Consider the following 114,219-nt stretch of genomic DNA (forward strand, 5'->3'; position numbering starts at 1 on the left):
GGGGGGGGGCAGCGGGCCGCGGATGCGGCCGTAAGGCGTTGCTTCGGGTGGCACGGCACGAAGGCGGCCGAAGCGCCTTGCTGCGAGTAGTTCGGAACGGAGACGGCCGAAGCGCCTTGCGGCGGGTGGCACGGCACGAAGGCGGCCGAAGCACCTTGCGGCGGGAGACACGGCACGGAGGTGGCCGCAGGGCGCTGCCTCAACTGGTCAGTGGAGGCGCGGACATACCGGAATCGCACCGGGCGCGAACCGGCGGGCAACCGGCCGTTCCTACGGTGACCGCCGCACACTCCGCGACCGCGAGAGGACGCCTCCGCATGGACACCGAAGCCGCCGTCACGGCCGCCCCTCCCGCCACGGCAGAGCGGAAGCGGCTGCCGGAACCGCTCGGGGCCGGATTCCTGGCCCGGCCGGAGGAGACGCTCGCCGAGATCCGGGAGACCTGTCCCGTGGCCCGGATCAGGACGCCCGCCGGACGGCCGGCGTGGCTGGTGACCCGTGCCGAGGACGTGCGCGCCGGATTCCTGGACCCGCGTCTCTCCCTGAGCGGCGGCCGCGTTCCCGACCCGGACGTGCGGCGGCGCGCCCTGGACGTGACGCTGGTCAACTACGACCCGCCCGACCACACGCGGATCCGCCGCCTGGCCACACCTGCCCTCACCCCGGCGCGCATGGCCGCCCACCGGGAACGCATCGAACAGGCCGCCGGTGAACTCCTCGACGCGGCCGACGCGGCCCGCGGGCGGGGACCGGTGGAGCTGATGGACGCGTTCGCGCGCCCGTTCGCCTTCCGGTCGCTGTGCGAGGTGTTCGAGGTGCGGGAGGAGGAGCGGGCCGCGCTGTACGGACCGGTGGCGCTCCTCGCGGACAAGACGGGCCACACCGCTCGTGCCGTCGAGGAGAGCGTGGCCCGCATCGACGCCTTCGTCCGCGGCGAGATGGCCCGCCGCGAGGCCGCTCCGGGTGAGGACGTCGTCTCCCGCGTCCTCGCCGCCTGGCACGAGCAGGGCGGTGCGAGCGAGGACGAGGTCGCCTCCCTCCTGGCGATGCTGCTGCTGGCCGGCTTCGACAGCACGGTGCAGGCGATCGGCATGAGCGTGGTGGCACTGCTGGGCCACCCGGACGTGCAGGACTCCCTGCGGAACGAGCCGGCGCGGATCCCGCGCGCGGTGGACGAGTTGCTGCGCTGGGACACCCCGGGCCCGTTCAGCACCAAGAGGGTGGCGCTGGAGGACGTGCGGTTCGGGGACACCGTCATTCCGGCGGGCAGCGGTGTCCTGCTGTCCGTGGCGGCGGCCAACCACGACCCGCGCTGCCACGCCGACCCCGGAACGCTGGACCCCGACCGCGGTACCGCCGGCCGTCACCTGAGCTTCGGCCTGGGTCCGCACTACTGTCCCGGATCGGCGCTCGCCCGCCTGGAGCTCACGGTGACCCTCACCGCCGTCCTCGGCCGCTGGCACCGGTTGGAACTCGCGGTGCCGCTGCACGAACTGGCATGGGGCGGCGGCTATCTGCACCGCCGCCTGGCCGCACTGCCCGTCCTGCCCCACGGGCCGGCGTAGGCAGACCGGCGAAGGCGGACCTGCGGAGGCAGGCCAGCGGGGGGTGCCTGCGAAGTCAGACCGGCGGGAGTGTGCCGAGGCAGCCGGACGGCGGCTCGGCGGAGGTGTGCCGAGGCAGGCGGACGGCGGCTCGGCGGAGGTGTGCCGAGGCAGGCGGACGGCGGCGGACGTGGACGGACAACGAGGTCGTCGTCGCTTCATCTGCCCGCCGCGGCCCGCGCCCGTACCGCTACGGCGCCGCGGCCGCGAAGGGCCGCGTCAGAGATCGCCCGGTGCGCCGAGTCCCGTCAACGCGCCGACGGGGTCGAGGTCGGGGGTGCCGCGAGGCCACCAGTCGTCCTGGCCCGGCTCGGACTCGAAGGCGTACCAGAGACCGTTGCGCCCCAGGCGGAGCTGGGCGTGGCCGCCCGGGTGGGTCAGGTGGTTGCGCCAGGGACGGAAGGCGGGGAGGTCGGCAGCCAGGAGCAGCGGCCTCGCCCGGTCGAACCGGCCCGCCGGTGGATCCCAGGGCTCTTCGAGCACGGCGAGCGCGTCGAACCCGCCCTGCCGCCAGGCGGCCACCGCCCGCGCCAGATCGGAGGGGGTCCGCCGGGTCGCCGTCGCGAGCGAGGCGTAGAGGGCCCGGGTGCCGGCGGTCAGACCCGATCCGGGACGGGCGGCGGCGATACGCACCGCGTCCTGCCAGAGCGTCAGGTCCGCCACCGGATCACGACCCGCGGTGAGCAGGGCGTGCGCACGAGCCGCCGCGTCCGTCGCCAACTGGTCGAGCGCGAACGGGTCCGGGCCGCCCGGAGCACCCGGATAGGCCGGTGGCTGCTCGGGATGGGCGGGCGGCTGCAGCGGCACGGGCAGGGGAGGCAGCACGCGTCGGGTGAGCACGTCACGGGCGCGGACCCCGGGCAGCGGCGCCGGTTCCCGCTCCTGGGACGCACGCGCGGCGCGGGTGGCGTTGCGCCGCGACAGCGCGTCCAGCAGTTCGCGCTCGCCCCGGCCGCGCAGCAGGAGCAGCACGAACGGGTCCTGGTCCAGCAGCCGGGCCGTCTGATAGCAGAGCGCGGCCGCGTGCTTGCAGGGATGTCCGAAGTCGGGGCAACTGCAGTGCGGTTCGAGCTCGCCTGGGCCGGGGAGCAGGTCGACTCCGCACTCCGCCAGAGACTTCGGCATCTCCTTGTCGAGGAGGGCGGCGATGTGTCCGGGCCGCTCGGCGGCCGCGTCGAGGAAACGGTCCCAGTCGGCGTCGGCGAGGGTCCGCACCCTGATCTGGACGCGGTACGGCCGTGGCCGGCTGCCGTGCACGTACGCGAGGACCAGACCGGGGGTGACCGTGATGGCGTCGACGTGCCCCTGCCCGGCATACGTCCGGCCGCGCGCCAACCGCCCCGCGTCCAGGGCCCCTTCCTCCAACGCCGTGACCCACGCGTTGCCCCACCACGTCTCCGCGAACGCGCCGCCCACGGCGTCCCGTGCCGGGAACCTGGGGAACGTACGGCGCAACTCCCCGTCCCGGCCCGGGGAGGCCATGGACCGCGGCAGCCGCTCGCCGAGAGCGGGGTTCGCCGGGGCGGGACGACCGGGTGCGGGGCGCCGGTCGGGCTGCGACTCGGCGTGCGGGTCGGGCTGCGATTCGGGGTGCGGCGGGCGCGCGTCCGGCTTCGCCTCGCTCACCTCGGGGGCCTTTTCCGAGGCCGTGGGCTGCGGCCCGGACGGCTCCGGCGAGGGATCGGGCCGAAGCGGCTCCGGCGAGGGGGTGGCCGAGGTAGGGGAATCGGGTGTCCGGGACTCGGTTGCGCGGTAACCGAGCTGCTCCGCAACGGAGTTGACGGCATCGCCGACCGCGCCCCGGGAGCCGGGCCGGGTATGCGTGCGCAGCCCCGGGGTGAGGGGGTCCGAGCCGCCCGCCGGCGCCTGGAAGGTTGCGTCGGCCGTCGTCGCGTCGACCTCTCCCTCCGGATGCGCGAGGGGACGTCCGCCCGAGCCGTCGTCGGCGGGGTGCGCGGGAAGCCCGGGGTCGGACACCTCGGGCGGGAGCTGGAAGGCACCGGCGAGCAGCTCCCTCAGCTCCTGGGCACGCGACGCTCCCTCGGAGTTCGCCGCGCTCGCGCCGCTCCGACGTCCTCGGGTGCCGCCGGCCGACGCCTTGCCGGGCCGAGTCCGCGCCCCTCGCTTCGCGCCAACTCCACGACCCACCACACCTGTTGCGGCCTCCGCTGCATCACCCCCGGCCGTCCGGGCCCGCTTCGCCTCGTCGCGTGCGGCGCGCAACGCCTCGCGGGCGATGTCGCCTGGGCGCGCACCCTCGGTCGCCCCCGCCTCCGAGACACCGGGCGTGACGGACCCCGCCGCCTCGGTACCGCCTGCCTCGGCACCTCCTGCCTCGGTACCGCCCGGCGCACCCCCGCCACCGTCCCGGCCCGAACCGTCGACCTCGTCGACCACCTCACGGACCTCGTGGCCGACGCCCCAGGTCACCGCCTCCGCCGCGTCCTCATCGCCGGGCGCCGAACCCGACATACCGCCACCGCCACGCCAACTCCGCGCGGCAGATGGGGCGTCGGCACCCACACCGCGGCCGCTCCGGCCGGCCTCCACGGCCGCGCGGGTACCCGCGCGGGTCACGCCACGCCCGCCCGAGGACCCCCGCCCACGGGTGTCGGCCTGCTCGTCGTCACTGACACCGTCACCGTCAGACCCGACAGCACCCGTACGAATCCCACCGGCACCGGCGGTCCTCGCCGCCTCGGTCGCCCGTCGCAGGGCCTCGCGCGCCACGTCGCCGGGACGCGCCCCGGCAGCGGACCCCGGCTGAGAAGCCCTGCCCGCACCGGACCCCACGGACGAGCCGGACGTGGGGGACGAGCCGGACGACGGAGGAGACGCCGAGGGCGCAGGCGGCCCGGCCGACGAGAACCCCTCGTCGGGCTCGCCGCGCCCACCGGCCCCCTCACCGGAAACCGAAGACGAAGGCGAGCCCGCAGCCGAACCCGCGCCCGAACCAACTCCCGCACCCGCAGCCGCACCCATCGGCCCGTCGGCCGCACCCGACTCCCGGCCGCCCCGCTCCCGGCTCTCCCCGCTCTCCCTCTCTCCGCTCCGCTCCCGGGCGGCCCGCAGCGCCCGGCGGGCCACGTCCGCGGGGCGGTCCCCCGGCTCCGGTCGAGGCAGGGCCGTGCCGTCGGCCGGTACGCCCGACCCGGTCTCGTCCACGCGGCTCTCCTCGCCCTCGGTCCCGCTCACGTCGGCCTCCGGAGCGAGACGAGGTCGGACAGCTCGCGGTCGGTCAGCTCGGTCAGGGACGCCTCGCCGGAGCCGAGGATCGCGTCGGCGAGGGCGCGCTTCGCCTCGAGCATCTCGGCGATGCGGTCCTCCACCGTGCCCTCGGTGATGAGGCGGTGGACCTGGACGGGCTGGGTCTGGCCGATGCGGTACGCGCGGTCGGTGGCCTGTTCCTCGACCGCGGGATTCCACCAGCGGTCGAAGTGGACGACATGGCCGGCGCGAGTGAGGTTCAGGCCGGTGCCCGCGGCCTTGAGGGACAGCACCAGGATCGGGGTCTCACCGCTCTGGAAGCGGTCCACCATGCGTTCGCGTTCGGCGACCGGGGTGCCGCCGTGCAGCAGCTCCACCGGAACGGCCCGCGCGGTCAGGTGGGCGGTGATGAGGCGGGCCATGCCGACGTACTGCGTGAAGACGAGGGCCGAGCCGTCCTCGGCGAGGAGGGTGTCCAACAGCTCGTCCAGCAGGGCGAGTTTGCCGGATCGGGCGGACGGTCCGTGGGCGGCGGCCTCCGGGTCCTCCTTCAGGAACAGGGCCGGGTGGTTGCAGATCTGCTTGAGGGAGGTCAGGAGCTTGAGGACGAGTCCCCTGCGGGCGATGCCGTCGGTGGTCTCGATCGCGAGCAGCGACTCGCGGACCACGGCCTCGTAGAGGGAGGCCTGTTCACGGGTCAGCGGGACGGGGTGGTCCGTCTCCGTCTTGGGCGGCAGCTCGGGGACGATGCCCGGGTCGGACTTCTTGCGGCGGAGCAGGAACGGGCGGATCAGCCGCGCGAGACGGGCCACCGCCTCCTCGTCCTCGCCGTTCTCCACGGCGCGGGCGTGGCGGGCGCGGAAGGACTTGAGGGGGCCGAGCAGGCCGGGGGTCGTCCAGTCCAGCAGGGCCCACAGCTCGGAGAGGTTGTTCTCCACGGGGGTGCCGGTGAGGGCCACGCGCGCGGGGGCCGGGATGGTGCGCAGGGCCTTCGCCGTCGCCGAGTAGGGGTTCTTGACGTGCTGCGCCTCGTCCGCGACGACCATGCCCCACGGCTGCTCGGCGAGGTGGGCGGCGGCGGAGCGCATCGTCCCGTACGTGGTCAGGACGAAGCCGCCGTCGAGGTCGTCGAGGGAGCGGTCGGAGCCGTGGAAGCGGCGCACGGGGACGCCGGGTGCGAAGCGGGTGATCTCCCGCTGCCAGTTGCCGAGGAGGGAGGCGGGGCAGACCACCAGGGTCGGTTCGCTGCGGGCCCGCCGCAGGTGGAGGGCGATGAGGGTGACCGTCTTGCCGAGTCCCATGTCGTCGGCGAGGCAGCCGCCCAGGCCGAGGGAGGTCATGAGGTCCAGCCAGGCGAGGCCGCGCAGTTGGTAGTCACGCAGGCGGGCCTGGAGGCCGGGGGGCGGCTCGACGGGGGTGAGGCCGGCCGTGAGACGGTCGCGCAGGGTGGCGAGCGCGCCGACCGGCACGGCCTCGACGGTCTCGCCGTCCACCTCGGCGGTGCCGGTGAGGGCGACGGAGAGCGCGTCGACGGGGTCGAGGAGGCCCAGTTCGCGCTTGCGGGCCTTGCGGACGAGCGCCGGGTCCACGAGCACCCACTGGTCACGCAGCCGCACGACGGGCCGGTGGGCCTCGGCCAGGGCGTCCATCTCGGCCTCGCTGAGGGGGTCTCCGCCGAGGGCGAGCTGCCAGCGGAACTGGAGGAGCTCCTCGCTCTCGAAGAAGCCGGTGCCGTCCGTCGCCGAGCCGGGCGCGGGGCGCACCACCGCGGCGGCGCTGAGGTCCTGGGCGAGGTCTCGCGGCCAGTGCACGGCGACGCCGGCCGTGCCGAGGCGGGCCGCGGCGACGCCGAGGAGGTCCGACAGCTCTTCCTCGGAGAGGGCGAGCACGTCCGGCACGTCCTGCTCCGAGAGGCGGTCCAGCGGGGGCCAGACGCGGGCGGCGCGGCGGACGGCGAGGGCGGCGTCGACGCGCGCGCGGGGTCCGAAGACGTCGTCGGCCTCCCCCGCCCAGAGGGCCGCCGCGTCGATGACGAGGGTGGGGTCGGCGAGGCTGTGCACCTGGACGACGGCGGCGCCGGCGCGCCGGGCGCCCTCGCCGTCGTCGAAGAGCTGGTAGGCGGACAGGTCCAGGCGCAGTGAGATCCGTACGCCCGCGTCCATGCCGGCGGCGACCTCGGCCGCCCAGTCGTGGGCCCCGGACAGCCGCTGGGGCGCGCGGGCCGCGAAGGGGAGGCCGGAGACGTAGGGCGCGGCGGGGGTGCGCGGGAGGGTGTCGGCGACCGCGTCCAGGAAGGAGCGCATGAGGGCTTCCGGCTCGGGCAGCCGGAGGGGTCCCTTGCCGGGGAGGGGGACGGCGTGTCCCTCGTACGGCAGGGCTCCGGCGATCGCCCGCAGGTGGGCGACGTCGTCCTGGTCGAGGGGGCCCGCGCGCCAGGAGTCGAAGCCGTCGGGGGTGAGCCCGGGAAGCAGCCATCCGCGGGCGACGAGGCGCAGCGCGTGCAGTGCGGCGGCGCCCCAGCAGGCGGTGGCGGGATGGGCGGCGGGGTTGCGGCGGGCCGCGGCGAGCAGGGGCAGGGCCTCGCCGACGGAGAGGGTGAGGGCGGGCACGGTGGCCCGGCGGACTCCGGAGCCGTGCGGTCGTACGACGGTCAGCTCGGTCCGTTCGCGCGCGGGCGGACTCGCGGAGCGTCCGCTCGGCGAGGCTGCCTCGGGCTCCTTTGTGGCCGCCTTCTCGTGCTGGTCGTCGGAGGGCGTCGGTTCGCCGTCCGGGTCCCAGAACGCGATCCGTCCTTCCCGGGGGAGCGGTGCGGGCAGGAAGACGGCGGCGAGCCGCACGGAGGGCAGCGGGACGGTGGGCGGCTCGGCGGTGGGCACCCGGTCCGGGAGGGCGGGCGCGGCGGGCACCTGGGCCGGGGAGGGCCAGGCGGGCGCCCACTCGGCCACCGCGTCCATCGCGTCACGCATACGTCCGGTCACCTCCCGCCCCTGTGTCGCGTCAGTTGTCTTCGACTCTACGGGCGGGGTCGGACAATCGGCTCCCACGGCCACGCGGGGCGGGGAGGGGCCCGGCCGGGGCGCCGGTCCGGGGATCGGGCGGGGTCGGTGAAGGGGTGCCACAGGTGTGCCGGAGCGGCCGTCGGTGCGCCCGCCGGGTCCTGCGGGAACCGTGCGGATCGGGGCTGCGGGACGCGGGGTCCGCGGGACTCGCTACGGAATGGTGCGCGAGACGACGTACACCATGGGGTGTCCGGGCTCGGAGCGGTTCACGACGATGTCCTGGGTGGGCGCGGGGTCCTTCTGCTTGTGCACGAGACCCGACCAGGGGCCGGGCCCGCCGAACTCCCAGCCGACGACCTTCTGGTCGCGGTCGCCGATGGTGATGTCGTCCTTCTTCAGGTTGTCGGCCTTGGCGCCGACGCCCTTGAGGAACCCGTCGAGGCCCGCCTCGGTCGTCCCGAACTGGACGTAGAGGCGGCTGGTCTTCCAGTTGTTCGTCTCGTAGTACGCGACGTCGGTGGACCGGCCGGGGATCGGGATCTGGTAGAGGCGGCGCTGCACGCGGGAGGGCCAGCCCGCGGTGAGGCCGGTCGCCGAGTACTTCTCCTCCTTGTCCTTGCCGCTGTCGCGGCTCTGGTTGGCGGAGATCACCAGATAGCCGGCCGGTACGCCGATGAGCAGCACGATGATCAGCAGCGTCAGGGCGCGGCGGCGGAACCGGTGCCGGGGGTCCTCCGGGGGCCGGTCGGGCTCGTCCGGGGAGGTCGCCTGGCGGGGAAGCGAGGCCGTCACATCGACTCCTGCTCGGTCGAGCGGCGGGACTCGGCGTAGCGCTCGTACCGTTCGTAGCGCTCCACGCGGCGGCGCTTGGCGCGCCGGAAGCGGCGGGCGACGAGACGCGCGAGGTCGGCGGCACCGACCATGCCGGCCTCGGGGCCGAGCTGGGCGCGCGCGATCCGGGCCTCGGGGCGGTAGCCGCGGCCGGTGAGGTGGCGGCGGAACGCGTCACGGGCGGGCCCGATGAGGAGGTCGTCGGCGGCGCTGACGCCGCCGCCGATGACGAAGCAGGAGGGGTCGAGGGCGGCGGCCAGGTTGGCGATGCCGACGCCGAGCCACTGGCCGATGTCCTGGAGGAGCTCGATGCACATGGCGTCGCCCTCGCGGGCCAGCTCGGTGATCATCGGGCCGGTGATGTCACCGATGCTGCCCTTGACGTGCTCGATGATCCCGTACGCCACCGGGGAGTCGGCGGCGGCGAGCTCGCGGGCCTCGCGGACCAGCGCGTTGCCGGAGCTGTACTGCTCCCAGCAGCCGCGGTTGCCGCACGGGCAGCGGTGGCCGCCGGGCACGACCTGCATGTGCCCGAACTCGCCGGCGACGCCGAACTTGCCGCGTTTGACCTGGCCGTCCTCCAGGATCGCGCCGCCGATGCCGGTGCCGAGCGTGATCATGACGAGGTGGTCCTCGCCGCGGCCTGCGCCGAACCGCCACTCGGCCCAGGCGGCGGCGTTCGCGTCGTTGTCGACGAGGACGGGCACCGCGAGGCGGCCGGCGAGGCGGTCGCGCAGCGGCTCGTTGCGCCAGGACAGGTGGGGGGCGAACAAGATGCGGTTGCGGTCGGCGTCGACCCAGCCGGCCGCGCCGATGCCGACGGCGTGCACGTCGTGCCGGTCGGAGAGGTCCAGGACCAGTTCGAGGATGGTGTCCTCGACCACCTTGGGGCTCTTGGACTTGTCCGGCGTCTCGGCGCGGACCTTCTCCAGGATGTTGCCGTCGGCGTCCACGACGCCCGCCATCACCTTCGTGCCGCCGATGTCGATACCGACGGTGGGGACACGGGGGGCCGTCAGGTGCGAACGGCGCTCGCGTGTTCCCACGGTCCGCAGGACGGTGGCCCGCGCGGAGCCCATGGAGGTGCTCCCTGCCCGAGCGGAGCCGAGAGCTCGGGGGAGCGCGAGGTCGCGGTAGGTGCTCATCGCGCCGATTCTGCCTTACGCCGTACCGGGGCCGCACCGCGGAAGCCCGGGGGCGGGGGTGACCCGCGGCCCGTCCGGGGCCGGTCCAGGCACACCGGCGGAGCCGAACGGGTCACTCCCCCGCACCCCTCACGCCGTGCGGTTCTCCAGTTCGTGCCGCAGGTCGTCGAGCTCGCTGCCGCCCGCCATCTGGCGTGTCAGCTCGTCGAGGGTGATCTCGTCACGGGTGTGGCTGCCCGACATGGCTCCGCGCTTGAGGAGGACGAAGCGGTCGCCCACGAGGTACGCGTGATGCGGGTTGTGGGTGATCAAAACAACACCCAGTCCGGCGTCCCGGGCGGCGGCCACGTATTTGAGGACGACACCGGACTGTTTCACGCCGAGGGCGGCGGTCGGCTCGTCGAGGACGAGGACCTTGGCGCCGAAGTAGACGGCGCGGGCGATCGCCACGCACTGGCGTTCGCCGCCGGAGAGGGTGCCGATCGGCTGGTCGACGTCGCGCAGGTCGATGCCCATGCGCAGGAGCTCCGCGTGGGTGGTGCGGCGCATGAAGTCGACGTCGAGGTGCTTGAAGGGGCCGACGCCCTTGCGCGGCTCGGAGCCGAGGAAGAAGTTCCGCCAGACCGGCATCAGCGGGACGACGGCGAGGTCCTGGTAGACGGTCGCGATGCCGAGGTCCAGGGCCTCGCGCGGGGAGGAGAGACGGGTCTCCTCGCCCTCGATGCGCAGCGTGCCCGCGTCGTGCTGGTGCCGGCCCGCGATGATCTTGATGAGGGTGGACTTGCCCGCGCCGTTGTCGCCGAGCACGCAGGTGATCTCGCCCGCGTGGACCTCGAGCGAGACGCCTTCGAGGGCGCGGATGTTGCCGTAGTACTTGCTGACGTCGTCGAGTTCGACGAGCGGCGCGCGTTCCGCGGCGGCGGGTTCCTTGGTCATGTTCGTGTCCGTGGTCACTTCGTCGCCTCCGCGCGCTTGCGGACCCAGTGGTTGAGCAGGGTCGCGAGGAGCAGCATCACGCCGAGGAAGAACTTGAACCAGTCCGGGTTCCACTCGGCGAAGACGATGCCCTTGCTGACCATGCCGAAGATCAGGGCGCCGACGGCCGCGCCGACCGCGGATCCGTAGCCGCCGGTGATCAGGCAGCCGCCGATGACGGCCGCGATGATGTAGATCAGTTCGTTGCCGACGCCCTCGCCGGACTGGACGACGTCGAACGAGAACAGCAGGTGCTGGCCGGAGATCCAGGCGCCGAACGCGACGCCCATGTAGAGGCCGATCTTGGTCTTGTCGACGGGGACACCGACCGCGCGGGCGGCCTCCTCGCCGCCGCCGACGGCGTAGATCCAGTTGCCGACGCGGGTGCGCAGCAGGATCCAGGTGGCGACCGCGACCAGGGCCAGCCACCACAGGATGGTGATCTTGAAGTCGACGCCGCCGATGGTGAGGGTGGAGGCGAAGACGTCCTTGGCGGAGGAGAAGCCCTCCATGTCGGAGATCGACTTGGTGGAGACGGTGCCGCTGATCAGCTTGGTGAAGCCGAGGTTGATGCCGGTGAGCATGAGGAAGGTGCCGAGCGTGATGATGAAGCTCGGCGGGTCGGTGCGGGTGAGCATGACGCCGTTGAAGACGCCGATGGCGAGGGTGACGAACAGCGACACGAACACGCCGACCCAGACGTTGGCCGTCATCTGGTAGCTGAACATCGAGGAGATCAGCGCGGAGCTGGTCACCATGACGCCCGCGGAGAGGTCGAACTCCCCGCCGATCATGAGCAGGGCGACCGGGACGGCCATGATGCCGATGGTCGAGGCGGCGTACAGGACGGTGCTGAGGCTCGCGGCGCGGACGAAGCTGTCGGCGAAGACCGCGAAGAAGAGGAAGACCGCGATCGCGCCGACCACGGAGCCGAGTTCGGGGCGGCCCATCAGCTTGCGCAGAGGTGAGGTCTTCAGGAGGCGCTCGTCGGTCTCGGGGCCGGGCGCCGGAGCGGGTGCCGTGGCGGTCATCGGGTCCCCCGGTCCGCGTACTGCTCCAGCTTGGAGGCCTGGTCCTTGGTGATGATCTGCGGCCCGGTGAGGACCGGCTTGCCGCCGCCGAGGACGTCCGCGTTGTACTTGTACAGCCAGAGCAGGTCCACGGCCTCGTAGCCCTGGAGGTAGGGCTGCTGGTCGACGGCGAAGCCGAGGGTGCCGTCCTTGAGCTCGGCGGCCACCTTGGCGTTCAGGTCGAAGGTGTCGATCTCGGCCTTGCTGCCCGCGTCCTTCTTGGCCTTGACCGCGGTGTCCGCGAACGGGGCGCCGAGCGTGACGACGGAGTCGATGGACCCGTCGGCCTGGAGCTTGGCGCCGATGGAGGACTGTACGTCCGGCATGCTCGTGCCCTGGACGTAGATGTTCTGCACGGTGCCGTGGAAGGTCTTCTTGATGCCGGCGCAGCGCTGCTCGTGGCCGACGTTGCCCTGCTCGTGCAGGACGCACAGGGCCTTCTTGCGGCCCCGCTTGTTCAGCTCGTCGCCGACGGCCTCGCCGGCGATCGTCTCGTCCTGGCCGATGTGGGTGAGCGCGCCGAAGGCCTTGGACTCGGCGGAGCCGGAGTTCACGGTGATCACCGGGATGCCGGCCTTGTGGGCGCGGGCGACGGCGGCCTTCATGGCGTCGGGCTTGGCCAGCGTGACGATGATGCCGTCGACCTTCTTGTCGATCGCGGCGTCCACGAGCTGGGCCTGCTGCTGGGCCTCGTCGTCGTGCGAGTAGAGGAAGTTGATGTTGTCCTTGACGGCGGCCTGCTTGGCGCCGTTCTGGACGATGTCCCAGAAGGTGTCGCCGTCGCCCGAGTGGGTGATCATGGCGAAGGTCCACTTGGGCGTGTTCACCGCGGCCCTGCCCTGGGCCGCGGCGGCCTTGCGGGCGTCCTCGGCCCGCTTCCCGCCGGTGCTGCTGCATCCCGCGAGGGACACTCCCAGCGCCCCTGCGAGCGCGATGCTTACCCAGGTCCGAGTCCGTGCCACGAGGCCGTGCCCTTCTTGCGTGCTCCTTGGTGTGCCGGGCCCTGCGGTCCTGCCCGGGGGCCGTTCCGCAGGCCCTTTCGGACCGGCTTCGTACCGGCCCAAACGACCAAGTATCAATCACGGGGCTCGTCCGCCCGACCAGCGGGTCCCGCGCGCGGTGCGTCCACGCGGCGCGGTACGACCTTTCCCGTGACGGTGGCGGCGTCCCCGCGGCCCGGCGCGTGCCCGTCGGTCAGGGGCGCCGGCGACCCCGGTCCCGAAGGTCGACAGGTGCGAAGGTCACGGCCTGACGAGGAGCTGGAACTCGAAGGAGTAGCGCGAGGCGCGGTAGATGTGCGTGCCGAACTCGACGGCGCGGCCGGTGTCGTCGAAGGTGGTGCGCTGCATGGTGAGCAGGGGTGAGCCGGCCGGCTCGCCGAGCCGCTCGCCCTCCTCCTCGGTGGCCGCGCGGGCGCCGACGGACTGCCGGGCGCTGTGGAGGGTGATGCCGGCGGTGCGCATGAGCCGGTAGAGACCGGTCGCCTCCATCCGGTCGCCGTCGAGTTCCAGCAGGCCGGGGGGCAGGTAGTTGCAGAGGTACGCCATCGGCTCGCCGTGCGCGAGACGCAGCCGCTCGACGCGGTGGACGTCGCTGGTCTCGGTGACCCCCAGGGCGGCCGCGACCGCGGTGGACGCCGGCTCGACGGTGTTGACGACCACCTGGGTGGCGGGGCGCTGGCCCGCCGACTCCAGGTCGTCGTAGAGGCTGCTGAGTTCCAGGGGGCGTTTGACCTGGCTGTGCACGACCTGGGTGCCGACGCCTCGGCGCCGTACGAGCAGGCCCTTGTCGACCAGGGACTGGATGGCCTGGCGGACCGTGGGGCGGGACAGCCCGAGCCGTCCGGCGAGATCGATCTCGTTGCCGAGGAGACTCCCCGGGGTGAGCGCTCCGTGCTCGATGGCGGCCTCGAGTTGCTGCGACAGCTGGAAGTACAGCGGGACCGGGCTGCTGCGGTCGACGCTGAGCTGGAGCGACACGGTCGGATCCACATCTGGTTTCGGCACGGCCCGAGCGTAGCTCCGTGAGATGTTGACGGGAAGTTGTGAAGTTCGATTGTCCGGACAAACCATTGACAGGGCGGCGGGTCGGCCCTCAGTTTGTTCCCATGCGCATCGGACTCATCGGAGCGGGTCGAATCGGCACATTCCATGCCACGACTCTCAGCCGCCACCGTGAGGTCGGCGGCTCCCTCATCGTCACGGACGCGGACCCGGTACGGGCCCAGCGGCTGGCGGACCGGCTGGGCGCGACGGCGGCGCCGAGCGTGAACGAGATCTTCACCTGGGGCGTGGACGCGGTGGTCATCACCGCCGCCACGTCGGCGCACGCCGAGCTGATCGGCCGGGCGGCGCGCTCCGGGCTCCCGGTCTTCTGCGAGAAGCCCATCGCCCTCGACCTGCCGGGCACACTGAGCGCGCTCGCCGAGGTCGACGCCGCGGGAACGGTTCTTCAGATGGGGTTCCAGCGCCGCTTCGACGTGGGCTACGCGGCTGCCCGCGAGGCGGTGCGGTCGGGCCGGCTCGGCCGACTGCACACCGTCCGCGCGATGACCTCCGACCAGTCGCCGCCGCCGGCCGGCTATCTCCCGCTCTCCGGCGGGCTGTACCGCGACTGTCTGATCCACGACTTCGACGTCCTGCGCTGGGTGACCGGCCGCGAGGTCGTGCAGGTGTACGCGGTCGGGTCCGACGCCGGGCCCTCGATGTTCCGCGAGGCGGGCGACGTCGACACCGCCGCCGTGGTCCTCACCTTCGACGACGGCATGCTCGCCACGGCGACGGCCACCCGGCTGAACGGCGCGGGCTACGACGTCCGCATGGAGCTGGCCGGCGAACGGGACCAGATCGGCGTCGGCCTGGACGACCGCACCCCGATCACCTCGACCGAGCCGGCCGGTCCACCGGCCGCGGACAAACCGTGGACGGGGTTCCTGGAACGCTTCGGGCCCGCGTACGAGGCGGAGCTCGCCGCCTTCGTCGAGGTGGTCCGCGGCGAACGCGCCAACCCCTGCGACGGACGGGAGGCCCTGGAGGCCCTTCGCATCGCCGAGGCCTGCGAACTGTCCCGCCGCGAACGCCGCCCGGTGTCCCCGGCGGAGATCCCGGGCGGCCGGGACTGACCCGGCCTCACGGCAGGCACCGTCCCCAACCCGATCACTCACCTCCTCTCCACAGGCTTTCTTCACGCGCCCATCAGGCGAGAAGCCGCACGGCGGGAGTCTCCCGGTCGACGGCGAGCAGCAGATCACAGTGCTTGCACGTGAGCCGGTGGGGCCGGACCAGGTTGGTCTGGATACTGCAGGTGCCGGCCTCCTTCGCGGTCGGGCAGTAATAGGCGAGATGCAGCCGTACCCACGGGTGGCCGATGGGTGCGGCTGCCTTCCCGCCGTCGCGGAGGTCGGTGAAGGGCGCCCACCAGAAGTCGAGCAGCGCCCGGACCGCGAGTCGCTCCAGGCCGCTCGTGGTGTCGAACCCGGCGATCCTGGCGGGGGCGTGGTGCCGCTTGAACCCGCTGCGGCTGCCGGAACACAGCGCCTGCTCGGCTCCGCGCTCGAACAGCGTCGTCCGCCCGGTCCGCTCACAGATGAAGCAGTCCAGGCTGAACTCCAGCGAGGAGCGCCAGTAGAGCCGGTGGGTGTCCTCCCGCTCGGTCAGCTCCGCTCTGATCTCCGCCGTACGCAGCACGGTCGACGCTCCTCTCGTCCCGCGGCAAACCGGTTCACCACCGCACCGGCACCCGTCGTGCCCCGCGCATCAGCATGCCGGGCAGCCAGCCGCTCGGCGGTCCGTCGAGAGCCAGGTCCGGGCAGCGCTCCAGCAGGGAGCCGAGCGCCACGCGGGCTTCGAGCCGGGCGAGCGGGGCGCCGAGGCAGTAGTGGATGCCGTGTCCGAAGGCGATGTGGCCGCGGGCCTCGCGCCGGATGTCGAAGCGGTCGGGGGCCGGGTACCGCGTGCCGTCGCGGTCGGCAGCGGTGAGGCCGATCATCACCGCGTCGCCGGAGGCTATCGCCGTACCGTCGATGTCGAGCGGCTCCGCCGCGTACCGGAAGGTCGCGTTCTCCACCGGGCCCTCGTAGCGCAGGGTCTCCTCGATCGCGCCGTCCAGCAGCGTCATGTCGGCCCGCAGGGCGGCTAGTTGGCCCGGGTGGGTGAGCAGGGCGTGGACCGCGCCGGCGATGAGGTTGACCGTCGTCTCGTGTCCGGCGACGAGCAGCACGAAGGCCATGCCGCGCAGTTCCTCGGGCGAGAGACGGTCGCCGTCCTCGGCGGTGGTGCGGATCAGCCCGCTGAGCAGGTCGTCCGCGGGTCCGGCGGACCGCTTGTCCTCGATCAGATCGCCCAGGTAGGCGGCGAGCCGGACGAAGGCGTCGTACTCGCTCTCGGCGCTGGTCGGCGCGACCGCCTCGGTGGACAGCGCGCGGAAGGCGGCCCGGTCCGGGGCGGGCACACCGAGCAGCTCGCAGATGACGGTCAGCGGGAGCGGATGGGCGAACGACTCGACCAGGTCGGCGCGCCCGCGCGGCAGCATCGTGTCGAGCAGGTCGTCGGTGATCTCCTGGATCCGCGGGCCCAGTGCCGCCACACGCCGCGGGGTGAACTCACGGGCGATCAGGCCGCGCAGCCTGGTGTGCTGCGGCGGGTCGGCGACCAGCAGATACTTGCCGATCAGCTCCTCGTCGAGGAACGTGATGCCGATCTTCTCCGCGTCCTTGGCCAGCCGGGGATCGGCCAGCGCGGCCCGCGCCTGCTCGTACCCGACCACGAGCCAGGTCTCGTGGTGCGCGTCCGGCGGCGGCAGCCGCACCCGGTGCACCGGGCCGAGCGCGCGCAACTCGGCGTAGACCGGGTGCGGGTTCTCGGTGAACCCCGCCCCGTACTCCCCCAGATCGATCACGCCTTCCCCTCCCCCGTCACCCCGCACAACGCACGAGCCCCCCGCTCAGTGCCCGTCCTCCTCCAGCAACCCGGCGTCGTACGTCAACAAGGCCACCTGGACCCGGTTGTTGAGGTCGAGCTTGGCGAGGATCCGGGAGACGTGCGTCTTGACCGTGGCGACGCTCATGAACAGTTCGGCGGCGATGTCGGCATTGGAACCGCCCCGGCCGACCGCCACGGCGACCTCGCGCTCCCGTTCGTTCAGGACGGCGATCCGTGAACGGGCCTCGGACTTGCGGGCGTCGGCGGAGGATCCCGCGGCGTGCGCGATCAACTGGCGGGTGACGGTGGGCGACAGCACCGGGTCCCCGGCCGCCACCCGGCGCACCGCGTCCAGGATCTCCGCGGGCGGCGTGTCCTTCAGGACGAACCCCGCAGCGCCCGCGCGCAGGGCACGCAGCACCTGGTCGTCGGCGTGAAACGTCGTCAGGACCACCACTTGGGGCGCCTCCTTGCGGGCGCGCAGCCGCTCGGTGGCGGTGAGGCCGTCGACGTTCGGCATCCGGATGTCCATCAGGACGACGTCGGGCCTGGTGCGGTCCACCAGCTCTCCGACCTCGGCGCCGTCGGCGGCCTCGCCGACGATCTCGACGTCCTCGGCGCCGCCCAGCATGAGGGCCAGCCCCGCTCTCACCAGAGGGTCGTCATCGACGAGCACCAGCCGAATCGCAGTCATCCCCCCACCTAACCAGCTCGCCACCACGTTCCTCGCCCCCTCCACCCCTACCCGACCCGAACCCGGGGCTCCGTCCCGGACCCCGCTCCTCACACTCCGGAGGGGCTTAATCCTCCCGCCGGAATCTCAGCCACCGTCGGCCCGCGGCCGGGATCCGGCGTGAGGGGCCGTGCCGGTACGTCACATGCCCGTCGCTCACGTCCGGATCGAGCAGCTCCCACTGCTCGACCCACGTCTGATCCAACGGCGACGGGCGGATGTACCGGCACGGCCCCGACCCACCCACCGGACCGGAACCGGACCACACCCGAAACGCCCGGCGCGCAGCCGACCCTCACGGACCAGCCACCCCCCACGGCAACCAGGCCACAACCCGAAACCCCCCGCCCTCCTCGACCCCGTGCTCAAGCCGCCCACCCGCGAGCGAGGCCCGCTCCCGCAACCCGATCAGCCCCTGCCCGGACCCCGGCACCGACGGCACCTCTCCCGACGGCGCGGGATTGACGACGGACACGGTCAGGCCCTCTCCGGCCGCGCCCCGCACCGACACGGTGACCTCCGTACCGGGCGCGTGCTTGCGCGCGTTCGTCAGTCCCTCCTGCGCGATGCGGTACGCGGTGCGGCCGACGGACGCGGGCACGGCGTCCGGATCGGCGACCTGGTTGTCGAGGACCACCTTCATGCCCGCGGAGCGCGACTCCGCGACCAGTCCGTCGAGCGCCGCGAGCGTGGGCTGCGGCCGCCCCCCGTCGTCGGAGTCCGACGCCCGCAGCACCCCGATGATCTCCCGCAGATCCTGCAGTGCCTCGTGCGCGCTCTCCCGGATGATCCCGGCGGCCCTGGCGACCTCCTCCCGGGGCGCGTCGGGCCGGAACTCCAGGGCCCCGGCGTGCACGCTCAGGAGGGTGAGCCGGTGTGCGAGCACGTCGTGCATCTCGCGCGCGATGGCCTCGCGGGCGAGCTGTTGCGCCTGCTCGGCCCGCAGCGCCGCCTCGGTCTCGGCCCGCCGTGCCCGGTCCCGCAGACTCAGCATGAGCTGGCGCTTGGACCGTACGAACATGCCCCAGCCGACCACCGCCGAGGTGAGCAGCACGGTGACGGCCAGGGCGACGGGGTACGACAGATCGGGGTCGGGCCGGAGCAGGAAGTAGGCCGGGAGCAGGGCGAGCTGCGCGCCGGCGATCCAGGCGACGTACCGGAAGGGCCGGTGGACGGCGAGGGTGAACACGGCGACGAGCCCGGCGCCGCCCGAGGTGGTCGAGATGAGTCCGACGGGGATCAGGGCGACGGCGAGCCCGAGCGGCCAGCGGCGCCGCAGCCAGACCGCCGCGCAGGCGAGCGCGCCGATCCACTGGTCGGCGACCGCGAGGGCGTGCGGGGTGTTGGGGTCGTCGGCCAGCGTGTTCGCCGCCGCGATACCCACTCCGACGGCCAGAAGGAAACAGCCGAAGTCGACGATCCAGTCGCGCACCGTGCGCCGGGGCCGCCCGGAGCGGCCGTTCCGCTCGGCGTCGGGGTCGAGGTCCGCTGCCACCGCGGACGGCAGCAGCCAGCGCCGACCGCGCAGGGTCGGCACCGGTACGTCTCGCGGCACGCGGGCCGATTCGTCACCACTCACGGTCGACAAATCTACGCAGCCGAACCCGCCGCCACCTCCCCGTCAGCGCCTTCACCGACCAAAGTCGGCAGGCTTCAGACTTTCGTCGGAGCGAGGCCGCCGCACGGGTCGACTTTCCGCCGGGTACCCGCGCCCCGCGGCCGATGCGCGCGGGACGCGCTCGGGGCGAGGGTCGTGCCATGAAGCAGCTGCTGGAGGTGCTCGGATTCATCGCCCTGGTGCAGGGCGTTCTCGGTCTGATCCAGGGGATCACCGGCCGACTGCGCGGGTGGGGAGTCGTGCAGCGCCTCGACTTCCTGGACGGCTACGAGATCTACGCGAGTGCCGCACTCCTCGTCCTGGCGTTCGCCCTGTTCGCGGCCGCGGAGAGCAGCCGCACGTGAAGAGGGCGGCAGCAAACCGCACACGGATCGCGGGGTCGACCACCCGCACACACATGGCCGACCCCGCAGATTCGCTCCGTTCCTCAAGCCCTCAAGCCCTCAAGCCCTCAAGCCGCCAGGCCATCACACCGTCACACCGAGCCGTGGGGGACTCGGCATCGGGCGTCAGCAGCCGAAGTCGACCAGGTCGAACGTCACGTAGTGGTCGGCCGTGTAGTAGTCCTCCTGGGTCTCCTGCCCGGTGACGATGCGACGGGCGCCCCGGGTCGACGAGCCCGGGGTGATGACCGTGTACTCGTGGTAGTAGCTGGAGGACTGGGAGGGCAGGACGCCCTCGCGGTTCTGGAAGACGACGCCGTCCTGCGAGTACGGGAAGGGACCTCCCGCGTCGATCAGGTCGAGCGTGTCGTGCGCCTGGGACGGCAGCGCGCTGTAACAGATGCTGCCGACGGAGGCCGCCGCCGCGTTGGCCGGGACGACGGCGGTGCCGCCCACGAGGAGGGCGGACATGAGGGCCACGAGGGCACCGATACGAGTGGTACGTGGGGGGAATCTCATGGATCCAGAATGACGCGCGTAGACCATGGCATGTCAATGTCAAGGCGACTGATTTCTCCCGGCACGCCCGATGGTTTTTCCCCGAGTTAACGGCCTGCACGGCGCCCCCGCAGAGCATCCCCACGACCCCCACAAAGCCCGGAGTCCCGGCGTGCCGCCCGGACTCCGGGCATCCGCCCGCAGCCGGCGGTGACCTCCTCGCCGAGGTCACCGCGGAGCGGCCCCCGCCCGCCTCACCCCTCGTTCGTCGAGAAGAGGCCGCCCGTCGGACCCTGCTTGTCGCCGCCCTGGGCCTTCCGCAGGGCGTTGGCGAGACCCTCGATGGTGAGCGACTGGAGGATGACCTGGCCGTTGCCCTCCAGGGTGGCGAGCGACAGCCCCTCGCCGCCGAAGACCGCGTTCATCAGGCCCTGCCGGTTCAGGCCGCCGATGCGCTGGACGCCGTAGCGGATGCCGTCCTCGAAGGCGACGACGCAGCCCGTGTCCACCTCGATGCGGCCGCCGAAGTCCGCCGGGTTCAGGTCGATGAAGTTGCCCGCGCCCGCGATGATCACCGTGCCGTGCCCGGTGAACTTCTCCAGGACGAACCCCTCGCCGCCGCTGCGCCCGGTCCGGCCGCCCTGGAAGGCGATCCCGAACCGCACGCTCGACTCCGCCGCCACGAAGGCGTCCTTCTCCGCGAACCACGCGCGCGTGCCGTCCAGCTCCAGGGCCCGCATCTCGCCGGGCAGCACGCCCGCGAACCCGACGGTGCCCTCGCCGCCCACCGCAGTGAAGTACTGGAACGCCAGCGACTCGCCGGCGAGCGCGCGCTGACCGGCCTGCATGGCGGTGCCCATGGCCTGACGCAGCATGCCGCCCATGCCTCCACCACCGCTGCCGCCACCCCCGCCGGCCTGCTGCGCACCACCGGCGCCACCCGGCAGACCGGAGAGCCGGGTCTCCATGGTCACGCCGGTCGTCTTGAACAGGAACTTCCCTGCCTCGCAGTACACGGTCTGGCCGGGGCGCAGGCTCACGACCGCCATCTGCATGGCGCTGCCGACGATCTCTTGCTGAAGGGTCACGCCGGAAGAACGAGAGAAGCGGAGCGAAGAGTTCCGGCTCATCGGGTGAGGCGCCGTCCGGGGGTCGGCGCCGGGTGCGGTGAGTACGGCGTCCGTTCGCCGCCAGCGTCGCCGACTCCCGGCCGCTGGGATGGACCCATGACTTCTCAGGACATGGCGAGCGGCACGAACAGTGGAACGGGAACGGGCGACACGGAGGGCGGCAACGGGATGAAGGGCAAGGTGGCTCTCGTGACCGGGGGCAGCCGGGGCATCGGGGCCGCGACCGCGCTGCGCCTCGCCCGCGAGGGTGCGGACGTGGCCGTCACCTATGTGCGCGGCAAGGCGGCGGCGGAGGTCGTGCGGGCCGTCGAGGCGCTCGGCGTCCGGGGGCTCGCGCTGTGCGCGGACTCCTCGGACGCGATCGAGGCCGGTGCGGTGGTGGACCGGGTCGTCGAGGAGTTCGGGCGGCTCGACGTGCTCGTCAACAACGCGGGCGCGGGGGTGTTGGGTCCTCTGGAATCGCTGTCCCTGGCGGACGTCGACCACGTGCTGGCCGTCAACGTCCGGGGGGTCTTCCTGGCCTCGCAGGCGGCCGCACCGCACCTCGGGACGGGCGGGCGGATCATCACGATCGGCAGCTGCATGTCCCAGCGGGTCCCCGGTCCCGGCGGGACCCTCTACGCGACGAGCAAGTCCGCGCTGATCGGCCTGACCAAGGCGCTCGCGCGGGAACTGGGCGGGCGTGGGGTGACCGCCAACATCGTCCACCCCGGTCCGACCGACACCGACATGAATCCGGCGGACGGCCCCTTCGCGTCCGGTCAGGTCGCCCTGACCGCCGTGGGCCGCTTCGCCGCCGCCGACGAGGTGGCCTCGATGGTCGCGTACCTGGCCGGGAGCGAGGCCGCCTTCGTCACCGGGGCGGAGTTCGCCGTGGACGGCGGCCACGCGGCGTGACGCGGGCCCTCGTACGGGGCCCTACGCAGCCCGCGCCTGCGGCGAACCGGCACGCGGAGTGCCCGGCGGGCGCACCGCGAGGCACGGGGACCGCCCTGCGGGCGCACCGCAAGAACGGGGTCCTGTCGGGCGTGCCGGGCAACGTCACGGCCCGGGGGCCGCACCGATTCCGGTGCGGCCCCCGGGTGCGCGATCACCGGCCGGGTGAGGCGGTGACGCGGTACGGCGGTCGGATGGGGCCGGCGGGTCAGCCGCCCAGTTCCTGGTGGCGGGCCGCCAGCCGGGAGGCGCCGTCCTCCGTCAGGGAGCCGAAGAGACGCAGGCGGGAGATGCCGCCGTCCGGGAAGATGTCCACGCGCGCGTGGGTGCCGACGACCGGTGCGTCGAGGGTGAAGCGGTGGTTGGTGTCGGGCTGCAGGCGGGTGCGAGGCAGGACCTCGGTCCACTCCCCCGTGTCGCCGTCGCGGACCGACACCGACGCCCATCCGGCGCTGTTGCCCTTCAGGTACGCCGTGTCGATCTCGATCGCGCGGATCTCGGACTGGGCGACGAGCTGGTAGCGGATCCAGTCGTTGCCGTCGTCTCGGCGGCGGCGGGTCTCCCAGCCGTCGTCCATCTTGCGGGAACGGCCCGGCTGGATGGTGTTCGTGGCCGGGGAGTAGAAGCGGTCGGAGGCGTCCTCGACCTGGCCGCCGTTCTCCAGGGCGACGACGTCGAAGGTGCCGAGGACCGACAGCCAGCGCGGGTCGGGCACGACCTCGCCGTACACGCGCAGCCGGGCGATGCCGCCGTCGGGGTGCTGGTTGACGCGCAGGTGCGTGAAGCGCTGTTCGGCCAGGACGGCGAACCCGTTGGCCGCGTGGCCGCCGACCGCCGTGCGGGGCACGAGGGTCGTCCACTTCACGTCGTCCGCGAGGAGTTCCTCCGGGGACGGCGAACCCGGCAGCGAGGTGCCCTCGACGGACACCGCCTGCGGGTAGTTGCCGCGGAAGTGCGCCGTGTCGACCACGATGCCGCGGATCACGCCGGGGGCGCCGAGGCGGACCAGGGCCCAGTCGTGGTCCTCGGCGGTCGGCCACGGGTGCTCGGCCGAGACACCGCGGCGGCGCCGGGTCTCCCAGCCGTCCATGATCTTGCCCTTGTGCCCGAAGTGCTCGGGGTCGAACTCGGCGGCGCCGGGCACGAGGAGGTTCTCGCGCTGGGCGAAGAACTCGTCGTTCGCGGCCACGACCCCGGCGCCGAGCTGCCGGTCGGCGAGGTCGGCGTACTGGGTGAAGGGGAAGTCGGCGGTGCGGTAGTCCGCGTACGGGTCACCGCCTCCGTAGGGGTTCGCGTCTCCGGTGAAGGTGGCCAAAACGGGCGGGTTCTGCGCCGTCACGATGATCGATCTGCCTTTCGGGGGTCGGCCGTTGCGGATGGGGATGCGGGTGCCGGAGTGCGGTACGGCGGTCGGTGGTGCGGTTCGCGGGGGAAGGCGGGAGCGGGGTTCGACCCGTCCCCCTCAGGGACGGACGGAGGGTCCCGCGGCTCGGAGGGGCTACGGGTTCCGGGTCAGGAGCTGTCCGGTGGGCTCGATGAACTCGCCCGCGGCGACGATGCGTTCGCCGCGCAGCCAGGTCGACCTGACGACGCCGCTGAGGGTCTTGCCGGCGTAGGCCGTGACCCGGTTGCGGTGCTGGAGCGCCGCCGGGTCGACGGTGAAGGTCTCGTCGGGGGCGAGGACCGCGAAGTCGGCGTCCCGGCCCGGCGCGATGGCGCCCTTGCGGTCGCCGAGGCCGACCAGTTCGGCCGTGCGGGAGGACATCCAGCGGACCACGTCCTCCAGCCCGTGGCCCCGCTTGCGGGCCTCGGTCCAGACGGCGGACAGGCTGAGCTGAAGGCCGGAGATGCCACCCCACGCGGTGGCGAAGTCGTCCGTCTTGAGGTCGGCGGTCGACGGCGAGTGGTCGGTGACGACACAGTCGATCGTGCCGTCGGCCAGCGCCTGCCAGAGCAGGTCCTGGTTGGCGGCCTCGCGGATGGGCGGGCAGCACTTGAACTCGCTGGCGCCGTCCGGGACTTCCTCGGCGGTCAGAGTGAGGTAGTGCGGGCAGGTCTCCACGGTGAGCCGCACGCCGTCGGCCTTCGCGGCGGCGATCAGCGGGAGGGCGTCGCTCGACGACAGGTGCAGTACGTGCACCCGCGCGTCCAGCCGCCGGGCCTGCGCGACGAGGCTCTCAATGGCGGTGTCCTCGGCGTCGCGGGGGCGCGAGGCGAGGAAGTCGGCGTACTTCTGGCCGCCCTTCTGCGGGGCGGCGGCCAGGTGGTGCGGGTCCTCGGCGTGGACGATCAGCAGGCCGCCGAAGCCGGCGATCTCGGCGAGGGAGCGGGTCAGCTGCTCCTGGTCCAGCTCGGGGAACTCGTCGACACCGGAGGGCGACAGGAACGCCTTGAAGCCGAAGACGCCCGCCTCGTGCAGCGGCCGCAGGTCCTTGACGTTGTCCGGGAGCGCGCCGCCCCAGAAGCCGACGTCGATGTGCGCCTTGGGGCGCGCGACGTCCCGCTTCGTACGGAGGTTGTCGACCGTCGTCGTCGGCGGGAGGGAGTTGAGCGGCATGTCGACGAGGGTGGTGATGCCGCCGGCGGCCGCGGCGCGGGTCGCGGTCCAGAACCCCTCCCACTCGGTGCGGCCGGGGTCGTTCACATGGACGTGCGTGTCGACCAGTCCGGGCAGCAGGACGTCGTCGCCGAAGTCCTCGAACCGGGCACCGGCCGGCACCTCGGCGTCGTGCGGAAGCACGGCCGTGATCTTCCCCGCGGTGACCGCGACCGAAGCGGCGCGCGTCCCTTCGGGAGTGATGACGCGCGTCGAGCGCAGCACCAGTTCGACGTCGGACACCCGGACCCCTCTCTCTGCCGCCGTTGAAGCCCGTCGACGCGGGTTTACTTCCACGTAACGAAATTCAACGTTCTGTTGAAGGAGTCTTCACTCCGACCTCCGCGCCGTCAAGAGTCCCCTTCACTCTCCACCCGCCCTCCGCACTCTCTGGATATTTCCACAAAGCGGAAGTAGACTTCCGGCAAGCAGAACGTAGTGACGTACAACCAGGGAGTCAACCGACTGCCGGGTAGGCTGCGTCTCTGCCCGTCCGTCACCGGCCACCGCCCTGATCGAGAGCCTTCGGGTCATGCCTCTCGATTCTGCGCCCTGAAAGGACCGCCGCCGTGTCGCCGTCCAGCGCCAGCACCACCGACGCCGCCAAATCACCCGCTCCCAGTGGTGGCGTCCAGTCCCTGGAGCGCGCCTTCGATCTGCTGGAGCGTATGGCGGACGCCGGGGGCGAGGTCGGCCTGAGCGAGCTCTCCGCGAGCAGCGGACTGCCGCTGCCCACCATCCACCGCCTGATGCGCACCCTGGTGGCCTGCGGGTACGTGCGCCAGCAGACCAACCGCCGGTACGCGCTCGGCCCCCGCCTGATCCGGCTCGGCGAGTCCGCCTCCCGACTGCTCGGCACCTGGGCCCGCCCCTATCTGGCGCGCCTCGTCGAGGAGACCGGCGAGACGGCGAACATGGCGCTGCTCGACGGCGACGAGATCGTGTACGTCGCCCAGGTGCCCTCCAAGCACTCGATGCGCATGTTCACCGAGGTGGGCCGCCGGGTGCTGCCGCACTCCACGGGCGTCGGCAAGGCGCTGCTGGCCCACGCCTCGGCCGACGAGGTGCGCGCGCTCCTCGCCCGTACGGGCATGCCCGCGGCGACGGAGAAGACGATCACCACGCCCGACGGCTTCCTCGCGGCACTGGAGGACGTGCGCCGGACCGGGTACGCGGTGGACGACAACGAGCAGGAGATCGGCGTCCGCTGCCTGGCCGTCCCGGTGCCCGACTCCCCCACCGCAGCGGCGATCTCCATCTCCGGTCCCGCGGGCCGGGTCACCGAGGCCGCCACCGACAAGATCGTGCCGGTGCTCCAGCAGGTCGCGGCCGAGCTGTCGCAGGCGCTGGCCAGTTCGGGACCCGGAGCCGTCTGACCGCCCGCCCGGGGTCTTCAGCCCTCGCGGCTGTCGCCCGGCTCAGCCGTTCCCGGCGGTCACGGCGAGTGAGTCCAGCCGCCCGTCCCTCATCTCCCGCACCGCGTCCGCCTCTTCGAGGCGGGCGCGGTCGTGCGTCACGAGGACGGTGGCCGTTCCGCGCTCCCGGGTGAGCCGCAGCAGCAGGCCGAGGACGGCCGCGCCGCGCTCGTGGTCGAGGGCGCTGGTCGGTTCGTCGACCAGGAGCACGGACGGCTCGTTGACCAGGGCGCGGGCGATGTTCACGCGCTGCCGCTGGCCGCCCGAGAGCTGGTGGGGCCGGCGGTGCGCCAAATCACCGAGGCCGACCGACCCGAGCAACTCCCTTGCGCGGGAGGTCACTTGCCGCCCGCCGTCCAGGTGGCCCATGACCCGGAGCTGTTCCAGGGCGGTCAGCGAGGGCAGCAGGTTCGGCTGCTGGAACACGATCCCGATCTCGCGCCGCCGCAGGACGGCCCGTTCCGCGGGGCTCAGCGTCGCCGTGTCCGTACCGCCGACGAGGACGCGCCCTTGGTCGGGGGTGACCAGGGTCGCCGCGACCGCGAGGAGACTGGACTTGCCGGATCCCGAGGGGCCGACGACGGCGGTGGTGGTTCCGGGCGGCACGACGAGGCCGACCTCGTCCAGAGCGGTCAGACGTCCGTCGCCGTCCGGATAGGTGAGGGTGACGGTGTCGAGGGTCAGGCTCATGAGGGCACTTCCTGGTGGTCGGTGCGGTGGTTCACGGCGCCGTCAGCGGGCGCTGCCCAGCGCGGTCAGCGGGTCGACGGCGGTGATACGGCGGACGGAGAGACCCGCGCCGAGCGTGCCGAGGGCGATCAGCACGGCGGCGGGTACCAGCACGGTCGGCCCGTTCAGGACGAAGGGGACGTCACCGCCGCGCACGAGAGCGCCGGCCCCGACGGCGAGTCCCGCGCCGAGCACGGTTCCGCCGGTCAGCATCAGCGCCGCCTGGCCCAGCGCGTCGCGCAGCAGGTACGCCGTGGAGGCTCCCAGCGCCTTCAGGACGGCGATGTCGGGGGACCGCTGGATCGTCCAGACCGTGAAGAACGCCCCGATGACCAGCGCCGAGATGACGAAGAGGAAGCCGCGCATGAGCTGGAGGGAGCCGTTCTCGGCCTGGTAGGAACCGATCGCGGTGAGGGCGTCGTCCCGGGTGAGGGTCTTCGTGCCCGCGGCCCGGTCACCGGCCGGCAGGTCCGCTCCGTCGGTCCGCAGAGCGATCACGGTCGTCGGCCCGGAGGGCTCGGTCCACACCACCGGCGTGTGGCTGTACGCGGCGCGCCCGGCCACGGCGGCGACGGTCCGCTCGGTTCCGCCGAGCCGCACCCGGTCCCCGGGGCCGGCGTCCAGCTCGGCGGCCGCCTTCTCGGAGAGGACGACGCGGCCGGGGCCGACGCCGTCCGGCGCGATCCCGGAACCCGGCCGCACGGCGAACGACGAGACCGCGGCCGTACGGTGCCCGGCGGACGCGTTCAGGGTGCGGACGCCGATCGGCTCGGCCGAGGCGACCCCCGGCCGGTCGGCCCAGGTCCGTACGGCGCGTGAGGAGACCTCGGCACCGGTGAAGGACACCGACTGCCCGGCGGGCGGCGCGGCGAACGCGAGGTGGTCGGCGGGCAGCCCGGTGACGGCCGAGGTGTTCTCCTCGGCGAGCCCGGCGGTCAGGCCGGACAGCAGCCCCACGAGCAGGGTGATCAGGACGACCACGGCTCCCATGAGGGTGAACCGTCCCTTGGCGAACCGGAGGTCTCTCCATGCGACGAACATGCCTCCCACCCTGCGGCCGGGGCCGCGTCCGGGGCATCGCGCCGGAGCATGGTTCCGCCGCGCCGAAAGGCGGAGCGGAACGGTGCTCGACGGCGGACCCGCCGGGGCCGGCGGAGGCGGCGAAGGAGGGCGGCAGCTTTCAACCTTTCGGTTGACCGGGGTCCGTGGGGACCCGTCTACGCTGGAACGACCATGAATGTCCCCCGCCGTTCCCCTGTCGTGGCCACCCTGCGCCTGTGTCTCTACGCCCTGCTCGTGGGGCTGCTGGCGCTGGTCGCCGTCCGTTCCGGGGACAGCGCCCATCCACGGGGCGTCGTCCTGTCGGTGCTCGCGACCGGCGCGGTGTTCGCGGCGGGCGCGTTCAGTACGACGGTGCGGCGCTCGCGCCGTGCGGCCGCTGTCTGGCTGACCGCGCTGAGCGCGAGCTGGCTGGTCCTCGTCGCGCTGTCACCGGACGCGCTGTGGGTGGCGTTCCCCCTCTACTTCCTCCAGCTGCACCTGCTGCCCGCGCGCTGGAGCGTGCCGGCCGTGACGCTGACCGCGGGCGCGGCCATCGCGAGCTTCGTGGCGCACGGCGCGCCCCTCACTCCCGGGGCGTTCATCGGGCCGCTCCTCGGGGCCGGAGTCGCGGTGGTGACGGTGCTCGGCTACGAGGCGCTGTACCAGGAGAGCGAGCGCCGCCGCGCGCTCATCGAGGAACTCGTGGCCACCCGCGCGGAACTGGCCGAGGCCGAGCGCACGGCGGGCACGCTCGCCGAGCGGGAACGGCTCGCCCGCGAGATCCACGACACGCTCGCCCAGGGTCTGTCCAGCATCCAGCTCCTGCTGCGGGCCGCGCAGCGCCTGCTGCCCGCCGACTCCCCGGCGGGCCCGCACCTGGAACAGGCCCGCTCGACCGCACAGGACAACCTCGCCGAGGCCCGCCGATTCGTCCGCGCCCTCACGCCCCCCGGTCTGGACGGGGGCTCGCTCGGCGCGGCGCTGGAGCGGCTGTGCCGTGCGGCCGCTGTGGACGCTCCCTCGGTTCGCTTCGCGGTGAGCGGGCCACCCACCGCGCTCCCGACCCCGTACGAGGTCGCCCTGCTGCGGATCGCTCAGTCGGCGCTCGGCAACACGCTGCGGCACGGGCGGGCGGACCGTGCGGAGATCACCCTCAGCTTCATGGACACCGCGGTCGCCCTGGACGTGGTCGACGACGGCGTCGGCTTCGCCCCCGGGGCCCTCGGACCGCACCCGGGCGGGACGGACGCGCACCGGGCGGACGGAGGCTTCGGTCTGCCCGCGATGCGTTCGCGCGCGGAGTCGCTGGGCGGCACGTTCACCGTCGAGTCGGCGCCCGGACAGGGTACGGCGGTGGCAGTCACCCTGCCGTTGCCCGCCGCGGCGGAGCCCGTGGGGAACGCGGCCGGGGGGCACGGCCGCCGCCCCCGGCCGCACACCGTCGGGACCCCGGTATGAGCGTCCGACTGTTGTTGGCGGACGATCACCCGGTCGTCCGCGCCGGGCTGCGCGCCGTGCTGTCCGCGGAGCCGGACTTCGAGATCGTCGCGGAGGCGCCGACGGCGGAGGCGGCGGTGGAACGCGCCGGGGCGGGCGGGGTGGACGTCGTCCTCATGGATCTGCAGTTCGGTCCCGGCCTGCACGGTGCCGAGGCCACCGCGGCGATCACGGCCCGCCCCGGTGCCCCGCGGGTCCTGGTCCTCACGACGTACGACACCGACGCCGACATCCTCGCCGCCGTCGAGGCGGGCGCCTGCGGCTACCTCCTCAAGGACGCCCCGCCCGAGGAGCTCTCGGCGGCCGTGCGCACGGCCGCCTCGGGTCACGCGGCGCTCGCCCCGACGGTCGCCGACCGCCTCATGGACCGGATGCGCACACCCGCCGCCGCGCTGAGCCGCCGCGAGCTGGAGGTCCTCGAACTGGTCAAGGACGGCCTCTCGAACCAGCAGATCAGCAAGAAGCTGTTCCTGAGCCAGGCCACGGTGAAGTCCCATCTGGTGCACATCTACGCCAAGTTGGGCGTGGACTCCCGTACGTCGGCGGTGGCGGCGGCCACCGAGCGGGGCGTCCTCCGCAGGCGGAGCTGACACACCGGTCGCGGGCCCGGGCGGGACGGTGGGCCCCCGGTCACCGTCAGCGGCGGTTCTCGCGTGGGGGCTCGCCGAAGAGGTCGACCGCGCTGCGGACGTCCGCGAGGCGGGTGGCGAGGGCGCTGACCGAGCCGATCGAACCGGCGATCAGTAAGAGGGAGCGGCGCAGCCGGGGTGTCTCGGGGACGCCGCCGGCGGCCATCGCGGCGAGCGCGGCCAGTTCGTCCTCGGCGATGCCGCGGTCGGGGAACTCGGCCGGATGCGTGGCGAGTTCACGGCGCAGTCGGGACACGGCGGTGCGCAGTTCCGCCACCCTCGGATCCTCGTCGCTGCCCGTCACTGGTCTCTGCCCCAAGCTCCGCAACACAGCTCTCCCCCTCGCACGCCGTTGTGCGTCGGCCCTTCTCGTGTCGGCCCCGCGCCCCCGCGGCGGTGGTCGGGCGCCGAGGGACGCGGGTCAGTAAACGCCACCCGGTGCGCCGGGCGCCACTGCCCGGACCGAAATTCAGCCCAGGGACATCGCGGTGGACGGCCCGGGTTCCGAGGCACGCCGGGGGCCGGTCGGGTATGCAGGGGACATGACGGAGAACAAGGACCAGGTGGCCGGGCTGCTGCTCGCCGCCGGTGGGGGGCGCCGCCTCGGGGGTCGCCCCAAGGCACTCCTGTCCCACCGGGGACGCCCCCTCGTCGAACACGCGGTCGAGGTGTTGCGGGCCGGTGGCTGCGCGAGCGTCCACGTCGTGCTGGGGGCGCGGGCGACGGAGGTACGGGAACGGGCCGCGCTGTCCGGATGCGTGCTCGTGGACAACCCCGACTGGGAGGAGGGCATGGGCTCCTCGCTGCGGGCGGGGCTCGACTCACTGGCGGACTCGGGGGCACACGCCGCACTGGTGTCGCTGGTCGACCAGCCGGGGATCGGCCCGGAGGCGGTGGCCCGGGTGCTCGGGGCGTACAGCTCGCCGCGGACGCTCGCCGCGGCGGCGTACGACGGGGAGCGCGGCCATCCGGTGCTCTTCGGCGCCGGCCACTGGGCGGGGATCGCGGCGACCGCCACCGGCGACCGGGGCGCGCGCGCCTACCTGAAGGCCCACCGGGACGCGATCACACTCGTGGAGTGCGGCGACGTCGCGCGGGCCTTCGACATCGACACGGAGGCCGACCTGGTCCACCTTGAGTGAACGGGATGGCACTGAGCGCCACCTTCTGTCGACTCAGAGAATCTCGACATCAACAAACCATTGAACTTCCACCATGAGGAAACTAGTATCCACTGATCAGAAGCGCCCCGCCGTGTCGAGGGCGCCCGGCGCCGTCCCCCCGCGCCCTGGCACCGGGTGCCACGGCGCGTCGACGCCGCCGTGGTCCACCCGCACAGCCCGTAGCAGCCCGCACGTAGTTCGCTGAAGGAAGTGACAGCTCATGTCCGCACCAGCGCCGTCCCCGCTGGCCATCGTCGACGCCGAGCCCCTGCCCCGGCAGGAAGAGGTCCTCACCGACGCGGCCCTCGCCTTCGTGGCCGAGCTGCACCGGCTGTTCACGCCCCGGCGTGACGAGCTCCTCGCCCGCCGTGCCGAGCGCCGCGCCGAGATCGCCCGCACCTCCACCCTCGACTTCCTCCCGGAGACCGCCGCCATCCGCGCGGACGACTCCTGGAAGGTCGCCCCCGCTCCGGCCGCGCTGAACGACCGCCGTGTCGAGATCACCGGCCCCACCGACCGCAAGATGACCATCAACGCCCTGAACTCCGGTGCCCGCGTGTGGCTCGCGGACTTCGAGGACGCCTCGGCTCCCACCTGGGAGAACGTGGTCCTCGGTCAGGTCAACCTGGTCGACGCCTACACCCGGAACATCGACTTCACCGACCCGAAGTCCGGCAAGTCGTACGCCCTCAAGGCGAACGAGGAGCTCGCGACGGTCGTGATGCGCCCGCGCGGCTGGCACCTGAACGAGCGTCACCTCGTCGCCCCCGACGGCACACCCGTGCCCGGCGCGCTGGTCGACTTCGGCCTGTACTTCTTCCACAACGCGCAGCGGCTCATCGACCTCGGCAAGGGCCCGTACTTCTACCTGCCGAAGACGGAGTCGCACCTCGAAGCACGCCTGTGGAACGACGTGTTCGTCTTCGCGCAGGACTACGTGGGCGTCCCGCAGGGCACGGTCCGCGCGACCGTCCTGATCGAGACGATCACGGCCGCCTACGAGATGGACGAGATCCTCTACGAACTCCGCGACCACGCCGCCGGGTTGAACGCGGGACGCTGGGACTACCTGTTCTCCATCGTCAAGAACTTCCGTGACGGCGGCGCCAAGTTCGTCCTGCCGGACCGCAACGCGGTGACGATGACCGCGCCGTTCATGCGCGCGTACACCGAGCTCCTCGTCCGCACCTGCCACCGGCGCGGCGCGCACGCGATCGGCGGCATGGCCGCGTTCATCCCCTCGCGCCGCGACGAGGAGGTCAACAAGGTGGCCTTCGAGAAGGTCAAGGCCGACAAGGACCGTGAGGCCGGCGACGGTTTCGACGGCTCGTGGGTGGCCCACCCCGACCTCGTCCCGATCGCGATGGCCTCCTTCGACGCGGTGCTCGGCGACCGGCCGAACCAGAAGGAGCGGCTGCGCGAGGACGTGTCGGTCGCGGCCGGCGACCTGATCGCCGTCGATTCGCTCGACGCCAGCCCGACGTACGACGGTCTCGTCAACGCCGTGCAGGTCGGCATCCGTTACATCGAGGCCTGGCTGCGCGGGCTCGGCGCGGTCGCGATCTTCAACCTCATGGAGGACGCCGCCACCGCCGAGATCTCGCGCTCGCAGATCTGGCAGTGGATCAACGCCGGTGTCGTCTTCGAGCACGACGGACGGACCGTGGCGGCGACCCCGGAGCTGGCCCGCGAGATCGCCGCGCGGGAGCTCGCGAACATCCGCGCCGAGATCGGCGAGGAGGCGTTCGCGGCCGGCTCCTGGCAGCAGGCGCACGACCTGCTCCTGAAGGTCGCGCTGGACGAGGACTACGCGGACTTCCTCACGCTGCCCGCCTACGAGCAGCTGGCCGGCTGAGTCCGCTCACGGCGCCGTACGGTCCGAGTGGCCCAGGGACTTCTCCGGGGCCACTCGGTCGCGTACGAGGCGCTTGACCGCCGTGGGTTCGGGGAAGCCCTGCTCACGGCGGTCCCAGACCACCTCGTCGTTGACCCGGACGACGAAGACGCCACCGGTGCCCGGCTTCAGGGACAGCTCGTCCAGCTCCGTCTCGAAGGTGGTGAGCAGCTCCTGGGCCAGCCAGGCCGCGCGAGGCAGCCAGCGGCACTGCGTGCAGTACTCGATCTGCACGCGCTGGGTGTCCGTCATCCGATCCGCCATCCGCTCCGTCGTCCGGTCCGTCATCCGAGGTGCACCGACCAGTCCTGTTCCGCCGCCGGTTTGCCGTGCAGGTCAGGGACGCGCTTGAGCCAGTCCGGGCGGCCCTGCTGGGTCCGCTCCGCGCGGTCCGCGTCCTCGGCCGCGAGCTGTTCACGGCTCGGGAAGTCCGTGGGGAGCCAGGCTGCGGAGGCCCGCACGCGCGCGAGGAGATAGCCGACGTACGCCTCGCGCAGGGCGTCGGGGCTCGCGAAGCCCGGCTCGTCCGTGAGCCAGGCGTCGGGCACCTGCGCCAGCACCGCGCGCAGCAGCTCCTCGGTCACCTTCGGCGCGAGTTCGGCGTCGGCGGCGCGGGTGTCCGGGCCGTGGCTGCCGAGCGCGTGACTCCTGAAGTCGTACGCCTTCTCCGGCGCCGAGGCGTCCCAGCGGTGGTGGAAGACGAGGGCGGCGCCGTGGTCGATCAGCCACAGCCGGGGCGGCGCGACACCGAGGGTGGGCCACACCATCAGGTTCGAGCTGTGGACCGTGCGGTCCACGTTGACGGTGAGGGCGTCCAGCCAGACCACCTTGCCCGCCTCCACCGGGTCGACCGGGAACACCCGCGCGACCTCGGGGGTGAAGTCCTTCGCGCCCGGCAGGTAGTCCATGCCGAGGTTGAGCCCGGCGCTGGCCCGCAGCAGGTCCTGGACCTCCTGGTGGGGTTCGTGCCCGCCGACGGCCGGGTCGAAGTGGACGAGGACCAGCTCGGGGAAGCGCAGCCCGAGGGCGCGGGCCAGTTCGCCGACGACGATCTCGGCGACGAGCGCCTTGCGGCCCTGGGCGGCGCCGGTGAACTTCACGACGTAGGTCCCCAGGTCGTCGGCCTCGACGACTCCGGGCACGGAGCCGCCCGCCGTCAGTGGGGTCACGTATCGAACAGCAGTCACGTCGCGCAGCACACTCGCCACTGTAAAACAGCCGGCCCCTCCACCCTCCGGCCGCCCGGCACGTCCGGAGGATCGATCCAGGCCCCCGTCAAGCGGCGGCCAACGGGTTCGGCAGCGGCACATAGCGGGCGTCCGCGCCGTCCGCGCCCGTCCAGCGGAGCAGCAGGTTGGTCTTGCCGGGCAGGGTGGGTGAGGTGAGCAGCGCGGCGATCTCGGGGAGGTTCCCGGCCGTGTCGTGGCGCAGGAGTTCCGCCCGTACGGCGGGCCAGGGGTCCGTGCCCGGGAACCGCTCGGCGAGCAGCGCGGCCAGTTCGGCGAGGTGGTTGACGACCAGGCAGTACACGAGGCGTTCCCAGCCGGCCTCGCGGTTCACGCCGGGCAGCAGTTTCACGCCTTCCGCGTCCCGGAACAGGGCCTGCACGGGCCGGCCGGCGGCGTCGACGGCCACGACCGTGTTCTGCAGGTGCGCCTCGACGACGACGCCGTGCCGGGCGAACGCCTCCAGGACCGGGGGCACCACCTGACGGAGGTAGGCGGCCCACCAGTCGGTGGGGTCGGTGAGCCGGTCGAGCGGGCTGCCGTCGAAGCCCTCCACGAGGGCTGCGGCGAGCAGCGGGGTGGCTCCGGGGACGAGGTGGCCGGCGAAGCCGTCGCGGACCAGGACGGCGAGTTCCTCGAAGGCGAAGTCGGCGGTGCGATACCCGCGGTCGCTCAGCCAGGCGGCGGGCCCGCGCCCGGCGGCGAAGGCGGCGGCGGTCGCCGCGTCCGTGGCGCGCAGCTTCAGCAGGTCGTGCCGCCACAGCCGGCGGATGTCGTTGGTGATGCGCACGTCGAGGCTGAACTTGACGAACACGTCGTCCTCGGGCGCGTACAGCGTGCGGATGGCGGCGGTCGGCCACAGAGGGCGGCCGGTGCGACCCAGTCGCCGGAGCCGGCCGTCGGCGAAGGCGTCGCGGATCGCCGGGGAGGACCGGGTGAGGGCGAGCTGCCAGGGGTGGGCGGGCAGCAGCCGGTAGCCGGGCGGCGCCTCGCCGAACGCGTCGACGGCGGTCGTGTCGCCGTCCTCGACGACGGCGTCCTCGCGCACCGCGAGGAGGTCCACGGGGAAGGCGGCGTACGCCTCGGGGGCGTACGGCAGCCAGTCGTCGACGGGGCCGCCGCCGCGGATCTTGGGCGCGGGATGGTGCGGATGGCCGAGGACCAGGGACTGCTCGGAGCGGCGGTACGGATCCTCGGGCGGTGTGGCCCGCGCGCGGGCCCGCAGGAGCGCGGCGACGACGTCCCGGCTGCCGGTCATCTCGGCCGGCAGCTCGGAGTTGGCGACGCCGGTCGCCCGGAACAGTTCGTCGGCCGTGAGCCGGACCAGCTCCGCGTGACCGAGCGGGCGCCAGGCCCCGTCGGCGCACACCTCGGGGTCGGCGGGGCGTCGGGTACCCCGTACCCGCAGCAGCGCGCCGCCGGCGGGCAGACGGTGAACGCCCGGTTCCGGTGTGGGTTCCGCGACTTCGCGAAGGAGACAATTGAGCAACGGGGCGGCGGCGTACGCGTCGGCGGCCTCGTCCGTGTCGACCCTGGTGAGCGCAGGGAACACGGTCGGCTTGAAGTCCACGCGATCCATCCGGTCCGTTCGATCCATACGGTGCACTGGTGATCAGTATGTCTGCCCCGGCGGACGACCGCGACGCAGTCCCGTACCCAAGGAGCCCGCCCGTGCCCCGTCCCTCCACGCCCGACACCGAGGCCGCGTTCGCCGAGGAACTGAGCGATGTGCGCCCCGACCTGTCGGCGCCGTACGCGGCCGCGCTGCCCGGCGCCCGGGCGGCCGTGCTGACCCGGCTGTGGCGCGCGCTGGCCTACGAGCCGCTGCCGTGGATCGCCGACCGGTCCGACGACGGTGACCGTCACGGCGGCGGCGGCGGCCTGACGGTGCGTCTGCGGGACGGCCGCCGGTTGCACGGGCCGCGTCCGGACCCGTACGCGACGGACGAGTACGTCACCGAAGTGTGGCTCGACGGGAGGCCGTACGAGCGACCGGAGCGCCTCGTGGACGCGCTCGGTGTCCCGCACGGGGCTTCCTTCTCGGCCGAACTCGGCAACAGCGTCGCCTCCTTGGCGCTGTCGCGGGCCGACCGGGCGCCCGGCGTCCCGGGACCGGACGCGGCGAGCTGGGAGTGGGAGCAGCGGATCGTGGACGGGCATCCGTACCACCCCAACTGCCGCTCCCGGCCCGGGTTCTCGGTGGCCGAGCAGTTCGCCTACGCGCCGGAGCACCGGCCGTCGGTGGAGCTGGGTCTGGTGGCGGCGGACGACGCCCTCGTGACGGGCGAGTGGCCGAAGTGGCTGCGGGACGGGGAGCGGGTGCTGATCCCCGTGCATCCCTGGCAGACCACGCACGTGCTGGGCGCCGAGGTCCAGGAGGGCTTCCCCGCCCGTCCGTTGATGTCCCTGCGCACCCTCGCCGTGCCCGGCGGACCACATGTGAAGACGGCGTTGAGCGCCCGGCTGACCTCGTCGGTGCGGGACATCTCGGTGTACTCGGTCCGGACGGCGGACACGGTCTCGGCGTTCATGGAGGGACTGACGGCCCGGCTGGACGCGCCGCTGCACGTCACCCGCACGGTCGGCGCGGCCTCCGCCGGGGTCGCCGATCTCGCGGCGGTGGTGCGGGAGTCCCCCGACGAGTACGCCGGTGAGGGCGAGAGCTGCGTCCCGGTGGCCGCGCTGCCGTTGACCCGGCTGCCCGAGAAGCCCGCGTGGCTGGCCGAGTTCACCCGGCTCGTCCTCGACGTGGGGCTGCGACTGCTGGAGCTGGGCGTGGCGCTGGAGGCACACGGCCAGAACCTGCTGGTGGTGCTGGACGGCGCGGGCGACCCGGTGCGGCTCGTCTACCGCGACCTGGCCGACATCCGGGTCGGTCCGGCCCGGTTGGCCCGCCACGGTGTCCCGGTCCCCGGCCTGTCGGGCCGTATCGTCACGGACGACGAGACCGCCCTGCGCCGCAAGCTCTTCGGCTCGCTCGTGGGCGGCGCGCTCGGCGCGACGGCGGGATCTACGGCCGCGCTCCGCGACGCGCTGGAAACGGTCGCACCGGACCTTCCGCGCACGACGGACCTGCCCGCGCTGCTGAGTGAGCCACTTCCCACCAAGGCCCTCACTTTGATGCGGCTCTCCCCCGGCACCCCCGGTGACCAGTGGACTCTGCTGCCTCAACCGCTCGGCGGACCCGTCCCGTCGTGAGACGCGACGCCTCTCGTTTTGAAGCGCGGCACCTTTGATCAATAGGATCCGCCGATGATCACAAGACAACGGCTGGCGGCGGGCGTCTGCGCCCTGCTCGCCGCCCTGACCGCGGGGATCGCGTTCCCGGCCGGAGCGGTCGCCGACGAAACCACGGCGGCCGCGCCCAAGGTCGAACTCCTGCTGGACGTCAGCGGTTCGATGCGCGCCCGGGACATCGACGGCGAGTCGCGGATGTCCGCGGCGAAGCAGGCGTTCAACGAGGTGCTCGACGCGACGCCGGAGGAGGTGCAGCTCGGCATCCGCACGCTCGGGGCCAACTACCCCGGGGACGACCGCAAGACGGGCTGCAAGGACACGGCCCAGCTGTACCCGGTGGGGACACTGGACCGCACCGAGGCCAAGACCGCCGTGGCGACCCTCAACCCGACCGGCTGGACCCCGATAGGCCCCGCCCTCCTGAAGGCGGCCGACGACCTTCAGGGCGGTGAGGGCACCCGGCGGATCGTGCTGATCAGCGACGGCGAGGACACCTGCCAGCCTCTCGACCCCTGCGAGGTGGCGCGGGAGATCGCCGCCAAGGGCATCGACCTCACCATCGACACCCTCGGCCTGGTCCCGAACGTCAAGATGCGCAAGCAGCTCAGCTGTATCGCCGAGGCGACCGGCGGCACCTACACCTCGGTCGAGCACAAAGAGCAACTCAGCGACCGGGTCAACCAGTTGGTCGACCGGGCCGCCGATCCGGTGGTGAAGCCGGTGGCCGTCGAGGGTGCCTCCGTGTGCACCGGCGCCCCCGTCGTCAAGTCGGGCCTCTACACCGACCGTGAGGAGTTCACGCAGCAGCGCTGGTACCGCGTGGAGCTCGAACCCGGCAAGGAGCTGCGCGCCTCGGTGAGCATCGCCGCCGACCGGCAGGTCAACCCTGACCACGGGGTGCTGCTGCGGGCGGTCACCCTGCACGGCCGGGAGATCGTGCGCGGCGAGGCGGCCGGACACGGCCGCACCGACGTGGTGTCGACCGGTCTGCGCTACCCGAAGGCCGAGAGCGACGACGAGGACGCGCCCGCCGAGGTCGTGTGTCTCCAGGTCTCCAACTCCTTCTCCGCGGCGGCGGGCGTGAAGACCACGCCCGGACTGCCGCTGGAACTGACCGTCGACGTCGTCGACGGTCCCGACCAGGCCGCGGACGTGGCCTCGTTCGGCCTCGGACGCGGCTGGTGGCTGCTCGGCGCCCTGGTGATCGCCGGCTTCCTCGCCGGTGTCCTGTGGGGCTGGATCTCCCGCTGGCGGTTCGCGGTCTGGAGGACCAACTGATGCGTTTCAGACGTGTGTTGAACACGGCCGTACTTCTGCTGGGGGTCGCCGCGGCGCCCGCCCTGCTCGGTGCCGCCGCCTCCCCCGCCGCCGCGGAGGCCTCCCCGTCGGCGAGCCCGTCCGGTGACGACGCCACGCCCACCGAGGCCGGTACGTCGTTCCGTACGGCGACCGAGATCGAGCAGGGCGCCCAGGCGACCGCCAACGGCTCCACGGGTGACTACCTGTACTGGCAGTTCCCCGCGGACGCCGGACAGCGGCCCACCGTGAAGGCGACGGTGAAACTGCCCGAGGCCTCCAGGCCCTCCGCCTCGCAGACCTGGCAGATCGACGTGTACGACGGTCTGCGGCGACGCCAGGCCTGCCAGTACGGGGCGCAGACCCGGACCGCGGTGGCGGACGCCGCCTCGGTGGAGCTGGCCTGCACCCTGCGCACCGTCCGCGCCTGGTCGGAGCCGTGGGCCGACGACCCGTTGCCGGGCACGTACTACATCCGGCTCACCGCCGTCGGGCTCGGCGCGGGTGACCTCGGGCAGCCGGTGAGCGCCGAGGTGCGGGTGGACTCCAAGGACATCGGCGGTTCGGCCGCGGTGGACGGTTCGCTCGCCAAGCCGCTCGTCCCGGGCGTCGCGACGACGTCCGAGAAGGCGGACTCCGACGAGGAGTCCGGTTCGGCCTCGGCCGCGCTGTCCTCGCTCGAACCGGACGACGGCTGGACGTCCGGCTGGTGGTCCGACCGCTGGGTGTGGACGGGGATCGCCGGTGTCCTCGCGGCCCTCGCGGGGATCGGCGGCCATGCGCTGACGCGCGGCCGGGGCCGCCCGCGCCGGGTGCCGCCGGGCGCCTGACCGGAACGCTCCGCCCACGGCCCGCCGCACCCCCGTCCCGGGGATGCGGCGGGCCTTTCCGTAGCCCGCGCCCGTCCGGCCGACCCGGCCCGGGATCACCCCGCGAGAAGGCCGACGGTGCTCACGCGGCGCGCAGTTCCTTGGCCAGGGACCCCTCGCCCGTCACCTCGACCCGGCCCTCCCGCAGCAGGTCGGCCAGCGTGGCCTCGCCGCGGCTCACCGCCTCGCACGTCCGCGCGTCCAGGGTCAGCCGGGCGTCCGGCTCCCCGGGCGCCTCGCCGTCGCCGTAGGGCGGCGCGTCCTCGTCGCCGAGGCGCACATGGAACCGCCCCTCGTCCAGGCGGACTTCGAGCAGGCCCTCCCCCACCTCCAGCGCCCGCAGCCCTCTCAGCAGCGGCAGCGCGAACCAGTGCGCCCGTACGGCGTCGGTGGGGCGCCGCTCGTCGAGCGCGGGCGCGCCCCACTCCCCGAGGGCCTGGAGGACCGGCAGCAACTCCTCGCCACGTCCGGTCAGTTCGTAGACGTAGGCCGCGCCCGGCGGGGGCAGACGGCGGCGGGTGGTCAGGCCGTCGCGCTCCATGTCCTTGAGCCGGGAGGCCAGGACGTCGGTGCTGACGCCCGGCAGATCGGCGTGCAGGTCGGTGTAGCGGCGCGGGCCGCCGAGCAGTTCGCGGACGATCAGGAGGGTCCACCGGTCCCCGACGGCGTCGAGGGCACGGGCGGCGGAACAGTACTGGTCGTAGCTTCGGCGCGGTGACATGCGACGCAGTCTAGCTATCTTGTTGGACTTTCCAAGCTCCCACTTGGTAAAACCAAGCAACACCACAACCGGAGGGCGCAGCGCATGGAGTTCCGGCAGTCGAGCAAGCTCAGCGAGGTCTGTTACGAGATCCGCGGTCCGGTCATCGAGCAGGCCGACGCACTGGAGGCGGCGGGCCACAGCGTGCTGCGCCTGAACACCGGCAACCCGGCACTCTTCGGATTCGAGGCGCCGGAGGAGATCCTCCAGGACATGATCCGGATGCTGCCGCAGGCGCACGGCTACACCGACTCCCGAGGCGTCCTGTCCGCCCGCCGCGCGGTCGCCCAGCGCTACCAGGAGCGGGGCCTCGCCGTCGACGTGGACGACGTCTTCCTCGGCAACGGCGTGTCCGAGCTGGTCTCCATGGCGGTCCAGGCCCTCGTCGAGGACGGCGACGAAGTCCTCGTCCCCGCACCCGACTTCCCGCTCTGGACGGCCGTCACCACCCTCGCCGGCGGCAAGGCGGTGCACTACCTCTGCGACGAACAGGCCGACTGGTACCCGGACCTGGACGACATGGCGTCGAAGATCACCGACCGGACCCGCGCGGTCGTCATCATCAACCCCAACAACCCGACGGGCGCGGTCTATCCGAAGGAGATCGTCGAGGGCATCCTCGACCTCGCCCGGCGGCACGGCCTGATGGTGTTCGCGGACGAGATCTACGACCAGATCCTGTACGACGACGAGGTGCACCACTCGGCCGCCGCCCTCGCCCCCGACCTGGTCGTCCTCACCTTCTGCGGTCTGTCGAAGACCTACCGCGTCGCCGGTTTCCGGTCCGGCTGGCTGGTCGTCACCGGCCCCAAGCAGCACGCCCGCAGCTATCTGGAGGGGCTGACGATGCTGGCCTCCATGCGGCTGTGCGCCAACGCCCCGGCGCAGTACGCCATCCAGGCCGCGCTCGGCGGCCGGCAGTCGATCCACGAACTGACCGGGCCCGGCGGACGGCTGCGCGAGCAGCGCGACCGCGCGTGGGAGAAGCTCAACGAGATCCCGGGCGTCTCGTGCGTCAAGCCCAAGGGCGCCCTGTACGCGTTCCCGCGCATCGACCCGGCGGTGCACCCGATCCACGACGACGAGAGGTTCGTCCTCGACCTGTTGCTGCGCGAGAAGATCCAGGTCGTCCAGGGCACCGGCTTCAACTGGCCGCGCCCCGACCACTTCCGCATCCTCACCCTCCCGCACGCCGACGACCTGGACGCGGCGATCAGCAGGATCGGACGGTTCCTCAGCGGGTACCGGCAGTAGAGCCGGCCCGGCGGCCCCGGTAGGGCCGACCGGAGGAGCCGGTGCTGCGTTCCCGCCCGGTCGGTGTCACCGTACGGGGGACAGCATCTGACGCAGGGACGGAAAGGGTGCGGCGATGGGTGACCTGCTCCTCGTACGGCACGGCGAGACCGAGTGGTCGTTGTCCGGACGGCACACGGGGTCGACCGATGTCCCACTGACCGACAACGGCCGGGAGCAGGCGCGGCGGCTCGCGCCGCTGATCGCCCGGCACCACATCGCGGCGGCGTTCGTGAGCCCGATGCGGCGGGCCCGGGAGACGGCCCAGCTGGCCGGGATCGGCGGTGCCCGTGTGGACGCCGACCTCTCCGAGTGGGACTACGGCGGGTACGAGGGGATCACGACCGTCGAGATCCACCGCGAGCGGCCCGACTGGTTCCTGTTCACGGACGGTGTCGCGGCCGGCCCGGCGGAGCATCCCGGGGAGAGCCCCGAGGAGGTCGGTGCGCGCGCCGAGCGGATGCTGGCCAGGATCGACGCGTCGCTCGCCGAGTCGGAGGGCAGCGTGGTCGTCGTCTCGCACGGTCACTTCCTGCGGGTGCTGACCGCGCGGCGCCTCGGGTTGGACGCGCAGTCCGGCGCACTGTTCCAGCTCGGCACCGGGACGATGAGCCGGCTGAGCACCGAGCACCGGCGGCATGTGGTGGCCGGCTGGAATGTCAGACCCGACGCGTACTGTTCCCATGGTCCGCTCACCCCCGCCGGGGAGCTGCCCGAGCAGCAGTGACCTGCGGCGGAGGCGGAGCGCCGTGGCACCACCGGGTGGAGGGAGCGCGCCGTGACACGACCGCCGACCGCCGCGCAGCTGCGCCTGATCGAGGCCGCCGATCCCGTGACCGGGCGGCTGAGGGGAACCGAGACGCAGCTCGCCGCGCTGGTGAAGCGGGGGCTCGCGTTCCGCCATCCGCGTCCCCCGCGCGACCACTTCCTCACGCCGGCCGGGCACCGGGTGCGCGAGGCGCCGCGGGACTCCGTGCCCTCGCCCTCCGCGCCGGCGGGGGTCGCGGAGCCGCCCGTGGGGGCGCCCTCCGGGGTCTTCTCCGCTCGGATCGGCGGTGAAGAAGGGGCCGAGGCGGGACCGGCCCGGCTGCGGGAGGTGCACAGCGCCTGGCAGGGCCTGCTGGAGCTGCGCCGCATGACCCGCGCGGACGGCGCCACCGACCGCCCGTGCGCCTGGGAGCGTACGCATCTGGTGCAGGCCGCCGCGCTCGCCCTGGAGGCGGCCGGCCACCGTCCGGCCGTGGCGGAGGGCGGCGGGTACCGGGTGCGGGCGACCCCCCAGCCGGAGGCGGTCGCCGTCCACGAGCCGGACTCCGCGGCGCTGCGCGCCTGTGCGGCCACCCTGGAGGGAGCCGGCTGGCAGACGGGCGAACACACCGAGCCGCGCACCGGCGCCCGCTACGTCCTGGCCTCGCCCCGCAGGGCCTGACGTGCCGCGACCCGGCGGGGCCGCGTCGCGCAGCCGGACGGGTGTGATGTACAAGGGAGTTGGCGCTTTCCGGAGCTGCGGCCCCGCTCCGCCGTGCGAGGGTCTCGGCACCGGCCGCGCGGCCCGGCGGCCGACACCGGCAGCGCGGCCGCCGGGCCGTCGCATCACCGTCGTCGAAGGGAACGTCGTGGCAGAACCGTTTTCCGTACCCGTGACCGTGCGCGGGTACGAGACCGATGTGCAGGGCCATCTCAACCAGGCCGTGTACCTCCAGTACGCCGAACACGCCCGCTGGTCGGTGCTCCAGGCGGCCGGGATCAGCCAGGCGGTCCTGGCGGCCGCCGGGGTCGGCCCGGTCGCCCTGGAGACGACCATCCGCTACCGGCGGGAGCTGCGGGCCGGCGACGAGGTCGAGGTGACGTGCGTCTTCCTGTGGGGCGAGGGCAAGAGCTTCCGCATCGAGCAGACCATCCACAAGACGGACGGCACGGTCGCGGCGGAGATCACGGCCGTCGGCGGGCTGATGGACCTCGCGGAGCGCCGGCTGGTCTCCGGCCCGCGCGACGCCTTCAAGGCACTCGCCACCGACCCGGGCCCGCTGGGCCTGTAGGCGGTCGAAGAGCCCTCGGGGCCCCGCCGCGCGGAAGCGCACCCGCCTCCCGGGGTCCGTCGCCCGCACGGGCCGGGTCCGGACGGCAGGCGCCCTACGTGTCCAGCAGCTCCGGCCGGTGCTCGGCGTCGTAGGCCGCGCGGGACTCGGCGATGGTGACGCGGTGCCGCTCGGCCCAGTCGGTCAGGGAGAGCAGCGTCGCATGCAACTCGCGCGCCACCGGGGTGAGTTCGTACTCGACCTTCGGTGGCACCGTCGGGTGGACGGTGCGCGTGACGAGTCCGTCGCGCTCCAGGTGACGCAGGGTGAGGGTCAGCATGCGCCGGCTGATCCCCTCGATGCTGCGCTCCAGTGCGGTGAAGCGGATCGGTCCGTGCGCCGCGGCCACGATGATCAGCACGCTCCATTTTCCGGCGACCCTGTCAAGAACCTCGCGGACCGGGCACGCCTGCGCGAGCACTGCCTGGGACGTAACACCGGTGTTCCCCTGGGACATCCGGGTGCCTCCTTATGCCGCCTCCCATGGTCACTCACGATGTACCCCGTTACAAGTCGTGCACCAAGGGAGAGCGTCCACGGACCGGTCACCGTCCGTGGAGAACACGGAGGTCGTCATGTCGTCCCGGACCGGGCCCGCGAGCCCCCCGACACCACGAACGTACTCGCCCGGGGCCTCGCTCGTGGTGCTCTGCGCGGGAACGCTGATGACCGTCCTGGACGGGAACATCGTCACCGTCGCCATGCCCGCGATCCAGGAGGACCTGGGCTTCTCGGCCGCCGGACTGGCCTGGGTCGTGAACGCCTACCTGATCCCGTTCGGCGGGCTGCTGCTGCTCGCCGGGCGACTCGGCGACCTGGTGGGCCGCCGGCGGATGTTCACCGCCGGGCTCGCCGTGTTCACCGCGGCGTCCGTCCTGTGCGGGGTCGCGACCGGCCCCGCCGTGCTGATCGCGGCCCGCGCCCTCCAAGGGGGCGGCGGGGCGATGACCTCGGCGGTCGTCCTCGGCATGCTGGTGTCACTCTTCCCCGGCCACCGTGAACAGGGGCGCGCCATCGCGGTGTTCAGCGCGGTCGGCGCGGCGGGCGGAGCGCTCGGCACGTTTCTCGGCGGCGCGCTGACGCAGGCGCTCGGCTGGCACTGGATCTTCCTGATCAACCTGCCGATCGGTGTGCTGGCCTGGGTCGCCGCGCTGCGGATCCTCGCACCGGACCGGCCGGAACAGGGGGACGGTGTCGGACGGGGCGCCGACCACCCCGGCGCGGCCCTCGTCACGGGCGCGCTGATGCTGACGGTGTACACGATCGTGGGCGCCGGCGACCGCGGCCTCGGCGGCACGCTCGCCCTCGGCTCCCTCGCGCTCGCCCTCTTCGCCGGCTTCACCCTCCGCCAGGCCCGGGCCGCCCGACCCCTGCTGCGCCTGCGGCTGTTCCGCTCCCGGACCCTGACGAGCGCCAACGCGGTGCAGATCCTGATGATCGCCGGAATGTACGGTTTCCAGTACATCGGCGCGCTGTATCTCCAACGGGTGCTTGGTTACAGCGAGTTGCTGACCGGCGCGGCGTTCCTTCCGGCGCCGGTCGCGATCGGTGTGCTGATGCTGACCCTGTCGGCGCGCACGGTCGCCCGCTTCGGGCCGTACCGGGTCCTGCTCGCCGGACTCACTCTGATCACGGCGGGTCTCGCCCTGCTCGGCCGGGCGCCGGTCGACGGGTCCTACGCCGTCGACGTACTGCCGGCCCTCCTCCTGCTCTCGGCGGGGTTCGCGGCGGCGATGCCCGCCGTGACGGGGCTCGCGATGTCGGGCGCCCGCCCGGAGGACGCGGGGCTCGCCTCGGGGCTCTTCAACACCACCCAGGTGGTGGGTGGTTCGCTCGGGCTGGCCGTCCTGACGACGCTGGCGGCGAGCCGCACCGAGAAACTGACCGATGCGGGCGAGCACGTCGTGGCGGCGACGGCGGACGGGTACCGGCTGGCCTTCGGTGTCGCCGCCGTGATCGCGGCCACCGCGCTGACCTCGGCCGCCGTGCTGCTGCGTCCCCGCCGGAAGGCCTCAACTCCCGCCGCGGAAGCGGAATCCGGGACGCGTGAGGTCCGCGAGGCGTTCAACTAGGCCTCGCCGAACGGGTGTACGGCATTCCGAATCTCTGGTAGGAAACCTTCCTAACAATACGCGGCACCATCACTCCCCTACCGGAGGCACCGTGAACACCCCCCACATAGGCACGTCGCGTCGCGCCCTGCTCGGTCTGCTCGGCGCGTCGCTCGTGGCCGTCCCCCTCCTCACCACCCAGAGCGCGACCGCCGCGCCCGTCGGCCTGGACGACCCGGCGAAGAAGGAGATCGCCATGAAGCTGGTCTCCAGCGCGGAGAACTCCTCGCTGGACTGGAAGGCGCAGTACAAGTACATCGAGGACATCGGCGACGGCCGCGGCTACACCGCCGGAATCATCGGCTTCTGCTCCGGAACCCACGACATGCTCGACCTCGTCGAGCTGTACACCCAGCGCAAGCCCGGCAACGTCCTGGCCAAGTACCTGCCCGCGCTGCGCGAGGTCGACGGCAGCGACTCCCACGAGGGACTGGACCCCGGCTTCCCGGCCGACTGGCGCAAGGCCGCCCAGGACACCGCGTTCCAGCAGGCCCAGAACGACGAGCGCGACCGGGTCTACTTCAACCCCGCCGTGAAGCAGGGCAAGACCGACGGCATCGGCGCGCTCGGCCAGTTCACGTACTACGACGCCATCGTCATGCACGGCGACGGCGGCGACAGCACCAGCTTCAGCAGCATCCGCAAGCGCGCGCTCGCGAAGGCCAAGCCCCCGGCCCAGGGCGGCGACGAGGTGACGTGGCTGAACGCCTTCCTCGACGCGCGGGTATGGGCCATGAAGCAGGAGGAGGCCCACTCCGACACCAGCCGGGTGGACACCGAGCAGCGGGTCTTCGTCCGCAACAAGAACCTGAACCTGAACACGCCGCTGGACTGGAAGGTCTACGGCGACAGCTACCACATCGGCTGATCCGGCCGGGGAACGGCGGAGGGCGCGGCACGTTCTCGTGCCGCGCCCTCCGTGTGCCGCCGCCCTTCGGTCAGTGGGCGGGTACCGCCTTGAGGTCCTCGCCCGCCTCCATGGGGTGGGTGACCTCGCCGGCGTCCTCACGGCCCCTGCCGAGGTGGTTGAAGACCAGGTTGAGGACCACGGCCGCGACGCAGCCCGTCGAGATGCCGGAGTCGAGGACGATCCGCGCGGTCTCCGGGAACGCGTGGTAGAACCCGGGCGCCGTGATCGGGATGATGCCGACCGCGAGGGAGACGGCCACGATCAGCACGTTGTTGTCCTTCTCCAGGCCGGCCCTGACCAGGGTCTGGATGCCGCTGGCCGCCACCGAGCCGAAGAGGACGACCCCCGCGCCGCCGAGCACCGGACGCGGCACCACGGCTATCAGGGACGCCGCCATCGGGCACAGCCCCATGAGCACCAGGAAGCCGCCTCCGGTGGCGACGACGTACCGGCTGCGGATCCGGGTCATCGCCACCAGGCCGATGTTCTGCGCGAAGGCGCTGCACATGAAGCCGTTGAAGAGCGGGCTCAGCGCGGAGCCGAGGGTGTCCGCGCGCAGTCCGGCCGCGATGGTCTTCTCGTCGGCCGGCCGCTCGACTATCTCGCCGAGCGCCAGCATGTCCGCGGTCGACTCGGTCATCGAGACGACCATCACCACGCACAGCGAGAGGATCGCGGCGAGGTGGAACTGCGGGGCACCGAAGTGGAACGGCGTCGGGAAGCCGACGACGTCCGCGTCGGCCACCGGGCCGAAGTCCGTGACGCCGAACGGGATCGCGACGAGCGTGCCCACGATCAGGCCGAGCAGGACCGCGATCTGTTTGACGAAGCCGCGGGTGAAGCGGCGCAGCAGCAGGACGATGACGAGGGTCACCGCCGCGAGGCCGAGGTAGGTCTGCGAACCGTAGTCGTGGGCGGCGGGATCGGGCCCCTGGGCCCAGCCGAAGGCGACCGGCAGCAGGGAGACGCCGATGAGCGTGATGACGCTGCCGGTGACGACGGGCGGGAAGAAGCGGACGGCCTTGCTGAAGAAGGGGGCCGCCAGGAAGCCGAGGACACCGGCGACGATGACCGCGCCGTAGATGATCGGCAGGGCGTCGCTCTTGTCCTTGGCGGCGGCGACGACCGCGGTCATCGGGGCGACGCCGGCGAACGTGACGCCGTTGACGAACGGCAGCCGGGCTCCGATCTTCCAGAAGCCGAGCGTCTGGAGGAACGTGGCGAGGCCCGCGGTGAACAGGCAGGCGCCGGTGAGGAAGGTGAGTTCGGTGGCGGAGAGACCGACGGCGGCGCCCACGATCAGGGGCGGCGCGACGACTCCGGCGTACATGGCGGCCACGTGCTGCAGGCCGCTCGTCGCCATCTTCAGGGCGGGCAGTTTCTCGTCAACCGGGTGCTTCGACTGGCCAGTTGCTCCAGTTGCTCCAGTTGGTCGTGCATCGGTGCTGGGCTCGGGCTGGGCGGCCACGGCGGCTCCTCCGGTCGGGTACACGTCGCCGTCGACGTGGGTGTCAGGGAGGTGATGCGCGGTCGTGCGGGACCGGGACGATGACCGTCGCGCGGACGCGGTGTCCACGCGGCGGAGACCGTTCCGGGGCGCGCACGTCCATGCACGCCCCGGATACGGCCGCCATGGACCCCGCTCGGGTCCACGGCTACCGGCCGAGGGCCGTCCCCCTCGGCCGGAGATCTGGTGGTCAGGCCTGCGCGGCGATCCGCGCGAGGCGCTGCGCCTCCGCCCGCGTGGAGCGGGCGATGGCGTCCTCGTCGACGTTGAGGAGCCGGCTGTCCTCGACGACCGGCTTTCCGTTGACGAGCGAGAGGGAGACGGGCGCTGCCGCGCCGAAGACGAGCGCCGTCACCGGGTCGGCGATCGACGCGTGCGCCAGGGTGTCCAGATTCCACAGCACGAGGTCGGCGAGCTTGCCCGCCTCCAGGGAGCCGATCTGGCTCGCGCGGCCGAGGACCTGGGCGCCGCCGAAAGTGCCGAGGCGCAACGCCTGACGGGCGTTCAGGGCGGCCTCGCGGTGGGCGCCGAGACGGTTGATGAGCAGCGCGTTGCGCAGCTCGGTGTGGAGTTCGCCGGACTCGTTCGAGGCGGTGCCGTCGACGCCGAGGCCGACCGGGACGCCGGCGGCGAGCATGTCGGGAACCCGGGCGATACCGGCGGCGAGCCGGGCGTTGGAGGACGGGCAGTGGGCGACGCCCGTCTTCGTACGGGCGAAGGCGGCGATGTCGGAGTCGTTCATGTGGACGCAGTGCGCCATCCACACGTCCTCGCCGAGCCAGCCGGTCGACTCGAAGTAGTCGGTCGGGCCCATCCCGAACAGTTCCTTGCAGAACTGCTCCTCCTCGACGGTCTCCGAGCCGTGCGTGTGGAGCCGGACGCCCTTGCGGCGGGCCAGCTCGGCACCCTGCTTCATGAGTTCGGTGGAGACGGAGAAGGGGGAGCAGGGCGCGACGGCGACCTGGGTCATGGCGTCGAAGGAGGCGTCGTGGTGCTCGTCGACCGTCGCCTCGGTGGCGGCGAGCGCCCCGTCGAGGGTCTCGACGGCGAAGTCCGGCGGCAGTCCGCCGTCCTTCTCGCTGCGGTCCATGGAGCCGCGGGCGAGGGTGAAGCGGACGCCGGTCTCGCGGGCGGCCCGGATGATGGCGCCGGACAGGTCGCCGGAGCCCTTCGGGAAGACGTAGTGGTGGTCCATGGCCGTGGTGACTCCGCCGCGGGCCATCATGGCGAGGGAGCCCTGAGCGGCCGAGTAGGCCATCTGCTCGTCGATGCGCGCCCAGGTCGGGTACAGCGCGACGAGCCAGTTGAAGAGGTTGTGGTCCGTGGCGAGGCCGCGGGTGATCCACTGGTAGAAGTGGTGGTGGGTGTTGACCAGGCCGGGGGTGGCCAGGTGCCCGGTGCCGTCGATGCGGCGGACCACGTTCTCCAGGTTCTCGGGGGCCTTTCCGGCACCCACCGACTCGATCCTGTTGTCGGCGACGACGATGTGACCCGAGGCGTACTCGGTGTCACCCGCGTCCACGGTCGCGATGGCGCAGTTCTCGATGACGATGCGCTGGACTGCCACGACGGTTCCTCGTTCTTCCCATTGGTGGACGGACCCGGGGGCCGAGCGGGGTGACGACCGGGTCCGTGGTGCTGTTGTTGCGCAGATGCCCCCGCTCTCCCCTGGGACTTGACGCCGGCGCACGCGTCGGGGCTGTAGCGGCAGTACCGCGGGGGGCGGTCCGTGCGGACCGCCCGTGCAGTACTACAGGTTGGTGAGGTCCACCGGGATGTGCGGCTCGCAGCCGTCGCGCAGGATGGTGGCCTCGATCAGCCCGTACGGACGGTCGGCCGCGAAGTAGACCTCGTTGTCGTTCTCGAGGCCGAACGGCTTCAGGTCCACCAGGAAGTGGTGCTTGTTCGGCAGGGAGAAGCGGACCTCGTCGATCTCGCTGCGGTTGTTGATGATCCGCGAGCCCATCTGGTACAGGGTCTGCTGGAGCGAGAGCGAGTAGGTCTCCGCGAAGGCCTGGAGCATGTGCTTCCTGACCTGGTCGTAGGACTTCTCCCAGTTGGGCATCTTCTGGTCGTCGCCGGTCCAGTTGAAGCGCCAGCGGCTGGAGACCTGGGTGGCCAGGATGCGGTCGTAGGCCTCCTGGAGCGTCGTGTACTTGTCCTTGACGTAGCCCCAGAACTCGGAGTTGGTCGAGTTCATCACGACGAGGTCCTTCAGGCCCGAGATGACCTCCCAGTTCTCACCGTCGAAGGTGATCTGGGTGACCCGGGTCTCCTGGCCCTTGCGGACGAAGGAGTGCTTGACCTCGTCGGCGCCGATGAAGCGGGAGTTGGCGTCCGAGGTCGCGATCCGCTCCCACGAGTACTCCTCGATGCGGATGCGCGCCTGCTTGATCGGCTCCTGGCTGGTCACGAAGTGCCGCGCCAGGTGGATGCCGAACTGCTCGGCGGACTCGATGCCGTACTCCTTGGCGAAGGCGTACACCGTGTTCTTGGTGGTGTCCGTCGGCAGGACGTTCGCGTTGGAGCCCGAGAGGTGGACCTCCGACATGTCGCCGCTGAGCGCGACGGACACGTTCAGGTCCTTGATGTGGTGCGTGTCGCCGTCGCGGGTGATCTTGACGACGCGGTTCTCGGCCTTGCCGTACTGGTTCTGTCCCAGAATCGTGGGCATGTCTGCTAGCTCCCTCGGTAAACGGAGTAGCCGAACGGGTTGAGCAGCAGCGGTACGTGGTAGTGCTCGCCCGGCCTGACGGCGAAGGTGATGGCCACCTCGGGGAAGAACGTCTCGCTGTCCCGATTCGCGGGGGCGTCCTGCTGCGCATCGGCTTGCTGTGTCGCTGAATCCGACTCGAAGTACGCCTCGACCGCGAAGTCGAGCCGTACGTGGGTCGTGCCCTCCGGCAGGGCCGGAAGGTCCTTGCACCGGCCGTCCGCGTCGGTGGCGGAACCGCCGAGCGCCCGCCAGTCGGCCTCGCGCCCGGCGCGGGCGGCGAGTTGGACGGCGACGCCCCCGGCGGGGCGGCCGACGCTGGTGTCCAGGATGTGGGTGGACACGGAGGCGGTGGTGTCGGTGCTCATGCCTCTTCTTCCTGTACGAGATTGCGGAGCCGGATGCGGTTGATCTTCCCCAGTTCGACGCGGACGATCTCGCGCTCCTGCTCGGAGGAGTTGCCGATCCGCTCCTTGACCGCGTCGCGCATCTGCTCGCCGGTCCGGCCGGTGGCGCAGATCAGGAAGACGTGGCCGAACTTCTCCTGGTAGGCCAGGTTCAGTTCGAGCATCTCCTCCTTGAGTTCCTCGGAGGCGCCGGCCATGCCGCGCTGCTCCCGGGAGGAGGTGGGGTCACCGGGCTTCGGCCGCCCGATGGGCGGGTGCCCGGCCATCGCCTCGGCCAGGTCCGCGTCGGTCAGCTCGGCCATGGCGGCGTCGCTCGCGGTGTACAGGTCGTCGGCGGTGGCGTACGGGCGGGCGGCGAGGAGCCGCTCGGCCCACGCCCGGGAGGCGCATGCCTCGTGGAGCGCGGCGAGGGCCGCGTGCTCCGCCAGTGCGTTGAACCGGGCGAGGCCGCCAGGTGTCGTACTCGACGTCACGGGAAGCCTCCGTGGCCTTGTGCTGGACGGGCTGCGGATAGCTAACGCTCTCGGAAACACCACGTCAACACTTTGTTGAAAACTTCGGGTAACAAAAACCGCCGCCCGGACGGTCCGGACGGCGGTGACCGACGGCGGGCCGAAGTCCGCCGCCATCAAGGGCGTTGTCGCTGGTCAGGCGCCTTTCTCGCGGTTCAGATAGTTGTAGACGGTGAAGCGGCTGACGCCGAGGGCACCGGCCACGGTCTCCACGCCGTGCCGCACGGAGAAGGCGCCGCGCGCCTCCAGGATGCGGACGACCTCCTGCTTGGCCCTGCGGTCGAGGTCCGCGAGCGGCTTGCCCTGCTTGCGCTCCAGGGCGGCGAGGATGTGGTCGAGCGAGTCGGCGAGCTGGGGCAGGCGCACGGCGACGACGTCGGCACCCTCCCAGGACAGCACGACGTCGTCGGCGCCGGCCTGCTCGGGCGGCAGCATCTCGCCCCCCATCGCGTCGACCAGCGGCTTGACCGCCGCGACGAAGGAGTCGTCCCCGATTCCGGTCACTTATCGCCCTCCCCGACGGCACCCACGACGTTGACCTGGAGGGAGACCCGGGTGGCGCCCGCCCCCAGGGTTCTGCGCAGCAGCGCGTCGACCGCGGTCAGCACGGAGTCCGCGCCGCCTTCCGCGGTGTTGCCGAACGGGCCGACATCCACGGCCTCCAGGTCGGCCGCCTCGATGACCTCCCGGGCGACCAGCGCGTGCCGGGGCGCCTCGTCGAGATCGAAGGGCTCGGTCGTGAACTCCACTCTCAATCGCACGGGCTCAACCTACTGCGCGACGCCGCCGCCCCGGCAGTCCCCTCCGGACGGAGGCGGCTTTCCGGTGGCACCCCCTTGACAAGCTCCGACACACGACGGCAATCTTCCATTAAGCAGAAACGAACTTCCGCAATACGGAATCCACGGAATCCGCGCATGCGGAGTCGCTGCCGAAACAGCCGGCCCGGCCGACAGCACGGCCGCCAGTACGGAAGGGAGCGCCGACCCCCATGGGATTCGCAGACCAGCGCTTCAACGTCAACCTGTCGATCCTCTTCACGGAACTCCCGCTCCTGGAGCGCCCCGCGGCCGCCGCCGCGGCGGGCTTCACCGCGGTCGAGCTGTGGTGGCCCTGGGTCGACTCCCCCACCCCCGAGCGGTCCGAGCTCGACGCCCTGAAGAAGGCGATCGAGGACGCGGGCGTCCGGCTCACGGGGCTGAACTTCTACGCCGGGCAGCTGCCGGGACCGGACCGGGGCGCCCTGTCGCTCCCCGGCGAGGAGTCGGAGCGCTTCCGCGCCAACATCGACGTGGCCGCCGACTTCGCCCGCTCGCTCGGCTGCACGGCGCTCAACGCGCTGTACGGCAACCGCGTCGACGGCGTGGACCCGGCCGAACAGGACGCGCTGGCCCTGGAGAACCTGGTTCTCGCGGCCCGCGCCGCGGACCGGATCGGCGCCGTCCTGCTGATCGAGACGCTCAACCAGCCGGAGTCGCCGCGCTACCCGCTGGTGAGCGCCCCGGCCGGCATCGCCGTCGTCGACCGGGTGAACGAGGCGACCGGCCTCGGCAACGCCAGGTTCCTCATGGACCTCTACCACCTGTCCATGAACGGCGAGGACCTGCAGCAGGTGATCGCCGCGTACGCCGACCGGACCGGTCACGTGCAGATCGCCGACAACCCCGGCCGCGGTGCCCCGGGCACCGGCACGCTCCCGCTGGAGGAGCTCCTCGACCAGCTCGCCAAGGCCGGTTACGAGGGCTTCGTCGGCCTGGAGTACAAGCCGGGCGACCGGCCGAGCGCGGAGGCCTTCGACTGGCTGCCCGCCGCCGCCCGAGCCGCCCGCTGAGCGGCACCCCGAAGACGTAGCAGAGATTCCAGAGAGGCACCCTCATGAGCAACACGAATCTGCCCAAGGTCGCGTGGATCGGTCTCGGCATCATGGGCTCGCCCATGGCGGAGAACCTGATCAAGGCCGGGTACGACGTCACCGGCTTCACGCTGGAGAAGGACAAGCTGGAGCGCCTGTCCGCCGCGGGCGGCAGCGCCGCGGGATCGATCGCCGAGGCCGTCCGGGACGCCGACGTCGTGATCACGATGGTGCCCGCCTCCCCGCAGGTCGAGGCCATCGCGTACGGCCCCGACGGCATTCTGGAGAACGCGCGGTCCGGCGCGCTGCTGATCGACATGTCCTCGATCACCCCGCAGACCTCGGTGGACCTCGCGAAGGCGGCGAAGGACAAGGGCATCCGCGTCCTGGACGCCCCGGTGTCCGGCGGTGAGGCCGGCGCGATCGAGGCCGTCCTGTCCATCATGGTCGGCGGCGAGCAGGGCGACTTCGACACGGCGGAGCCGATCTTCGAGGCACTCGGCAAGACCATCGTGCTGTGCGGTCCGCACGGCTCGGGCCAGACCGTGAAGGCCGCCAACCAGCTGATCGTCGCCGTGAACATCCAGGCGTGCGCCGAGGCCGTGGTCTTCCTGGAGAAGTCCGGCGTCGACCTGAAGGCCGCGCTCGACGTCCTCGGCGGCGGCCTCGCGGGCTCCACCGTGCTGGCGCGCAAGAAGGACAACTTCCTGAACCGCGACTTCAAGCCGGGCTTCCGGATCGACCTGCACCACAAGGACATGGGCATCGTCACGGACGCCGCCCGCAACGTCGGTGCCGCGCTGCCCGTCGGTGCCGTGGTCGCCCAGCTCGTCGCCAGCCTGCGCGCGCAGGGCGACGGCGGCCTGGACCACTCCGCGCTGCTGCGCACGGTCGAGAGCCTCTCCGGCGCGCAGCTCTGAACCAGGCGAAGAGCCGGCCCGGTACCGCCCGGGCCCCTCGAACCTCCGGGCCGCGGTGGCGCTGACACCTGTCCTGTCGCGCCCAGGCGCCACCGCGGCCCGGATCCTCTTCAACAAACTGTTGACGTCTCGTTCGCCCCGAACCTAGGCTCCACGAAGCGGAAGTGGTCCACATAGCGGAAGAAGGTTTCCGCTGACCCCGCTGCCCACACGTACGGAAGGTCCACGATGTCGAAGCGCGTGCTCACGACCGAGTCCGGCGCCCCAGTCGCCGACAACCAGAACTCCGCCACCGCCGGCGTCGGTGGCCCGCTCCTCCTCCAGGACCAGCACCTCCTGGAGAAGCTCGCCCGCTTCAACCGTGAGCGCATCCCGGAGCGCGTGGTGCACGCCCGCGGCTCCGGCGCGTACGGCTACTTCGAGGTCACCGACGACGTCACCGGCTACACGCACGCCGACTTCCTGGACACCGTGGGCAAGCGCACCGAGGTCTTCCTCCGCTTCTCGACCGTCGCCGACAACCTCGGCGGCGCCGACGCGGTCCGCGACCCCCGCGGCTTCGCGCTGAAGTTCTACACCGAGGAGGGCAACTACGACCTCGTCGGCAACAACACCCCGGTCTTCTTCATCAAGGACCCCATCAAGTTCCCCGACTTCATCCACTCCCAGAAGCGCGACCCGTTCACGGGCAAGCAGGAGCCGGACAACGTCTGGGACTTCTGGGCGCACGCCCCCGAGGCCACGCACCAGGTGACCTGGCTGATGGGCGACCGCGGCATCCCGGCCTCGTACCGCCACATGAACGGCTACGGCTCGCACACCTACCAGTGGACGAACGCCGAGGGCGAGGCCTTCTTCGTCAAGTACCACTTCAAGACGAACCAGGGTGTCCGCAGCCTCTCCAGCGAGCAGGGGCAGGAGCTCGCGGGCAAGGACCCGAACTCCCACCAGACGGACCTGCTCCAGGCCATCGAGCGGGGCGTGAACCCGTCCTGGACGCTGCACGTGCAGCTCATGCCGGCCGCCGAGGCGGCGGACTACCGCTTCAACCCGTTCGACCTCACCAAGGTGTGGCCGCACAAGGACTACCCGCTCCAGCGCGTGGGCCGGCTGGTCCTGGACCGCAACCCCGACAACGTCTTCGCCGAGGTCGAGCAGGCCGCGTTCTCCCCGAACAACTTCGTCCCGGGCATCGGCCCCTCCCCCGACAAGATGCTCCAGGGCCGGCTGTTCGCCTACGCGGACGCGCACCGCTACCGCCTGGGCGTCAACCACACCCAGCTCGCCGTGAACGCGCCGAAGGCCACGACCGCGCACAACTACGGCCGTGACGGTCTCATGGCGTCCAACGCCCAGGGCCGCGCCGCGAGGAACTACGAGCCGAACTCCTACGACGGCCCCGTCGAGACCGGCCGCCCGCTGGCCGCACCGCTCGCCGTGAACGGCCACACGGGCACCCACGAGGCCCCGCTGCACACCAAGGACGACCACTTCTTCCAGGCGGGCGAGCTCTACCGGCTGATGTCGGCCGACGAGCGCTCCCGGCTGGTGGCGAACATCGCCGGCGGCCTCGCCCAGGTCTCCCTGGACGACGTCATCGAGAAGAACCTCGCCCACTTCCACGCCGCCGACCCGGAGTACGGCAAGCGCGTGGAGGAGGCGGTCCGCGCCCTGCGCGAGGACTGAACCACCAGCTCGCGCACCGCCTCTGACGGGAGGTCAGGGCGGTGCGCGTAGCCCGCGGAAACCATGCGGCCCGGATGAGGGGTGGCCGCAGGACCATCCGCGGGCGAGGCCAGGACCGCGGCGGCATACGAGCCAGTGCGGTGGTCAAGGTCCCGCGACCCCCTTCTCGACCTGAGGGAAGGGGCGTCACGGTTCCGTCGCATCCGCCGCGGTCCCAGCCCCACCCGTACCAACCGGCCCGTACGGGCCCCCTGCTCCGTCCGGCGGCGCGAATGTCCTGTCGCGCCCAGCCTCGCGCCGTCGGACGGCAACAACTCCACAGCTCACCGGCCGGGCGCCGGGTACGGACGGTCCCGTACCCGGCGCCCGGCCGTTCGCGTCGAGGGCCCGGCGGACCCGGTCCGCACCGCGACCTCCGGGTGCGGAATGCGGCCGGGCACAGCAGCCTGGGAGCATGGAGGCTGACGGCATGGACTTTCCCCGGACGGTGGTGCACCCGCCCGGCCTGGACGGATCACGGCGGGTCACCGCGGGCGACCGGTTGCTCGGCATCGCGTACCACCTGGACGACGTGGTCGAGATCCTGCGCCAGGCGGACGTCGACCTCGACGCGATCGAGGTCGAGAAGACCGACATCATCGAGTGGCTGGGCGGCGGTCCGGACGACTGGCCCGGACTGTCCGAGTACCCGGAGGACGGAGTCCCCGGACGGTGAGTCCCGCCGATCGCGGGAGCGCCCGGCGTGGCGGGCGGGAGGTACCGGAAGCACCCGGGCACCGAAACGGGCGGCAAACGGACCCCGGACGTACACCAGCGGGCGTAGCGGGCCTACGGAACCCTCAAATCTAGCTCTGAACACCGCCTCGGGGGCTTCAACTCCCGCCGGATGAGGCACATTCTCGGCACACGGGGCCCGCCGGCACGGGGGCGGCGGGTCCCGCACGGGGGTACGGGGGAAGCACCGGAACGACAGCGCGGCGGCGAGGCCACAGGGCCTTCGACCGTCGCGCTGTCGCGTGCGGGCCTCTCCGGCTTCGCCGCACCCGGCCCCCGCCGGGACCTCACCCGCCGCGGGGGCGGCTGGGGCTTCGGACGCGGCTCGGGGCGACGGCTCCCGGATCGTCCAGGAACGGCAGGACGTGCCGCAGGAAGAGCCCCGGGCGTTCGTTGTACGGTTCGTGGCCGGTCGGCAGCAGCACGCTCGACACCCGCGCGGGGAGCGCGCGCCGGGCACGGCGGCCGTCGAGGAGCGCGGGGACGACAGGGTCACGGCTCCCCCACAGCAGCAGGATCGGCAGGTCGAGGCCGGCCGGGTCGGCGAGGGCGAAGTCCGGGTCGGCGAGAGCGCGCCAGATGGCGCAGTGCACGGCCAGCCTCCGCTCCTCGTAGGGGAGTTGACGGGTGCGGGCGTACGTCTCCCGCGCGCTGGGCGTGCCGAGGCGGCCGAGGTAGGCGCGGGCCAGGGGGACCACCAGTCGGCGGGCGCGGACGGGACGGCCCATCACCTCGCGGCAGAACCACCGGGTGAGCGCGGTGTGCCGGGTGAAGCCCGCGGGGTCCACCAGGACGAGCGCGGTGACCGCCGCGGCGCGCGGACCCTGGGCGAGACGGCAGGCGACGTAGCCGCCGACGCTGTTGCCGAGGACGGCGATCCGACGCACGCCGTGTCGTGCGGCCAGCACGTCGATCACCCGTTCCGCTACGGCCACCAGCCCCTCGGGGGTGACCCGTTCGGGGTCGCGCGCGGTCGAGCCGCCGTAGCCGGGCCAGTCCACGACATAGGTGCGGTGCCGGTCGGCGAGGGCGGGCAGCACGGCGTCGAAGTCGCGCCCGTCGCCGGGGTTGGCGTGCAGCAGGAGCAGCGCGGGCGCCTCGGCCCGGCCGGGGACCCGTCCGGGCCGGGTGGGGCCGACGGGCTCCGCGAGGCAGCGTACGGCGATGTCGCCGAGGGGGGTGGGGACGGTCATCCGCATGAGCCGAGGATGCCGGAACGGTCCGCTCCTGGGAACAACGCGCGGGGGCGGCCCATCCCCCCGGGATGGGCCGCCCCGTTGTTCGCGTGTTCCGCGTCAGACCTTGAGGGTGCGGATCGAGGTGGGCGTGTGGCCCGGCTCGGTCGCGACCTCCTCGAACTCCACGACGGCGCTGATGTCGTTGGTCTTGCTCATGGCGATGTTGGTGACGCGCTCCAGGATCGCCTCGACGACGACGGGCACCTGGAACTCGGCGGCGAGCTTCTTGGCCTGCTCGAAGGCGGCGCCGAGTTCGCTCGGGTCGGTGACCCGGATCGCCTTGCAGCCGAGGCCCTCGACGACCTTCACGTGGTCGACGCCGTAGACGCCCAGCTCGGGGGAGTTGATGTTCTCAAACTCCAGGTTGACCTGGAAGTTGATGTCCAGTCCGATCTGCGCCTGCCGGATCAGCCCCAGGTAGGCGTTGTTCACGAGGACGTGGACGTAGGGGATCCGGTGCTGGGCGCCGACGGCCAGTTCCTCGATCATGAACTGGAAGTCGTAGTCGCCGGAGAGGGCGACGACCTGCGCGTCCGGGTCGGCCTTGGCGACACCGAGGGCGGCCGGGATCGTCCAGCCGAGCGGGCCCGCCTGGCCGCAGTTGATCCAGTGGCGCGGCCGGTAGACGTGCAGCATCTGGGCGCCGGCGATCTGCGAGAGGCCGATGGTGGAGACGTACCGGGTCTCCGGTCCGAAGGCCTTGTTCATCTCCTCGTAGACGCGCTGCGGCTTGATCGGGATGTCGTCGAAGTGCGTGCGGCGCTGGAGGGTGGCCCGCTTCTCCTGCGCGGAGGCGGCCCAGGCGGAGCGGTCGGGCAGCTTGCCGGCCGCCTTCAACTCCCGTGCCACCTCGACGAAGAGCTCCAGGGCGGCCTTCGCGTCGGAGGCGATGCCGAACTCCGGGGCGAAGATCTTGCCGATCTGGGTGGGCTCGATGTCGACGTGCACGAAGGTACGGCCCGCGGTGTAGACGTCCAGCTTGCCGGTGTGGCGGTTGGCCCAGCGGTTGCCGATGCCGAGGACGAAGTCGGACTCCAGGAACGTCGCGTTGCCGTAGCGGTGCGAGGTCTGCAGGCCCACCATGCCGGCGTTCAGCTCGTGGTCGTCGGGCAGGATGCCCCAGCCCATGAGCGTCGGGACGACCGGGGTGCCGGTCAACTCGGCGAACTCCACAAGGAGTTCGGTGGCGTCGGCGTTGATGACACCGCCGCCGGCCACGATCAGGGGACGCTCGGACGCGTTCAGCAGCCCGATCGCCTTCTCGATCTGGGCACGGGTCGCGGCCGGCTTGTACGCCTGGAGCGGTTCGTACGTGTCGGGGTCGAACTCGATCTCGGTGAGCTGGACGTCGATGGGCAGGTCGATGAGAACCGGCCCGGGGCGCCCGGAGCGCATGAGGTGGAACGCCTGCTGGAAGACGCCGGGGACCTGCGCGGCCTCCAGCACGGTGACGGCCATCTTCGTGACGGGCTTGGCGATCGACGCGATGTCGACGGCCTGGAAGTCCTCCTTGTGGATCACCGCGGTCGGCGCCTGGCCGGTGATGCACAGGATCGGGATCGAGTCGCCGGTCGCGGAGTACAGGCCGGTGATCATGTCGGTGCCCGCCGGACCCGAGGTCCCGATGCAGACACCGATGTTGCCGGGGTGCGTACGCGTGTAGCCCTCCGCCATGTGGGAGGCGCCCTCGACGTGCCGGGCGAGGGTGTGGTTGATGCCGCCGGACGCCTTGAGCGCCGCGTAGAAGGGGTTGATCGCCGCACCCGGGACGCCGAACGCGTTGCTGACGCCCTCGCGCTTGAGGATCTCGACTGCCGCGCGGGCAGCGGTCATACGAGCCATGGAGTTCTCCTGCTTCGGATGTCGGATTCTCCCGCTCCCGTCGCGCCCCGCGGAGAGCTTTAGATTCCGTATTGCGGAAACTAACTTCTACTATCTGGAAGCAATGTAGGCGGAGGAGGAGGGAGCGTCAAGGGCGGGACGCCCCGCGGGTCCCATCGCGGGGCGTCGGGCCGTTTCGCTGCCGAAGGCCACCCGGCTGGAGGACGATGGGCACGCTGACCCGACGTGACGTCCTGGAGTGGGCCATGGCCGAGAGCGTGCCGGTGCGGTGTCCGGCCTGCCGCCGCGAACACCGCTACGCGGCGCAGTCCTATCCCTGTGTGTGCGGCGTGCCCGTGGCGCCCTCGCTCGACGCCCTCGTGGAACCGACCGTCGTGACCGTGCGCGCGTGGGACGACGAGTGGGCCACCGTGCGCTGCGGGGCCTGCGCCCGCGAGACCCAGTGGCCGCACCCTGAACTGGGCTGCGACTGCGGAACGATGCTGCGGATCCCCGTCCGGACGGCCGGGACACTCCCGCCCGCTCGGGGCACGGACCGCCCCCCGCACGCTCGACGTGCCGACGGCGGCGTGGGAGAACACGCGGACGCGGAGCACGGCCTCCGGGGCGACCTGCCGGTCGAGGGCGACAGCCGTCGGCCTCCAGGCCCGGGCCACCTCGCGGACGCGGGGGCCGAGGGGCTCGGGGCCCCCGACCGCGCCGGCGAGGCCACACCGCCGCCCGGCCCCGGTGAGGAGCGGCCCCTGGACGGCGGTCGCCGCGGAGCGCCGGCCGTCGACGGCACAGCACATCGCGGAGCCGGGAACCGGGACAGGACCCCCGCCGAGGCGACCGGCCCGGCGGCGGAGACGGGCCGGGACGAGCGCCGGGACGCCGGTGACGAAGCGTCAGCGGGTGCCCCGGACCGGAGCCTGGACGCCCGCTTCGGCACCACGCCGGGCACCCCGGGCGAGAGCCGGGGCACCGGGCCGACAGCGGACACCGGGCCGGGGACGGGCCGGGACGCAGGGGCGGGCGGGCCGACGGTCGCCGATTCCGGCGCGGGCCGGGACGCGGGCGCGAGCAGCGGCACCGGCACCGCGGTGGGTGTCGGTCCGGACGAGGAGCGGGACCGTGCCGCCGCGGCCGTCGGGACGCGGGACGGCGATGCCGGGAGGCGGGCCCCGTTCCAGCCGGTGACCATCCGGACCGCGCGGGACGCGGTCACCGCCGCCGCGCTGTATCTGCGCTGGCTGGGCTATCCCGACGTCCGGCGCGCCGACCAGCGGCCGCCCTCGGGGATCGGGCTCGCAGCGCGCGGCATCCTGGCGCAGGTCGACCCCACCGTGCGCCCCGCCTCGTTGCGGGACGTGGAGTGCCTGTGGCTGACGGCGATGACGGAGTCGGCGGCCTGTGTGTACTTCTCCCTCGCGGGCTACGCCGAGGACGCCCTCGCGCGGGCCGACTCCCTCGGCGTACCCCTGTTCGTCCTGGACCTCACGGGCACCCCGCAACCGGTGAACAGCCCGGCCGACGACCTCATCGCCGTCGCGGGCTGACCACCGGCAGGGCCTGTACGCCGTCGGGGGGCGTCACCCGGGGTTTTGCTCGGCGTACGTCTCGCGCAGTTCGATCTTCCGCACCTTGCCCGACACCGTCATCGGGAAGGACTCCAGGACCCGCAGCCGGCTGGGGATCTTGTAGTGCGCGAGCCGGCCCTCGCAGAAGGACCGCAGCTCCTCCAGCGTGAGCGGGTCCGCCGGGTCGCGCGGGATGACGCAGGCGAGCACCTCCTCGCCGTAGCGCTCGTGCGGGACGCCGACCACCTGGACGTCGGCGATCTTCGGGTGGGCGTAGAGGAACTCCTCGATCTCGCGCGGGTAGATGTTCTCGCCGCCACGGATGATCATGTCCTTGATGCGGCCGACGATCTCGACGTAGCCGTCCTCCCGCATCGTCGCGAGGTCCCCGGTGTGCATCCAGCGCCCGCTGTCGACGGCCTCGGCGGTCCGCTCGGGCTCCTCCCAGTAGCCGAGCATGACGCTGTAGCCGCGGGTGCACAGCTCTCCGGCGCCGCCGCGCGGCACGGTCACGCCGTCCACCGGGTCGACGACCTTGACCTCGAGGTGGGGCAGGACCCGTCCGACGGTGCCCGTGCGGTGCTCCAGGTCGTCGTCGCGGCGCGTCTGCAGGGAGACCGGCGAGGTCTCGGTCATGCCGTAACAGATGGACACCTCCGCCATGTGCATCTCGGCGACCACCCGCTTCATCACCTCGACCGGGCACGGCGAGCCCGCCATGATCCCGGTGCGCAGGGTGGACAGGTCGTACGTGGCGAAGCCGGGGAGGTTCAGCTCCGCGATGAACATGGTGGGGACGCCGTAGAGCGAGGTGCACCGCTCCCGCTGCACGGCCTCCAGGGTCGCCGCCGGGTCGAACGACGGGGCCGGGACGACCATGCACGCGCCGTGCGAGGTGGCGGCCAGGTTCCCCATCACCATGCCGAAGCAGTGGTAGAAGGGCACCGGGATGCAGATCCGGTCCTGCTCGGAGTAGGCGATCGACTCCCCAACGAAATAGCCGTTGTTGAGGATGTTGTGGTGGGAGAGCGTGGCTCCCTTGGGGAAGCCCGTGGTCCCCGAGGTGTACTGGATGTTGATGGGGTCGTCGCAGGACAACTCGGCCCCACGAACCCGGAGTTCCTCCGCCAGGTCCGGTGTGCCGCGCCCGAGCAGCGCCTCCCAGCCGGGGTCACCGATGTACACGGTCTCCCTCAACTCCGGACATCCGCGCCGTACTTCCTCGACCATCGCCCGGTAGTCGCTGCCCTTGTGGCTGAGGGAGGCGAACAGCAGGGAGATCCCGGCCTGCTTGAGGACGTACTCGACCTCGTGCGTGCGGTAGGCCGGGTTGATGTTCACCATGATCGCGCCGACGCGGGCGGTGGCGTACTGGACGAGCACCCACTCGGGGCAGTTGACGGCCCAGATGCCCACCCGGTCGCCCTTGGCGACCCCACTGGCGAGCAGCGCGTACGCCAACTCGTCGACGGCTGCGCCGAACTCGGCGTACGCCCAGCGGCGTCCGGACGGCACGTCGACGAGCGCCTCGCGGTCCGGCCAGGCCGCCACCGCGCGGTCGAGGTTGGCGCCGATCGTGTCGCCGAGCAGCGGCGTGCCGCTCGTCCCGTGCGTGTACGACGGTTCGCTCACCGGAAGTCCTCCTCGCGGTACTCGGCGTCCGAGCCGGCGGCCGTGGCCTCGCGCAGCTCGATCCGGCGGATCTTGCCGGAGACGGTCTTGGGCAGCTCGCCGAACTCCAGGCGGCGGATGCGCTTGTAGGGCGCGAGCACCGAACGGGCGTGCTCGAAGAGCACCTTGGCGGTGTCGGGCCCCGGCTCGAAGCCTGCGGCGAGCACGATGTACGCCTTCGGGACGGCGAGGCGCAGTGCGTCGGGGGCCGGGACGACGGCGGCCTCGGCGACCGCCTCGTGCTCCAGGAGGGCACTCTCCAGCTCGAACGGCGAGATCTTGTAGTCGGAGGCCTTGAACACGTCGTCGGCGCGGCCGACGTAGGTGATGTAGCCGTCGGCGTCGCGGGAGCCGATGTCGCCGGTGCGGTAGTAGCCGCCCGCCATGGACTCGGCCGTACGGTCCGGTTCGCCGTGGTACCCGGTCATCACGCCCACCGGGTGCTCGGACAGGTCGAGGGAGATCTCGCCCTCGACGGCGCCGGGCGCGCCGGACACCGGGTCGAGGAGTTCGACGCGGAAGCCGGGGCTGGGCCGGCCCATGGAGCCGGTCTTGAGCCGCTGGCCGGGGCTGTTGGACACCTGGACGGCGGTCTCCGTCTGTCCGAACCCGTCCCGGACGGTGACGCCCCAGGAACGCCGGACCTGCTCGATGACCTCGGGGTTCAGCGGCTCACCGGCGGCGACGGCCTCGCGCGGCGGGGTGCGCAGCTGGGTCAGGTCGGCCTGGATGAGCATCCGCCACACGGTGGGCGGGGCGCAGAAGGTGGTGACGCCGGCGCGGTCCATCTCCGCCATCAGCCGGCCCGCGTCGAAGCGGGTGTAGTTGTGCAGGAACACGGTCGCCTCCGCGTTCCACGGAGCGAAGAGGTTCGACCAGGCGTGCTTGGCCCAGCCGGGCGAGGAGATGTTCAGGTGCACGTCGCCGGGCCTGAGGCCGATCCAGTACATGGTGGACAGGTGGCCGATCGGGTACGAGACGTGGGTGTGCTCCACCAGCTTGGGCCGGGCGGTGGTGCCCGAGGTGAAGTAGAGCATCAGCGGGTCGTCCCCGTGGGTGGGGCCGTCGGGCTCGAAGGCGGCGTCGGCGTCGGCCGCGTCCTCGTACGACTGCCAGCCGGGGTGTGCGCCGCCGACCGTGATGCGGGTGTAGCGGCCGGGCACCGTGTCGAACTTCCCGGCGTCCTCGCTCCGGACGATCACGTGCCGCACCCGGCCGCGCTCGACCCGGTCGAGCAGGTCGGCGGGGCCGAGGAGAGGGGTCGCGGGGATGACGACGGCCCGTAGCTTCATCGCGGCGAGGGCGGTCTCCCACAGCTCGACCTGGTTGCCGAGCATGACGAGGACGCGGTCCTCGGCCCGCACGCCCCGCTCACGCAGCCAGTTGGCGACCCGGTCGGAGCGCTCGGCCATCTCGGCGAAGGAGACCTGGACGCGGTCGCCGTCCTCCTCGACGATGTGCAGGGCGGTGCGGTCGTTGTCCCGTGCGATGACGTCGAACCAGTCGAGGGCCCAGTTGAAGCGTTCCGGGCGGGGCCAGCGGAAGCCCTCGTAGGCCGTGGTCCAGTCCTCGCGGTGCTTCAGCAGGAAGTCCCGCGCGGCGCGGAACTCCTCCGTCGCACCCGTGGTCGCCGTCATGTTTCCTCCTCGTTGCCGGACCGCCGCCTACCATCGTGTATTCCGTGATGCAGGTCTCACCACCCCCGAACGGGGGTGCGCCGCGACGAAGGGGCGAGCAGGTGGCAGCAGACACAGCCGAGGCGGTGGAGGTGCGGGGCGCGCTGGTGCGGCTGCGCCGCGCGACGGGGCTGCCCGTCGCCTTCGGCGGCCTGGTCGACCCGGGCGGCCGGCTGATCCGCATCAGCGAGCTGAGCGGCACGTCGACGGCCGCGCTGAGCGCCCTCGGGGTCTCCTCGGGCAACGGCCTGGGCGGCAAGGCGGTGGCCCTCGCCCGGCCCTGCGCGGTGACCGACTACTCGGCGTCCCGGCAGATCAGCCACGAGTACGACGTGGCGGTGGCGACGGAGGGGCTCTGTTCCGTCCTCGCGGTTCCGGTGGTCGTACGACGGCGGGTGCGCGGCGTGCTGTACGGGGCCCTGCGCTCACCGCAGCCGCTGGGGGACCGCACGCTCGGGGCGGCCGTCGCGGCGGCCCGGGACGTGGAGCAGGAGCTGGTCGTGCGGGACGAGGCGCGGGCGCTGCTCGGCGTCGTGCGCGCGTCCGGCCCGGCGGCGGACGGGGCCCGCGGCACGGGCGGCGCGGCGTGGGAGGAGGTGCGGGAGGCGCACGGGGCGCTGCGGGCGCTGGCCCCGCGGATCGCCGACCCGCGGCTGCGGGCCGAACTGCTTTCCGTGTGCGGCCGGTTGGCCGACGCCTCGGCACCGACCGAGGAGGTGGCCTCGCGCGACGCGGGTCTCGCGCCCCGCGAGCTGGACGTCCTCGCGTGTGTGGCGGCGGGTTCGACCAACGCGATCGCGGCAGCCCGGCTGGGTGTGCGTCCGGAGACGGTGAAGGGGTATCTGCGCTCGGCGATGCGCAAACTCGGCGCTCACACCCGTCTGGAGGCGGTCGTCGCCGCGCGCCGGGCCGGGTTGCTGCCGTGACAGGAACACGCGTCCGTGACGGTGGCGCGCGCCCCTCCGTTGCGGGACGCTTCGTTCCGCGGGGCGGCGAGGCCCACCGGTCCGGCGGAACTGCCTTCCTGGGGTCTGCCATTCAATCCGCGGTGCTCTGAAATGAGCTATGCGGAGCCGCTGTTATTTCCCTCACCACCCCGACTGTCCGAAATTCAAAGAGACATTGCCTAACATTGGCCCGGACACGACACGTGAGGGGAGCGGTGACCGTGCGAGGGGACTTCCAGGAACCTGCGAGGACGCGCCCCGACCTGGTCATCGGCCGGGAGGAACTCTTCACCGGTGCCCGCGAGCAGCTCGCCGACGGCGGCAGTGTGCTCGTGCACGGCCCCGCGGGAATAGGGAAATCGACGGTCCTGCGGGCGCTGGCCGCCGAATGCGCCGAATCGGCCCGAACCGTGTTGCGCTGCTCGTCCACCGAGTCCGAATCCCATCTCCCCTTCCTCGCGCTGGCCGATCTCCTCGGTCTGGTCGTCGACGAGATAGCCGACCGGCTGCCCCCGCCGCAGCGCACCGCCCTGGAATCGGCCCTCACCGGCCGCGGTGAGTCCACCCTCCAGCGCGACGGGCTCGCCCTGCGGCTCGCGGTCCTCTCCGCGTTCCGGGCCCTGGCCGCGCGCGGTCCGGTGCTGATCGTCGCCGACGACCTGCAGTGGCTCGATCCGGCCAGCGCCGAACTGCTCGGCTTCGCCGCCCGCCGGCTCGGCGGCATGCCGGTCCGCATGCTCTGCGCCGTCCGTACGGACACCGAACCGCAGGCCCAGGAACACGACCGCTATCTACGCGCGTCCCCGCCGGAGACCCTGGCCGTCCGGGTCACCCCGCTGTCGCGGACCCACGTGACCGAACTCCTCGGCCGGCGCGGCTACACCGGCCTGTCCCGCTCCACGGTGCGCGACATCCACCGCACCAGCGGCGGCAACCCGCTCTTCGCACTCGAACTCGGCCGCGCCCTCGCCGAGTCCCCCACGCCGCCGAGTCCCGGCGAGCCGCTCCCCGTGCCGACGTCCTTGCGCGCGCTCGTCCTCAGCCGCCTGGAGATGCTCTCCCCCGAGGCCCGCCGCACCCTCCTCGTCGCGAGCGCCGGAGCCCGCCCGACCCTGGCCCTGCTGCACGCGGCGGGCCGGGTGAACGCGGAGGCGGAGACCGCCTCGGCCGCCGCGCTCGGGCTGCTCGCCACCGAACGCGAGACACCCGGTATCCGCTTCGCGCACCCCCTCGTCTCGGCCGCGCTCTACGCGGAGGCGGGCGCCCAGGAACGGCGCGCGGCACACGCCGCCCTGTCCGGCGCCGCCTCCGACCCGATCGAACGGGCCCGCCACCTCGCCCTGTCCACCACCGGCACCGACCCCGCCGTCGCCGCCCGGCTCGGTGAGGCGGCCACGGCCGCCCGGGACCGGGGCGCGCCCTCGGTCGCGGTCGGGCTCGGCCTGCTCGCCGCCCGGCACACCCCGGCGGGAACCCGGCCGGGCCCGGACGAACGGCGGCTGCAGGCGGCCGAGGACGCGCTGACGGCCGGGGAGACGGACCTCGCGCGGGACATCGCGCGGCAGGTGCTGGCGCGGGCCACGGCCCCCGCCGATCGGGTGCGGGCCTGGATGGTCGTCGTGGACTCCGCCGGGCAGGCCATGGCCGAGATCGACGCCGTCTTCCCGCAGGCCCTCGCGGATGCTGGCGACGACCCCGGCCTGGTGGCCCTCGTCCGCTACCAACTCGCCTGGCGCGCCCTGCTCATGGACGGCGAGATGGCCACGGCCCGCGAGGAGGCCGCCCACGCGGCGCGGCTCGCGGCCCGCGCCGGTGACCGCCGCACCGAACTCCTCGCGCTCGGCTTCCAGGCGCAGATGGAGACCCTGATGGGGCACCCGGACGCGCCCGCGACCATCCAGCGGGCGATGCGTGAACCGCAGGACCCCCGGGTGGCCTGCGACCACAACGGCGCCGGTGCGGCCCGCTTCCGCTGGCTGGTCATGGGAGACCGGCTCGCCGAGGCCCGCACGACCGTCACCGCGCTGCTCCGCGAGGCGCAGCGGCGCGGCATGGTCGAGAGCGAACTGCACTTCCTGCGCGGGCTCGCCGAGACGGAACTGCGCTCCGGGCACTGCGGCCGCGCCCTCGACCTGTCCCGGGAGAGCCTCAGGCTGGCCCGCGACACGGGCATCGGAGAGGCCGCGACCGCGATGCTCACCTCGCTCGCGGAGGCGGCGGGCGGTGACGTCGACCGGGCTCTCGCACTCGCCCGGGAGGCCGTGGACCGGGCCGAGGAGGACGGTGATCTCGTCTACCTCTCCCGCGCGCTCGGCGCCCTGGGGCACGCCCAGCTGGTCGCGGGGGACGCTCCCGCGTGCGTTCAGTCCCTGCGCCGCGTAAGGGAGTTGGAGGAGGGGCTCGGTGTCGTCGACCCCGCACGCGGACGCTGGCACGGAGACCTCGCCGAGGCCCTCGTCCGGGTCGGCGAGGCCGCGGAGGCGCAGGACGTCATCGACGTGACCCGGCAGCGCGCGCTGCGGCTGGAACGCGAGAGCGTGCTCGCCGTGCTCGACCGCGCCGAGGCCCTGGTCCGTGCCGCGCGCGGCGAACAGGGCTCCGCCGAGCGCCAGTTGGCCTCCGCGCAGGACCGTCTGGCCAAGCTCGGCCACGGTCTGGAGGAGGCGCGTGCCGCGTACGCCCTGGCCGGGCTGCGCGCCCTCCCCCACCCTCTCGGCTCCGCCCGGGCAGGAGGGACTCCCTCGCCCGGGCCCACCGCCTACGACGAGGCGGCCCGCCTCTTCCGCCGGTGCCGCGCACTGCCCTGGCTCCGGCAGGTCGAGACGGCCGCCGCGCACCGCCCGACCGCGGCGCCGCTCGCCCCGGCCGCCCTCGACACCCTCGCCACGACCGAGCGGCAGGTCGCCGCCCTCGTCATGGAGGGCGCCACCAACCGCGAGATCGCGGCGCGCCTGTTCATCAGCGTGAAGACCGTGGAGGCCACGCTCACCCGGGTCTACCGCAAGCTGGGGATACGGTCGCGGGTCGACATCGTCCGGTTGGCGGCGGAACGCAGGGCCGACTGAGCGGATTTCCGCTCCGGCGTCCTACGGGAAACGGCGCCCCCGCTGACCCCTTCGGGTGAACGGCCGACGCCGGGCGGACGCTCCGGGCCGGGATCAACCGGGCGACGCGCGCGCCAAACCCCGACCGGTCCGGCCAAGGGTTTTCCCTCCGCCGACCCCACGAGGGGCTTCCCTCCTTGGGGAAGAGTGACCGCACGCCCTAGCGTGTGGCCATGCCGCTCGCTCGGGCACACGGCACCCCCGCCATGGGCGCCGTGACTCACCCCCCACACCCGCGCGTCCCCCCACCGGCAACTTCCAAGGAGACCCATGTCCGGGCTCGACCGTGCCAAGAAGACCGCCGCCGTCTGCGTGGCGACCGCTGCCGCCGCCGCGACCGTGCTGCTCGGCGCCCCCTCCGCCGTGGCCGAACCCCAGCCCATCGTGGGCGGTACGACCACCACCACGACCGCCTATCCGTTCATGATGCAGATCACCGACGCCTCGCAGAACCAGTTCTGCGGCGGCACCCTGGTCGCCGCCAACAAGGTGGTGACGGCAGCGCACTGCATGGTCGGCGAGTCCACCGGAAGCGTCCGTGTCGTGGGCGGGAGAACGTACCTCAACGGCACGAACGGCACCGTCAGCAAGGTCAGCAAGATCTGGATCAACCCCGACTACACCGACGCGACCAACGGCGACGACGTGGCCGTCCTGACCCTGTCGACGGCGATGTCGTACACCACGGCCAAGTACGTCTCCTCCGCGGACACAGGCGTGTACGCGACCGGCACCTCGGCCCGCATCGTCGGTTGGGGCACCACCTCGGAGAACGGCGGCTCCTCCAACCAGCTGCGCACCGCGACCGTGCCGATCGTCTCCAGCTCCAGCTGCGCGAGCTCCTACGGCTCCGACTACGTGGCCTCCGACATGGTCTGCGCCGGATACAGCTCGGGAGGCGTCGACACCTGCCAGGGCGACAGCGGCGGCCCGCTGCTGATCGGCGGTGTGCTGGCCGGCATCACCTCCTGGGGCGAGGGCTGCGCGGAGGCCGGCTACCCGGGTGTCTACACCCGGCTGACGACGTTCTCCAGCCTCGTGACCGCGCAGGTCAACTCGTAGTCACCGAAGACTTCCTGAGTACCCCTCAGGTGATAGCAGGGGGGCGTTGCGGGCCTCCACGAGCGGCCCGCAACGCTCCCCATCCACCTCCCGGCCGCCCCTCGCGTGCCGGCGGACAGCTTCCCCGCAGCGCCCCCTGTCCGCCGGCCCCTCACGTCCCGTCGCCGTGCGGCCCCGGTCAGGGCCGGGCGACCGTCCCGAAGCGGACGGCCTGCCCCTGCCCCGGGTGCATCACCGCGAGCATGCGCTCCCCCTCCGCGACGACCTCCGCCCGCTGCCCCTTGGTCAGCCTGCCGAAGAGCTCGACGACGAGCGCGCTCTCCTCCAGCCGCCACAGGCCGGCGAGGAATCCGTCGACGAGCAGGGTGCAGTAGGCCTGGTTGCCCTGCCAGCTGCGGCCCTTGAGGTCGGCGGGCACGACCCGGGAGCGGTCGGCGTGGGAGAGCAGCAGATTGTCGAACTCGGGCAGGAAGCGCGGCGGAACCGGGGCGTCGGCCTCCGGACGGGAGGCGCCGGGGAGGTCGAAGAGTTCCACGCCGTTCTCGTCGCGGAAGACCAGCAGCTCGGGCCGCAGCCGCTCGAAGGCCTCACGGAGCCGGGTCAGGCCGGCCCACGTCTGCATGTCCTTGACCGAGGCGGGCCCGAAGGCGGCGAGATAGCGCAGGACGGTCGCGTCGGGTGCCGGGGCCGGTTCGGCGCGGCGGCCCAGCCAGTGCTCGGCGGTGGTGAGGGCGACCTGGCCGCTGCGGCCCCACAGGCCGCGCGGGGTGACCTGCACGAGCGGCAGGGTGCATCGGGCGGCGACGGAGAGCGCGAACGGGTCGGCGTCCGGCCACTCGACGAGCAGCGTCTCGCGCAGCTCCTTCATCGTGCGCGGCCCGGCCTCCACCAGTTCACGGCTGATCACGGCGAGCCGGTCCAGGTCGACGCCGGTGAGCCCCTTGCGGAACTGGCCCAGCTCCCGGTCACGCGCCGCCTGCACCAGGGGGCGCAGCGTGAGGGCGTCCTCGGCGGTGTGCGTGTGGATGGTGGAGCGCATGGTGACGATCCGGACGACGTCACGGGCCTCCATCGCGGCCGACAGCTCCTCGGGTCGGAACCCGTCCAGCCGGGCGGCGAGCGCGTAGTACGGCGGCTTCACGTTCTGCGCCTGGAGACCGAGGAGGTGCTCGACGGCGGCGGTCGCGGACAGCGGGGAGCGGCGCAGCAGGAGCTGACGGTCGAGGGTCGCCCGGTTGAGGGCGCGGGTGCCGAGCACGGGGGCCGTCGCGGTCGTCTTCGTCATGCTGCGCACGGTAGCCCCGGTCGCGGACACCCTCTGTCCGCAACTCCGCCGCGATCGCGCCGCCGCCGGATGCTCCCAGGCCGTATGCCCCGTATATCCTGCTCAGTGATCACACAGACGTACGGTCGACTCTGGAGGCAGCCGCGATGTCGGAGCGACGCGCCCGCTCAGCCTCGAAGAACCCGCGCCGGCAGCGGGACCGGCAGGACCCCGGCGACACGGCGGGGAACGCCGGGGAGTCGAGGACGCCCGGGAGCCCCAAGAGCGCGAAGGAGACGCGGAAGTCCGTCTGGCGCCGCGCCCTCGCCGCACCTTCTCCGGCGCCCACGCGGCCTCCGGCACCGGACGACGAGCAGTCCGCGCCCGAGCCCTCCGAGGTCGCCAGCGTCGTGCAGGCCGCGCTGTACCGCGACGGGGTGCGCGTCTCGACCCCGGAGTCCCTGGCCGACACCTTCCGCGAGCTGCGCGAGCAGCCGGACGGCATGGCGTGGATCGGCCTGGCCCGTCCGACCGAGGCCGAACTGCTGTCACTGGCGGCGGAGTTCGACCTGCATCCGCTGGCGGTCGAGGACGCGATGGAGGCGCACCAGCGGCCGAAACTGGAGCGCTACGGCGAGACGCTCTTCGTCGTCCTGAGCGCCGCCCGCTATCTCGACGCGGTCGAGGAGGTCGACTTCGGCGAGCTGCACGTGTTCGTGGGGCCGGACTTCGTGATCACCGTCCGGCACGGTGCGGCGCCGGACCTCTCTGCGGTGCGCCGCCGTATGGAGGACAGCCCCGAACTGCTGCGGCTCGGACCGGAGGCCGTCCTCTACGCGATCCTCGACTCGGTCGTCGACGGCTATGTGCCGGTCGTCTCCGGAGTCCAGAACGACATCGACGAGATCGAGACCGAGGTGTTCCGCGGCGACCCCGCGGTGTCCCGCCGTATCTACGAACTCTCCCGCGAGATGGTCGAGTTCCAGCGCGCCACCCGCCCGCTCGTCGGCATGCTGCACGGTCTGATGGCCGGCTTCGCCAAGTACGGCACGGACGACGAACTCCAGCGCTACCTCCGCGACGTCGCCGACCACGTCACCCACACCAGCGAACGCGTCGACGGCTTCCGCCAGGCGCTCACGGACATCCTGACGGTCAACGCGACGCTGGTGACCCAGCAACAGAACGCGGAGATGCGGGCGTTGGCGGAGGCGGGCTTCGAACAGAACGAGGAGATCAAGAAGATCTCCTCCTGGGCCGCCATCCTGTTCGCCCCGACGCTGGTCGGGACGATCTACGGCATGAACTTCGACCACATGCCGGAGTTGCACTGGGTACTCGGATACCCCTTCGCCATCTTCCTGATGGCGGTGGTGTGCACCAGCCTGTACGTGATCTTCAAGCGACGGGACTGGCTCTGAGCGGTCTCGCGGTGAGGTGCTGCCGCGAGGGCGTGGCGCCCAAAGCCCTTTCGTCGACAACTCGTTGGAGGATGAAGATGAAGGGGAGAATGCGCCGCACTCCACCCCGGGCGGCCTGCTGCGACTGAGGGCGTTGGCCTGTGGGAGCCTCGACGCCGACGCATCCTCCGGGGGCAGAGAACTCACGTGCGCGTTCAGGGGCAACCAGGGCCTCCTGCGGACCGGAGTGAGTCACCGTCGGTGGGCGATCTCTTCCGCCACCAGGGCCGCCTTGTTCACGCCGTCGATCATGTAGCGCCGCCACAGCGGTGCCACGGCCCGGCGCAGGAGCAGGCCGCGGCCGGGCAGCGGCTTGAATTCGTAGGTCCAGCGGATGAGGGTGCCGTCTCCGTCGGGGCTGAAGGTCCATTCCCCGCGCACCCCGCTGACCAGGCGTCGCATCGCGTTGGTGAAGCCGGTGATCTCGTAGGCGAAGGAGTGCGGGGCCGTGTATTGGGTCAGGCGCTCGACGGCGGTGGAGCCGTCGGTGAGGTCCGGGTTCCGCGATTGCCCGGCCGCGTCCCAGTCCCCGGTCTGGTTCTTCGCGCCGCGGACGCCGGGGAAGGGGCCCCAGCCGGTGAAGACGAGGGAAAGGTCGATCGGCACGATGATGTCGAACGCCTCTCGCGGAGAGAGCGCGGTGCGGGTCTGCACGGTGACCGGAACGCTGACGTCTCCGTCATTGACAAGTCTCATGGTCGTGTCCTTACCAACTGACGGGGCCGAAGCGGTCGATGAAACGGCCCGTCCCGGCGTCCGGGTCCTCGGTCGCGAGCGCCACCATCGCGTCGGTTCCCTCCGTGACGGTCTGGGTGCCACGGTGTCCGTTGAAGTCGGTGGCGGTGAAGCCGGGGTCGGCTGCGTTCACCCGGATGTCCGGCAGGGCTTTGGCGTACTGCGTGGTCAGCATCGTCACCGCCGCCTTGGAGGCGGTGTAGAGCGGCATCGGGAACTGCGATTCCACGCGCTCGGGGTCGTGGGTCAGGGCCTGTGATCCCATGCCGCTGCTGACGTTCACCACGGCCGGGTGCTGCGCCTTGCGCAGCAGCGGCAGGAAGGCGTTGGTGACGCGGACGATGCTGACGACGTTGGTCTCGAAGACGTGCGAGGCGTCGGCTGCGGTGAGCTGCTCGGCGGGCACGGCCGGTCCGGGGATGCCGGCGTTGTTGATGAGCGTGTCGATGCGGCCTTCGTGGGCCTCGATGTCGGCGACAGCCGCGGCGACAGACGCGTCGGCGGTGACGTCGATCTGCACGAAACGGGCACCGAGCTTGGCGGCGGCGGCCTGGCCGCGCTGCGGGTCGCGGGCGCCGAGGAGCACGGTGTGGCCCAGGGAGCTGAGGCGACGGGCGGTCTCGAAACCGAGGCTCTTATTGGCCCCCGTGATGAAGGTGATGTTCATGGATCCAGCATCGGCACCCGCAGAGAGAACAGCCAGGGAGGGCCTTTCGGTAGGAAAACGGGTACCACCCTCACCGGCCCGGTACGCCGCACAATGGGGTCATGAGCGCAGACGAGACCGGTTTGGGTGCCACGATCCGTTCCTGGCGCAACCGGCTGTCCCCGGCCGCAGTGGGGCTCCCGGCACGGCACAGCCGCAGAACCTCCGGTCTGCGCCGCGAGGAACTGGCCGAGCTCGCCGGCCTGTCCGTCGACTACATCGTGCGCCTCGAACAAGGACGCTCCACCACCCCCTCGGCCCAGGTCGCCGGGGCTCTCGCCCGTGCGCTGCACCTGAACCGCGCCGAACGCGATCACCTGTACCAGCTGGCCGGCCTTCGGGCACCGGACGACGGCACGATCACCGACCACATTCCGCCGGGCATGCAGCGCGTCATCCAGCGACTGGGTGAGACCCCGGTGGCTGTCTTCGCCGCGGACTGGCGCCTGCTGTGGTGGAACCGCAGCTGGGCCTCACTCCTCGGCGACCCCGCCACCATCCCACCGGACGACCGCAGCCTCGTGCGCGCCCGCTTCCCCGTCGCATCCGACCGCGGTCAACTCGCCACCTGGCCGGTCACCGAGCGGGACCCCCAAGCATCGGACCGCGCCATCGTCGCGGACCTGCGCAGGGCCTCCGCCCGCTACCCCAACGACCCGCGACTCACCCGCCTGCTGCGCCGCACCACCGACGGCAACCCGCGCTTCGCCCAGCTGTGGCAGGAGGGCGCCGTCGCCACCCACTCCGAGGACCGCAAGACCGTTCGGCACCCGACCGTCGGCAACATCACGGTCGACTGCGACATCCTCACCGACAGCGACACCGACCTCAAGGTCGTCGTCTACACGGCCGAGCCCGGTACCGAGGACGCCACCAAACTCGACCTCACCCGCGTCACCGGCACCATCGACGCCCCTTCAGGATCTGCCTGACGAGCCAGACCCGCCGGCGCCACATGGCTTGTGGCGCGGGTTGAGATGGGTGTCCACCTGGAGCAACAGGCGCATGAGCCGGCTGCGGATGACGGCCCTGCTGATGCTGGGCGTGCGTCGGCCCAGTGGGTCACTGCGTCACCCGGCTGTCGAAGCATTCCTTCGTGTCGTTCGCCGCCGGCAGGAAGCAGGTCCTGACGACCGTGCCGGGGAGCGTCGCCGTCATCGGGGTGTAGACGAAGGCATCGGTGTCGACGTCGTCCTTGATCTTGGCACGGCGGACCGGGCTTCCCGCGCCGTCCGCGGTCATCTCGATGCGGTCGCCGACGCGGGCACCCCAGGTCCGCGCCCAACTCGCCCCGCACCAGCGGTTGTACCGCACCTCCATCCAGGCACCGGTGGACATGCGGCGCCGGACAAGGGTCTCGGGCTCGGCGCCGCACTTCGTGACCATCGGGCTCAGGCCCTCGCAGGCCGCTCCGCGGCAGGTCGGACGGTTCGAGGACGGGGCCGCCGACGAGGCCGGCGCGGCGGCGCGGTGCGCGGCGCCGTGGCCGCGCGTCAGCACGACGAGCGCCACCGTCGCTCCTGCGACGGCCAGGGCGCACACCGCCGCCAGGACGGCCATGAGCGTCGCCGTCCGTCGGCCGGACGGCCCGGAGGGTGGCCGGGGCAACAACTGGCCGGAGGACGGGCCGACTTGAGCGGACACCACCGTCGGCGGCGCTACCGCTGGCGGCGCAACCGTCGGTCGCGGTGTCGCCTCGGGCCGCGGAGTCGCCGTCGCCTGCGGCACCGTCGCAGGCCGCGGTGCCTCCTTCGCCCGGCCGCTCCATCCGGACTCCGTGATCTCCCAGAGCGCGAGGGCCCGTCCCTCCGGCTCACCGGCCAGTCGGCACAGCTCCTGTACCGCCTGCCGCGGTGGCAGCGCCTTGCCGTTGAGGTAGCGCTCCCAGGACGACCTGCTGTACGCGGTCTTCGCCGCGAGGCCGGACAGGCTCAGACCGGTACGCTCCCGCAACGCCCGTAATTCGGCGGCGAGTCGGGCGTGTTCGGGTGACGGTGTCATCCCCGCAGGGCCTTCCAGGTGCGCGGCCCGGCGATGCCGTCCACGTCGAGGTGCGCCTGTCTCTGGAAGCGCTCGACCGCGCCCATCGTCAACGGACCGAACATCCCGTCGATGCCGCCCGGTGAGATCCCCGCCCGGCGGAGCAGGCACTGCACCTCGGCCACCTGCGGCCCGGAGTTCCCGTACGCCACCGTGGCTCTGGTGGCCCGGCTGTTGCCCGCGTACCAGCGCCCGTCGATGCGCTCCAGGTGACAGCTGTACGCGGCCTTCGCTGCCGGTGACGCCGCGGCGGTCGACGCGGCATGCCCGGCGGGCGCCGGTCCGCCGCCCTTGCCGTCGTCCATGAACCGTACGGCCACGAGCACCGCCGCCGACGCGGCGAGCACCAGGGCCACGCAGCCCGAGACGAGGGCGAGGCTCAGCGCCCGCCGGGATATTCGGGGCCCTTCGGCGGCCCGCGTCGGCATCGTCACCGGAGCCGGCTCCCGCACCGGCTCCGGCGCGACTGCCTCCGGTGCGGCCGGGACCGCTTCGGCCGCGTCCGACAGGGCCGACTCCGTCATCACCGGTTCCGTAACGGCATGTTCCGTGACGGCGGGTTCCGCAATGACGGGTTCCGTGACGGCGGGTTCCGTCACGGCGTGTGCCCTCACGGCCTGTTCCGGCGCGCCCGACGGCCTGTCCCGCCGTGCCTCGACGGCGACTTCGTGCAGGGCGAGGAGCCGGGTCGGGTCCTCACCGCCGATCCGGGCCAGGGCCTCCACCGCGTCGCGCGGCGGCACCGACCGGCCGCTCAGATACCGCTCCCACGACTTCGCGCTGTAGCCCGTCCGGGCCGAGAGCTGCCGCATGGTCAGTCCGTTGTGATCCTTCAGCCGGCGTAAGCGCACCAGCAACTGCCGTACGCGCGGGTCGAGTTCCGCAGGCAGCGCTTTCCAACGCGACATGTTCCCCCACCACGCGTTCATGATCAGTGGCCATGGTCAGTGCCCCCTGTGCCGTCGCATTGTGCATCAGCGGACACCCCGCCGCACGGCAACGTGGTTGCTGCACCCAAGTGCCATCGCGCCACGGCCGTCACCGCCGTCCCGGCGAACCGTCTCTCGGGACGGTGTCCCCGCAGGTCAGCGCGCGGGACGTCCCGCGGGGACCTCACTTGCGGCGCAACCCTGGTCCCCCTCGCCCCTCACGACGCACTCTCGTCTCGCCACCTGCACCACAGCCGTGGAAGGTGTGCCCGACGACCCGAGAGGGAAACGACGTATGCGATCGACAGTCTTGGCCAGGGCCCTGGTAGGTACCGCCGCAGTGATCGGACTCGCCGCCGGCGGCCTGGCGACCGCCGGACCCGGCTTCGCAGCGCCCGCACAGACCCCGCGGACCCAGTCCGTCTCCATTCTCGCGACGAACAACCTGGGCCTGAGCACCACGCAGGCCAAGTACGTCCAGTGCTTCATGCGCGACGCTCCGGCGAGCTACACGGGCAGCATCGACGGCCAGCTGGGCACCAACAGCTGGAAGGCGATGCAGCGCCACCTCCGGGCGTACTGGAGCTACACCGACAGCATCGACGGCGACCCCGGTCCGAACACCATCAAGGCGCTGCAGCGCATGCTCAAGTTCGGCTGGAACTACAACGACGCCATCGACGGCGACCCGGGCGCGGACACCAAGGCCGCGTTCAAACGGTTCGCCAACGACTTCGCGTCCCTCTACCCCTGCTGAACGGTCCTGCCGCCCCGTGAACCCACCCCGCGGCCCGCTTTCCCTCTCCGGGAAGGCGGGCCGCGGTACGGCGGTCGGGCGCAGGCTCCGTGAACATCGCGGCGAGCCCGGACAGGGCTCGCTGAGGCAAGCCCACCCATCATCGAAGGAGTTGTCCCACAGCCATGGGAAGACTTGCGATCCACGCTCCCGCCGACAGCGAGAGCCTTCGCCACCGGGACCCCGTCCGCGGCGGTCCGGGGTGGCGGCTCCGGTTCGGGACCTTCGCCGCCACCGCGGCGATGCTCTCGACCGGCGTGCTGCTCGGCGCCGGCCCCGCGGCGGCCGCACCGGCGGCGATCAAGCTGACCTCGTCGTCCTGTCCCACCGACATCGTGCAGGGCCAGACGAGCGGCTGCGTCACGGAGTTGCAGACGCTGCTCAACGCGCACGGTGCCGGTCTGCAGGTGGACGGTGAGTTCGGGGCGAACACCTACTACGCGGTGCGCGAGTACCAGGCCGCCACGGCGATCGCCGTGGACGGGCGGGTGGGCCCCCAGACCAAGAGCAAGCTGTACGCGACCGGGGGTTCGGCGCCGGCACCGGTCAACCTCATGTCCTCCTCGTGCCCGGCGAACGTCGTCAAGGGCAACAAGGGCGGATGCGTCAGCGAGCTCCAGCGGCTGCTGCGCCATCACGGCTACTCGGTCGAGGTGGACGGGGACTTCGGGGCGGGGACGGAGACCGCGGTCCGTAGCTTCCAGTCCGCCCACGGTCTGTCGGCCGACGGTCAGGTCGGCGCGAACACCAAGCGGGAGCTGTACGACACCGACGAGTCGCCGTCGACGGGCCTGGACCTGAGGTCGGCCTCGTGCCCGGCGAACATCGTGGAGGGGCAGAGCGGTGGTTGCGTCGCCACGCTGCAGGCCCTGCTGAACGGCAAGGGCCAACACCTGGACGTCGACGGCGGGTTCGGCCCGCTGACGCTGGCGGCCGTGAAATCCTTCCAGTCCGCGAGCGGTCTGTCGGCCGACGGTGAGGTGGGCGCGAACACCAAGGCCGCGCTGTACTCGAACATCGGCGGCGGTGGCGGCAACGGAGCGCCGGCGCCGGTCAACCTGAACTCCGGTTCCTGCCCGAGCGAGATCGTGAAGGGGCAGAAGAGCGGCTGCGTCACCGAGCTGCAGAGTCTGCTCAACCACCACGGTGCCGACCTCGCCGTCGACGGCGACTTCGGGTCGCTGACCGACAGCGCCGTGCGGGACTTCCAGTCCGAGAAGGGCCTCTCGGTCGACGGCCACGTGGGCCCGAACACCAAGGCGGCGCTGTACGGGACGGTCACCCCGCCGTCGTCGCCCGCGCCCGGCGGCGGGTACGGCAAGATCCTCAGTGTGGCGGAGGCCGAGGCCGGAACGGTCGAGGGCAGCGCCCGGGCGAACAGCTACGGGTCCGCCGTGGGCCTGTCGCTGTCCACCGACGACTACGCGTGGTGCGCCACGTTCGTGAGCTGGGTCGGCAAGCAGACCGGAGCCACGTCCTACCGCAACACCTACGTCTCCGGCTGGGTCAAGCAGGCGCGGGCCGGCAACTACCATCTGTCGGTGACGACCAGTCCGCAGCCGGGCGACATCGTGGCCTACGACTGGAACGGCGGCAACGACTTCACCGGCGGTCACGAGCACATAGGCATCGTGCGGACGGTGTCCGGCTCCAGCTTCACCGCCGTCGAGGGCAACACCGGCAATCCCAACGGCGGCAGCGACGGCGTCTACGTCAAGAGCCGCAGCACGAACAGCAATTACGACGTCCTCTTCATCCGGGTCCGCTGACCGGACGCCGGACCGACTGAACCGACCGAGCTGAACGAGGCTGCGGAGACCGCGGAAACGGGGAAACGGGGGCAGGACCACGGGGGAAGGTCGGGGCCGGCGGTCGCACACCGCCGGCCCCGTACGCCTGCGCTCAACCGTGCTTCTCGATCGTCACCTTGACGTGTTTCATCAGGGGTTGGTCGCTCTGGAGGCTGTAGTCGCCGATCGCGCAGAGGACGTTCATCTCCGGCATGTAGCCGGCCGCGCAGCCGCGGGGGATGTCGTAGGGGACGGCCAGGTAGCCGTCGAGGCGGCGGTGGGTGCCGTCCTTGGCGGTGGCGACGATGTCGACCGGGTCGAACTCGGAGACACCGCGTTCGCGCATGTCGTCCTCGTTCATGAAGACGAGCGTGCGCAGGTTCTTGACGCCTCGGTAGCGGTCGTTGTCCGAGTAGATCGTCGTGTTCCACTGGTCGTGGGAACGCATCGTGCCGAGCGCCAGGGTGCCGGGCGCGGGGACCACGTCGGGCAGGGGCGCGGTGGAGAACTCGGCCTGGCCGCTCGGGGTGAGGAAGACCAGTTCACGGGCGGGCTGTTTGATGCGGAAGCCGAGCGGGAGGCGGACGCGGCGGTTGCAGTCCTCGAAGCCGTCGAGGGTCTGCGCCATGGTGTCGCGGATGCGGTCGTAGTCCTCGATGTACCACTCCCAGGGGGTGGCGCTGTCGGGGAGGGCGGCGCGGGCCATTCCGGCGATGATGGCGGGCTCGGACAGCAGGTGCTTCGAGGCGGGGCGCTTCATGCCGATGGACAGGTGGACCATGCTCATCGAGTCCTCGACGGAGGTGCTCTGGATGCCGCCGCGCTGGTGGTCCTTCTCGGTCCGGCCGAGACACGGCAGGATGAGCGCCCGCCGGCCGTGCACGAGGTGGCTGCGATTGAGCTTGGTGCTCACCTGGACGGTGAGGTCGCACTGACGGAGCGCGGCGTAGGTGTACGGGGTGTCCGGCGCGGCCAGGGCGAAGTTGCCGCCCATGCCCACGAACACCTTCACGTCGCCGCGCCGCATGGCCTGGATCGTCGCGACCGTGTCCATGCCGTGCTCGCGGGGCGGGTCGATCCCGCAGACCTCGCCCAGCCGGTTCAGGAACTCCTCGCCGGGCCGGTGGTCGATGCCGCACGTCCGGTTTCCCTGGACGTTGCTGTGGCCCCGCACCGGTGACGGTCCGGCGCCCTCGCGGCCCAGATTGCCGCGCAGCAGAAGGAGGTTGACGATCTCCCGTACGGTGTCGACGCCGTGTTCGTGCTGGCTGACGCCGAGGCACCAGCTCATGATGGAGCGGTCCGCCTCGCGGTACACCTTCGCGGCCTTGAGGATGCCGTCGCGGTCGATGCCGGACTGGCGCTCGATCTCGTCCCAGGACGTGGCCTCGCACACCGCGCGGTAGTCGTCGAAGTAGGCCGTGTGCCGGTCGATGAACTCCTGGTCGAGCGCCTTGGGGTCGGTCTTGGCCTGCTCCAGGACCGCCTTGGACATGCCGCGCAGGAGCGCCATGTCGCCGCCGATGCGCACCTGGAGGTTCAGGGTGCTGGTCCGCGTCGCCTTGAAGAGGGCCATGTCCGTGAAGTCGTGCGGAACGATGGTGCGGGTCGCCGCGGCCTCGACGAGCGGGTTGATGTGCACGATCTGGGCGCCGCGGTCGTAGGCCTCGGCGAGGGCGGTGAGCATCCGGGGCGCGTTGGAGGCGGCGTTGACACCCATGATGAACAGGGCGTCGGTGGTCTCCCAGTCCTTGAGGTCAGCGGTTCCCTTGCCGGTGCCGAGGGACGCCGTCAGCGCGCGGCCGCTGGCTTCGTGGCACATGTTCGAGCAGTCGGGCAGGTTGTTCGTGCCCAGCTCCCGGGCCATCAACTGGTAGAGGAACGTCGGCTCGTTGCCGAGGCGGCCCGAGGTGTAGAAGGAGGCCTGGTTCGGGTCGTCGAGCTCCCGCAGGGTCCGCCCGACCAGCTCGAACGCGTCGCGCCAGCTGATCGGCACGTAGTGGTCCGACTCGGGGTCGTAGACCATGGGGCCGGTGAGCCGGCCCTGGTCCTCCAGGTCGAAGTCGCTCCACTCGAAGAGTTCGCTCACCGAGTGCGCGGCGAAGAACTCGGGGCCGACGCGCTTGCCGGTCATCTCCCACGTCACGTGCTTGATGCCGTTCTCGCAGATGTCCAGGTGCAGGCCCTTGGTGTCGTCGGGCCACGCGCATCCCGGACAGTCGAAGCCCGTTCTCTCGTGGTTCATGCGCATGATCGCGCGGGGACCGTCCACGAGCGCCTTCTCAGCCACCAGAACGCGGGTGACGCTCTTGGCCGCACCCCAGCCGGCCGCCGGGTGGTGATACGGATGGAACTCCGGTTCACCCTCCGGGGTGGGCCCCACATGGGGCTCCACACCGTCGTGGCCGTTCCGGGATGCGTTCAAGAGTCTCACCGCGCCTAGGACTGGGGCCGTTTCCCGTGGTTCGCTGCGTGCTTGCGCCTGCTCTTCTTCTTCCGGCGTCGCTTCGACGACATGCGGGACCTCCCTCACTCGCGGGACACCGCGAGGTGTCCGGATGGTCGGGGAACACCGCGTCCCACGATTCCATACATCACATATCGTCGCGATTCGACCTACGATCGACATGTTTGCGACGTCGTGCACGTGATGTCGAGCAGTTCCCTATCCCGAGGAGCAGGCATGGCCAGCGACCCAGCGCCGATCAGCGAGACCGCCCGGCAGGCCCTCGAACAGGAACTCGCCGACCTCCACACCGAGCGCGACACCGTCGCCGCGACCCTGCGGGGTTCGGACGCCGACGTGGGCGACCGTGCCGACGAGGCGGACGAGTTGCAGCGCGCCGACGACAAGCGGCGGCTGGACGATCGCATCAGGGACATCACCACGCGGCTGCGTCAGGCGGACGTGGCGGGGCCTCCGCCCACCGGTCTGGTCGGGGTGGGCAGCACGGTCACCGTCCGGTTCGGCGACGGCAGCGTGGAGACCGTACAGATCGGCGAGACCGCCGTGGCGCAGGACAGGACGCTGGTCACCGCCGACAGCCCCCTCGGGCGCGTACTGCTCGGCCGTCGGCCCGGGGACACGGTGGTCTTCGACGCTCCCGACGGCGAGGAGAGCGCGGAGGTGGTCTCCCTCGGCGACGGGACCGCGCCCGGCAGCGACGGCTGACAGCGGGTCACCGGACGAGGACGACGGACGGCCGACCGCGGGACCACGCTGAGCGTGGTCCCGCGGTCGGCCGTCGTCGTTCGTTCAGCGCTCGTAGTGCGACGGCGGGAAGGGATCCCGTTCACGCCGGGTGACCCTGCCGGAGGGCATCTCACCGGTGCCGACCTCGCGGTCGATCTCCTCGCGCTCCTGCCGGTACTCGGCGTCCGGGTCCTCCGTGGGCCCGCCCGGCAGACCGACCTCACGCCGGTCGCGTTCCGTACGCGCCTGGAGCTCGTCCTCGTCGACCCGCCGGGGCATTCCCCTGCTGTGGCCGTGCTCCGGATCGCCTTCGACAGCTCGGTTGGACTTGTGGTGCGTCATGCGCAGCCTCCTCAAATGGACTGCCCGGGGCGGACGTTCGCCCGCGCGGGCACGCCTTTCGGTGTCAGGAGTCCTCCGTCCCGTCGTTCGTCACGCCGTCCTGCCCGTCCGCGGTGCCGCCGTTCCCCCGGTCCTCGTCCGCCGGGCCGTCGCCCTTGCGTACGGTGCAGTCGACCGTGTCGTCCCGGACGTCGGCGACGATCGTGTCGCCGGGTTCGGCCTCGCCGCTGAGCAGCAGTTCCGCGATGCGGTTGTCGAGTTCGGTCTGGATGGTCCGCCGCAACGGGCGTGCGCCGAACTCGGGTTGGTGGCCGTGGGCGACGAGCAGCTTCTTGGCCGCGTCCGTCACCTCCAGCTTCATGCCCTGCGCGTGCACCCGGCGTTCGCTCTGGCCGAGCAGGTGGTCGACGATCTCGCCGAGGTCGTCCTCGCTGAGGCCGTGGAAGATGATGATGTCGTCGATGCGGTTGAGGAACTCCGGCAGGAACCGGGTCCGCAACTCGTCCATCAGCACGTCCTTCAGCTCGGACACGTCGCCCTTGTGGTCGAGGATGAGGTGCGCGCCGATGTTGGAGGTCATGATCACGACGCAGTGCCGGAAGTCGACGGTGCGGCCCTGGCCGTCCGTGAGCCGTCCGTCGTCGAGGATCTGGAGCAGCGTGTTGAAGATGTCGGGGTGCGCCTTCTCCACCTCGTCGAACAGCACCACGCTGTACGGCTGTCGGCGGACCTTCTCGGTGAGCTGGCCGGCCTCGTCGTAGCCCACGTAGCCGGGAGGGGCGCCGACCAGGCGGGCCACCGTGTGCTTCTCCTGGAACTCGCTCATGTCGAAGCGGGTCATGCGGTTCTCGTCGCCGAAGAGCAGTTCGGCGAGGGTCTTGGCCAGTTCGGTCTTGCCGACGCCGGTCGGGCCGAGGAAGAGGAAGGAGCCGACGGGACGGTTGGGGTCGCCCATGCCGGCGCGGTTGCGGCGTACCGCCTGCGACACGGCGGTGACCGCCTCGTCCTGGCCGACGATGCGGGAGTGCATCTCCTCCTCCAGCTTGAGGAGCTTCTCCTTCTCGCTGGCGGTGAGTTGGGAGACGGGGATGCCGGTGCGCCGGGACACGATGTCGGCGATGTCGCGGGCGGTGACGGACACGACGCCTGCGCGGCGCTCCTCGATGCCCGCGAGTTCCCCGTCGGCCTCGGCGATCTGCTGCTTGAGCCGGCCCGCCCGCTCGAAGTCCTCGGCGGCGACGGACTGGTCGCGTTCGCGGCGCAGTTTGGCGATGCGGTCCTCGCGTTCGGCGACCTCGGTCGAGCGGCTCGCGCTGCGCAGCCGTACCCGCGCGCCCGCCTGGTCCATCACGTCGATCGCCTTGTCGGGCAGGAACCGGTCGCTGATGTAGCGGTCGGACAGCTCGGCCGCCGCGGCGAGGGCGCCGTCGGCGAAACGGACCTGGTGGTGCGCCTCGTAGGCGTCGCGCAGTCCCTCCAGGATCTGCACGGTCTCCTCGACCGTCGGCTCCGGGACCAGCACCGGCTGGAAGCGGCGTTCGAGCGCGGCGTCCTTCTCGACGTACTTGCGGTACTCGTCGATGGTCGTGGCGCCCACGACGTGCAGTTCTCCGCGCGCCAGGGCGGGCTTGAGCATGTTGCCGGCATCCATCGAGCTCTCGCCCGACGCGCCCGCGCCGACCACGGTGTGGAGTTCGTCGATGAAGAGGATGATCTCGCCGTCCGAGTCCTGGACGTCCTCGATGACCTTCTTCAGGCGTTCCTCGAACTGCCCGCGGTACTGGGCGCCGGCGACCATGCCGGACAGGTCGAGCGAGACGACGCGCTTGCCCTTCAGGGTCTCGGGGACGTCACCGGAGACGATGCGCTGGGCGAGCCCCTCGACGATGGCGGTCTTGCCGACGCCGGGCTCGCCGATGAGGACGGGGTTGTTCTTGGAGCGGCGGGAGAGGATCTCGATGGTCTGCTCGATCTCCTCGGCCCGCCCGACCACCGGGTCGAGCTTTCCCGCCTTGGCCTCTTCGGTCAGGTCCCGCCCGAACTCGTCCAGGGTCGTCGCGGGCTGGTCGGGCTCGGCGGACGCGCGGTTCTCCTGGCGTGCGGCGCGCTCGGTCAGGCCCGCCAGTTTCTGCGCGTCCTGTCCGTCGGCGCGCAGGAGCTGGGCGGCGCCGCTGTCGGCGTCGCCGAGCAGGGCGCCCAGGATGTGCTCGGGGCCGATGTAGGAGACCCCGGAGGCCTGCGAGCGGGCGTAGGCGGTGGCGAGGGTGCGCTTGGCCGCCGGGGTGAGGCCCGGCTCCGACGACGGCTCACTGGCCTCCCGGGGCAGCACCTCGGCCAGCTGCGCCGCGAGGGCGTCGGGATCGACTCCGGCCTGGGCCAGCAGCGAGCGCGAGGGTTCCACCTTCGTGGCGGCCCAGAGCAGGTGTTCCGTGTCGAGGTCGGAGGTGCCGTCCTCCATGGCCCGCTGCGCGGCCAGGTTGAGCAGCTCCTGCGAGGACTCGGTCAGCAGCCGACCGATCGGCACGCGCTGCACCGCGGGTGGGGACGACGCGGGTGACATACCGAAAAAGCGGTTCAGCAATTCGCCGAAAGGATCGGACGAGCCGAAACCGTACGTCGACATCGACATGAGCAGCTCCCGGAGCGGCGATGAGTACTCTCCACCATTTCGCGGGGCCTATTGCTCCGCAACCGGAGGGGAGACCGCTCGGGCCGGGTCCGTCGGCCGCGCCAATTCACCCGCGCACGGTGAACTCGCCTCGGGGAAAAGCGGGTTGGGCAGACCGACGGGACCGGACCGCGCGTACCCGAAGCGGACGTCGGTCCGCCGAGGCGCCTGTCGGTGCCGGTCGGTCCCTGTCAGCCCTTGTCCGTGCCGGCGTCGGTCCACGGGTCGAGGGCCACGACGGCCTCGTCCGTGTAGACGAGGAAGGTCAGGGTCTGGCGGAAGTACAGGTCGATGCCGTCGGCGTCGTGCGAGGTGTACCCGATGGCGAGGTCCTCGCCGAGCCGCAGTTCGTAGTCGCCGCCCCGGGTGGTGAGCAGGAAGGCCCCTTCGACGGCGGGCGCCCAGACCAGCCGGCCGTCGAGCATCCGGCCGAGGTGGGCGGCGATGGGGTAACCGTGGTCGGAGGTCTCGCTGACCGCCGTGTACGCCTCGGCGCCCAGCAGCAGCGTGTACGGGCCCTGGACGCCGGCCAGCCGCAGGGTGCTCAGGGCGTGGCTGACGGCGTCGGGGAAGTCGCGCGGCTCGGCGGGCAGGCGGAGCACCGGGTTGGAGGTGCGGGCCCGCAGCCCGTCGACGCTCGCGGCGGCGTAGCCGTTGAAGACGGTCTGGTCCTCGGCGAACGCCATGGTGCGGGCGGCGTCCTTGACCGGCTGCCAGTCGGAGTCCTTGGCGCCCCGGTCGACGTCGTCGACGGCGTCGCGGCCCACCCGGAACGGCACGGTCAGCTCGACGAGGGGCTGGACGTGGCGGAGCCGGGCGGTGACCCCGGGTGAGGGCCCGTCGATGCCGGAGAGGTGGCCCGTGCCCACGGCCGCGAGTTCCGGGCCTTCGGGGCCGGTGACGTCCACGACGCGCCGTCCGGCGAGGTTGCGCCGGAAGGTGCGGCGCGCCTCGTCCTCGATCTCGGCCCAGGCGGCGGGCGTGATGGGGGCGAGTTCGCGGTGCAGGTTGCCGGTGCCGTCGAACGTGGTCATGTTCAGACTCCTTTGAGGCTGCCGATGCCCAGCGAGCCGTTCGCCGTGGGCCGCTCCGCGGGAGGGGCGGGCGGGTCCGCCGCCGTCTCCTCGCCGGGGGCCGCGGGAACGTCCGCCTGCTCCTCGCCGGGGGCGGCGGGCAGGTCGTCGAGGAAGTCGACGGTCGGGACGTGGAAGAGGCAGCCGGTGATCGCGGTCGAGAAGTCGAGGATGCGGTCGTGCGGGGCCGGGCCGTCGCCGAGGAACATGTTCCGCAGCATCTGCTCGGTCACGTCGGGGGTGCGCGCGTAGCCGATGAAGAAGGTGCCGAACTCGCCTTCGCCGAGCGTGCCGAACGGCATGTTCTCCCGCACGATCTTGCGTTCGTCGCCGTCGTCGTCGGTGATGGTGTTGAGCGCGACGTGGGAGTCGGCGGGTTTGACGTCGTCGGGGAGCTCGACGTTGGCCGCCTTCGTGCGCCCGATGACCTTCTCCTGCTCGGTGTCGGGCAGGGCGTTCCAGGCGGCCATGTCGTGCAGGTACTTCTGGATGATCACATAACTGCCGCCCTCGAAGTCCGGGTCCTCGTCGCCGACGAACACGGAGTCGGTGGCGAGCCGCCCTTCCGGGTTCTCGCTGCCGTCGACGAAGCCGAGCAGGTCGCGCTCGTCGAAGTACTTGAACCCGTGGACCTCGTCGACGGTCGTGACCGCGCCGTCGAGGCGCTCCATGATGAGCCGGGCCAGTTCGAAGCAGAGGTCCATCCGGTCGGCCCGGAGGTGGAAGAGGAGGTCGCCGGGGGTGGACGGGGCCCGGTGCCGCTTGCCGTTCAACTCGGTGAAGGGGTGCAGCTCCTGCGGGCGGGGCCCGTCGAACAGCCGGTTCCAGACGTCGGAGCCGATGCCCACGATGCAGGCGAGCCGGTCGCCGGGCGCGCGGAAGCCGACGGAGCGGCGCAGGCCCGACACGTCCTCCAGGAGGTCGCGGACCGTGTCCTCGTGTCCCGGCGTGACGGTGAGGACGAGGAAGACGGTGGCCCTGGCCGGTCGGGAGATGACGGCCTGTCGCTCAGCCAAGAGTCGGCCTCCTCGTAAGACGCGCCAGTGTCCCTCGCGTGCGGGACGGTCGGTTCTTTCCCCATCCTGCTGCGTGCCGGAGGAATCCGCACGAGATCCGAACGCCCGGTGCCGTGAACACGTCAGCGCGTGCGTCCGGCTCCCGTCACGTCAGCCGCTGACGATTCCGACGACGACGTTGATGGCCGTGGCGAGAATGCTGGTGCCGAACACGTACGAGAGGAGGGAATGTCTGAGCACGATGGAACGGATCTCGGAACTCGACACGTCGGTGTCGGAGACCTGATAGGTCATTCCGAGGTTGTAGCTGAAATAGAAGAAGTCGCGGTACGAGGGCGGGTCGTCGGAATTGAAGTCGATGCCGCCGTCGTGCTCGTAGTACAGGTAGGCGTAGCGGGTGGCGTACATCAGGTGCAGCGCGGACCAGGCGAGGAAGACGCCGCACAGGGCCGTGACGGCCGCCGCGTGTCCGTCGTCCGCCCTGCCTCCGCGCACGAGCAGCAGCACGATCGCGAACAGCCCGCACAGGGCGACCGCCACCACCACGAACTCGTCGGTCACGGGCCGGAAGTCCTCGCGCCGTGTGTTGCGCCGGGTGGCCGCGGCGTCCATGGGCCACAGCACCACCCAGCCCGCCAGGACGAAGAACAGCTCCGTCGCCGCGATCCCGGCCAGCAGTCCCAGCAGGACGTCGGTCGGCAGTCCCACGGCCACGCCGACCGCGGCACCGAGCACCACCGCGCCGGTGAGGCGCGGCACCGCGTCCAGGGGGAGCGTCATCCTCATACGCCGCCACGTTAGTCCCGTTGGGACGCCGCAGCCCGGTGGGAACGAGCGGGGGCGGAGGCTCCGGCGCCGGGAGGTGCCCGCGCCGCGTGAACCGACGCCCGCCGGGTAGGAACGGAGCACCCGGACGGGACCGGCCCGACGGTAGCGCGGCTACGGAAGGAACGGTTGGGCCATGACACTGGAGCAGACCGCCCGGGACACGGTGGAGGCGGTCGTCGTGGACGACGGCCTGCTGCTGCTCGTCGACGCGCCGAACGGCTTGGGGCTGCCGTCGGGACCCCCGGAACTGGCCGAGCGCCCGCAGGCCACGGCGGCGCGCGTGGTCTACGAACTCACCGGCTACCTCGTGGACGGTTCCTCGCTCCTGGAGGCGGACGGCGAGGCGGTGGAGGGGCCGGTGGCCGGCCCGTCGACCGTGGTGTGCCGGCTGCTGAGCGACACCCCCTCGGCGGAGGCCCGGCTCAGTGCGGAGCAGCTCCGCTGGACCCCGTTCGCGGAGGCCATCGGCACCGGACTGCCCCCTGCCGTACGGCAGTACCTGGAGGGTCACACCCCCCTGTAGGGCCGGTCCGTTCCCGTGACGCTCAGACGGGGACGGGGAACAGCAGGCAGCTGCTGGTGGTGTGGGCGAGCAGCCGGTCGGCCTCGTCGAGGAGTTCCGCCTGGGCGAGGGCCGTACGGCGGCCGCTGTTGAGGACGGTGCCGACCGCGCGGATCCTGCCGGTGTCCACGGTGACCGGCCGCAGGAACTTCACGGTCAGGTCCAGCGACGTGTAGCCCATGGCCGGGGGCAGCACGGACTGCACGGCGCACCCCGCGGCGGAGTCGAGCAGGGTGGCGTACACCCCGCCGTGGACGCTGCCGATGGGGTTGTAGTGCTCCTCCCCCGGGACCAGGGAGAAGACGGCGCGGCCGTGCTCGACCTCGTCGAGGGTCATGCCGAGGGTCGCCGCGATCGGTGGCGCGGGGAGGCGTCCTGCCTGCACCTCGCGGAGGAAGTCGAGCCCGCTGTAGTGCCCGACGGCTGACGCGGAGACGGCCGGGTCCTCCCAGTCGTACGTGCGTGACCTGCCCATGACTCTCCCCGTTTCGCTCGGCCCGATCTGCCTTCTTTTTTCGAAGTTAGCCAGGACGGGACCTGGCTGTCAATGACACAGCCAGCCTACGATGGGCCCCATGACGTGGCTCGACACCAGCACCGACAACTGCACGGTCCAGCGGACGCTCGACCTGATCGGCGAGAAGTGGTCGATGTTGGTCCTGCGGGACTCCATGAACGGCGTGCGGCGGTTCGACGACTTCCGCCGTCATGTCGGTCTGTCCGAGAGCGTGCTGGCCGACCGGCTGCGGAAGCTCGTCGCGGCCGGGATCCTGGACACCGTCCCGTACAGCGAACCGGGCAGCCGCACCCGGTACGAGTACCGGCTCACGCGCAAGGGTTGGGAGCTGTGGCCCGCCATGATCGCTCTGAAGCAGTGGGGCGACCGCTACACGGCGGATCCCGAGGGCCCGCCCCTGGAGGTCGTGCACGACGGCTGCGGCGAGCAGGTCCGTACGGCGGTCGTCTGCGGAGCGGGGCACGGCGAGCTGATCCCACCCGACGCGCGCACCCGTCCCGGCCCCTCCGCGAAGCGCGCGGACGGCGCTGTCACCGCCCCCTGAGGGAGCGGTGGGCGCAGCCGGCGTGGCCGCCCGGAGCACGGGTTCGACGAACCGGCCGGGCCCGGCCGACCGGGTCCGCGTGACCGGCGGCGCGGTTCCTCTCGTACGGTGAGGTCAGAGCGTGAGTGACCGAGCGGTGGAGGAACGATGACGGACACGAGACCCCCGGCCCGCGAGCGGTGGGCGGCGAGGGCGTCGCTCGCCGCGGCGGCGCTCGCGGTGGCCGTGCCGCTCTTCACCGGTGGGCTGCGCGGTGTGCTGCTCCTGATCGCCGCCGTCGTCGGCATGGCCGTCGCGGCGGCGGCGCTGTGGTGGATGCTCACCCGGCGCGGCCCCGCGCGCTGGATCGCGGGGCTGCTGGCGATCGCCGTACCCCTCGGCGTCATCGTGGTCCTCGCGGTCACGCTGCTGTGGACGCTGCTGCTGTCGCCCGTGCTGTGGATCCTCGCGGTCTGGTGCGGCCGGTACGCGCTGCGGAGCGCCCGGGGCCGGGTCCGGCCCATGAAGGAACACCGCACCCCACCGCCGCGACGGCCGTTCGTCCTGATGAATCCGCGCTCCGGCGGCGGCAAGGTGGAGCAGTTCGGTCTCGTGGAGAAGGCCGAGCGGCTCGGTGCGCGGGTCGTGCTGCTCGACCCGGAGAACCACCAGGACGTGACCGAGCTGGCCCGGCAGGCGGTCGCGGACGGCGCGGATCTGCTGGGCGTCGCGGGCGGCGACGGGACGCAGGCGCTCGTCGCGGCCGTCGCCGTCGAACACGGGCTGCCGTTCCTGGTGATCTCGGCCGGCACCCGCAACCACTTCGCGATGGACCTGGGTCTCGACCGCGACGACCCGTCCACCTGTCTCGACGCCCTGCCGAACGGCGTCGAGCTGCGCGTCGACCTCGGTTTCGCGGGGGGCCACCCCTTCGTCAACAACGCGTCGTTCGGCGCCTACGCCGCCGTCGTCCAGGATCCCGCCTACCGGGACGACAAGATCGGCACCTCACTGCAGCTCCTCCCGGACCTGCTCACCCGCCAGCGCGGGCCGCAGCTGACCGCGGAGGCCGCCGGCACGACCCTCGACGCACCCCAGGCGCTGCTGGTGAGCAACAACCCCTACCGCACGAACGAGTCCGCCGGCCTGGGCCGCCGCGAGCGACTCGACTCGGGGCTGCTCGGCATCCTCGGCGTCAAGGTCGACAGCGCCGTGGAGGCCGCGGCCCTGCTGCTCGCCCCGGACCCGGGCGGCCTCTCGGTCCTCACCGCGCGCGAGGTGGTCGTCGGCGCGGACAGCGACGAACTGGAGGTCGGCATCGACGGCGAGGCGATGGTCCTGCCGACGCCGGTGCACTGCCGGGTCGAGCCGGGTGCGTTGCGTGTGCGCGTCCCGAAGAACCGGCCCGGTGTCCCGACGGCGAAGCCCGCCCTCGACTGGCGGCGCCTCCTGTCGCTGGCCCTGCTCGTGGGCCGCACGGCCGGCGTACGACGCCCGGGACACAAGCCGCCGGGCCCGGACACCCTGCGCAAGCTCGTCTGACCGCCCCGCGTCCGCCCGCAGGAGCGACCCGCGTCCCGGAGACGCGAGACGGTCGCCCGGGTCACCCCGAACGACCCAGGGCCTGTCGGCCTTCGGGCGTCCGCCGGTTCCGTGTCAGCGCCGGCGGTGACGTGGTGGTCGCCGGCGGTCCCTGGAGCGTCGGGGTGCGCCATCCGGAGCGGGCCGACCGGCTGTGCGCGGTGGTGGAGATCACCGACGGGGCGGTGGCCACGTCCGCGCGCCACGAGCGGGGCGACCACATCCTCGACGGCCGCACCGGCCGTCCGGCGGCCGGGCTGCTCGGCGTCACCGTGGTGGCGCCCGCGCCGACCGAGGCGGACGCCACCGCGCCGGCGGCCTTCGCCCTGGATCCGGGGGGCGTCGCGCGGACGGCGGCCCGTCCCGGCTGCGAGGTGTTCGCGGTCGACGCGGAACGCCGGGTCCTGCGGACGGCGGGGTTTCCCTTGCGGGCCGAGCACTCCCCGAAGAGCGCCGCCCGAGCCGTCGGCCAGGCCCAAAAAAGCCCCTGACCAGCGAGGCAGCCCAGCACGGAGCACTATACATACCGTGTATACACGGTATGTATAGTGCGCGCATGCCTTCTCTGCCCTGGAAGATGAAAAGACCCCTGCCCGGGTTCCGTGCCGTGGCCGCGATCTCCGCCGCCGTCGCTCTGGCCCTCCCGCTCACGGGATGCACGACGCTGCACACCACCGCGCCGAGCGCCGCGCGGGCCGACGCGGAGGACGCCGTACTGCGGGCGGGGTTCGGGGCCGTCGACTGCCGGAAGGCCAAGTGCATCGCGCTGACCTTCGACGCGGGCCCGAGCGAGCACTCGGCACGGCTGCTCGACATCCTCAAGGAGAAGAAGGTCCCGGCGACGTTCTTCCTGCTGGGCAAGCGGCACATCGAGAAGTACCCGGATCTGGTCCGACGCATGGCGGCCGAGGGCCACGAGGTGGCCAGCCACACCTGGGACCACAGGATCCTCACCCGGATATCCCCGAAGGAGATACGGGAGGAGCTGCGGCGCCCGGACGAGGCCATAGAACGGCTCACCGGCCACAAGCCGACGCTGATGCGTCCGCCGCAGGGCCGCACGGACGACACCGTGCACCGGATCGCGCGCGAGGAGGGGCTCGCGGAGGTCCTGTGGAGCGTGACGGCCAAGGACTACCAGACGGACGACTCCGCGCTGATCACGAAGCGCGTCCTGCAGCAGTCGTCCCGGGACGGGATCATCCTGCTGCACGACCTCTATCCGGGCACGGTGCCCGCGGTGCCCGGGATCATCGACGCGCTGAAGGAACGCGGGTACGTGTTCGTCACCGTCCCCCAACTGCTGGCGCCGGGGAAGGCCGAGCCGGGCACCGTGTACCGGCCCTGACCGCGCACCGACGCGGACCGCGCGCGACGGCACACTCGGGGCGCCCGGCGCCGACTCCGCCTCGGGCTCGGCCCCCGACTCGGGCACGGGCCGGCCTCGTCCGCGGGCGCGGGCGCACCTCCGGCCAGGGCTCCGACTCGACGACGCCGTCCCGCCCGGGTCGCGCTTCCGGCCGGGTCCGCCCTTAGGCTCGTTCCGTGGTCCTCTTCGTCCTGGAACGAGCGTCCCGGCACTCCGTCGCCGACAGCTGGCGCCGCCTGACCGACTGGCCCCGGCACGCGGACGTCGTCCCGCTGACCCGGGTCACCGTGCGCACCCCGCCGCCGACCGGGCCGGGCACGGTGTTCGTGGCGCGGTCGGGGATCGGGTTCCTCGGGTTCGACGACCCGATGGAGGTCACCGTCTGGCGGCCACCGCTCGACGGGGGCCCGGGGCGCTGCCGGCTGGAGAAGCGCGGCAGGTTCGTCACCGGGTGGGCCGAGATCGAGGTCCACCCGAAGGACGACGGGGGTTCACGGGTGGTCTGGCGCGAGGACGTGAACGTACGGGGACTGCCCGGCCTCGCCGACCGCCCGCTGGAACGGTCGGCGCGGTGGATGTTCGGGCGGGCGACGGACGCGCTGCTGCGGCAGGACTGACAACGCCTGGCCGCGGGGCGGGGACTCCCGGCGTGGACTTCCCCCCCGGTCTCGTCGGCTCTCGTCCGCGGCACCTGCCCGGCCCCGACGAACAGCCCCCGGTTCACGGTCGGTCAGCGGGCGGCACCGTCCAAGGGCCGGGGAACGGCACCGCCTCACCGACAGCGGCGTCCCACCGCCCGGGAGCGGCGGGGCACCGAGTCCACCGAGCGTCAACTCGCCTACAGAAGCGGCGGGTTGGCCAACCGCGCCAGTTCCAGGGCCTGTTGCGGGAACCAGTCCCCCGCGTCCGGGTCGACCGTCCCGCGCTCCGGGTCCTGCGGGCCCGCCGTTCCCCGCAGGCAGAGGCCGTCCGACTCGCCGGGCGTCTTGATCCACAGGCGGGCGTCCTGCAACGGGTCTCCCGTGCGCAGCGTCGGGCGCGCGCCGAGGCCTCGGTCCGGCGGGTTGCACCAGTCCTGCGCGTCGGTGTACTTGCCCGCGGGCGGGGTCCAGGGGCCCCGGCCGTTGCGGCTGGAGTCGGTGACGAAGTGCTTCATCCGTGAGGCGGGCGTGTGCACGTGCGTGTCGAGCCAGGCCTGCGCGTCGACCCGCGGCCACCCCTGACTCGGGCACGCCGCGACGTCTCCCCCACCGGCGGCGTACGCCAGACAGGACGAGATCAGCTTGCCGTACCAGGAGTTGGCGTCGTCGGTGTTGTAGTTCGAGGCGTTGGTGTAGAAGCCGGAGGCCCGGGCGACCCCGCCCTTGATCAGGCGCGGCACGATGGAGTCGACCGTGTGCCAGCCCGGGTGTCCGGTGTCGAGGTAGACCCGTGTCCCGGACAGCGGCTCCAGCGTGTCGACCGCGTAGTTGACCTCGGTGTAGCGGGCGGCGGTCTTCGTGCCCTGCGCGTCGTCCTGGCCGCAGTCGGACGGCAGCAGGGCGAGGGCGTCGGGTTCGAGGGTGACGATCGTGTCGCCGTGGCCGATCCCCCGCGCCACGGCGTCGATCCACTCCTCGTACTCCGCTGTGTTCGCGGCCCCGCCCGCCGAGTAGTTGGCGCAGTCACGGCCGGGGATGTTGTACAGGGCGAGCACCACGGTCGCGTGATCGCGGCCCGCGTCCCGCACCACCGCCCTGATCTGCCGCTCCACCTCGGCCGGCGTCTGGTCGCCGAACCACACGGCCTGCGGGGTGTTCACCATCGTCAGGATGCCTGCCGCGTCGCGGAGTTGGCCTGCCTTGGCGAGGTCGAGGGCCTGCCGGTACGCGGCCGGGTTGGCGTCCGGGACGTACAGCGCGGGCCCGCGCCCCGCGGCGTCCGGGCTCTCCGCGGCGTGCGCCGGGGGTGCGCCGAGCAGGGCCGTGAGGCCGAGGGACACGGCCGCGAGCCATGTGGGGGTACGTCGTCTCATCGGGGTTCACTCCTGGGTCACAACGGTCACGAGGGACGTGCGGGAGCGCTCCCACAGGAGACTCGCCGAGCAGCATGCCTACGTCAATACACGTGGCGGAATCGGCGGAACGCGAGGGGAGGGTCGCGCGCCGGGAGTCGGCGCGTGAGGACCGGCGGGGCGCGACGCGAGCCACGTCGGCACCCGGGCGAGGTGACGGAAAAGGCCCGCCACTGTCCGTGACGGGCCTCGCGCGGGTCGCCGCTCAGGCCACCGAGCCGATGCGGCGGGCCGGGACCGAGTTCGGGTCGTGGTGGATCGGCGTGTGGGCGCCGGTCAGTGAAGTGCCGCTGCCACCGCGCCGGTTGGCCACGATCTCCGAGGCGATGGACAGCGCGGTCTCCTCGGGGGTGCGTGCCCCGAGGTCCAGGCCGATGGGCGACCTGAGGCGGGCGAGCTCCAGCTCGGTCACGCCGACCTCGCGGAGCCGCTGGTTGCGGTCGAGGTGGGTGCGCCGGGAGCCCATGGCGCCGACGTACGCCACCGGGAGTCGCAGGGCGAGCCGGAGCAGCGGGACGTCGAACTTGGCGTCGTGGGTGAGGACGCACAGGACGGTCCGGGCGTCGACGTCCGTGCTCTCCAGGTAGCGGTGCGGCCAGTCCACGACGATCTCGTCGGCGTCGGGGAAGCGGGTCCGGGTCGCGAACACCGGGCGGGCGTCGCACACGGTGACGCGGTAGCCGAGGAACTTGCCCATGCGGACCAGTGCCGAGGCGAAGTCGATCGCGCCGAAGACGATCATGCGCGGCGGCGGGACGGACGACTCCACGAGGACGGTGAGCGGTGCTCCGCAACGAGAGCCCTGCTCTCCGATCTCCAGGGTGCCGGTGCGGCCCGCGTCCAGCTGGGCCACCGTCTCGCCCACCACCGTGCGGTCGAGTTCGGGGTGGGCGCCGAAGCCGCCCTCGTACGTTCCGTCGGATCGTACGAGGAGGGCGCGGCCCATCAGGTCGGCGGGGCCGCTCACGATCCGTGCGACGGCCGTCGCCTGCCCGTCCGCGACGGCGGCCAGCGCCGTCGCGAGCACGGCCCGGCGGGCGGTGTCCCGCGCGCGGACCGGGGTGACGAGGATGTCGATGACACCTCCGCAGGTCAGTCCGACCGCGAAGGCGTCGTCGTCGCTGTAGCCGAAGCGTTCGAGGACGGTGTCGCCGTCCTCCAGGGCCTGCCGGCACAGCTCGTAGACCGCCCCCTCCACGCAACCGCCCGAGACCGAGCCGATGGCCGTGCCCTCGGCGTCGACCGCCAGTGCGGCGCCCGGCTGGCGGGGCGCGCTGCCGCCGACCGCCACGACGGTGGCGACGGCGAAGTCACGGCCCTGCTCGACCCACCGGTGCAGCTCTTCGGCGATGTCCAGCATCTCGGTCTCCTTAACAGCGGTTGCGTGGAGCGAGCCGGAGCGTCAGTGGACGCCCATCCAGCTCTCGATCGGGTTGAGCGCGAAGTAGACGAAGAAGATCACCGTGAGACCCCACATGAAGGCCCCGATCTCCCGTGCCTTGCCCTGGGCGATCTTGATGGCGACGTAACTGATCACACCGGCCGCCACGCCCGCGGTGATCGAATAGGTGAAGGGCATGATCACCACGGTGAGGAACACGGGGATCGCGGTGGCCCGGTCGGCCCAGTCCACGTGGCGGGCGTTCATCATCATCATCGCGCCGATGACCACCAGGGCCGCTGCCGCGACCTCGCCGGGCACGATCGCCGTGAGCGGGGTGAAGAAGAGGCAGGCCGCGAAGAACAGGCCGGTGATGACGGAGGAGAGGCCGGTGCGGGCCCCCTCGCCGACGCCGGTCGCGGACTCCACGAAGACCGTCTGACCGGAGGCTCCGGCCACACCGCCGACCGCGCCGCCCGCTCCGTCGATGAACAGCGCCTTCGACAGGCCCGGCATCCGGCCCTGTGCGTCGGCCAGGTTGGCCTCGGTGCCGACGCCGATGATGGTGGCCATCGCGTCGAAGAACCCGGCGAGCACCAGCGTGAAGACGATCATGCCGACCGTCATCGCGCCGACCCCGCCCCATCCGCCGAACTCCACGTGTCCGAAGAGCGAGAAGTCCGGCATGGAGACCGCGCTGCCGTGCAGCTCGGGTGCCCCGCTGGCCCACTGCTCGGGGTCGATGACCCCGGTGGCGTTGAGGACGACCGAGAGGACGGTGCCGGAGATGATCCCGATGAGGATCGCGCCGGGGACGCCGCGCGCCTGGAGCATGAAGATCAGCAGCAGGGTGGCGGCGAAGAGCAGGACGGGCCAGCCGGCGAGTTCACCGGTGGCACCCAGGCTGACCGGGGTCGCCTTGCCCTGGTGGACGAAGCCGGCCTTCACGAGGCCGATGAGGGCGATGAACAGGCCGATGCCCATGGTGATGGCGTGCTTGAGCGCCAGCGGGATCGCGTTCATGATCATCTCGCGCAGGCCGGTGACGACCAGGAGCATGATGACCGCGCCGTACATCACGCACATGCCCATGGCCTGCGGCCAGGTCATCTGCGGGGCGACCTGCGAGGAAAGCACACCGGACACGGACAGTCCGGCGGCCAGGGCCAGCGGCACCTTGCCGACGAACCCCATGAGAAGCGTGGTGAAGGCCGCCGCGAACGCGGTCGCGGTGATCAGCGCCTTCTGGCCGAGCACGTCCCCCGCCACGTCCTTGCCGGACAGGATGAGGGGGTTGAGCAGCAGGATGTACGCCATCGCCATGAAGGTGGTGACGCCGCCACGCACCTCACGCGCGATCGAGCTTCCCCGCTGGGATATGTGAAAGTACCGGTCGAGCCAAGACCGTCCGGCCGGAACGCGGCTGCCCGCGCCCGCGTCCGCCGCGGCGGTCTTCGGCTCCAGTGACTGCTGGGTCATGTGGGCCTACTCCCAAGGTTCAAAGGGGCACCCGCCACAGCCGCCCTGACGGCTGCTGGAACCGCGAACACGGTTACGGGATTTGGGAAGGTGCTTCGGCCGCACGACCCGGGGGACGGCCCGAGACGAACGAGTGAAACCAGAGGAACTCTGCTGCGGTACGTGCCTGTTGTGCTGCTCTCTGTCGGCACCCGGCCCGCGAGCGGTGCGGTTCCGGGTGCTCCGGGCGGCGCGGTGAAGTGTGACGTTCCCTGCGCCGCCCGGAGAGTCGCGGCCGGTGCTACACGGTGCCCGTGAGGTGTTCGGGGCGCACCGGCGTCCGGTTGAGCTCCAGACCCGTCGCGTTCCGGATCGCCGCGAGGACGGCCGGCGTGGACGACAGAGTCGGGGCCTCGCCGATGCCACGGAGCCCGTACGGGGCGTGGTCGTCGGCGAGTTCGAGCACGTCGACGGGGATGGTCGGCGTGTCGAGGATGGTGGGGATCAGGTAGTCCGTGAAGGAGGGGTTGCGCACCTTCGCGGTCTTCGGGTCGACGATGATCTCCTCCATGACCGCCACGCCCAGGCCCTGGGTGGTGCCACCCTGGATCTGGCCGATGACGGACAGCGGGTTGAGCGCCTTGCCGACGTCCTGGGCGCAGGCCAGTTCGATGACCTTGACCAGGCCGAGTTCGGTGTCCACCTCCACGACGGCGCGGTGCGCTGCGAAGGAGTACTGGACGTGTCCGTTGCCCTGGCCGGTGCGCAGGTCGAAGGCCTCGGTGGGGCGGTGCCGCCACTCGGCCTCGATCTCCACCGCCTCGCCCTCCAGCACGTCGGCCAGGTGGGCGAGGACCTCACCGCCGTCGGTGACGACCTTGCCGCCCTCCAGCAGGAGTTCGGCGGTGGCCCACGCCGGGTGGTACGTGCCGAACTTGCGGCGGCCGAGCTCCAGGACCTTCTCGCGGACCAGCTCGCAGGAGTTCTTGACGGCGCCGCCGGTGACGTACGTCTGACGGGACGCGGACGTCGAACCGGCGCTGCCCACCTGGGTGTCGGCGGGGTGGATGGTCACCTGCGTGACGCCCAACTCGGTGCGGGCGATCTGCGCGTGGACGGTGACGCCGCCCTGGCCGACCTCGGCCATCGCGGTGTGCACGGTGGCCACCGGCTCGCCGCCGACGACCTCCATGCGGACCTTGGCGGTGGAGTAGTCGTCGAAGCCCTCGGAGAAGCCGACGTTCTTGATGCCGACCGCGTATCCGATACCGCGGACGACGCCTTCACCGTGCGTGGTGTTGGACAGTCCGCCGGGGAGCTGGCGTACGTCGGCCTCCTCGCCCGCGGCGAGCCACTGCTGCTCGGGCGGCAGCGGCATCGCCTTGACGCGGCGCAGGAGTTCGGCGACCGGCGCCGGCGAGTCCACGGGCTGTCCGGTCGGCAGGAGCGTGCCCTGCTCCATGGCGTTGAGCTGGCGGAACGCGACCCGGTCCATGCCCACCTGGTCGGCGAGCCTGTCCATCTGCGCCTCGTAGGCGAAGCACGCCTGGACCGCGCCGAAGCCGCGCATCGCGCCGCAGGGCGGGTTGTTGGTGTAGAGCGCGATGGCCTCGATGTCGACGTCCTCGACGACGTACGGGCCGACGCTGAGCGAGGAGGCGTTGCCGACGACCGCCGGGGAGGCCGACGCGTACGCGCCGCCGTCGAGCACGATCCGGGCCCGCATGTGGGTGAGCTTGCCGTCCTTGGTCGCCCCGTGCTCGTAGTAGAGCTTCGCGGGGTGGCGGTGGACGTGTCCGAAGAAGGACTCGAAGCGGTTGTAGACGATCTTGACGGGCTTGCCGGTGCGCAGGGCCAGCAGGCAGGCGTGGATCTGCATGGACAGGTCCTCGCGGCCGCCGAAGGCACCGCCGACGCCGGAGAGCGTCATGCGGACCTTGTCCTCGGGCAGGCCGAGGACGGGTGCGATCTGCTTGAGGTCCGAGTGCAGCCACTGGGTGGCGATGTACAGCTCGACGCCGCCGTCCTCGGAGGGCACGGCCAGTCCGGACTCGGGGCCGAGGAAGGCCTGGTCCTGCATGCCGAAGGTGTACTCGCCCTTGACGACGAAGTCGGCCCTCTTGGCGGCCTCTTCGACGTCTCCGCGGACGATCGGCTGCCGGTGCACGATGTTGGGGTGCGGGACGTGGCCGATGTGGTGGTCGTCGCGGCCCTCGTGGATGAGGATCGCGTCGGGCGCGGTCGCGGACGCCTCGTCCGTGACGACCGGCAGCTCCTTGTACTCCACCTTGATCTTGGCGGCGGCGCGGCGCGCGGTCTCCGGGTGGTCGGCGGCGACGATCGCGACGGGTTCGCCGTGGTGGCGTACCTTGCCGTGCGCGAGGACCGGGGTGTCCTGGATCTCCAGGCCGTAGGTCTTCACCGCGGTGGGCAGGTCGTCGTAGGTCAGGACGGCGTAGACGCCGGGCTGCGCGAGGGCCTCCGAGGTGTCGATCGACACGATCTCGGCGTGCGCGACGGTGGAGCGCAGGATCTGCCCCCACAGCATGTCCTCGTGCCACATGTCGGAGGAGTACGCGAACTCTCCGGTCACCTTGAGGGTGCCGTCCGGGCGGAGCGTGGACTCGCCGATGCCGCCCTTGGTCTTGGAGCCCTGCGTGATGTTCGTGGGCGTGCCGGTGGTTCCCATGGTCAGACCCCCTCGGACTGCCGGGCGGCCGCCAGGCGGACCGCGTCCATGATCTTCTCGTAGCCGGTGCAGCGGCACAGGTTGCCGGACAGCGCCTCGCGGATGTCCGCGTCGGTCGGGTTCGGGGTGCGCTCCAGCATCTCGTCGGCCGCGACCAGCAGACCCGGGGTGCAGAAGCCGCACTGGACGGCGCCGGCGTCGATGAACGCCTGCTGGATCGGGGAGAGTTCGGTGCCCTCGCCGGTCTGCGAGTCCTGGCCCTTGGCGGCCCAGCCCTTGGCGGCGTCGAGCGAGGTCCCGCCCTTCTCCGCGGTGCCGCAGGCGCCGGTGGCGCAACCCCCGTGCTCCGCGCGCTGCTTGGCGAAGTCGGCGAGCCCCTCGACGGTGACGACCTCGCGGCCCTCGACCTGTCCGGCGGCGACCAGACACGAACAGACGGGCACGCCGTCCAGCCGGACGGTGCAGGATCCGCACTCGCCCTGCTCGCAGGCGTTCTTGGAACCGGGCAGGCCCATACGCTCGCGCAGGACGTACAGGAGGCTCTCGCCCTCCCAGACGTCGTCGGCCTCCTGCCGGCGGCCGTTGACCGTGAAATTGACGCGCATTATGCGACTCCCTCCGTGCGGGCGGCGCCGCCGCGGTACGACTCCCAGGTCCAGGTCAGCGTGCGGCGGGCCATGATGCCCACCGCGTGGCGGCGGTAGCTCGCGGTGCCGCGGACGTCGTCGATCGGGTTGCAGGAGGCGGAGCACAGGTCCGCGAACTGCTTGGCGACCGACGGGGTGATGATCTTTCCGTTGTCCCAGAAGCCGCCCTCGTCCAGCGCGGCGTTCAGGAACTCCTCGGCGGCCTTGGCTCGGACGGGGGTCGGCGCCGCCGAGCCGATGCCGGTGCGGACCGTCCGGGTGTCGGGGTGCAGGGCCAGGCCGAAGGCGCACACCGCGATCACCATCGCGTTGCGGGTGCCGACCTTCGAGTACTGCTGCGGGCCGTCCGCCTTCTTGACGTGCACGGCCCTGATCAGCTCGTCGGGCTCGAGCGCGTTGCGCTTCACGCCCGTGTAGAACGCGTCGATCGGGATCAGGCGCGTTCCGCGGACGGAGACGGCCTCGACCTCGGCGCCGGCCGCGAGCAGGGCGGGGTGGGCGTCGCCGGCCGGGGAGGCGGTGCCGAGGTTGCCGCCGACTCCGCCGCGGTTGCGGATCTGCGGGGAGGCCACCGTGTGGGAGGCGAGGGCCAGGCCCGGCAGCTCGCCGCGCAGGTTCTCCATGATGTGGGTGTACGGGACGGAGGCGCCCAGACGCACGCTCTCCTCGCCGACCTCCCATTCGCTCAGCTCGCCGATGCGGTTGAGGTCCAGCAGGTACTCGGGCCTGCGGTGGTCGAAGTTGATCTCGACCATCACATCGGTGCCACCCGCAATCGGCACAGCCGTAGGGTGCTCAGCCTTTGCGGCGAGCGCCTCCTCCCAGCTGGCGGGGCGAAGGAAGTCCATGAGTGGCTCTCTTCATTCGTGTCGTCGGTCGTTCTGATCAAGCCAGATCGTGTGCGGGCGGCCCGGCTCGTTCATGAGGTGTTAACGCGGAGTGAGGCCAGTACACAGCGCTGTCCCATACGGGGGTCAGTCACCGAAACCATGAAGGAGTTGGCTGGCCAGCGCGCGCATCTTGTAGATTCGTATGAACGGAGGCCATCAGTTACCTCCCCGGTTTCCCCTGGAAACAGTGACCACAGCCCTCTGGAGACAGTGGGCGCGGCTCGCGGAAGCCCAGGCCACGACCCGGGGACCGGCTCACTGACGCCCGACGCCCGCGGACCGGCTCCGCGCGGCCCGGGGACCCGCTCGCGGGGACCTCACCGACGCTTCATCGTAGATTTCGAGACAAAGAACGGCGGCGACGAGAATGCGGCTGCGCGCACTGCTGGACACCGACGCGCTGGGCCTGCGGCTGCTCGGCGGCGAGGACGAGCTCGACCGCACCGTCCGCGGTGTGATGACCACGGACCTCAAGGACCCGAGCCGGTACCTCTCGGGCGGCGAGCTGGTCCTCACCGGCCTCGCCTGGCGGCACGACGCGAGCGACTCCGAGCCCTTCGTCCGCATCCTCGCGAGCACCGGCGTCGCGGGCCTCGCGGCGGGTGAGGCGGAGCTGGGTGACATCCCCGACGACCTGGTCCTCGCCTGTGCCCGGCACCGCCTGCCGCTGTTCGCCGTGAACGAGTCGGTGGCCTTCGCGACCATCACCGAGCACGTCGTGCGCCAGGTCTCGGGCGAGCGGGCGGGTGACCTGGCCGCCGTGGTCGACCGGCACCGCCGGATGATGACGTCGGGCCCCGCCGGCGGGGGCCCCGACGTGGTCCTCGACCTGCTCGGCACCGACCTCGACCTGCGCGCCTGGGTGCTGTCCCCCGCCGGACGGACCGTCGCCGGGTCGAAGGCGGCGGGCGGCGAGCTGCCCGCGGACATCTGCGCCAGGCTGGCCGCCGAGCACCTCGCGGCGGCCCGCACCGGGCGCCGTGGACCGCACCGGGTCACGGTCGGCCCGGCGACGTACTCGCTCTTCCCGATCCGCTCCGCGGCGCGCGCGGCGACCGCCTCGCGCGACGTCCGCGAGACGGTGCTCTCCGACTGGCTGCTCGCCGTCGAGGCGGACGCCGGGGACTGGCCCGAGGAGCGCCTCGACCTGCTTCAGGGCGTCACCCAACTCATCGCCGTGGAGCGGGATCGGCGGGACGCGGCGCGCACGGTGCGGCGGCGGCTCGCGCAGGAGGTCCTGGAGCTGGTCCAGACGGGCGCGGCGCCCGCCGAGATCGCGGCGCGGCTGCGGGTCGCGGCGCCGGTGCTGCTGCCGGGCCTCGGCGCGGCCCCGCACTGGCAGGTCGTGGTGGCGCGCGTGGAGTGGGAGGGCGGCGACATCGAGGGGGGTCCGGTGGCCCAGACGCTGCTGGAGGAGATCCTCGTGGACCCGCTGTCCTCGGGGCCGGAACATTCCGACCGGATAGCCGTCGCCCACACGGGTGACGAGGCCATCGCGCTGGTCCCCCTCCCGGCGGTCTCGGCCGACGACGACGGCTCGGGCGCGGGTCTGCACGCCGACCGGCTCCTGGAGGCCGTACGGGCCCCGCTGTCGGCCGGGCTGAACGACGACGGGCGGCTCACGCTCGGGGTGAGCGCCGCCGTGCACTCGGCCGAGGGGCTGCGCGGCGCCCTGGAGGAGGCCCGGCACGCCCGCCGGGTCGCCGCGGCACGCCCCGGGCGGGTCTGCGCGGCCGGGCACCAGGAGCTGGCCTCGCACGTCCTGCTGCTGCCCTTCGTGCCGGACGACGTCCGACGCGCCTTCACCGCACGGCTCCTCGACCCGCTGCGTGACTACGACAGCCGGCACCGCGCCGAACTGATCCCCACCCTGGAGGCGTTCCTCGACTGCGACGGGTCCTGGACGCGCTGCGCGGCCCGTCTGCACCTGCATGTCAACACGCTGCGCTACCGCGTCGGGCGGATCGAGCAGTTGACGAGCCGTGACCTGTCGCGCCTGGAGGACAAGTTGGACTTCTTCCTGGCCCTGCGGATGAGCTGAACCGCGGCGGGGTCCCGGGAGACCGGCCCCGCCCCGCCACTTTGTGAAATCCTTCACCCACCCTCTTGGCCGGGCCCGGTGATCCGTGCTGAGATGCCACCACTCAACAGCTCAATGGTGTGCTCGGGGAGGGCAACGTGGCGCATACCGCCATGTCTGGTTCCGGAACGACTGCAGGGGACGATCCACTCCAGACCGCGGTATGGCGGCTGCGCTCGCGCGCCTGCTGGGCCGACGCGGCGGCGCTGCTCCAGCCGCACACGGCGGAGGCCTCGCTCCAGAGAGCTTCACTGCTCGTCGAACGCTGTCTCTACACCGAGCAGGGGTGGGCGGAGGCGGAGGACGCGCTGCGCACCGCCGAGGCCCTCGCGCAGAGCGACGACGAGCGCGGCGCGGCGGCCTGCGAACGCGGTCAACTCGCCTACGCCTCCACCCTGCTGAGCGTGCGCGACCGGGCCGACGAGGCACGTGCCGCACTCGGCCGGGCCGCCGCCCTGATCGCGCCGGGCGCTCCCGGACGGGCCCTGCTGGACTTCCGGCGCGGACTGCTCGCCGAGAACCTGGCCAGGGCACCGCAGGCGGCCCGGGCGGCGTACCGACGGGCGCACGCGGGCGCGACCGCCCAGGACGATCCACTGCTGATGTCCTTCACCTGGCGGCACCTCGCCGGACTCGCCCTGCGGGAGGGGGAGTTGGCGGAGGCCCGGCACGGCTTCGCCGAGTCCCTGCGCATCCGCGAGGAGTTGGGCTATCTCGTCGGTACGGCCCCGGCGCTGGCGTCGCTCGCTGACGCCGAGTCGGAGCCGGAGGCCTCCCGGCTCCGCGCGGAGGCGGGCCGGCTGTTTCGGCTGCTGGGGGGCGTACCCACCTGGCTGGCGACCCAGTTGACGCCGCCCGCGGCGACGGCCTGACCGGACCCGTGGGCGCACGCGCGACACGTGCGCCCACGGCGGGGCCGGGCGGTTCGGATCGGCGTGGCCCCGCGACGGGTGAACGGCGCCCCTGCGGACGGGCGGTCCGGTGACCCGGCGAGGCCGTGGCCACCGTCGCGCGCCCGCCGGGGAGGGCGGGCAGCCGTCAGCTGCTCTGGATCCGTGCCAGCAGGTCCCGTGCGAACGTCGTGACGTCGTGGCGGAGTCCGGGGTCGCGGACCAGGCAGACGACGACGGCCACCACGACGAGGAACGTCAGGAAGCCGCCGAGGCCGCCGCCACGTCCCGCGCCGGTGTGGGCCGTCGGGCGGTGCGTGCGGGGCGAACCCCCGTGGACGCGGGCCATGTCGTGCGCGTTGCGGTGGATGCGGACATGGTTCTGGTGGATCTGCTGGGCCTGCTGAGCGGCCTGCTGCGCCTGCTGCTGCGCCGCCCAGGACGGGTCTGGCATGGCTCTCTCCCCCGGTTGCGGTCGGGCTCTCGCCCGGAACCTGTGCACCGGGGCACGCGGCCGCGGGCGGTGCGGGTTCCCGGCGGCGGAGAGTGTTGCGCGGACCGTACGGCTCCGTGACGCACGGGCTCCGGACGGTTACATGTCCGCCGGATTCAGGACGGCTGCGTACGGGCCGGTCAGGACGCGCCGGTGAAGTGCTCCCGGACCAGGGCCTGGACGACCGCGAGGTCACCGGCCGTCAACGCGTCGAGGAGCGCGGTGTGTTCGGCGGCGTCCGCCACCAGGTCGGCGCGGCCCCGGGAGACGGGACCGCCGACGAGCGGCCACTGCGCGCGGCGGTGCAGGTCGTCGGCGATGCGCACCAACTGGGCGTTGCCCGCGAGGGCGAGGACCGCGCGGTGGAAGGTGCGGTCGGTCTCGGCGTAGGTGGCGCGGCAGCCCGAGGACGCGGCGCGGACGGTGGCCTCGGCGAGCGGACGCAGCTCGGCCCAGCGCGCCGCGGGCACGGTGCGGGCGAGCCGGAGCATCACGGGGACCTCGATCAGCCCGCGGATCTCGGCGAGTTCGGCCAGTTCGCGGGTACCGCGCTCGATGACGCGGAAGCCGCGGTTCGGGACGACCTCGACGGCCCCTTCGAGGGCGAGCTGCTGCATGGCCTCGCGCACCGGCGTGGCCGACACCCCGAAGCGATCGCCGAGCGCGGGCGCCGAGTACACCTCGCCGGGGGCGAGTTCACCCGCGACGAGCGCGGTGCGCAGCGCGTCGAGGATCTGCCCCCGCACGGAGGCCCGTTGCACGACGGGCCGGGCGCGCACGCCGGCCCTCGGGTCGTCGGCCGGCGCGCCGGGGCGGAGGGCGTCCGCCGGTCCCGCGGAACGGTGCTCGTCGGGGTCCGGGGACCGGGTGTCCTTGTCCCGTGAGCCGGGGCGGGTGCCCTGCGCGGGGACGACGGAAGGGGTACCCGCTCCGCGCGGACGCGGGATCGGCGCCTCGCCGTGGGTGTGCTCCCCGCGGGCCGAGGCGGTGGCGCCGTCCGGTCGGCTGCCGGTGCCGTCGCCGACGGCGTCCGAGGTGACGCCCCTCGGCCGGCTCCGTTCCGCGGGCCGTGGCTGCGCCGGAATCCGGAAGGCCGCCGCTTCGGCGTCCGGGACCCCCGGCCCTTCAAAGCCGTGGGCGCTGCGCGGACCGGCCTGCTCCACGGGTCCTCCTCGGCTCGGTGCTGCTTGGGGTCATTGCGGCGATTGTCACCTGTCCGTCAAGCACGATAGGCGCACATCGCCTCAGTTCAAACATTCGAAATCGAGGGTAAGGTAAGGCTTACCTGCAAACGATCGTGAAGCGATGGTTCCGCATGTCCGCTCCCGCTCTGCCCGCCCAGGCCGTCGCGGCCGCCCCGACCGGCCCCGACGCGCGCGCCGTCGCCGTGTCGCCCCTCGCGGACGCGTACGCGCGGATGACCGAGGCGATGCCCGACCTGAGCGTCATCGAGCTGGCCGACACGGAAGCGGCGCCCCGCGGCGCGGGCTGGGCCCACGCCGCCGGGCTCGCGGACGGCGGGGCCGAACTCGACGCGTTCCTCGCATGGGACGAGGCACAGGTGGTCCGGGACTACGCGCAGCAGGCGCGGCCCGATGTCGTGGCGAGCTTCGGACTGCACCGGTACGCCTGGCCGGCCTGCCTGCTGATCACCGTGCCGTGGTTCCTGCAGCGCCGGGTGCCCCACATGCCTGTGGAGCACGTCACATATCACCGCGAGCTCGGCCGGTTCGCCGTCCGTGTCACCACGTTCGCCTGCCTGCCGAACGACCCGGCCGCCGCGCTGCCCGGTGCGCGGGTCGTGCCGGACGAGGAGGCGCTGCGCGCCGAGGTGCGGGCCGCGGTGGCCGAGCACCTGGAGCCGGTCCTCGGCGGATTCGGCCCACGCATGCGGCGACGCGGCCGGGCCCTGTGGGGCATGGCGACCGACGAGATCGTCGAGGGCCTCTGGTATCTCGCACCCCTGTTCGGCGAGGAGTCACGCGGCAGGCGCGAGCTGGAGCTGCTGCTTCCCGGTGCCACGCGGCCCTATGTCGGCTCCGCGGCGTTCCGTGAACTGACCGGCCCGGCCGGTCAGTCGCTGCCCACCCGCGACCGGGCGAGCTGCTGTCTCTTCTACACACTGGACCCCGAGGACACCTGCGCGACCTGCCCGCGCACCTGCGACGCGGACCGCGTCCGCAAGTTGACGGCCGTCGACGCCAGTTGAGGCACCCCGGTCGGGCGCGGGCCCGCGCGTAGCCTAAGATCAACATCGCCCGAGGGCGCCTCGGGGACGTTTCCCGGATCACAGGTACTTCACAAGTTCCTCACTTGTCGCAGGAACTTTCCGTCGAACCATCCGTACGGGTAATCTTATTCGCACTCAACTCCCGTCCCTCGCGCGGCAGTTCGAGCAGAACGTCGCCCTGCGCATCCCCGTGCACTCCCTTGGCGGCCTCTTGCCCCGAAACCCCCTGAGGGCCGACGTGATTGGGCCACTATGGCGGGCGTTACGCCCTATCCCAATGCAAGGGACCCCAGATGAGACTGACCGACATATCGCTGAACTGGCTGCTTCCAGGCGCCGTTCTGCTCCTGGGCCTGCTGGCGGCGGTGGCGGTGCTCGCGCGCGGCAAGCGGTCCGGGGACACGAGCGGCGACGACTCCTGGGAACGCAGCGAGGAGCGCCGCAGGCGTAAGGAGGCCATCTACGGCTCGGCCTCCTATGTGCTGTTGTTCTGCTGTGCCGCGGTCGCGGCGGCACTCTCCTTCCACGGCCTGGTCGGCTTCGGCCAGCAGAACCTGGGCCTCTCCGACGGCTGGGAGTACCTCGTCCCGTTCGGTCTGGACGGCGCGGCCATGTTCTGCTCCGTCCTCGCCGTGCGCGAGGCCAGCCACGGGGACGCGGCTCTCGGTTCCCGCATACTCGTGTGGACGTTCGCGGGTGCCGCGGCCTGGTTCAACTGGGTCCACGCGCCCCGGGGCATGGCTCACGCCGGCGCCCCGCAGTTCTTCGCGGGCATGTCCCTGTCGGCCGCGGTGCTGTTCGACCGTGCGCTGAAGCAGACCCGTCGTGCCGCGCTGCGCGAGCAGGGTCTGGTGCCGCGTCCGCTGCCGCAGATCCGTATCGTCCGCTGGCTGCGGGCCCCCCGTGAGACGTACAGCGCGTGGTCGCTGATGCTCCTGGAGAACGTCCGCACGCTGGACGAGGCCGTGGACGAGGTGCGCGAGGACCGGCGCCAGAAGGAGCAGAACCGCCTGCGCCGCCGGAACGAGGAGCGGGTCGAGCGGGCCCACCTCAAGGCCCTGAGCCGTGGTCACCGCGGCTTCGCCGGGCGGGGTGGCGGCCGGGAACTGGAGACGGCGACCGTGGAGAGGGCACCCGCCGCGGGCTCCGCGGAGCCTGCCATATCCACCGCGGAGCAGCTGCCCGTACGCTCGCGGCCCTCCCTCACCCCGGTCCGCAAGAGCACTGAGCCGATCACCGTCGACCTCACCACGGAGGACGACACGATGGCCCTTCCGCGGCTCGACTCCCTCGAGCGCAAGCTCAAGGACCTGGAGCAGCAGTTCGGCTGAGGCACTGTTCCCACCCGGGCGACAGCCCGGGTGGGTCCGGCTCCGGCCTGACCCGGACACGCATGACGACGGCGGCACGGTGTTCTACACCGTGCCGCCGTCCAGTTCGAACCACACCGCCTTGCCCACGCCGTGCGCCCGCACCCCCCACGCGTCCGCCAGGGACTGCACGAGGACCAGACCTCTGCCGTGGGTGCCGTCGTCGGCGTCGGGGACGCGCAGCCGGGGCCTGCGTCCCACGAAGTCCCGCACCTCCACGCGCAGTCGGCGCGCTCCGACGGTCGCCGTCAGGACGGCGTCGTGGTCGGTGTGGACCAGCGCGTTGGTGACCAGCTCGCTGGTCAGCAGCTCGGCTATCTCGGACCGGCCCGGCATCCCCCAGTGCCGTAACAGCTCGCGCAGCGCCCTGCGCGCCTCGGGCACCGCCCGCAGGTCCGCCTTGACGAGCCGGCGCCGGAGCTGCGTGGTGTCCGGCCGGTCGGTCGCCCCGTCGGACATGTCGTCCACCGGATCGGTGGAGGAGGTCCCCCTGGCCGTCGGAGCGCCTCCGCTTGCCTGCCTCTTCATGACCCCCGCCTGCGTGCCGATGTCGGATCCCCCCTGCTCGAACACGTTCACGGGATCCATGCCCCAACGGGAACGTGACAGTCATGTCGAATCGCCGGTCGCCGGGCGCGCGACCGTGATCGCGCGACGCCTGCATCGGGCACCGATCGGCGCGACGGAGCCGCACGGACGCCGGGGATCCACTCCTCACGCCGGTCGCCTGTCCGTCGGGGCGGGCCGGGAGCGGGCGCCTCGGCCGTCATCACGCGCAGCACGGTGGGCGCACCAGGTGCCACCGGCGTGGACCTGTGGCATGTTCGGGTCGATCCGGCGTGCGCGGCCGGGGAGTTCCGGACCGCTCATGGGCGCCGCACGTCCGGCAGGCTCGGGGGAAACCCCTGGTCGACCGAGGGGTTCGCGCCGGGCACCGGGCGCCGGAGGAGACGACGGCCCGGGCGACGGCAGGCGGTCACCGGCTCCGGGTCCGGCCCGGCACGTTCCCCGCCTCGGGTCGGGGACACGGTCGTACGACGCACCGGTCGTGCCTCGCGGAGGCCTCGCCCCGCCCGGCGGCCGGACTGCCGCGAGGGAAGGTGAGGCAGAGCGTCCGCGGCGGGGCGGGCGGCGGGCCGTGCGCCCCGGACGGCTCCGGAACCACGCGTGCGGGAGACGCCCCGACCGTGGAACGTCAGCCGATGCGCCGACACGCGTCTGCCGAACTCGCCGTACACGAACAGGACTTGGCGCGTCCCGTGGTCGCTGCCGGGCCCTCGGCGGGGCCCTCGCACCGAGCGCCCCGGACCCCTGACGGAACCCGCCCCAGATCCCGCGGCCTACGGTCGGGGCACGTTGCGCAGGTTGGACCGGGCCATCTGGAGCATGCGCCCGACACCGCCGTCCAGCACGATCTTCGACGCCGAGAGCGCGAAGCCCGTCACCATGTCCGCGCTGATCTTCGGCGGGATGGACAGGGCGTTCGGGTCGGTGACGATGTCGACGAGAGCGGGGCCCTTGTGGGCGAAGGCGTCCTTGAGCGCTCCGGCGAGCTGCTTGGGCTTCTCCACGCGGACGCCGTACGCCCCGCACGCCTGCGCCACGGCCGCGAAGTCCGGGTTCTTGTTGGTGGTGCCGTACGAGGGCAGACCGGCGACGAGCATCTCCAACTCGACCATGCCGAGGGCGGAGTTGTTGAAGAGGACCACCTTCACGGGCAGGTCGTACTGGACGAGCGTGAGGAAGTCGCCCATCAGCATGGAGAACCCGCCGTCGCCGGACATCGACACGACCTGCCGGTTCCGGTCGGTGAACTGGGCGCCGATCGCCATCGGCAGCGCGTTCGCCATCGACCCGTGCGAGAACGAACCGATCACGCGGCGGCTGCCGTTGGGTGAGATGTAGCGTGCCGCCCACACGTTGCACATCCCGGTGTCCACCGTGAACACCGCGTCGTCGTCGGCGAGTTCGTCGAGCACGGAGGCGACGTACTCGGGGTGGATCGGGACGTGCTTGTCGACCTTGCGGGTGTAGGCCTTGACCACGCCTTCGAGCGCGTCCGCGTGCTTCTTCAGCATCTTGTCGAGGAAGCGCCGGTTGCCCTTGGGCCGCACCCGCGGGGTCAGACAGCGCAGGGTCTCCTTCACGTCCCCCCACACCGCGAGGTCCAGCTTGGAGCGCCGTCCCAGGCGCTCGGGCCGGACGTCGACCTGGACGATCTTGACGTCGTCGGGCAGGAACGCGTTGTACGGGAAGTCGGTCCCCAGCAGGATCAGCAGGTCGCACTCGTGGGTCGCCTCGTAGGCGGCGCCGTAGCCGAGGAGTCCGCTCATCCCGACGTCGAACGGGTTGTCGTACTGGATCCACTCCTTGCCCCGCAGGGCGTGTCCGACCGGCGACTTGATCTTCTCGGCGAACTCCATGACCTCGGCGTGCGCGCCCGCCGTGCCGCTGCCGCAGAAGAGCGTGATCTTCTGGGCCTCGTCGATCATCGCGACGAGTTCGTCGATCTCGGTGTCACCCGGCCGGACACTGGGCCGGGAGGTGACGAGGGCGGTCTCGATGGTCTTGTCGGGGGCGGGCTCGGAGGCGATGTCGCCCGGCAGTGAGACGACACTGACCCCGGACTGGCCGACCGCGTGCTGGATGGCGGTCTGGAGCAGCCGCGGCATCTGCTTCGGGCTGGAGATCAGCTCGCTGTAGTGACTGCACTCGCGGAACAGCTGGTCGGGGTGGGTCTCCTGGAAGTAGCCGAGGCCGATCTCGCTGGACGGGATCTGCGAGGCGAGGGCCAGCACGGGTGCCATGGAGCGGTGCGCGTCGTAGAGACCGTTGATCAGGTGGAGGTTGCCCGGGCCGCAGGAGCCGGCGCAGGCCGCGAGCTTTCCGGTGATCTGCGCCTCGGCGCCCGCGGCGAACGCGGCCGTCTCCTCGTGCCGGACGTGGATCCAGTCGATGGCCGCGTTGCGTCGGATCGCGTCCACCACGGGGTTGAGGCTGTCGCCCACGACCCCGTACAGCCGCTTGACGCCCGCACGGACGAGGATGTCGACGAACTGCTCGGCGACGTTCTGCTTGGCCATGCTGCACGCACCTCTTCGTGATCCTCGAAGCCCTCAGGCGTCCCGGGTCCCCCGTCCCGTCGTCCGTCCCCTGGTTCCATGAATTCACACCGTGCGCGGTTACGCCTCCCAAACGGCGGCCGCCGTCCTGTCGTCGGCGTACCCCTTGACCCGGACCTGGCTGTCCGCGAGGAAGGCCGCGAGGCCGGGCGGTTCCCCCTCCGACCACCGTGTCGTGAGGTACTCGGCCAGCTCCGGTTCGCCGCGCAGCGGCTCCGCCATGCCTCCCGTGCAGAGCAGGAGCGTGTCACCCGGGCGGGCGATCGAGGCCCGGAACCGGAACGGGGGACGCGGCGGGCGCGGCGCGGGCTCGTAGGGGCTCGGGGGTGTCGTGATCCCCAGGTCCATGGTGAGCCGGTCGCCCTCCGGGGTCTCGTGCGGCGGCGATCCGAAGCCGACCACGGGCTCCCCCGTGGCCTCGGCGACCCGGGGCTCGATGTCCTGCCACTCACCGTCCCGCAGCCGGAACAGGCCGCCGGCGCCGACGCCGAAGAAGACCCGGGTACGGCACTCGGGGTCGGCGGGGAGCAGCAGACAGCGCAGGCTGGCGGTGTACTCCTCCGGCTCGACGCCCTGCTCCGCCGCGCTCGCCCGCAGTCTGCCGAGACTGCGGTCGGTGAGGCGGTGCAGCCCCGACTTCAGCTCGCCGCGGCACGCCGCCCGGATGTCGTCGGCGAGCCGCCCGTGACTGCGTCCGACGGCGCGCGCGATCCACTGGCACGCCTCCGCCGCGGCCCGGTGCGCTCCCGGGGTGGCCCGGGCGCCGGTCGCCATCGCCACCAGCACGAGCGCCTGCTCGCCCGACCCGAACCGGGCGGTGAGCAGCGCGTCACGGCGCGGCTCGCCCCGGTACCGGGCGGAGTCCCCGCGCACCGACACGGCCCGCAGGGTGCTCGTCCCGTAGCGGGCGCCGTCGAGCACGGTGTCGGCGACCAGGTCGTCGAGCTCGTCCGGGTCGGCGGGCGGGAGCGCGGTCGGCTCGGCGTCATACGTGGGCGGCCCGGACCCGACGTGACCGACGGCGGGCGGCTGCTGCGGCACGGCGAGCACGGGTTCCCGGAGCGTACGGGGAGGGGCGTCCTCGGGCTCGACAGCCGCCCGTGGCGTCCGAAAACCGCCGGTGGTACTCGGGAGCCCGGTAGGGGCGGCGGGCGGCGGACCACTGTCCGCCCGCCCAGCGGGAGCGGGGCCGACGGTACTGGGGGCGGCGAGCGCGGGCCTTTCGGTTCCTGGGCCGACCGGTGCGGGACCGGCAGGGGGTG

General features: G+C 72.3%; 97 protein-coding genes and 3 pseudogenes (1 of these 100 cut by a window edge). 42 read left to right on the forward strand and 58 right to left on the reverse strand.

Translation table 11 applies throughout. The annotated features are described in order from the left end of the window. Positions 1-317: 317 nt before the first annotated feature. Positions 318-1,565, forward strand: coding sequence for a cytochrome P450 (locus AB0C62_RS18810; RefSeq protein ID WP_362974487.1), 1,248 nt, complete (start codon positions 318-320; stop codon positions 1,563-1,565). Between the two features lie 258 nt (positions 1,566-1,823). Here AB0C62_RS18810 and AB0C62_RS18815 read toward each other — a convergent pair whose 3' ends face one another. From AB0C62_RS18815 to AB0C62_RS18850, 8 genes are all read right to left on the reverse strand, one after another. Then, positions 1,824-4,076: an SWIM zinc finger family protein gene (locus AB0C62_RS18815; protein WP_362974489.1), complete on the reverse strand. Its 2,253-nt coding sequence runs from the start codon at positions 4,074-4,076 to the stop codon at positions 1,824-1,826. Positions 4,077-4,795: 719 nt separating this feature from the next. Further along, entirely contained in the window at positions 4,796-7,777 is a 2,982-nt protein-coding gene (locus tag AB0C62_RS18820; RefSeq protein ID WP_362974491.1) for an SNF2-related protein, read from the reverse strand. A 243-nt stretch (positions 7,778-8,020) separates the two neighbouring features. Beyond that, positions 8,021-8,602, reverse strand: a complete 582-nt coding sequence (locus tag AB0C62_RS18825; protein ID WP_362974493.1) for a sugar kinase — start codon at positions 8,600-8,602, stop codon at positions 8,021-8,023. After that, positions 8,599-9,720, reverse strand: coding sequence for an ROK family glucokinase (locus tag AB0C62_RS18830; RefSeq protein ID WP_362974703.1), 1,122 nt, complete (start codon positions 9,718-9,720; stop codon positions 8,599-8,601). Before AB0C62_RS18830 ends, AB0C62_RS18825 begins: the two co-directional genes overlap by 4 nt. A gap of 195 nt (positions 9,721-9,915) precedes the next feature. After that, on the reverse strand, positions 9,916-10,722 hold the full coding sequence (locus AB0C62_RS18835; protein ID WP_362974494.1) for an ATP-binding cassette domain-containing protein: 807 nt from the start codon (positions 10,720-10,722) through the stop codon (positions 9,916-9,918). 14 nt (positions 10,723-10,736) lie between these two features. Next, positions 10,737-11,792: an ABC transporter permease gene (locus AB0C62_RS18840; protein WP_362974495.1), complete on the reverse strand. Its 1,056-nt coding sequence runs from the start codon at positions 11,790-11,792 to the stop codon at positions 10,737-10,739. Next, positions 11,789-12,793, reverse strand: coding sequence for a sugar ABC transporter substrate-binding protein (locus AB0C62_RS18845; protein ID WP_362974497.1), 1,005 nt, complete (start codon positions 12,791-12,793; stop codon positions 11,789-11,791). Before AB0C62_RS18845 ends, AB0C62_RS18840 begins: the two co-directional genes overlap by 4 nt. Before the next feature lie 279 nt (positions 12,794-13,072). Continuing rightward, positions 13,073-13,810, reverse strand: a complete 738-nt coding sequence (locus tag AB0C62_RS18850; RefSeq protein ID WP_362974705.1) for a GntR family transcriptional regulator — start codon at positions 13,808-13,810, stop codon at positions 13,073-13,075. Positions 13,811-13,938: 128 nt separating this feature from the next. Between AB0C62_RS18850 and AB0C62_RS18855 the strand changes: the two genes are divergently transcribed. Then, positions 13,939-14,952, forward strand: a complete 1,014-nt coding sequence (locus tag AB0C62_RS18855; protein WP_362974499.1) for a Gfo/Idh/MocA family oxidoreductase — start codon at positions 13,939-13,941, stop codon at positions 14,950-14,952. Positions 14,953-15,025: 73 nt separating this feature from the next. On the opposite strand, the gene AB0C62_RS18860 is transcribed toward AB0C62_RS18855, so the two are convergent. The 4 genes from AB0C62_RS18860 to AB0C62_RS18875 all read right to left on the reverse strand — a co-directional run bounded on the left by AB0C62_RS18860 (position 15,026) and on the right by AB0C62_RS18875 (position 19,062). After that, positions 15,026-15,517 (reverse strand): hypothetical protein, encoded by a 492-nt coding sequence (locus AB0C62_RS18860; protein ID WP_362974501.1) that lies wholly within the window; start codon positions 15,515-15,517, stop codon positions 15,026-15,028. A 34-nt stretch (positions 15,518-15,551) separates the two neighbouring features. Continuing rightward, positions 15,552-16,727, reverse strand: coding sequence for a cytochrome P450 (locus AB0C62_RS18865; protein WP_362974503.1), 1,176 nt, complete (start codon positions 16,725-16,727; stop codon positions 15,552-15,554). A 45-nt stretch (positions 16,728-16,772) separates the two neighbouring features. Further along, complete coding sequence (locus tag AB0C62_RS18870; protein ID WP_362974505.1) at positions 16,773-17,444, reverse strand: response regulator transcription factor; 672 nt, start codon at positions 17,442-17,444, stop codon at positions 16,773-16,775. 334 nt (positions 17,445-17,778) lie between these two features. Continuing rightward, the gene (locus AB0C62_RS18875) at positions 17,779-19,062 is read right to left on the reverse strand and encodes a histidine kinase (RefSeq protein ID WP_362974507.1); all 1,284 of its coding nucleotides are present in this window, start codon (positions 19,060-19,062) and stop codon (positions 17,779-17,781) included. A 179-nt stretch (positions 19,063-19,241) separates the two neighbouring features. On the opposite strand from AB0C62_RS18875, the gene AB0C62_RS18880 reads away from it, so the two are divergent. Further along, positions 19,242-19,445 carry a hypothetical protein gene (locus tag AB0C62_RS18880; RefSeq protein ID WP_362974509.1) on the forward strand — a complete coding sequence of 68 codons (204 nt, stop codon included), beginning with the start codon at positions 19,242-19,244 and terminating at the stop codon, positions 19,443-19,445. A gap of 165 nt (positions 19,446-19,610) precedes the next feature. Here the strand turns inward: AB0C62_RS18880 and AB0C62_RS18885 are convergent, their stop codons facing one another. Both AB0C62_RS18885 and AB0C62_RS18890 read right to left on the reverse strand, forming a co-directional pair. Beyond that, positions 19,611-20,003: a ribonuclease domain-containing protein gene (locus AB0C62_RS18885; RefSeq protein WP_362974511.1), complete on the reverse strand. Its 393-nt coding sequence runs from the start codon at positions 20,001-20,003 to the stop codon at positions 19,611-19,613. A 233-nt stretch (positions 20,004-20,236) separates the two neighbouring features. Continuing rightward, positions 20,237-21,070 (reverse strand): AIM24 family protein, encoded by an 834-nt coding sequence (locus tag AB0C62_RS18890; protein WP_362974513.1) that lies wholly within the window; start codon positions 21,068-21,070, stop codon positions 20,237-20,239. Between the two features lie 210 nt (positions 21,071-21,280). Here AB0C62_RS18890 and AB0C62_RS18895 point away from each other — a divergent pair, with 210 nt between their 5' ends. Further along, on the forward strand, positions 21,281-22,009 hold the full coding sequence (locus tag AB0C62_RS18895) for a 3-oxoacyl-ACP reductase family protein (protein ID WP_362974707.1): 729 nt from the start codon (positions 21,281-21,283) through the stop codon (positions 22,007-22,009). Between the two features lie 247 nt (positions 22,010-22,256). On the opposite strand, the gene alc is transcribed toward AB0C62_RS18895, so the two are convergent. Beyond that, the gene (gene alc / locus AB0C62_RS18900; protein WP_362974515.1) at positions 22,257-23,387 is read right to left on the reverse strand and encodes an allantoicase; all 1,131 of its coding nucleotides are present in this window, start codon (positions 23,385-23,387) and stop codon (positions 22,257-22,259) included. Between the two features lie 159 nt (positions 23,388-23,546). After that, positions 23,547-24,887: an allantoinase AllB gene (gene allB, locus AB0C62_RS18905; protein WP_362974517.1), complete on the reverse strand. Its 1,341-nt coding sequence runs from the start codon at positions 24,885-24,887 to the stop codon at positions 23,547-23,549. A 326-nt stretch (positions 24,888-25,213) separates the two neighbouring features. Here allB and AB0C62_RS18910 point away from each other — a divergent pair, with 326 nt between their 5' ends. Next, entirely contained in the window at positions 25,214-26,020 is an 807-nt protein-coding gene (locus AB0C62_RS18910; protein ID WP_081220106.1) for an IclR family transcriptional regulator, read from the forward strand. 42 nt (positions 26,021-26,062) lie between these two features. On the opposite strand, the gene AB0C62_RS18915 is transcribed toward AB0C62_RS18910, so the two are convergent. After that, complete coding sequence (locus AB0C62_RS18915) at positions 26,063-26,749, reverse strand: ABC transporter ATP-binding protein (RefSeq protein WP_362974519.1); 687 nt, start codon at positions 26,747-26,749, stop codon at positions 26,063-26,065. A 42-nt stretch (positions 26,750-26,791) separates the two neighbouring features. Further along, on the reverse strand, positions 26,792-27,829 hold the full coding sequence (locus AB0C62_RS18920) for an ABC transporter permease (RefSeq protein ID WP_362974521.1): 1,038 nt from the start codon (positions 27,827-27,829) through the stop codon (positions 26,792-26,794). A 192-nt stretch (positions 27,830-28,021) separates the two neighbouring features. Here AB0C62_RS18920 and AB0C62_RS18925 point away from each other — a divergent pair, with 192 nt between their 5' ends. Together AB0C62_RS18925 and AB0C62_RS18930 are read left to right on the forward strand one after the other, a co-directional pair. Then, positions 28,022-29,287 carry a sensor histidine kinase gene (locus tag AB0C62_RS18925; RefSeq protein ID WP_362974523.1) on the forward strand — a complete coding sequence of 422 codons (1,266 nt, stop codon included), beginning with the start codon at positions 28,022-28,024 and terminating at the stop codon, positions 29,285-29,287. Next, positions 29,284-29,916 (forward strand): response regulator transcription factor, encoded by a 633-nt coding sequence (locus AB0C62_RS18930; protein WP_362974525.1) that lies wholly within the window; start codon positions 29,284-29,286, stop codon positions 29,914-29,916. Before AB0C62_RS18925 ends, AB0C62_RS18930 begins: the two co-directional genes overlap by 4 nt. A 46-nt stretch (positions 29,917-29,962) precedes the next feature. Here AB0C62_RS18930 and AB0C62_RS18935 read toward each other — a convergent pair whose 3' ends face one another. Then, entirely contained in the window at positions 29,963-30,286 is a 324-nt protein-coding gene (locus AB0C62_RS18935) for a DUF5955 family protein (protein WP_362974527.1), read from the reverse strand. Between the two features lie 211 nt (positions 30,287-30,497). Between AB0C62_RS18935 and AB0C62_RS18940 the strand changes: the two genes are divergently transcribed. Next, positions 30,498-31,097, forward strand: coding sequence for a nucleotidyltransferase family protein (locus AB0C62_RS18940; protein WP_362974529.1), 600 nt, complete (start codon positions 30,498-30,500; stop codon positions 31,095-31,097). 241 nt (positions 31,098-31,338) lie between these two features. Beyond that, entirely contained in the window at positions 31,339-32,973 is a 1,635-nt protein-coding gene (gene aceB / locus AB0C62_RS18945; RefSeq protein ID WP_362974531.1) for a malate synthase A, read from the forward strand. A gap of 6 nt (positions 32,974-32,979) precedes the next feature. On the opposite strand, the gene AB0C62_RS18950 is transcribed toward aceB, so the two are convergent. The 3 genes from AB0C62_RS18950 to AB0C62_RS18960 all read right to left on the reverse strand — a co-directional run bounded on the left by AB0C62_RS18950 (position 32,980) and on the right by AB0C62_RS18960 (position 35,817). After that, entirely contained in the window at positions 32,980-33,264 is a 285-nt protein-coding gene (locus AB0C62_RS18950) for a SelT/SelW/SelH family protein (protein ID WP_362974533.1), read from the reverse strand. Positions 33,265-33,296: 32 nt separating this feature from the next. Continuing rightward, a complete protein-coding gene (locus tag AB0C62_RS18955; protein ID WP_362974535.1) occupies positions 33,297-34,211 on the reverse strand; it encodes a HipA family kinase in 915 nt (304 codons plus the stop codon). A gap of 76 nt (positions 34,212-34,287) precedes the next feature. Next, positions 34,288-35,817, reverse strand: coding sequence for an IucA/IucC family protein (locus AB0C62_RS18960; protein ID WP_362974537.1), 1,530 nt, complete (start codon positions 35,815-35,817; stop codon positions 34,288-34,290). Between the two features lie 92 nt (positions 35,818-35,909). Between AB0C62_RS18960 and AB0C62_RS18965 the strand changes: the two genes are divergently transcribed. The 3 genes from AB0C62_RS18965 to AB0C62_RS18975 are packed head-to-tail and all read left to right on the forward strand — an operon-like array spanning position 35,910 to position 39,601. Next, positions 35,910-37,436, forward strand: a complete 1,527-nt coding sequence (locus AB0C62_RS18965; protein ID WP_362974539.1) for an IucA/IucC family protein — start codon at positions 35,910-35,912, stop codon at positions 37,434-37,436. 54 nt (positions 37,437-37,490) lie between these two features. Beyond that, on the forward strand, positions 37,491-38,753 hold the full coding sequence (locus tag AB0C62_RS18970; RefSeq protein WP_362974541.1) for a VWA domain-containing protein: 1,263 nt from the start codon (positions 37,491-37,493) through the stop codon (positions 38,751-38,753). Further along, on the forward strand, positions 38,753-39,601 hold the full coding sequence (locus tag AB0C62_RS18975; protein WP_362974543.1) for a hypothetical protein: 849 nt from the start codon (positions 38,753-38,755) through the stop codon (positions 39,599-39,601). The genes AB0C62_RS18970 and AB0C62_RS18975 overlap by 1 nt, the downstream gene beginning before the upstream one ends. Before the next feature lie 121 nt (positions 39,602-39,722). Here the strand turns inward: AB0C62_RS18975 and AB0C62_RS18980 are convergent, their stop codons facing one another. Beyond that, positions 39,723-40,361 carry a winged helix-turn-helix transcriptional regulator gene (locus AB0C62_RS18980; RefSeq protein WP_362974545.1) on the reverse strand — a complete coding sequence of 213 codons (639 nt, stop codon included), beginning with the start codon at positions 40,359-40,361 and terminating at the stop codon, positions 39,723-39,725. Between the two features lie 84 nt (positions 40,362-40,445). Between AB0C62_RS18980 and AB0C62_RS18985 the strand changes: the two genes are divergently transcribed. The 4 genes from AB0C62_RS18985 to AB0C62_RS19000 all read left to right on the forward strand — a co-directional run bounded on the left by AB0C62_RS18985 (position 40,446) and on the right by AB0C62_RS19000 (position 43,732). Next, positions 40,446-41,654: a pyridoxal phosphate-dependent aminotransferase gene (locus AB0C62_RS18985; RefSeq protein WP_362974547.1), complete on the forward strand. Its 1,209-nt coding sequence runs from the start codon at positions 40,446-40,448 to the stop codon at positions 41,652-41,654. A 115-nt stretch (positions 41,655-41,769) separates the two neighbouring features. Then, positions 41,770-42,420, forward strand: a complete 651-nt coding sequence (locus tag AB0C62_RS18990; protein WP_362974549.1) for a histidine phosphatase family protein — start codon at positions 41,770-41,772, stop codon at positions 42,418-42,420. 51 nt (positions 42,421-42,471) lie between these two features. Next, on the forward strand, positions 42,472-43,122 hold the full coding sequence (locus tag AB0C62_RS18995) for a hypothetical protein (RefSeq protein ID WP_362974551.1): 651 nt from the start codon (positions 42,472-42,474) through the stop codon (positions 43,120-43,122). A gap of 187 nt (positions 43,123-43,309) precedes the next feature. Continuing rightward, complete coding sequence (locus tag AB0C62_RS19000; RefSeq protein ID WP_362974553.1) at positions 43,310-43,732, forward strand: acyl-CoA thioesterase; 423 nt, start codon at positions 43,310-43,312, stop codon at positions 43,730-43,732. Positions 43,733-43,826: 94 nt separating this feature from the next. Here AB0C62_RS19000 and AB0C62_RS19005 read toward each other — a convergent pair whose 3' ends face one another. Further along, positions 43,827-44,228 carry a helix-turn-helix domain-containing protein gene (locus AB0C62_RS19005; RefSeq protein ID WP_164370307.1) on the reverse strand — a complete coding sequence of 134 codons (402 nt, stop codon included), beginning with the start codon at positions 44,226-44,228 and terminating at the stop codon, positions 43,827-43,829. A 118-nt stretch (positions 44,229-44,346) separates the two neighbouring features. On the opposite strand from AB0C62_RS19005, the gene AB0C62_RS19010 reads away from it, so the two are divergent. After that, positions 44,347-45,843 carry an MFS transporter gene (locus AB0C62_RS19010; protein WP_362974555.1) on the forward strand — a complete coding sequence of 499 codons (1,497 nt, stop codon included), beginning with the start codon at positions 44,347-44,349 and terminating at the stop codon, positions 45,841-45,843. A 91-nt stretch (positions 45,844-45,934) separates the two neighbouring features. Beyond that, complete coding sequence (locus AB0C62_RS19015; RefSeq protein WP_362974557.1) at positions 45,935-46,750, forward strand: chitosanase; 816 nt, start codon at positions 45,935-45,937, stop codon at positions 46,748-46,750. 70 nt (positions 46,751-46,820) lie between these two features. Here the strand turns inward: AB0C62_RS19015 and AB0C62_RS19020 are convergent, their stop codons facing one another. The 7 genes from AB0C62_RS19020 to AB0C62_RS19050 all read right to left on the reverse strand — a co-directional run bounded on the left by AB0C62_RS19020 (position 46,821) and on the right by AB0C62_RS19050 (position 52,692). Next, positions 46,821-48,170 carry a nucleobase:cation symporter-2 family protein gene (locus tag AB0C62_RS19020; protein WP_266620300.1) on the reverse strand — a complete coding sequence of 450 codons (1,350 nt, stop codon included), beginning with the start codon at positions 48,168-48,170 and terminating at the stop codon, positions 46,821-46,823. Between the two features lie 319 nt (positions 48,171-48,489). Next, positions 48,490-49,866: an 8-oxoguanine deaminase gene (locus AB0C62_RS19025; protein WP_164370303.1), complete on the reverse strand. Its 1,377-nt coding sequence runs from the start codon at positions 49,864-49,866 to the stop codon at positions 48,490-48,492. Positions 49,867-50,049: 183 nt separating this feature from the next. Beyond that, entirely contained in the window at positions 50,050-50,973 is a 924-nt protein-coding gene (pucL, locus tag AB0C62_RS19030) for a factor-independent urate hydroxylase (protein WP_362974559.1), read from the reverse strand. Positions 50,974-50,978: 5 nt separating this feature from the next. After that, positions 50,979-51,380 (reverse strand): hydroxyisourate hydrolase, encoded by a 402-nt coding sequence (gene uraH, locus AB0C62_RS19035; RefSeq protein WP_362974561.1) that lies wholly within the window; start codon positions 51,378-51,380, stop codon positions 50,979-50,981. Then, the gene (uraD, locus tag AB0C62_RS19040) at positions 51,377-51,892 is read right to left on the reverse strand and encodes a 2-oxo-4-hydroxy-4-carboxy-5-ureidoimidazoline decarboxylase (protein ID WP_362974563.1); all 516 of its coding nucleotides are present in this window, start codon (positions 51,890-51,892) and stop codon (positions 51,377-51,379) included. Before uraD ends, uraH begins: the two co-directional genes overlap by 4 nt. 174 nt (positions 51,893-52,066) lie before the next feature. After that, entirely contained in the window at positions 52,067-52,435 is a 369-nt protein-coding gene (locus AB0C62_RS19045) for a helix-turn-helix domain-containing protein (protein ID WP_362974565.1), read from the reverse strand. Next, positions 52,432-52,692, reverse strand: coding sequence for a hypothetical protein (locus AB0C62_RS19050; RefSeq protein ID WP_362974567.1), 261 nt, complete (start codon positions 52,690-52,692; stop codon positions 52,432-52,434). Before AB0C62_RS19050 ends, AB0C62_RS19045 begins: the two co-directional genes overlap by 4 nt. Before the next feature lie 230 nt (positions 52,693-52,922). On the opposite strand from AB0C62_RS19050, the gene AB0C62_RS19055 reads away from it, so the two are divergent. From AB0C62_RS19055 to AB0C62_RS19070, 4 genes are all read left to right on the forward strand, one after another. Continuing rightward, the gene (locus AB0C62_RS19055; RefSeq protein WP_362974569.1) at positions 52,923-53,762 is read left to right on the forward strand and encodes a TIM barrel protein; all 840 of its coding nucleotides are present in this window, start codon (positions 52,923-52,925) and stop codon (positions 53,760-53,762) included. 44 nt (positions 53,763-53,806) lie between these two features. Next, a complete protein-coding gene (locus AB0C62_RS19060; RefSeq protein WP_362974571.1) occupies positions 53,807-54,703 on the forward strand; it encodes a 2-hydroxy-3-oxopropionate reductase in 897 nt (298 codons plus the stop codon). Positions 54,704-54,931: 228 nt separating this feature from the next. Continuing rightward, the gene (locus AB0C62_RS19065; RefSeq protein ID WP_362974573.1) at positions 54,932-56,389 is read left to right on the forward strand and encodes a catalase; all 1,458 of its coding nucleotides are present in this window, start codon (positions 54,932-54,934) and stop codon (positions 56,387-56,389) included. Positions 56,390-56,843: 454 nt separating this feature from the next. Then, complete coding sequence (locus AB0C62_RS19070) at positions 56,844-57,104, forward strand: hypothetical protein (RefSeq protein WP_362974575.1); 261 nt, start codon at positions 56,844-56,846, stop codon at positions 57,102-57,104. 346 nt (positions 57,105-57,450) lie between these two features. Here the strand turns inward: AB0C62_RS19070 and AB0C62_RS19075 are convergent, their stop codons facing one another. After that, positions 57,451-58,362: an alpha/beta fold hydrolase gene (locus AB0C62_RS19075; RefSeq protein ID WP_362974579.1), complete on the reverse strand. Its 912-nt coding sequence runs from the start codon at positions 58,360-58,362 to the stop codon at positions 57,451-57,453. 96 nt (positions 58,363-58,458) lie between these two features. Then, on the reverse strand, positions 58,459-60,243 hold the full coding sequence (gene gcl / locus AB0C62_RS19080) for a glyoxylate carboligase (RefSeq protein WP_329185372.1): 1,785 nt from the start codon (positions 60,241-60,243) through the stop codon (positions 58,459-58,461). A 245-nt stretch (positions 60,244-60,488) separates the two neighbouring features. Between gcl and AB0C62_RS19085 the strand changes: the two are divergent. After that, positions 60,489-60,740 (forward strand): annotated as a pseudogene (locus AB0C62_RS19085) (hypothetical protein); the annotation flags it as partial. Positions 60,741-61,409: 669 nt separating this feature from the next. Next, positions 61,410-61,781: pseudogene (locus AB0C62_RS19090) on the forward strand (hypothetical protein); the annotation flags it as partial. Positions 61,782-61,814: 33 nt separating this feature from the next. Here AB0C62_RS19090 and AB0C62_RS19095 read toward each other — a convergent pair. After that, positions 61,815-63,434: an AMP-binding protein gene (locus AB0C62_RS19095; RefSeq protein WP_362974581.1), complete on the reverse strand. Its 1,620-nt coding sequence runs from the start codon at positions 63,432-63,434 to the stop codon at positions 61,815-61,817. Further along, complete coding sequence (locus tag AB0C62_RS19100; protein WP_362974583.1) at positions 63,431-65,110, reverse strand: AMP-binding protein; 1,680 nt, start codon at positions 65,108-65,110, stop codon at positions 63,431-63,433. The genes AB0C62_RS19095 and AB0C62_RS19100 overlap by 4 nt, the downstream gene beginning before the upstream one ends. Before the next feature lie 101 nt (positions 65,111-65,211). On the opposite strand from AB0C62_RS19100, the gene AB0C62_RS19105 reads away from it, so the two are divergent. The 3 genes from AB0C62_RS19105 (at position 65,212) to AB0C62_RS19115 (ending at position 70,262) form a co-directional block, all read left to right on the forward strand. Beyond that, positions 65,212-66,075: a LuxR C-terminal-related transcriptional regulator gene (locus AB0C62_RS19105; RefSeq protein WP_362974585.1), complete on the forward strand. Its 864-nt coding sequence runs from the start codon at positions 65,212-65,214 to the stop codon at positions 66,073-66,075. A gap of 236 nt (positions 66,076-66,311) precedes the next feature. Further along, complete coding sequence (locus AB0C62_RS19110) at positions 66,312-69,161, forward strand: AAA family ATPase (RefSeq protein ID WP_362974587.1); 2,850 nt, start codon at positions 66,312-66,314, stop codon at positions 69,159-69,161. A 309-nt stretch (positions 69,162-69,470) separates the two neighbouring features. Next, the gene (locus AB0C62_RS19115) at positions 69,471-70,262 is read left to right on the forward strand and encodes a serine protease (RefSeq protein WP_362974589.1); all 792 of its coding nucleotides are present in this window, start codon (positions 69,471-69,473) and stop codon (positions 70,260-70,262) included. Positions 70,263-70,440: 178 nt separating this feature from the next. Here AB0C62_RS19115 and AB0C62_RS19120 read toward each other — a convergent pair whose 3' ends face one another. Then, positions 70,441-71,547, reverse strand: coding sequence for a winged helix DNA-binding domain-containing protein (locus AB0C62_RS19120; protein WP_362974591.1), 1,107 nt, complete (start codon positions 71,545-71,547; stop codon positions 70,441-70,443). 146 nt (positions 71,548-71,693) lie between these two features. Here AB0C62_RS19120 and AB0C62_RS19125 point away from each other — a divergent pair, with 146 nt between their 5' ends. Beyond that, a complete protein-coding gene (locus tag AB0C62_RS19125; RefSeq protein ID WP_362974593.1) occupies positions 71,694-72,947 on the forward strand; it encodes a magnesium and cobalt transport protein CorA in 1,254 nt (417 codons plus the stop codon). A gap of 231 nt (positions 72,948-73,178) precedes the next feature. Here AB0C62_RS19125 and AB0C62_RS19130 read toward each other — a convergent pair whose 3' ends face one another. Together AB0C62_RS19130 and AB0C62_RS19135 are read right to left on the reverse strand one after the other, a co-directional pair. Further along, positions 73,179-73,682 (reverse strand): SRPBCC family protein, encoded by a 504-nt coding sequence (locus AB0C62_RS19130; protein ID WP_362974595.1) that lies wholly within the window; start codon positions 73,680-73,682, stop codon positions 73,179-73,181. A gap of 10 nt (positions 73,683-73,692) precedes the next feature. Next, the gene (locus tag AB0C62_RS19135) at positions 73,693-74,388 is read right to left on the reverse strand and encodes an SDR family NAD(P)-dependent oxidoreductase (protein WP_362974597.1); all 696 of its coding nucleotides are present in this window, start codon (positions 74,386-74,388) and stop codon (positions 73,693-73,695) included. 101 nt (positions 74,389-74,489) lie between these two features. On the opposite strand from AB0C62_RS19135, the gene AB0C62_RS19140 reads away from it, so the two are divergent. Continuing rightward, a complete protein-coding gene (locus tag AB0C62_RS19140; protein WP_362974599.1) occupies positions 74,490-75,359 on the forward strand; it encodes a helix-turn-helix transcriptional regulator in 870 nt (289 codons plus the stop codon). Between the two features lie 130 nt (positions 75,360-75,489). Here AB0C62_RS19140 and AB0C62_RS19145 read toward each other — a convergent pair whose 3' ends face one another. Further along, positions 75,490-76,428: a DUF2690 domain-containing protein gene (locus AB0C62_RS19145; RefSeq protein WP_362974601.1), complete on the reverse strand. Its 939-nt coding sequence runs from the start codon at positions 76,426-76,428 to the stop codon at positions 75,490-75,492. Then, positions 76,425-77,375, reverse strand: a complete 951-nt coding sequence (locus tag AB0C62_RS19150) for a peptidoglycan-binding protein (RefSeq protein WP_362974603.1) — start codon at positions 77,373-77,375, stop codon at positions 76,425-76,427. The genes AB0C62_RS19145 and AB0C62_RS19150 overlap by 4 nt, the downstream gene beginning before the upstream one ends. 316 nt (positions 77,376-77,691) lie before the next feature. On the opposite strand from AB0C62_RS19150, the gene AB0C62_RS19155 reads away from it, so the two are divergent. Both AB0C62_RS19155 and AB0C62_RS19160 read left to right on the forward strand, forming a co-directional pair. Next, entirely contained in the window at positions 77,692-78,153 is a 462-nt protein-coding gene (locus AB0C62_RS19155; protein ID WP_362974605.1) for a peptidoglycan-binding protein, read from the forward strand. Positions 78,154-78,317: 164 nt separating this feature from the next. Continuing rightward, on the forward strand, positions 78,318-79,961 hold the full coding sequence (locus tag AB0C62_RS19160; protein WP_362974607.1) for a peptidoglycan-binding protein: 1,644 nt from the start codon (positions 78,318-78,320) through the stop codon (positions 79,959-79,961). A gap of 133 nt (positions 79,962-80,094) precedes the next feature. Here the strand turns inward: AB0C62_RS19160 and AB0C62_RS19165 are convergent, their stop codons facing one another. Next, entirely contained in the window at positions 80,095-82,407 is a 2,313-nt protein-coding gene (locus AB0C62_RS19165; RefSeq protein ID WP_362974609.1) for an FdhF/YdeP family oxidoreductase, read from the reverse strand. 258 nt (positions 82,408-82,665) lie between these two features. Between AB0C62_RS19165 and AB0C62_RS19170 the strand changes: the two genes are divergently transcribed. Next, positions 82,666-83,154 (forward strand): GreA/GreB family elongation factor, encoded by a 489-nt coding sequence (locus AB0C62_RS19170; RefSeq protein WP_362974611.1) that lies wholly within the window; start codon positions 82,666-82,668, stop codon positions 83,152-83,154. An 84-nt stretch (positions 83,155-83,238) separates the two neighbouring features. On the opposite strand, the gene AB0C62_RS19175 is transcribed toward AB0C62_RS19170, so the two are convergent. The 5 genes from AB0C62_RS19175 to AB0C62_RS19195 form a co-directional block, all read right to left on the reverse strand. Next, on the reverse strand, positions 83,239-83,517 hold the full coding sequence (locus AB0C62_RS19175) for a hypothetical protein (protein WP_362974613.1): 279 nt from the start codon (positions 83,515-83,517) through the stop codon (positions 83,239-83,241). A gap of 64 nt (positions 83,518-83,581) precedes the next feature. Further along, positions 83,582-86,146, reverse strand: a complete 2,565-nt coding sequence (locus AB0C62_RS19180; RefSeq protein ID WP_362974615.1) for an ATP-dependent Clp protease ATP-binding subunit — start codon at positions 86,144-86,146, stop codon at positions 83,582-83,584. Positions 86,147-86,376: 230 nt separating this feature from the next. Next, the gene (locus AB0C62_RS19185) at positions 86,377-87,219 is read right to left on the reverse strand and encodes a family 1 encapsulin nanocompartment shell protein (RefSeq protein ID WP_362974617.1); all 843 of its coding nucleotides are present in this window, start codon (positions 87,217-87,219) and stop codon (positions 86,377-86,379) included. A 2-nt stretch (positions 87,220-87,221) separates the two neighbouring features. Beyond that, positions 87,222-88,274, reverse strand: a complete 1,053-nt coding sequence (locus tag AB0C62_RS19190) for a Dyp-type peroxidase (RefSeq protein ID WP_362974619.1) — start codon at positions 88,272-88,274, stop codon at positions 87,222-87,224. Between the two features lie 150 nt (positions 88,275-88,424). Then, positions 88,425-89,060 (reverse strand): DUF1345 domain-containing protein, encoded by a 636-nt coding sequence (locus AB0C62_RS19195; RefSeq protein ID WP_362974621.1) that lies wholly within the window; start codon positions 89,058-89,060, stop codon positions 88,425-88,427. A gap of 175 nt (positions 89,061-89,235) precedes the next feature. On the opposite strand from AB0C62_RS19195, the gene AB0C62_RS19200 reads away from it, so the two are divergent. Continuing rightward, entirely contained in the window at positions 89,236-89,625 is a 390-nt protein-coding gene (locus AB0C62_RS19200; RefSeq protein ID WP_362974623.1) for an NUDIX domain-containing protein, read from the forward strand. A 22-nt stretch (positions 89,626-89,647) separates the two neighbouring features. Here AB0C62_RS19200 and AB0C62_RS19205 read toward each other — a convergent pair whose 3' ends face one another. Beyond that, complete coding sequence (locus AB0C62_RS19205; protein ID WP_362974625.1) at positions 89,648-90,139, reverse strand: PaaI family thioesterase; 492 nt, start codon at positions 90,137-90,139, stop codon at positions 89,648-89,650. Positions 90,140-90,239: 100 nt separating this feature from the next. On the opposite strand from AB0C62_RS19205, the gene AB0C62_RS19210 reads away from it, so the two are divergent. From AB0C62_RS19210 to AB0C62_RS19230, 5 genes and pseudogenes are all read left to right on the forward strand, one after another. Beyond that, positions 90,240-90,725, forward strand: a complete 486-nt coding sequence (locus tag AB0C62_RS19210) for a helix-turn-helix domain-containing protein (RefSeq protein ID WP_362974627.1) — start codon at positions 90,240-90,242, stop codon at positions 90,723-90,725. 147 nt (positions 90,726-90,872) lie between these two features. Continuing rightward, positions 90,873-92,246: a diacylglycerol kinase family protein gene (locus tag AB0C62_RS19215; protein WP_362974629.1), complete on the forward strand. Its 1,374-nt coding sequence runs from the start codon at positions 90,873-90,875 to the stop codon at positions 92,244-92,246. 92 nt (positions 92,247-92,338) lie between these two features. Next, a pseudogene (locus AB0C62_RS19220) lies at positions 92,339-92,776 on the forward strand (FAD:protein FMN transferase); the annotation flags it as partial. A gap of 86 nt (positions 92,777-92,862) precedes the next feature. Next, positions 92,863-93,633: a polysaccharide deacetylase family protein gene (locus AB0C62_RS19225; protein WP_362974709.1), complete on the forward strand. Its 771-nt coding sequence runs from the start codon at positions 92,863-92,865 to the stop codon at positions 93,631-93,633. 197 nt (positions 93,634-93,830) lie between these two features. Then, positions 93,831-94,271: an SRPBCC family protein gene (locus tag AB0C62_RS19230; RefSeq protein ID WP_362974631.1), complete on the forward strand. Its 441-nt coding sequence runs from the start codon at positions 93,831-93,833 to the stop codon at positions 94,269-94,271. A 221-nt stretch (positions 94,272-94,492) separates the two neighbouring features. Here AB0C62_RS19230 and AB0C62_RS19235 read toward each other — a convergent pair whose 3' ends face one another. The 6 genes from AB0C62_RS19235 to AB0C62_RS19260 all read right to left on the reverse strand — a co-directional run bounded on the left by AB0C62_RS19235 (position 94,493) and on the right by AB0C62_RS19260 (position 102,730). After that, on the reverse strand, positions 94,493-95,668 hold the full coding sequence (locus tag AB0C62_RS19235; protein WP_362974633.1) for a glycoside hydrolase family 6 protein: 1,176 nt from the start codon (positions 95,666-95,668) through the stop codon (positions 94,493-94,495). Positions 95,669-95,912: 244 nt separating this feature from the next. Continuing rightward, complete coding sequence (locus AB0C62_RS19240) at positions 95,913-97,067, reverse strand: XdhC/CoxI family protein (protein WP_362974635.1); 1,155 nt, start codon at positions 97,065-97,067, stop codon at positions 95,913-95,915. Between the two features lie 42 nt (positions 97,068-97,109). After that, positions 97,110-98,567, reverse strand: coding sequence for an NCS2 family permease (locus tag AB0C62_RS19245; RefSeq protein WP_362974637.1), 1,458 nt, complete (start codon positions 98,565-98,567; stop codon positions 97,110-97,112). Between the two features lie 280 nt (positions 98,568-98,847). Further along, positions 98,848-101,235, reverse strand: coding sequence for a molybdopterin cofactor-binding domain-containing protein (locus AB0C62_RS19250; protein WP_362974639.1), 2,388 nt, complete (start codon positions 101,233-101,235; stop codon positions 98,848-98,850). A 2-nt stretch (positions 101,236-101,237) separates the two neighbouring features. Next, the gene (locus tag AB0C62_RS19255) at positions 101,238-101,840 is read right to left on the reverse strand and encodes a (2Fe-2S)-binding protein (protein ID WP_362974641.1); all 603 of its coding nucleotides are present in this window, start codon (positions 101,838-101,840) and stop codon (positions 101,238-101,240) included. Then, positions 101,840-102,730, reverse strand: coding sequence for a xanthine dehydrogenase family protein subunit M (locus AB0C62_RS19260; protein WP_362974643.1), 891 nt, complete (start codon positions 102,728-102,730; stop codon positions 101,840-101,842). The genes AB0C62_RS19255 and AB0C62_RS19260 overlap by 1 nt, the downstream gene beginning before the upstream one ends. A gap of 409 nt (positions 102,731-103,139) precedes the next feature. Here AB0C62_RS19260 and AB0C62_RS19265 point away from each other — a divergent pair, with 409 nt between their 5' ends. Both AB0C62_RS19265 and AB0C62_RS19270 read left to right on the forward strand, forming a co-directional pair. Continuing rightward, positions 103,140-104,813 (forward strand): PucR family transcriptional regulator ligand-binding domain-containing protein, encoded by a 1,674-nt coding sequence (locus tag AB0C62_RS19265; protein WP_362974645.1) that lies wholly within the window; start codon positions 103,140-103,142, stop codon positions 104,811-104,813. 137 nt (positions 104,814-104,950) lie between these two features. Continuing rightward, on the forward strand, positions 104,951-105,724 hold the full coding sequence (locus AB0C62_RS19270) for a hypothetical protein (RefSeq protein ID WP_362974647.1): 774 nt from the start codon (positions 104,951-104,953) through the stop codon (positions 105,722-105,724). A 166-nt stretch (positions 105,725-105,890) separates the two neighbouring features. On the opposite strand, the gene AB0C62_RS19275 is transcribed toward AB0C62_RS19270, so the two are convergent. Together AB0C62_RS19275 and AB0C62_RS19280 are read right to left on the reverse strand one after the other, a co-directional pair. Then, positions 105,891-106,196 (reverse strand): hypothetical protein, encoded by a 306-nt coding sequence (locus AB0C62_RS19275; RefSeq protein ID WP_362974649.1) that lies wholly within the window; start codon positions 106,194-106,196, stop codon positions 105,891-105,893. Between the two features lie 179 nt (positions 106,197-106,375). Further along, complete coding sequence (locus AB0C62_RS19280; RefSeq protein WP_362974651.1) at positions 106,376-107,398, reverse strand: FCD domain-containing protein; 1,023 nt, start codon at positions 107,396-107,398, stop codon at positions 106,376-106,378. Positions 107,399-107,652: 254 nt separating this feature from the next. Between AB0C62_RS19280 and AB0C62_RS19285 the strand changes: the two genes are divergently transcribed. Further along, positions 107,653-108,444, forward strand: coding sequence for a (2Fe-2S)-binding protein (locus tag AB0C62_RS19285; protein ID WP_362974711.1), 792 nt, complete (start codon positions 107,653-107,655; stop codon positions 108,442-108,444). A 314-nt stretch (positions 108,445-108,758) separates the two neighbouring features. Continuing rightward, complete coding sequence (locus tag AB0C62_RS19290) at positions 108,759-109,796, forward strand: DUF2637 domain-containing protein (RefSeq protein WP_081220044.1); 1,038 nt, start codon at positions 108,759-108,761, stop codon at positions 109,794-109,796. Between the two features lie 84 nt (positions 109,797-109,880). Here AB0C62_RS19290 and AB0C62_RS19295 read toward each other — a convergent pair whose 3' ends face one another. The 3 genes from AB0C62_RS19295 to AB0C62_RS19305 all read right to left on the reverse strand — a co-directional run. After that, entirely contained in the window at positions 109,881-110,303 is a 423-nt protein-coding gene (locus AB0C62_RS19295) for an ATP-binding protein (RefSeq protein ID WP_362974712.1), read from the reverse strand. An 872-nt stretch (positions 110,304-111,175) separates the two neighbouring features. Further along, positions 111,176-112,918, reverse strand: coding sequence for a pyruvate dehydrogenase (locus AB0C62_RS19300; protein ID WP_362974653.1), 1,743 nt, complete (start codon positions 112,916-112,918; stop codon positions 111,176-111,178). 99 nt (positions 112,919-113,017) lie between these two features. After that, on the reverse strand, positions 113,018-114,219 hold the 3' portion of the coding sequence (locus tag AB0C62_RS19305) for a protein phosphatase 2C domain-containing protein (RefSeq protein ID WP_362974714.1). Its footprint extends 580 nt past the window's final position; only the last 1,202 of its 1,782 coding nucleotides appear in the window; the start codon falls outside the window, past its right edge; its stop codon occupies positions 113,018-113,020.

The organism is Streptomyces sp. NPDC048643, assembly GCF_040650615.1.
Lineage (GTDB): Bacteria > Actinomycetota > Actinomycetes > Streptomycetales > Streptomycetaceae > Streptomyces.

Excerpts from the sequence above, each read along its gene's own strand:
- AB0C62_RS19210 (WP_362974627.1), top strand. The coding sequence starts at position 90,240 with ATGACGTGGCTCGACACCAGCACCGACAACTGCACGGTCCAGCGGACG.
- AB0C62_RS18985 (WP_362974547.1), top strand. The coding sequence starts at position 40,446 with ATGGAGTTCCGGCAGTCGAGCAAGCTCAGCGAGGTCTGTTACGAGATC.
- AB0C62_RS19175 (WP_362974613.1), bottom strand. The coding sequence starts at position 83,517 with ATGACGCACCACAAGTCCAACCGAGCTGTCGAAGGCGATCCGGAGCAC.
- AB0C62_RS19195 (WP_362974621.1), bottom strand. The coding sequence starts at position 89,060 with ATGAGGATGACGCTCCCCCTGGACGCGGTGCCGCGCCTCACCGGCGCG.
- AB0C62_RS19285 (WP_362974711.1), top strand. The coding sequence starts at position 107,653 with ATGACCGAGGCGATGCCCGACCTGAGCGTCATCGAGCTGGCCGACACG.
- AB0C62_RS18870 (WP_362974505.1), bottom strand. The coding sequence starts at position 17,444 with ATGACTGCGATTCGGCTGGTGCTCGTCGATGACGACCCTCTGGTGAGA.
- AB0C62_RS19145 (WP_362974601.1), bottom strand. The coding sequence starts at position 76,428 with ATGACACCGTCACCCGAACACGCCCGACTCGCCGCCGAATTACGGGCG.
- pucL (WP_362974559.1), bottom strand. The coding sequence starts at position 50,973 with ATGCCCACGATTCTGGGACAGAACCAGTACGGCAAGGCCGAGAACCGC.
- AB0C62_RS18830 (WP_362974703.1), bottom strand. The coding sequence starts at position 9,720 with ATGGGCTCCGCGCGGGCCACCGTCCTGCGGACCGTGGGAACACGCGAG.
- AB0C62_RS19255 (WP_362974641.1), bottom strand. The coding sequence starts at position 101,840 with ATGCGCGTCAATTTCACGGTCAACGGCCGCCGGCAGGAGGCCGACGAC.
- AB0C62_RS18990 (WP_362974549.1), top strand. The coding sequence starts at position 41,770 with ATGGGTGACCTGCTCCTCGTACGGCACGGCGAGACCGAGTGGTCGTTG.
- gcl (WP_329185372.1), bottom strand. The coding sequence starts at position 60,243 with ATGGCTCGTATGACCGCTGCCCGCGCGGCAGTCGAGATCCTCAAGCGC.
- AB0C62_RS19065 (WP_362974573.1), top strand. The coding sequence starts at position 54,932 with ATGTCGAAGCGCGTGCTCACGACCGAGTCCGGCGCCCCAGTCGCCGAC.
- AB0C62_RS19115 (WP_362974589.1), top strand. The coding sequence starts at position 69,471 with ATGTCCGGGCTCGACCGTGCCAAGAAGACCGCCGCCGTCTGCGTGGCG.
- AB0C62_RS19150 (WP_362974603.1), bottom strand. The coding sequence starts at position 77,375 with ATGTCGCGTTGGAAAGCGCTGCCTGCGGAACTCGACCCGCGCGTACGG.
- AB0C62_RS18915 (WP_362974519.1), bottom strand. The coding sequence starts at position 26,749 with ATGAGCCTGACCCTCGACACCGTCACCCTCACCTATCCGGACGGCGAC.
- AB0C62_RS19300 (WP_362974653.1), bottom strand. The coding sequence starts at position 112,918 with ATGGCCAAGCAGAACGTCGCCGAGCAGTTCGTCGACATCCTCGTCCGT.
- AB0C62_RS19100 (WP_362974583.1), bottom strand. The coding sequence starts at position 65,110 with ATGACGGCGACCACGGGTGCGACGGAGGAGTTCCGCGCCGCGCGGGAC.
- AB0C62_RS19290 (WP_081220044.1), top strand. The coding sequence starts at position 108,759 with ATGAGACTGACCGACATATCGCTGAACTGGCTGCTTCCAGGCGCCGTT.
- AB0C62_RS18855 (WP_362974499.1), top strand. The coding sequence starts at position 13,939 with ATGCGCATCGGACTCATCGGAGCGGGTCGAATCGGCACATTCCATGCC.
- AB0C62_RS19180 (WP_362974615.1), bottom strand. The coding sequence starts at position 86,146 with ATGTCGATGTCGACGTACGGTTTCGGCTCGTCCGATCCTTTCGGCGAA.
- AB0C62_RS18925 (WP_362974523.1), top strand. The coding sequence starts at position 28,022 with ATGAATGTCCCCCGCCGTTCCCCTGTCGTGGCCACCCTGCGCCTGTGT.
- AB0C62_RS19205 (WP_362974625.1), bottom strand. The coding sequence starts at position 90,139 with ATGGGCAGGTCACGCACGTACGACTGGGAGGACCCGGCCGTCTCCGCG.
- AB0C62_RS19135 (WP_362974597.1), bottom strand. The coding sequence starts at position 74,388 with ATGAACATCACCTTCATCACGGGGGCCAATAAGAGCCTCGGTTTCGAG.
- AB0C62_RS19140 (WP_362974599.1), top strand. The coding sequence starts at position 74,490 with ATGAGCGCAGACGAGACCGGTTTGGGTGCCACGATCCGTTCCTGGCGC.
- AB0C62_RS18885 (WP_362974511.1), bottom strand. The coding sequence starts at position 20,003 with ATGAGATTCCCCCCACGTACCACTCGTATCGGTGCCCTCGTGGCCCTC.
- AB0C62_RS19170 (WP_362974611.1), top strand. The coding sequence starts at position 82,666 with ATGGCCAGCGACCCAGCGCCGATCAGCGAGACCGCCCGGCAGGCCCTC.
- AB0C62_RS18940 (WP_362974529.1), top strand. The coding sequence starts at position 30,498 with ATGACGGAGAACAAGGACCAGGTGGCCGGGCTGCTGCTCGCCGCCGGT.
- AB0C62_RS19240 (WP_362974635.1), bottom strand. The coding sequence starts at position 97,067 with ATGCTGGACATCGCCGAAGAGCTGCACCGGTGGGTCGAGCAGGGCCGT.
- AB0C62_RS19155 (WP_362974605.1), top strand. The coding sequence starts at position 77,692 with ATGCGATCGACAGTCTTGGCCAGGGCCCTGGTAGGTACCGCCGCAGTG.
- AB0C62_RS18920 (WP_362974521.1), bottom strand. The coding sequence starts at position 27,829 with ATGTTCGTCGCATGGAGAGACCTCCGGTTCGCCAAGGGACGGTTCACC.
- AB0C62_RS19060 (WP_362974571.1), top strand. The coding sequence starts at position 53,807 with ATGAGCAACACGAATCTGCCCAAGGTCGCGTGGATCGGTCTCGGCATC.
- AB0C62_RS18840 (WP_362974495.1), bottom strand. The coding sequence starts at position 11,792 with ATGACCGCCACGGCACCCGCTCCGGCGCCCGGCCCCGAGACCGACGAG.
- AB0C62_RS19200 (WP_362974623.1), top strand. The coding sequence starts at position 89,236 with ATGACACTGGAGCAGACCGCCCGGGACACGGTGGAGGCGGTCGTCGTG.
- AB0C62_RS18810 (WP_362974487.1), top strand. The coding sequence starts at position 318 with ATGGACACCGAAGCCGCCGTCACGGCCGCCCCTCCCGCCACGGCAGAG.
- AB0C62_RS19055 (WP_362974569.1), top strand. The coding sequence starts at position 52,923 with ATGGGATTCGCAGACCAGCGCTTCAACGTCAACCTGTCGATCCTCTTC.
- AB0C62_RS19070 (WP_362974575.1), top strand. The coding sequence starts at position 56,844 with ATGGAGGCTGACGGCATGGACTTTCCCCGGACGGTGGTGCACCCGCCC.
- AB0C62_RS18975 (WP_362974543.1), top strand. The coding sequence starts at position 38,753 with ATGCGTTTCAGACGTGTGTTGAACACGGCCGTACTTCTGCTGGGGGTC.
- AB0C62_RS18820 (WP_362974491.1), bottom strand. The coding sequence starts at position 7,777 with ATGCGTGACGCGATGGACGCGGTGGCCGAGTGGGCGCCCGCCTGGCCC.
- AB0C62_RS19185 (WP_362974617.1), bottom strand. The coding sequence starts at position 87,219 with ATGACCACGTTCGACGGCACCGGCAACCTGCACCGCGAACTCGCCCCC.
- AB0C62_RS19275 (WP_362974649.1), bottom strand. The coding sequence starts at position 106,196 with ATGCCAGACCCGTCCTGGGCGGCGCAGCAGCAGGCGCAGCAGGCCGCT.
- AB0C62_RS18970 (WP_362974541.1), top strand. The coding sequence starts at position 37,491 with ATGATCACAAGACAACGGCTGGCGGCGGGCGTCTGCGCCCTGCTCGCC.
- AB0C62_RS18815 (WP_362974489.1), bottom strand. The coding sequence starts at position 4,076 with ATGTCGGGTTCGGCGCCCGGCGATGAGGACGCGGCGGAGGCGGTGACC.
- AB0C62_RS19160 (WP_362974607.1), top strand. The coding sequence starts at position 78,318 with ATGGGAAGACTTGCGATCCACGCTCCCGCCGACAGCGAGAGCCTTCGC.
- AB0C62_RS18895 (WP_362974707.1), top strand. The coding sequence starts at position 21,281 with ATGAAGGGCAAGGTGGCTCTCGTGACCGGGGGCAGCCGGGGCATCGGG.
- AB0C62_RS19260 (WP_362974643.1), bottom strand. The coding sequence starts at position 102,730 with ATGGACTTCCTTCGCCCCGCCAGCTGGGAGGAGGCGCTCGCCGCAAAG.
- AB0C62_RS19010 (WP_362974555.1), top strand. The coding sequence starts at position 44,347 with ATGTCGTCCCGGACCGGGCCCGCGAGCCCCCCGACACCACGAACGTAC.
- AB0C62_RS18880 (WP_362974509.1), top strand. The coding sequence starts at position 19,242 with ATGAAGCAGCTGCTGGAGGTGCTCGGATTCATCGCCCTGGTGCAGGGC.
- AB0C62_RS18930 (WP_362974525.1), top strand. The coding sequence starts at position 29,284 with ATGAGCGTCCGACTGTTGTTGGCGGACGATCACCCGGTCGTCCGCGCC.
- aceB (WP_362974531.1), top strand. The coding sequence starts at position 31,339 with ATGTCCGCACCAGCGCCGTCCCCGCTGGCCATCGTCGACGCCGAGCCC.
- AB0C62_RS18835 (WP_362974494.1), bottom strand. The coding sequence starts at position 10,722 with ATGACCAAGGAACCCGCCGCCGCGGAACGCGCGCCGCTCGTCGAACTC.
- AB0C62_RS19215 (WP_362974629.1), top strand. The coding sequence starts at position 90,873 with ATGACGGACACGAGACCCCCGGCCCGCGAGCGGTGGGCGGCGAGGGCG.
- AB0C62_RS19235 (WP_362974633.1), bottom strand. The coding sequence starts at position 95,668 with ATGAGACGACGTACCCCCACATGGCTCGCGGCCGTGTCCCTCGGCCTC.
- AB0C62_RS19245 (WP_362974637.1), bottom strand. The coding sequence starts at position 98,567 with ATGACCCAGCAGTCACTGGAGCCGAAGACCGCCGCGGCGGACGCGGGC.
- AB0C62_RS19125 (WP_362974593.1), top strand. The coding sequence starts at position 71,694 with ATGTCGGAGCGACGCGCCCGCTCAGCCTCGAAGAACCCGCGCCGGCAG.
- AB0C62_RS18980 (WP_362974545.1), bottom strand. The coding sequence starts at position 40,361 with ATGTCACCGCGCCGAAGCTACGACCAGTACTGTTCCGCCGCCCGTGCC.
- AB0C62_RS19005 (WP_164370307.1), bottom strand. The coding sequence starts at position 44,228 with ATGTCCCAGGGGAACACCGGTGTTACGTCCCAGGCAGTGCTCGCGCAG.
- AB0C62_RS18960 (WP_362974537.1), bottom strand. The coding sequence starts at position 35,817 with ATGGATCGCGTGGACTTCAAGCCGACCGTGTTCCCTGCGCTCACCAGG.
- AB0C62_RS19250 (WP_362974639.1), bottom strand. The coding sequence starts at position 101,235 with ATGGGAACCACCGGCACGCCCACGAACATCACGCAGGGCTCCAAGACC.
- AB0C62_RS19265 (WP_362974645.1), top strand. The coding sequence starts at position 103,140 with ATGCGGCTGCGCGCACTGCTGGACACCGACGCGCTGGGCCTGCGGCTG.
- uraH (WP_362974561.1), bottom strand. The coding sequence starts at position 51,380 with ATGAGCACCGACACCACCGCCTCCGTGTCCACCCACATCCTGGACACC.
- AB0C62_RS19075 (WP_362974579.1), bottom strand. The coding sequence starts at position 58,362 with ATGCGGATGACCGTCCCCACCCCCCTCGGCGACATCGCCGTACGCTGC.
- AB0C62_RS19120 (WP_362974591.1), bottom strand. The coding sequence starts at position 71,547 with ATGACGAAGACGACCGCGACGGCCCCCGTGCTCGGCACCCGCGCCCTC.
- AB0C62_RS19130 (WP_362974595.1), bottom strand. The coding sequence starts at position 73,682 with ATGAGACTTGTCAATGACGGAGACGTCAGCGTTCCGGTCACCGTGCAG.
- AB0C62_RS19225 (WP_362974709.1), top strand. The coding sequence starts at position 92,863 with ATGAAAAGACCCCTGCCCGGGTTCCGTGCCGTGGCCGCGATCTCCGCC.
- AB0C62_RS18950 (WP_362974533.1), bottom strand. The coding sequence starts at position 33,264 with ATGACGGACACCCAGCGCGTGCAGATCGAGTACTGCACGCAGTGCCGC.